The sequence below is a fragment of the Rhodococcus koreensis genome, from assembly GCF_900105905.1.
Taxonomy (GTDB): domain Bacteria; phylum Actinomycetota; class Actinomycetes; order Mycobacteriales; family Mycobacteriaceae; genus Rhodococcus_F; species Rhodococcus_F koreensis.
This window is the reverse complement of sequence record NZ_FNSV01000005.1, coordinates 7,440,654-7,555,996: the sequence shown is the minus strand read 5'-3', so window position 1 is coordinate 7,555,996 and position 115,343 is coordinate 7,440,654. Positions and strand designations below refer to the sequence as shown.

The 115,343-nt window shown below is 66.6% G+C and carries 101 protein-coding genes and 1 pseudogene (2 of these 102 cut by a window edge); 44 read left to right on the top strand and 58 right to left on the bottom strand.

Annotated elements, in window-relative coordinates; translation table 11 throughout:
* Positions 1-812, bottom strand: the beginning of a protein-coding gene (locus BLV94_RS38925) for a sacsin N-terminal ATP-binding-like domain-containing protein (protein WP_072944231.1). The gene continues 3,994 nt to the left of window position 1, outside the view; the window shows 812 of its 4,806 coding nt (coding positions 1-812); its start codon is at positions 810-812; its stop codon lies off the left edge, out of view.
* 278 nt (positions 813-1,090) lie between these two features.
* Between BLV94_RS38925 and BLV94_RS38920 the strand changes: the two genes are divergently transcribed.
* From BLV94_RS38920 to BLV94_RS38910, 3 genes are read left to right on the top strand one after another with little or no spacing between them, the layout of a single operon-like run.
* Complete coding sequence (locus BLV94_RS38920; RefSeq protein WP_072944229.1) at positions 1,091-3,187, top strand: helix-turn-helix domain-containing protein; 2,097 nt, start codon at positions 1,091-1,093, stop codon at positions 3,185-3,187.
* Entirely contained in the window at positions 3,184-4,161 is a 978-nt protein-coding gene (locus BLV94_RS38915; RefSeq protein ID WP_072944227.1) for a hypothetical protein, read from the top strand. The genes BLV94_RS38920 and BLV94_RS38915 overlap by 4 nt, the downstream gene beginning before the upstream one ends.
* Positions 4,161-5,051 carry a DUF6339 family protein gene (locus BLV94_RS38910; RefSeq protein WP_072944225.1) on the top strand — a complete coding sequence of 297 codons (891 nt, stop codon included), beginning with the start codon at positions 4,161-4,163 and terminating at the stop codon, positions 5,049-5,051. Before BLV94_RS38915 ends, BLV94_RS38910 begins: the two co-directional genes overlap by 1 nt.
* A 13-nt stretch (positions 5,052-5,064) precedes the next feature.
* Here the strand turns inward: BLV94_RS38910 and BLV94_RS38905 are convergent, their stop codons facing one another.
* Both BLV94_RS38905 and BLV94_RS38900 read right to left on the bottom strand, forming a co-directional pair.
* Positions 5,065-6,117: a DNA cytosine methyltransferase gene (locus BLV94_RS38905; protein WP_244163868.1), complete on the bottom strand. Its 1,053-nt coding sequence runs from the start codon at positions 6,115-6,117 to the stop codon at positions 5,065-5,067.
* 103 nt (positions 6,118-6,220) lie between these two features.
* The gene (locus tag BLV94_RS38900) at positions 6,221-6,400 is read right to left on the bottom strand and encodes a DNA cytosine methyltransferase (protein WP_371851560.1); all 180 of its coding nucleotides are present in this window, start codon (positions 6,398-6,400) and stop codon (positions 6,221-6,223) included.
* A gap of 206 nt (positions 6,401-6,606) precedes the next feature.
* Between BLV94_RS38900 and BLV94_RS38895 the strand changes: the two genes are divergently transcribed.
* From BLV94_RS38895 to BLV94_RS38885, 3 genes are all read left to right on the top strand, one after another.
* Positions 6,607-7,281, top strand: a complete 675-nt coding sequence (locus tag BLV94_RS38895) for a hypothetical protein (RefSeq protein ID WP_244163759.1) — start codon at positions 6,607-6,609, stop codon at positions 7,279-7,281.
* A 105-nt stretch (positions 7,282-7,386) separates the two neighbouring features.
* On the top strand, positions 7,387-10,539 hold the full coding sequence (locus BLV94_RS38890) for a Z1 domain-containing protein (RefSeq protein WP_083395808.1): 3,153 nt from the start codon (positions 7,387-7,389) through the stop codon (positions 10,537-10,539).
* Positions 10,540-10,659: 120 nt separating this feature from the next.
* Entirely contained in the window at positions 10,660-11,235 is a 576-nt protein-coding gene (locus tag BLV94_RS38885; protein WP_011594621.1) for a TerD family protein, read from the top strand.
* A gap of 141 nt (positions 11,236-11,376) precedes the next feature.
* On the opposite strand, the gene BLV94_RS38880 is transcribed toward BLV94_RS38885, so the two are convergent.
* The 11 genes from BLV94_RS38880 to BLV94_RS48070 form a co-directional block, all read right to left on the bottom strand.
* Positions 11,377-13,341: a GmrSD restriction endonuclease domain-containing protein gene (locus BLV94_RS38880; protein WP_072944221.1), complete on the bottom strand. Its 1,965-nt coding sequence runs from the start codon at positions 13,339-13,341 to the stop codon at positions 11,377-11,379.
* Positions 13,342-14,325: 984 nt separating this feature from the next.
* Positions 14,326-15,039 (bottom strand): hypothetical protein, encoded by a 714-nt coding sequence (locus BLV94_RS38870; RefSeq protein ID WP_072944217.1) that lies wholly within the window; start codon positions 15,037-15,039, stop codon positions 14,326-14,328.
* 446 nt (positions 15,040-15,485) lie between these two features.
* Positions 15,486-16,655 carry a TRAFAC clade GTPase domain-containing protein gene (locus BLV94_RS38860; protein WP_072944215.1) on the bottom strand — a complete coding sequence of 390 codons (1,170 nt, stop codon included), beginning with the start codon at positions 16,653-16,655 and terminating at the stop codon, positions 15,486-15,488.
* Complete coding sequence (locus tag BLV94_RS38855) at positions 16,652-17,662, bottom strand: hypothetical protein (RefSeq protein WP_072944213.1); 1,011 nt, start codon at positions 17,660-17,662, stop codon at positions 16,652-16,654. Before BLV94_RS38855 ends, BLV94_RS38860 begins: the two co-directional genes overlap by 4 nt.
* A gap of 28 nt (positions 17,663-17,690) precedes the next feature.
* Positions 17,691-20,435, bottom strand: coding sequence for a GAP1-N2 domain-containing protein (locus BLV94_RS38850; protein WP_072944212.1), 2,745 nt, complete (start codon positions 20,433-20,435; stop codon positions 17,691-17,693).
* Positions 20,432-22,438, bottom strand: coding sequence for a SaeA-related protein (locus BLV94_RS38845; protein WP_244163757.1), 2,007 nt, complete (start codon positions 22,436-22,438; stop codon positions 20,432-20,434). Before BLV94_RS38845 ends, BLV94_RS38850 begins: the two co-directional genes overlap by 4 nt.
* 14 nt (positions 22,439-22,452) lie before the next feature.
* Positions 22,453-25,155, bottom strand: a complete 2,703-nt coding sequence (locus BLV94_RS38840; protein WP_072944208.1) for a hypothetical protein — start codon at positions 25,153-25,155, stop codon at positions 22,453-22,455.
* Position 25,156: 1 nt separating this feature from the next.
* Positions 25,157-28,732 carry a tubulin-like doman-containing protein gene (locus tag BLV94_RS38835; RefSeq protein WP_072944206.1) on the bottom strand — a complete coding sequence of 1,192 codons (3,576 nt, stop codon included), beginning with the start codon at positions 28,730-28,732 and terminating at the stop codon, positions 25,157-25,159.
* 48 nt (positions 28,733-28,780) lie between these two features.
* Complete coding sequence (locus tag BLV94_RS38830; RefSeq protein ID WP_072944204.1) at positions 28,781-31,489, bottom strand: vWA domain-containing protein; 2,709 nt, start codon at positions 31,487-31,489, stop codon at positions 28,781-28,783.
* The gene (locus tag BLV94_RS38825; protein ID WP_244163754.1) at positions 31,486-31,989 is read right to left on the bottom strand and encodes a hypothetical protein; all 504 of its coding nucleotides are present in this window, start codon (positions 31,987-31,989) and stop codon (positions 31,486-31,488) included. The genes BLV94_RS38830 and BLV94_RS38825 overlap by 4 nt, the downstream gene beginning before the upstream one ends.
* Before the next feature lie 531 nt (positions 31,990-32,520).
* The gene (locus tag BLV94_RS48070) at positions 32,521-32,724 is read right to left on the bottom strand and encodes a calcium-binding protein (protein ID WP_244163753.1); all 204 of its coding nucleotides are present in this window, start codon (positions 32,722-32,724) and stop codon (positions 32,521-32,523) included.
* On the opposite strand from BLV94_RS48070, the gene BLV94_RS48065 reads away from it, so the two are divergent.
* From BLV94_RS48065 to BLV94_RS38815, 3 genes and pseudogenes are all read left to right on the top strand, one after another.
* Positions 32,723-33,037, top strand: a complete 315-nt coding sequence (locus tag BLV94_RS48065; RefSeq protein WP_083395807.1) for a hypothetical protein — start codon at positions 32,723-32,725, stop codon at positions 33,035-33,037. The two genes, BLV94_RS48070 and BLV94_RS48065, sit on opposite strands and share 2 nt — an antisense overlap.
* 624 nt (positions 33,038-33,661) lie before the next feature.
* Positions 33,662-33,760, top strand: a pseudogene (locus tag BLV94_RS51155) (hypothetical protein); the annotation flags it as partial.
* Positions 33,761-33,832: 72 nt separating this feature from the next.
* A complete protein-coding gene (locus BLV94_RS38815) occupies positions 33,833-34,324 on the top strand; it encodes a DUF2510 domain-containing protein (protein ID WP_244163887.1) in 492 nt (163 codons plus the stop codon).
* 149 nt (positions 34,325-34,473) lie between these two features.
* Here BLV94_RS38815 and BLV94_RS38810 read toward each other — a convergent pair whose 3' ends face one another.
* Complete coding sequence (locus BLV94_RS38810; protein ID WP_072944201.1) at positions 34,474-36,123, bottom strand: NERD domain-containing protein; 1,650 nt, start codon at positions 36,121-36,123, stop codon at positions 34,474-34,476.
* Positions 36,124-36,201: 78 nt separating this feature from the next.
* On the opposite strand from BLV94_RS38810, the gene BLV94_RS38805 reads away from it, so the two are divergent.
* The 3 genes from BLV94_RS38805 (at position 36,202) to BLV94_RS38795 (ending at position 38,142) form a co-directional block, all read left to right on the top strand.
* Complete coding sequence (locus BLV94_RS38805; protein ID WP_072944200.1) at positions 36,202-36,621, top strand: CoA-binding protein; 420 nt, start codon at positions 36,202-36,204, stop codon at positions 36,619-36,621.
* A 107-nt stretch (positions 36,622-36,728) separates the two neighbouring features.
* On the top strand, positions 36,729-37,418 hold the full coding sequence (locus BLV94_RS38800; RefSeq protein ID WP_072944198.1) for a TerD family protein: 690 nt from the start codon (positions 36,729-36,731) through the stop codon (positions 37,416-37,418).
* 313 nt (positions 37,419-37,731) lie between these two features.
* Entirely contained in the window at positions 37,732-38,142 is a 411-nt protein-coding gene (locus BLV94_RS38795; protein ID WP_072944292.1) for a YjbQ family protein, read from the top strand.
* Positions 38,143-38,167: 25 nt separating this feature from the next.
* On the opposite strand, the gene BLV94_RS38790 is transcribed toward BLV94_RS38795, so the two are convergent.
* Positions 38,168-38,803 (bottom strand): TetR family transcriptional regulator, encoded by a 636-nt coding sequence (locus BLV94_RS38790; protein WP_072944197.1) that lies wholly within the window; start codon positions 38,801-38,803, stop codon positions 38,168-38,170.
* Between the two features lie 111 nt (positions 38,804-38,914).
* On the opposite strand from BLV94_RS38790, the gene BLV94_RS38785 reads away from it, so the two are divergent.
* Positions 38,915-39,427: a CarD family transcriptional regulator gene (locus tag BLV94_RS38785; RefSeq protein ID WP_072944195.1), complete on the top strand. Its 513-nt coding sequence runs from the start codon at positions 38,915-38,917 to the stop codon at positions 39,425-39,427.
* Positions 39,428-39,528: 101 nt separating this feature from the next.
* On the opposite strand, the gene BLV94_RS38780 is transcribed toward BLV94_RS38785, so the two are convergent.
* Positions 39,529-40,362: a glycine-rich protein gene (locus BLV94_RS38780; RefSeq protein ID WP_244163752.1), complete on the bottom strand. Its 834-nt coding sequence runs from the start codon at positions 40,360-40,362 to the stop codon at positions 39,529-39,531.
* A gap of 278 nt (positions 40,363-40,640) precedes the next feature.
* Here BLV94_RS38780 and BLV94_RS38775 point away from each other — a divergent pair, with 278 nt between their 5' ends.
* Complete coding sequence (locus tag BLV94_RS38775; protein ID WP_072944288.1) at positions 40,641-41,639, top strand: MBL fold metallo-hydrolase; 999 nt, start codon at positions 40,641-40,643, stop codon at positions 41,637-41,639.
* A gap of 39 nt (positions 41,640-41,678) precedes the next feature.
* On the opposite strand, the gene BLV94_RS38770 is transcribed toward BLV94_RS38775, so the two are convergent.
* The 4 genes from BLV94_RS38770 to BLV94_RS38755 form a co-directional block, all read right to left on the bottom strand.
* Positions 41,679-42,722 (bottom strand): DNA polymerase IV, encoded by a 1,044-nt coding sequence (locus tag BLV94_RS38770; RefSeq protein ID WP_072944194.1) that lies wholly within the window; start codon positions 42,720-42,722, stop codon positions 41,679-41,681.
* Between the two features lie 69 nt (positions 42,723-42,791).
* Complete coding sequence (locus tag BLV94_RS38765; protein ID WP_072944287.1) at positions 42,792-42,980, bottom strand: hypothetical protein; 189 nt, start codon at positions 42,978-42,980, stop codon at positions 42,792-42,794.
* Positions 42,981-43,017: 37 nt separating this feature from the next.
* The gene (locus tag BLV94_RS38760) at positions 43,018-43,470 is read right to left on the bottom strand and encodes a hypothetical protein (protein ID WP_072944285.1); all 453 of its coding nucleotides are present in this window, start codon (positions 43,468-43,470) and stop codon (positions 43,018-43,020) included.
* A 236-nt stretch (positions 43,471-43,706) separates the two neighbouring features.
* Positions 43,707-45,104, bottom strand: coding sequence for a plasmid pRiA4b ORF-3 family protein (locus BLV94_RS38755; RefSeq protein ID WP_072944192.1), 1,398 nt, complete (start codon positions 45,102-45,104; stop codon positions 43,707-43,709).
* 61 nt (positions 45,105-45,165) lie between these two features.
* Here BLV94_RS38755 and BLV94_RS38750 point away from each other — a divergent pair, with 61 nt between their 5' ends.
* Positions 45,166-46,341 (top strand): serine/threonine-protein kinase, encoded by a 1,176-nt coding sequence (locus BLV94_RS38750; RefSeq protein ID WP_072944191.1) that lies wholly within the window; start codon positions 45,166-45,168, stop codon positions 46,339-46,341.
* Between the two features lie 39 nt (positions 46,342-46,380).
* Here the strand turns inward: BLV94_RS38750 and BLV94_RS38745 are convergent, their stop codons facing one another.
* The gene (locus BLV94_RS38745; protein ID WP_072944189.1) at positions 46,381-47,277 is read right to left on the bottom strand and encodes an LLM class flavin-dependent oxidoreductase; all 897 of its coding nucleotides are present in this window, start codon (positions 47,275-47,277) and stop codon (positions 46,381-46,383) included.
* Between the two features lie 94 nt (positions 47,278-47,371).
* Between BLV94_RS38745 and BLV94_RS38740 the strand changes: the two genes are divergently transcribed.
* On the top strand, positions 47,372-47,719 hold the full coding sequence (locus tag BLV94_RS38740) for a GNAT family N-acetyltransferase (RefSeq protein ID WP_072944283.1): 348 nt from the start codon (positions 47,372-47,374) through the stop codon (positions 47,717-47,719).
* A 52-nt stretch (positions 47,720-47,771) separates the two neighbouring features.
* Here BLV94_RS38740 and nhaA read toward each other — a convergent pair whose 3' ends face one another.
* A complete protein-coding gene (nhaA, locus tag BLV94_RS38735) occupies positions 47,772-49,640 on the bottom strand; it encodes a Na+/H+ antiporter NhaA (RefSeq protein ID WP_072944188.1) in 1,869 nt (622 codons plus the stop codon).
* 195 nt (positions 49,641-49,835) lie between these two features.
* On the opposite strand from nhaA, the gene BLV94_RS38730 reads away from it, so the two are divergent.
* Positions 49,836-51,503, top strand: coding sequence for a plasmid pRiA4b ORF-3 family protein (locus tag BLV94_RS38730; protein WP_244163751.1), 1,668 nt, complete (start codon positions 49,836-49,838; stop codon positions 51,501-51,503).
* A 47-nt stretch (positions 51,504-51,550) separates the two neighbouring features.
* Here BLV94_RS38730 and BLV94_RS38725 read toward each other — a convergent pair whose 3' ends face one another.
* The 3 genes from BLV94_RS38725 to BLV94_RS38715 all read right to left on the bottom strand — a co-directional run bounded on the left by BLV94_RS38725 (position 51,551) and on the right by BLV94_RS38715 (position 54,084).
* Positions 51,551-51,991, bottom strand: coding sequence for an SRPBCC family protein (locus tag BLV94_RS38725; RefSeq protein WP_072944185.1), 441 nt, complete (start codon positions 51,989-51,991; stop codon positions 51,551-51,553).
* Positions 51,992-52,070: 79 nt separating this feature from the next.
* Complete coding sequence (locus tag BLV94_RS38720) at positions 52,071-52,772, bottom strand: alpha/beta fold hydrolase (RefSeq protein ID WP_072944183.1); 702 nt, start codon at positions 52,770-52,772, stop codon at positions 52,071-52,073.
* A gap of 355 nt (positions 52,773-53,127) precedes the next feature.
* The gene (locus BLV94_RS38715) at positions 53,128-54,084 is read right to left on the bottom strand and encodes an ADP-ribosylglycohydrolase family protein (RefSeq protein WP_072944182.1); all 957 of its coding nucleotides are present in this window, start codon (positions 54,082-54,084) and stop codon (positions 53,128-53,130) included.
* Positions 54,085-54,204: 120 nt separating this feature from the next.
* On the opposite strand from BLV94_RS38715, the gene BLV94_RS38710 reads away from it, so the two are divergent.
* Positions 54,205-54,567 (top strand): VOC family protein, encoded by a 363-nt coding sequence (locus tag BLV94_RS38710; RefSeq protein WP_072944180.1) that lies wholly within the window; start codon positions 54,205-54,207, stop codon positions 54,565-54,567.
* A gap of 326 nt (positions 54,568-54,893) precedes the next feature.
* Here BLV94_RS38710 and BLV94_RS38705 read toward each other — a convergent pair whose 3' ends face one another.
* From BLV94_RS38705 to BLV94_RS38690, 4 genes are all read right to left on the bottom strand, one after another.
* Complete coding sequence (locus BLV94_RS38705; protein WP_072944178.1) at positions 54,894-55,217, bottom strand: hypothetical protein; 324 nt, start codon at positions 55,215-55,217, stop codon at positions 54,894-54,896.
* 97 nt (positions 55,218-55,314) lie between these two features.
* On the bottom strand, positions 55,315-55,794 hold the full coding sequence (locus BLV94_RS38700) for a MaoC/PaaZ C-terminal domain-containing protein (RefSeq protein ID WP_072944176.1): 480 nt from the start codon (positions 55,792-55,794) through the stop codon (positions 55,315-55,317).
* A gap of 97 nt (positions 55,795-55,891) precedes the next feature.
* Positions 55,892-56,635, bottom strand: coding sequence for a hypothetical protein (locus tag BLV94_RS38695; protein ID WP_072944175.1), 744 nt, complete (start codon positions 56,633-56,635; stop codon positions 55,892-55,894).
* Positions 56,632-58,428: a TPR repeat domain-containing protein gene (locus tag BLV94_RS38690; protein WP_244163750.1), complete on the bottom strand. Its 1,797-nt coding sequence runs from the start codon at positions 58,426-58,428 to the stop codon at positions 56,632-56,634. The genes BLV94_RS38695 and BLV94_RS38690 overlap by 4 nt, the downstream gene beginning before the upstream one ends.
* A gap of 279 nt (positions 58,429-58,707) precedes the next feature.
* Between BLV94_RS38690 and BLV94_RS51150 the strand changes: the two genes are divergently transcribed.
* Complete coding sequence (locus BLV94_RS51150) at positions 58,708-58,932, top strand: hypothetical protein (protein ID WP_244163749.1); 225 nt, start codon at positions 58,708-58,710, stop codon at positions 58,930-58,932.
* Between the two features lie 47 nt (positions 58,933-58,979).
* Here the strand turns inward: BLV94_RS51150 and BLV94_RS38685 are convergent, their stop codons facing one another.
* On the bottom strand, positions 58,980-59,384 hold the full coding sequence (locus tag BLV94_RS38685) for a WXG100 family type VII secretion target (RefSeq protein WP_072944171.1): 405 nt from the start codon (positions 59,382-59,384) through the stop codon (positions 58,980-58,982).
* Between the two features lie 192 nt (positions 59,385-59,576).
* On the opposite strand from BLV94_RS38685, the gene BLV94_RS38680 reads away from it, so the two are divergent.
* The 4 genes from BLV94_RS38680 to BLV94_RS38665 all read left to right on the top strand — a co-directional run bounded on the left by BLV94_RS38680 (position 59,577) and on the right by BLV94_RS38665 (position 63,500).
* Entirely contained in the window at positions 59,577-60,797 is a 1,221-nt protein-coding gene (locus BLV94_RS38680) for a fatty acid desaturase family protein (RefSeq protein WP_072944170.1), read from the top strand.
* 565 nt (positions 60,798-61,362) lie between these two features.
* Positions 61,363-62,211 (top strand): cytochrome P450, encoded by an 849-nt coding sequence (locus BLV94_RS38675; protein WP_208613725.1) that lies wholly within the window; start codon positions 61,363-61,365, stop codon positions 62,209-62,211.
* Positions 62,212-62,294: 83 nt separating this feature from the next.
* Entirely contained in the window at positions 62,295-62,495 is a 201-nt protein-coding gene (locus tag BLV94_RS38670; protein WP_244163747.1) for a ferredoxin, read from the top strand.
* Positions 62,496-62,561: 66 nt separating this feature from the next.
* Positions 62,562-63,500, top strand: a complete 939-nt coding sequence (locus BLV94_RS38665) for a PDR/VanB family oxidoreductase (RefSeq protein WP_143051456.1) — start codon at positions 62,562-62,564, stop codon at positions 63,498-63,500.
* 62 nt (positions 63,501-63,562) lie between these two features.
* On the opposite strand, the gene BLV94_RS38660 is transcribed toward BLV94_RS38665, so the two are convergent.
* Complete coding sequence (locus tag BLV94_RS38660; protein ID WP_072944165.1) at positions 63,563-64,327, bottom strand: SDR family NAD(P)-dependent oxidoreductase; 765 nt, start codon at positions 64,325-64,327, stop codon at positions 63,563-63,565.
* A 24-nt stretch (positions 64,328-64,351) separates the two neighbouring features.
* On the bottom strand, positions 64,352-65,503 hold the full coding sequence (locus BLV94_RS38655) for an ABC transporter substrate-binding protein (RefSeq protein ID WP_083395805.1): 1,152 nt from the start codon (positions 65,501-65,503) through the stop codon (positions 64,352-64,354).
* A gap of 401 nt (positions 65,504-65,904) precedes the next feature.
* Between BLV94_RS38655 and BLV94_RS38650 the strand changes: the two genes are divergently transcribed.
* The 4 genes from BLV94_RS38650 (at position 65,905) to BLV94_RS38635 (ending at position 69,757) form a co-directional block, all read left to right on the top strand.
* A complete protein-coding gene (locus BLV94_RS38650; RefSeq protein ID WP_072944162.1) occupies positions 65,905-66,711 on the top strand; it encodes an SDR family NAD(P)-dependent oxidoreductase in 807 nt (268 codons plus the stop codon).
* Between the two features lie 144 nt (positions 66,712-66,855).
* A complete protein-coding gene (locus BLV94_RS38645) occupies positions 66,856-68,004 on the top strand; it encodes an NAD(P) transhydrogenase subunit alpha (RefSeq protein WP_072944160.1) in 1,149 nt (382 codons plus the stop codon).
* Complete coding sequence (locus tag BLV94_RS38640; RefSeq protein ID WP_072944158.1) at positions 68,004-68,327, top strand: NAD(P) transhydrogenase subunit alpha part 2; 324 nt, start codon at positions 68,004-68,006, stop codon at positions 68,325-68,327. The genes BLV94_RS38645 and BLV94_RS38640 overlap by 1 nt, the downstream gene beginning before the upstream one ends.
* A complete protein-coding gene (locus BLV94_RS38635; RefSeq protein WP_072944157.1) occupies positions 68,327-69,757 on the top strand; it encodes an NAD(P)(+) transhydrogenase (Re/Si-specific) subunit beta in 1,431 nt (476 codons plus the stop codon). Before BLV94_RS38640 ends, BLV94_RS38635 begins: the two co-directional genes overlap by 1 nt.
* Before the next feature lie 8 nt (positions 69,758-69,765).
* Here the strand turns inward: BLV94_RS38635 and BLV94_RS38630 are convergent, their stop codons facing one another.
* Together BLV94_RS38630 and BLV94_RS38625 are read right to left on the bottom strand one after the other, a co-directional pair.
* Positions 69,766-71,067, bottom strand: a complete 1,302-nt coding sequence (locus BLV94_RS38630) for a type I glutamate--ammonia ligase (protein WP_072944155.1) — start codon at positions 71,065-71,067, stop codon at positions 69,766-69,768.
* A gap of 22 nt (positions 71,068-71,089) precedes the next feature.
* Complete coding sequence (locus BLV94_RS38625) at positions 71,090-72,271, bottom strand: PucR family transcriptional regulator (RefSeq protein WP_072944154.1); 1,182 nt, start codon at positions 72,269-72,271, stop codon at positions 71,090-71,092.
* A gap of 199 nt (positions 72,272-72,470) precedes the next feature.
* Here BLV94_RS38625 and BLV94_RS38620 point away from each other — a divergent pair, with 199 nt between their 5' ends.
* A complete protein-coding gene (locus BLV94_RS38620) occupies positions 72,471-74,207 on the top strand; it encodes an aldehyde dehydrogenase family protein (RefSeq protein WP_072944280.1) in 1,737 nt (578 codons plus the stop codon).
* A gap of 48 nt (positions 74,208-74,255) precedes the next feature.
* A complete protein-coding gene (locus BLV94_RS38615; RefSeq protein ID WP_072944152.1) occupies positions 74,256-75,845 on the top strand; it encodes a GMC family oxidoreductase in 1,590 nt (529 codons plus the stop codon).
* Positions 75,846-75,915: 70 nt separating this feature from the next.
* Here BLV94_RS38615 and BLV94_RS38610 read toward each other — a convergent pair whose 3' ends face one another.
* Positions 75,916-76,509, bottom strand: coding sequence for a C40 family peptidase (locus tag BLV94_RS38610; RefSeq protein ID WP_072944150.1), 594 nt, complete (start codon positions 76,507-76,509; stop codon positions 75,916-75,918).
* A gap of 244 nt (positions 76,510-76,753) precedes the next feature.
* Here BLV94_RS38610 and BLV94_RS38605 point away from each other — a divergent pair, with 244 nt between their 5' ends.
* Positions 76,754-77,581, top strand: coding sequence for an alpha/beta fold hydrolase (locus BLV94_RS38605; RefSeq protein WP_174705520.1), 828 nt, complete (start codon positions 76,754-76,756; stop codon positions 77,579-77,581).
* A gap of 51 nt (positions 77,582-77,632) precedes the next feature.
* Here BLV94_RS38605 and BLV94_RS38600 read toward each other — a convergent pair whose 3' ends face one another.
* The 7 genes from BLV94_RS38600 to BLV94_RS38570 all read right to left on the bottom strand — a co-directional run bounded on the left by BLV94_RS38600 (position 77,633) and on the right by BLV94_RS38570 (position 85,061).
* Positions 77,633-78,739, bottom strand: coding sequence for an ABC transporter substrate-binding protein (locus BLV94_RS38600; RefSeq protein ID WP_072944146.1), 1,107 nt, complete (start codon positions 78,737-78,739; stop codon positions 77,633-77,635).
* A gap of 17 nt (positions 78,740-78,756) precedes the next feature.
* Positions 78,757-79,698, bottom strand: a complete 942-nt coding sequence (locus tag BLV94_RS38595; protein WP_072944144.1) for a TauD/TfdA dioxygenase family protein — start codon at positions 79,696-79,698, stop codon at positions 78,757-78,759.
* 76 nt (positions 79,699-79,774) lie between these two features.
* Positions 79,775-80,731 carry a TauD/TfdA dioxygenase family protein gene (locus BLV94_RS38590; protein ID WP_072944142.1) on the bottom strand — a complete coding sequence of 319 codons (957 nt, stop codon included), beginning with the start codon at positions 80,729-80,731 and terminating at the stop codon, positions 79,775-79,777.
* Between the two features lie 114 nt (positions 80,732-80,845).
* On the bottom strand, positions 80,846-81,577 hold the full coding sequence (locus BLV94_RS38585) for an IclR family transcriptional regulator (protein ID WP_072944141.1): 732 nt from the start codon (positions 81,575-81,577) through the stop codon (positions 80,846-80,848).
* 26 nt (positions 81,578-81,603) lie between these two features.
* Positions 81,604-82,899, bottom strand: a complete 1,296-nt coding sequence (locus BLV94_RS38580; protein ID WP_072944139.1) for an LLM class flavin-dependent oxidoreductase — start codon at positions 82,897-82,899, stop codon at positions 81,604-81,606.
* 16 nt (positions 82,900-82,915) lie between these two features.
* Positions 82,916-84,145 carry an acyl-CoA dehydrogenase family protein gene (locus tag BLV94_RS38575; RefSeq protein ID WP_072944137.1) on the bottom strand — a complete coding sequence of 410 codons (1,230 nt, stop codon included), beginning with the start codon at positions 84,143-84,145 and terminating at the stop codon, positions 82,916-82,918.
* Positions 84,146-84,173: 28 nt separating this feature from the next.
* Positions 84,174-85,061, bottom strand: a complete 888-nt coding sequence (locus tag BLV94_RS38570) for an LLM class flavin-dependent oxidoreductase (protein ID WP_072944135.1) — start codon at positions 85,059-85,061, stop codon at positions 84,174-84,176.
* A gap of 216 nt (positions 85,062-85,277) precedes the next feature.
* Between BLV94_RS38570 and BLV94_RS38565 the strand changes: the two genes are divergently transcribed.
* The 6 genes from BLV94_RS38565 (at position 85,278) to BLV94_RS38540 (ending at position 90,721) form a co-directional block, all read left to right on the top strand.
* A complete protein-coding gene (locus BLV94_RS38565) occupies positions 85,278-85,670 on the top strand; it encodes a DUF3592 domain-containing protein (RefSeq protein ID WP_072944133.1) in 393 nt (130 codons plus the stop codon).
* Between the two features lie 43 nt (positions 85,671-85,713).
* A complete protein-coding gene (locus BLV94_RS38560; protein ID WP_072944132.1) occupies positions 85,714-86,631 on the top strand; it encodes an LLM class flavin-dependent oxidoreductase in 918 nt (305 codons plus the stop codon).
* Between the two features lie 150 nt (positions 86,632-86,781).
* Positions 86,782-87,798, top strand: a complete 1,017-nt coding sequence (locus tag BLV94_RS38555) for a methionine ABC transporter ATP-binding protein (RefSeq protein ID WP_072944130.1) — start codon at positions 86,782-86,784, stop codon at positions 87,796-87,798.
* Complete coding sequence (locus tag BLV94_RS38550; RefSeq protein ID WP_072944128.1) at positions 87,795-88,484, top strand: methionine ABC transporter permease; 690 nt, start codon at positions 87,795-87,797, stop codon at positions 88,482-88,484. Before BLV94_RS38555 ends, BLV94_RS38550 begins: the two co-directional genes overlap by 4 nt.
* A gap of 36 nt (positions 88,485-88,520) precedes the next feature.
* Positions 88,521-89,447 (top strand): MetQ/NlpA family ABC transporter substrate-binding protein, encoded by a 927-nt coding sequence (locus BLV94_RS38545; protein WP_072944126.1) that lies wholly within the window; start codon positions 88,521-88,523, stop codon positions 89,445-89,447.
* Positions 89,448-89,482: 35 nt separating this feature from the next.
* Positions 89,483-90,721 (top strand): NtaA/DmoA family FMN-dependent monooxygenase, encoded by a 1,239-nt coding sequence (locus tag BLV94_RS38540; protein WP_072944124.1) that lies wholly within the window; start codon positions 89,483-89,485, stop codon positions 90,719-90,721.
* A 43-nt stretch (positions 90,722-90,764) separates the two neighbouring features.
* Here the strand turns inward: BLV94_RS38540 and BLV94_RS38535 are convergent, their stop codons facing one another.
* Genes BLV94_RS38535 through BLV94_RS38525 form a run of 3 tightly spaced genes read right to left on the bottom strand, consistent with a single transcriptional unit; the run spans position 90,765 to position 92,491 of the window.
* A complete protein-coding gene (locus BLV94_RS38535; RefSeq protein WP_072944122.1) occupies positions 90,765-91,475 on the bottom strand; it encodes a GNAT family N-acetyltransferase in 711 nt (236 codons plus the stop codon).
* Between the two features lie 9 nt (positions 91,476-91,484).
* Positions 91,485-91,985 carry a flavin reductase family protein gene (locus tag BLV94_RS38530; RefSeq protein WP_072944120.1) on the bottom strand — a complete coding sequence of 167 codons (501 nt, stop codon included), beginning with the start codon at positions 91,983-91,985 and terminating at the stop codon, positions 91,485-91,487.
* Positions 91,982-92,491 carry an NADPH-dependent FMN reductase gene (locus BLV94_RS38525; RefSeq protein WP_072944117.1) on the bottom strand — a complete coding sequence of 170 codons (510 nt, stop codon included), beginning with the start codon at positions 92,489-92,491 and terminating at the stop codon, positions 91,982-91,984. Before BLV94_RS38525 ends, BLV94_RS38530 begins: the two co-directional genes overlap by 4 nt.
* A gap of 199 nt (positions 92,492-92,690) precedes the next feature.
* On the opposite strand from BLV94_RS38525, the gene BLV94_RS38520 reads away from it, so the two are divergent.
* The 3 genes from BLV94_RS38520 to BLV94_RS38510 are packed head-to-tail and all read left to right on the top strand — an operon-like array spanning position 92,691 to position 95,245.
* Positions 92,691-93,563 (top strand): MetQ/NlpA family ABC transporter substrate-binding protein, encoded by an 873-nt coding sequence (locus BLV94_RS38520; protein WP_072944115.1) that lies wholly within the window; start codon positions 92,691-92,693, stop codon positions 93,561-93,563.
* A complete protein-coding gene (locus tag BLV94_RS38515; protein ID WP_072944113.1) occupies positions 93,564-94,586 on the top strand; it encodes a methionine ABC transporter ATP-binding protein in 1,023 nt (340 codons plus the stop codon).
* Complete coding sequence (locus BLV94_RS38510; RefSeq protein ID WP_072944111.1) at positions 94,583-95,245, top strand: methionine ABC transporter permease; 663 nt, start codon at positions 94,583-94,585, stop codon at positions 95,243-95,245. Before BLV94_RS38515 ends, BLV94_RS38510 begins: the two co-directional genes overlap by 4 nt.
* A gap of 41 nt (positions 95,246-95,286) precedes the next feature.
* Here the strand turns inward: BLV94_RS38510 and BLV94_RS38505 are convergent, their stop codons facing one another.
* From BLV94_RS38505 to BLV94_RS38470, 8 genes are all read right to left on the bottom strand, one after another.
* Positions 95,287-96,114, bottom strand: coding sequence for an ABC transporter ATP-binding protein (locus BLV94_RS38505; protein ID WP_072944110.1), 828 nt, complete (start codon positions 96,112-96,114; stop codon positions 95,287-95,289).
* The gene (locus BLV94_RS38500; RefSeq protein ID WP_072944108.1) at positions 96,107-96,973 is read right to left on the bottom strand and encodes an ABC transporter ATP-binding protein; all 867 of its coding nucleotides are present in this window, start codon (positions 96,971-96,973) and stop codon (positions 96,107-96,109) included. Before BLV94_RS38500 ends, BLV94_RS38505 begins: the two co-directional genes overlap by 8 nt.
* The gene (locus tag BLV94_RS38495; protein WP_072944107.1) at positions 96,963-97,820 is read right to left on the bottom strand and encodes an ABC transporter permease; all 858 of its coding nucleotides are present in this window, start codon (positions 97,818-97,820) and stop codon (positions 96,963-96,965) included. The genes BLV94_RS38500 and BLV94_RS38495 overlap by 11 nt, the downstream gene beginning before the upstream one ends.
* A gap of 6 nt (positions 97,821-97,826) precedes the next feature.
* Positions 97,827-98,852, bottom strand: coding sequence for an ABC transporter permease (locus BLV94_RS38490; protein WP_072944105.1), 1,026 nt, complete (start codon positions 98,850-98,852; stop codon positions 97,827-97,829).
* Positions 98,849-100,372, bottom strand: coding sequence for an ABC transporter substrate-binding protein (locus tag BLV94_RS38485; RefSeq protein WP_072944104.1), 1,524 nt, complete (start codon positions 100,370-100,372; stop codon positions 98,849-98,851). Before BLV94_RS38485 ends, BLV94_RS38490 begins: the two co-directional genes overlap by 4 nt.
* 35 nt (positions 100,373-100,407) lie before the next feature.
* On the bottom strand, positions 100,408-101,799 hold the full coding sequence (locus BLV94_RS38480; RefSeq protein ID WP_072944102.1) for an LLM class flavin-dependent oxidoreductase: 1,392 nt from the start codon (positions 101,797-101,799) through the stop codon (positions 100,408-100,410).
* A gap of 150 nt (positions 101,800-101,949) precedes the next feature.
* A complete protein-coding gene (locus tag BLV94_RS38475) occupies positions 101,950-103,314 on the bottom strand; it encodes an aminotransferase class I/II-fold pyridoxal phosphate-dependent enzyme (RefSeq protein WP_072944101.1) in 1,365 nt (454 codons plus the stop codon).
* 48 nt (positions 103,315-103,362) lie between these two features.
* On the bottom strand, positions 103,363-104,061 hold the full coding sequence (locus BLV94_RS38470) for an alpha/beta hydrolase (protein ID WP_072944099.1): 699 nt from the start codon (positions 104,059-104,061) through the stop codon (positions 103,363-103,365).
* A 199-nt stretch (positions 104,062-104,260) separates the two neighbouring features.
* Here BLV94_RS38470 and BLV94_RS38465 point away from each other — a divergent pair, with 199 nt between their 5' ends.
* The 3 genes from BLV94_RS38465 to BLV94_RS38455 all read left to right on the top strand — a co-directional run bounded on the left by BLV94_RS38465 (position 104,261) and on the right by BLV94_RS38455 (position 108,085).
* Positions 104,261-105,559, top strand: a complete 1,299-nt coding sequence (locus BLV94_RS38465) for an O-acetylhomoserine aminocarboxypropyltransferase/cysteine synthase family protein (protein WP_072944097.1) — start codon at positions 104,261-104,263, stop codon at positions 105,557-105,559.
* 1 nt (position 105,560) lies between these two features.
* The gene (locus tag BLV94_RS38460; RefSeq protein ID WP_072944096.1) at positions 105,561-106,631 is read left to right on the top strand and encodes an LLM class flavin-dependent oxidoreductase; all 1,071 of its coding nucleotides are present in this window, start codon (positions 105,561-105,563) and stop codon (positions 106,629-106,631) included.
* 71 nt (positions 106,632-106,702) lie between these two features.
* Positions 106,703-108,085, top strand: a complete 1,383-nt coding sequence (locus tag BLV94_RS38455) for a flavin monoamine oxidase family protein (protein WP_072944094.1) — start codon at positions 106,703-106,705, stop codon at positions 108,083-108,085.
* On the opposite strand, the gene BLV94_RS38450 is transcribed toward BLV94_RS38455, so the two are convergent.
* Positions 108,079-108,876 (bottom strand): SDR family NAD(P)-dependent oxidoreductase, encoded by a 798-nt coding sequence (locus tag BLV94_RS38450; RefSeq protein WP_072944092.1) that lies wholly within the window; start codon positions 108,874-108,876, stop codon positions 108,079-108,081. The two genes, BLV94_RS38455 and BLV94_RS38450, sit on opposite strands and share 7 nt — an antisense overlap.
* A gap of 161 nt (positions 108,877-109,037) precedes the next feature.
* Positions 109,038-110,462 (bottom strand): aldehyde dehydrogenase family protein, encoded by a 1,425-nt coding sequence (locus BLV94_RS38445; protein ID WP_072944090.1) that lies wholly within the window; start codon positions 110,460-110,462, stop codon positions 109,038-109,040.
* Between the two features lie 162 nt (positions 110,463-110,624).
* On the opposite strand from BLV94_RS38445, the gene BLV94_RS38440 reads away from it, so the two are divergent.
* Positions 110,625-111,263 carry a DUF4232 domain-containing protein gene (locus BLV94_RS38440; protein WP_072944089.1) on the top strand — a complete coding sequence of 213 codons (639 nt, stop codon included), beginning with the start codon at positions 110,625-110,627 and terminating at the stop codon, positions 111,261-111,263.
* 29 nt (positions 111,264-111,292) lie between these two features.
* Here the strand turns inward: BLV94_RS38440 and BLV94_RS49720 are convergent, their stop codons facing one another.
* The gene (locus BLV94_RS49720; protein ID WP_167372207.1) at positions 111,293-111,463 is read right to left on the bottom strand and encodes a hypothetical protein; all 171 of its coding nucleotides are present in this window, start codon (positions 111,461-111,463) and stop codon (positions 111,293-111,295) included.
* 124 nt (positions 111,464-111,587) lie between these two features.
* On the opposite strand from BLV94_RS49720, the gene BLV94_RS38435 reads away from it, so the two are divergent.
* Complete coding sequence (locus BLV94_RS38435; protein ID WP_072944087.1) at positions 111,588-114,860, top strand: arabinosyltransferase domain-containing protein; 3,273 nt, start codon at positions 111,588-111,590, stop codon at positions 114,858-114,860.
* Between the two features lie 41 nt (positions 114,861-114,901).
* Here BLV94_RS38435 and BLV94_RS38430 read toward each other — a convergent pair whose 3' ends face one another.
* Positions 114,902-115,343 carry the 3' portion of a tellurite resistance TerB family protein gene (locus BLV94_RS38430; protein WP_072944086.1) on the bottom strand. Its footprint extends 14 nt past the window's final position, so 442 of the gene's 456 nt are visible here — the last part of the coding sequence; the start codon falls outside the window, past its right edge; its stop codon occupies positions 114,902-114,904.

Here is a 115,343-nt window from a genome sequence, read left to right as displayed (position 1 = left end):
CGGAACTCTCCTTGGTGCCCTACATGTATTTCGCGACGAACGACGGGCATCTCTCGCCGGTCTTCCAGGACCACACTGCCCACATGGGGCGAAAAGAGCTGGAACAGATGAGGGAACTCCCGACCGGGTGCGGCCAGTCGGTTCTGAGCGCTCTGATGGAAGTCATCGCCCAGACGTGCGTCCGCACCGTGCACCAGTGGGAGCCGCACCACGGTACTCGCCCATCCGAGCATCTCATCGAGGATTTGGTCGCGCGCGCGCTCGTACGCTACATCGAGCGCGCGCGCCAACCGCAGCACCGGCGTCTCGCCCACCGACTCCAGAGGAACAAGCCCCTTCTCGCGTCTCCCACTATTAACTGCACTGAGAATCTCGGCAGCCGACCAGTCCGCATCGAAGCCGAACGAACCGGTCTGGCTGAAAAATTGTGGGGTCCGGGTCACTGACAGCACTGATTTCACGCCCACGCCGAAGCGTCCGATCTGGCCACCACGTTTCTTGGAAACGCCCATACGCAGGATTGTGTCGACTCCTTCCGGAGTCATCGGCGACCCTTCGTTGGCGCAGTACAGGTACTCCCCCGTAAGCACGGCCTGAATCTTCCCCCCGCAGTGCTCGTCTGCACGCAACTCGTCCGCAGCGTTCTGCACGAGTTCGAAGAGTTGACGGTCCCCGTAACCGCCCTGGTGGATGCGCCGCTCGCCGTTCGCATCCTCCTCGACCCGAAGGGGGTTATACGCATATGTACCGAGGGCCAGCTCGGTGAGCTGAGCAATTTTCGTCAATACGGCGTTGCCGTCAGAAGTGATCATCCGCGGTTCATCCCTCGATGCTGGCGCTGGCCCCCCGATGGTGCCATCTGATGTCCGAATCGGTGCAGTGCGATAAAGAGTTACACGCTGGGTCTGACAGGGTTGACCAAGGGCCGTCAAACTTTCAATAATTCGTAGCGTCGCGACCCACGCTACATCCCCCACCAGCAACAACAGGTCGATCGCGAGTTTGCAATTTGACACTGCCCCTGATGTCAAATGCGCGCTGATAGGATTGCCGACCGTTAACCGGACATCTTACGAACGGATCGTTGCGAATGACCTCACAAGGAGAAGCGTTCGGCCCCTGGCTGGGTCGGCAGCTTCGCCGAACAGGCAAATCCCAGGCTCAGTTGGCGGGCGACTTGGGTATCACTCGTGCAGCGGTGTCCGCCTGGATCACGAACCGCTCTGAGCCCCGGGACGAGATGAAGACAAAGATCGCGGCAGTCCTTGGCACTGACGCGTCCTCGGTTGCTAGCCGGACCACCGACGTCGATGCCGAGCTTCCACTGCGATGGCATCATCGCCCGGCTCACGCAGACGGCGGACGCGAGTACGGTAACGCTGCCGCGTTTGCCTTCCAGGCAGACCTCTCAGTCCTTGCCCGTGAGGCTACCCAGAACTCTCTCGACGAACGCTTCGACGCCACAAGTCCGGTCCGCGTCGATTACACATTGCACGAACTGACCGGCAAGCATTTGACCTCATTCCTCGCGGCGATTCAGTGGGGTGAGTTGGAAGCCCATCTAACGAGCGCCGCATCAGCCGAGCAGAAGGTCTCACGAAGTCTGCGAGCTGCGCTGGATGATCTCGAGGAACAACAAACGCTCCTGCTCCTCCGCATCGAGGATTACAACGCATCAGGGCTCACCGGGCCCGAGTACAGCGACGGCCGATTCGCTGCCGTTGTGCGCCGCCAACTCGACAGCCACAAACAGTCCGGACTGCGGTCCGGCGGGTCCTACGGCCTTGGTAAGGCGACACTATGGGCCACCAGCCGCTTCGGTTTGGTCCTCATGAACTCGACGCTCTCAACGCCGCACGAAGGCCGCACGGAGCGACGACTAGTTGGACGCCTCGACCTCCCTTGGCATGAGGTCGACGGAACTCCCTTCGCGGGGCCGGCGTGGTTTGGTGAGCCGGACACGGAACCTGATCACCGCGGCACCTCCCGATCGTGGTGGGCGGATGAGGAAACCGTTCGCCGCCTTGGCCTTGATCGGATATCGACTGAACCCGGTACGTCTTTCCTCATCGTGGGTGCCCACGATGCATCAGGCGATGCCGGCACGCTCGAAGAAATGCACGACAAACTCGTGCGATCGCTGGCCGACGGATTCTGGGCAGCGATGGTCGGCGGACTTACGGCCGGCCCGTTGATGCAAGCCAGCGTCACAACGCTGCGCGACGACAAGGTGGTCGTCGCCAAGGAGACTGTCGACCCGAATAGCCACCACCCGGCCCTGAGCCGCGCCATGCGCGCTTACCTCGACAATGCAACAGTCAACGAGCTCACCGCGGCCGATCAGGTGGCGATCGCCGAAGTGCCGCTCGTTGTAACGCCGCTGAAGGGCCAGGGTCGCAGGAAAGGGAAAGGTGTACTTCACAATTCGATCCTCCTTATAACCCCTGCGGCGGAGAGCGCAGAGTCCACGAACCGCGTTACCTTCATGCGCGGCAACCGTATGACCATCGTCGAACATCGGCCTCGGGAGATCCCTTTGGGTACTCCTCCATTTCAAGCCGTCCTTCTCGCCGGCTACGCCACCGGCAGAGACGACGACGACGTTACTGTTGCCGAGGCGTTCCTTCGCGCATCAGAACCGCCTGAACACGACAGGTGGGATCGCACCGAAGAACTCACATCCTCGTATGAGAAGGGCGCAATCACCAGGCTGAGGGAGTTCCGCGCCGAGATCGACAAGGCAGTGCGGGGACTGGTCGGGGAGCGCGAGGTCGAGCGCGGCGGTGGCCCCAAGGCCCTCCGTGAGCTCCTACGTTTGGACGCTCCACACCCATCATTCATCCGTAAGTCATTAGGGGCACCAACGGTCCGAGGAGTGACTGGACAGATCGATCACACTGGGGCCTGGCATGTCGCTGTAACCCTCAAAGTACCGGAATCAGACAGTGAACGGCTCCTTACTCCTGTCGCCAAATTTGACGTCAGATCAGGAGGACGCCCGACGATCCGGTGGCAGGAATTGGACGCGAGTGAAGGGTGCCGGATCGAGGGAGGTAGTCTTGCCATTGAGGCGGGCGTGCGGTCAGCGACCTTCGTCGGCGTCACAGATCCTTCCACGCACCCCGTCCACGGACGCCATGCGCGACTGGTCGTCGAGGTCCAGGCTGCCCGCGGTGGTGCTTCATGAAACCGGTCTTCTCGTACCCCACACTATTCGGTGACGTCGATCTGGAAGTCCTGTCCGTGTCTATCGACGGTACTCAATTGCCGTACAAGCAGATTTCAAGACCCCAGCGAACGGTTGCCCTGCACGAGGCAGGGAGGGTCAATTGGGACATCGCGACTCTTAAGCTGAAGGCGTCGTTGCCTGAATCGGAACTCGCTGACCGAGACTGGACTGAAGTCGTTTGTCTTGCAGTCCTGTCTGAGAAATTGACTAACAGCCGTTCGTCCGTGCGCCTGAGCCGACAGGCTGATGGAAGCTGGCAGGGGATCATCGATCTTTCGCGCTCGCGGCATATCCGACGCGCCACACTCGCGCTCACGGTTACCGCTGAGGTCGAAGGAGTGGCGGGGCGTGTTGTCGGTGGCACTCAGGAGCCTTGGTTCATCGACCTGACATCGACCAAACCAATCCGCCAACGTGATGTCGACATCGTCGAGGAAGACTTCCGCGACGGCAGCCAGACCTGGCTGAGGCCGTTCAAGGATTCAGCGTGGATTGTTGACACATCCACTGACACACCTCGGGTATACCTCAACACGACCGCAGTTGAAGGACTCACCGATATTCTCGGCGCCACGGGCGGCTCGACTGAGGAGAAGTTGTTGCGGGACATGGCTGCAAGCCAAATCGCTCAGGACGCATGGATCGCGATGTTCCACTCCGCGGTGAGCGCCTTGGAAGTCGATGATGATGGGACTCCGATAATGCCCACCGGATGGCGCGAATCCGTACTCAGAATGATGCTCCCCGACGTCATTCCTGATCGGCAGCTGACCGACGCGCTGTATGAGATCGAGCGCCAACGAGCCGATGGCGGAGGATGGGCCGACGTTCAGACGAGGCTCCACTTCGCGGCCGGCCGCCGAAGCCAAATCGCGAGAAAACTAACCTCAGCTGTGCGTAACATCCACCAAGGCGGACGGAGCAGCCCCTAATGCATCACGCTATCCCTGAGATGCTCGGATTCCTGTCCAACGGATCAGCAACCAAGCACCTCAGCCGAGGGATCCAAGCAGGACTGGAGCGACCTCCCATCGCTAGTCTTACGAAGGACGCCACCTACAACGACGGAACTGAATCACGTTGGCGGGCCGAACCAGTGCGTGAACTGCTCGTCGAGGCAATGGACCGCTTCGAGTCAAAGAGGGCAAGTGCAGATGGTTGGCTTGCGCCGCGCCTCCACGCCACATTGCGCCTGACAAGGGCAGAGGCAGCCGAGATGGAGCTGTGGAATTACATCGCCCTCGTTGTTGCTCCTGACTACGTCGTCTGGCGCCACAAGGGAACCGACGTGGCATTGCCGGTTCGATTCAGCGGCCCCCACTACACCCAGGCGTTCGCCCGTTTATGGTGGGCCGCCGAACTCTTCAGGAACGGTGAGGACTACCGCCCGGTCGAGGTCGCGTGTCAAGTTCAAGACGTCCTGAACACGACGATGCGCCTTGATGTCATCGATCACCGGCCAACGGCACTCGCCATCATTCACATCCTCGAAGACTTGATACAGAATAAAACAACACATCTCGGCGACCACATCAATGCCCTCTCATCCGCGGTTAATACCGCGGGCAGCACAGTGGTGTACGACGTGTTGGCTCCCGACCTTCCTGCTGATGACGACGCCGTCCGCGAATGGATATCGGAAGCTGAAGGCATGTCATCCGTACCGTGGGACCGGTTGCCTGACGGACCGGCGGACGGAACTATTACCGCGGGCGCACTTCACGCAATCGTTCCATTGTTCGAAAACCTCCTCGCCGAGGCGCCGAGGCGGAAGCGACCGCGACACGCTGCGGGCGATGATGGGGACACAGCGTCCGCGTAATCGGGCCAGCTATTCATCCGGTCGATTGTGAGGACAAGGCAGGAATCCCAGCGTTGCCGCGAAGCCATAGTCTTCGTACTGCCGCATCGAAGAACGTCTCGTCTAGATCCAGATGCAAGGCGGCCGCGAGTACATGGGCCGCAAGCCGGGGAGGGATGGCATTGCCGATCTGCTGAGCAATGCCATTGCCCGACCACGGGTAGTCCTTTGGGAACGTCTGCAACCGGCCGGCCTCGGAGTGGGAAAATCGCTCGAGTTCCGAGTTGCTAGGGGTCACCACACGATTGCGCGACACTTTCCCCGTAACCGTTGCAGAAGGTTCATCAGAGGAACGGCGCCCGCGCGCTTTTGGATCTCCACCGGAGCCATAGTTTGAGATCACGACAAACGGTTCGCGACGGTCCAGAGCTGTACCCATCGTTTCCCACGCGAGGCGCGTCTGGTCGCCTGCGAGCCTCGGGATTCCCTTCCGGTATTCGCGATGTGTCGGCACCGGTAGCGATGGGGCCTCGTGACGATTCGCGATGAGGATCGCGCGACGCCGTGTTTGCGGAACACCGAATTCCTCCGTGCGAAGGACGCCACAGTCGACCTTGTAGCCGAGGCCCTCGAGCGCCTCCCCGACAGCTTCCCAGACAGGCAGCACCGCTGGGACCTGTTCGAGTACGACCGCGTCATAAGGAATGCCTAATTCGTGAGCCTCAAGTACCCACCGCAGCGGCTGCAGTACCAGACCCGTACGCTCGTCCTCCAGGCGAGCGACGCTGGACGCGATATCGAACCCAGCAGCCATCTGCTTGACGAATGAGAGCACCTCGTCCAGCGCTCGGCGACCGGTGCCGGAGCCGGCCAGGGTGTACGTCTGGCAGGGTGGGCCGCCCGCGAGAACGGTGGCGTCGGGGAAGTCGCGTGGGCCGACACTCCGTACGTCGCCCTCTTCGGTGCTGAGTCCGGCCGCGCGGCGAGTGGCGCAAGCGTCCGCGTCCCATTCCACGCCATGAACAGGTATCCCGAGCCAATGGGCTGCTACATCGAGGCCGCCCGGCCCGGCAAACAAGTCCACCATGCGAGGCTGCGATGAGTGCGCTGGACGTGACTGATCGGGGGCCATGAGGATGGAGCATATTACGACCCACCGACGATCTCTTCAGCCCAGTACGTGTCGGCATTCACGCGGTTTCGACACTCGCCCCCAAAGTTCCCGCTATGGCCGTTCCGAGTGCACGCGCCAGCGGTGGTGGTACCGCGTTCGCGACCTGGCGATATCGCGCTGTCTTCCGCCCCGCAAAGTGCCAGCTCGTGGGAAACCCCTGGAGTAGAGCCGCTTGGTCGACGGTCAACCTGACCATCCCACTACGGCCGCCACTCGGTATCCACTGAAAATCGACCGCGGGCACGTGTCGTACCGCTGGATCCCTTCGCTTACCCCGTATCCGGTCACCCCGACTACCCGCGCCCATTCGTCGCGGAACTCCCATCGACAGGGTCCGTCGGCCTCGACGCCCACATCTGGCCGCCGAAATCCACACTCGACGAATACAAAGCAGTCGGGTCCGTGATGGAACGGCAAGGCTTCTACTTCTACCGACACAATCGTCTCGTTCAAGCCGGCGGATGGAACAATTTTCGGCAACCCGACCAACATCTTGCCTTGACCCGCATCTCCATCGATCTTCCTGACGACTCACGGGATGTTTTCCGGCTTAGCGTCAAGAAGGAGGGCGTAGAGATGTCTCCAGAGGTCGTGGTAGCGCTCGAGGATGCACGAGACGGCGACGGTCGGCTTTTCACGGAGTACTTGACGGATGGCGAGACGACATATCGCGAGGCCCGCAAGACCTCAGGAACCATCCGCAAGCCGGTCATACCACCCGGAAAGGGTATTGACGCATCCGTGCGCGAGACCATCGAAGAAGAGCTCCCCCTAATTCCCGGGGAAGACCCGATCTCCGTTCGATGGCAGACCCTCGACAACAGCGCCTTTTTCGAGCTGGATCGCGAGAATCGAACGATCCACCTTAATCAGAATTACCGAGCGGCAATTCTGGGTGGACGAAAGGGCACGCTCAACGACGCACCCTTGCTGAAATCGCTCATGTACCTGCTCCTACATCAACTTTTCGAGAAGGAGTACAGCGGCAAGCGGGAGAAAGACAACCTGCAATTGTGGCAAGCCGTGATGGTGTCGGCGGCTCGAGCGGAACTCGAGCGTGTCGCAGACGGTGAGTAGCAAGAGATCAGCGCGAGCTGACAGTCCGGACTGAGTGGGCTGCCCCTTCGCGGCGACCTTTGCTCTGTAGACCACTTCGGGTATAGAACGATGAGGAAAACTCGAATGACCAACGCCGACTTATTACGGCTCGCCCTGCATGGTGCCGCCCTCGCAGACATGCACGGCAGCAAGCCCAAGAGGCTTGTCCGTGCTCTCTCGTATCAGGCTGAGGACTTGCCCGCCGAGGCGGCGGAGTACGCCACAGACAAGGACTTCCAAAAGTACCTGGAATCGGCACCGCCCACCGACCCGCTTGTAGAAGCGTGGAAGAAACAGCTCACGCGGTGGGATTTTGCAGAAGCACCAACCTGGTCGTCCGCCGACGCCCGCTCTGACGAACGCCGTCGGAATGTTTATGAGCTTCTCGCACTCGAGCCGCGGACCTGCGAGCTACTCACCTCAATTGTGCCCGTATATAGAACTGCCCCACCGGTTGTCATCAGCACGAAGTTCACGCCTTGGTATACCTCGCAGTCCCAACAGGGCCGACCTTGGTACTGGCCTGCGTACCGTGAGCTACTTGCTAATAAGGGCTGGCCGGAACACGCTGTGGCTGGGCTCGACATCGCTTCCGACCGTGTTGTGGAACGCCTAGCGGACCCGTCCAGTCCATCGGTGTACCAGTCGAAGGGCCTCGTTGTTGGCTACGTCCAGTCGGGCAAGACCGCAAACTTCACAGGCGTAATCGCCAAAGCAGTTGATGCGGGCTATCGACTCGTGATTGTCCTCGGTGGCACTCTCAACCTGCTACGTGGACAGACCCAACGACGCCTCGACATGGAGCTCGTTGGCCGAGAGAACATCCTGCGCGGAGCAAGCGAGGACGAGTCCGACTACGCCGACGATCCGGCGTGGGGACAGGGCAAGTTCCTCAAATTCGGAGGTCTACCTTCCGCACTCGGCGCATTCGATATCGTCCGAATGACCACGCGCGACAACGACTACAAGAGCTTGCTTCAGGGAATTGTAGCCCTCGAATTCGAGAAGCAAGAGCCAGCGCTCCCACTATACGACGCACGAAATCTCCATCGCTCATCTGCGCGTCTCATGGTCGTCAAGAAGAACAAGACGGTGCTGACCAAGTTGGTCAAAGACCTCAACAAGATCAAGACGCCCCTGTCCGAGATTCCCGTCCTGATAGTCGATGACGAGTCTGATGAGGCCTCGGTCAACACCTCTGACCTGGCGAAGCCGGACGCCGAACGTACCGCGATTAACCAGAAGATTTCAGACTTGCTGAAGATGCTGCCGCGCGCACAGTACGTCGGGTATACGGCAACACCATTCGCGAATGTATTCGTGGACCCCAGCGACACCGAAGACATCTTCCCCAAGGATTTCATCATCTCGCTTCCACGCCCAGACGGCTATATGGGCGCTCCCGACTTCCACGATATGGATTCGGTTGTTCCTTCCGATGAACGGAATCCGGCCAATTCGAATGAGAAGGCTCATGTCCGGGACATTCTAGTCGAGGGTGACGATGACGACAGCTGTTTGCAGCGTGCGATGGACATGTTCGTCCTCACTGCCGCGATCAAGCTCTATCGCGAAGACATGGGCGGCCTCGGTGACCGGCACTTCCAGCACCACACCATGCTCATCCACGAGTCCATGCGTACCGATGCGCACCGCGAGTTGTTAGGCCGAGTCACGCGGCTGTGGTGGAACGCCGGCTACATGGGTTCGCGTGGGCACGATCGATTGCGTGACCTGTTCGAAAGTGACGTCGCACCGGTCTCCGCCGTTCGTGCAGATGGATATTCAGTGCCCGCCTCCTACGACGAAGTCATTCCTTTCGTGGGTCCCGCTGCGATACGCATCAGTGGCGACGACCGGCCTATCATCGTCGTCAACGGGGACAAGGACCTCGAGACCGGCGAGGCAGATTTCGACAAACGATCGATCTGGAAGATTCTCATTGGCGGCCAGAAGTTGTCGCGCGGATTCACGGTCGAGGGACTGACCGTCACCTATTTCCGACGACGCGCGGGGAGCGCATCCACGCTGATGCAGATGGGACGATGGTTCGGATTCCGCGACGGATACCGAGATCTCGTGCGCCTCTACCTCGGTCGTTCGGAAACGACTGGCACCAAGGAGATCGACCTGTACGAGGCATTCGAGGCGATCTGCTTGGACGAAGAGAGCTTTCGTTCCGAACTAGCACAATATTCCGTGATGGTGGATGGCCGACCTCAGATACTTCCGGCACAGGTGCCTCCCCTTGTATCGCAGCACCTCGCCTGGCTGAAGCCGACGAGTCCGAACAAGATGTTCAACGCGCGCTTGTTGGAGATCAAATCCCCCGGCGAGTGGCAAGAGCCGACCGCTTACCCCACCAGGGTCGCGGATCTTCGGCACAATACTGCGCTATGGACCCCGATTCTTGAGTCGCTGTCCGAATCTCCGACCGCGTTCGCGTATCCGTCCGATAAGGATGGGACACGCGGACCGCACGTATTCAAGGCTTTCACCGGCCACATCCTTGCACCCGAATTCTTCGACATCATCAGCAGTCTAAAATGGCACGCGCCCGCACAATTCTCGCCGTATCTGACCTACCTGCGAGAAATCACCGCGGAACAACGGGTTGAGGACTGGATCGTCCTCGCTCCGCAACATGAGAGCGGCGACACACAGGTCATTGATATGGCTAGCGGTCGTTCCTTCTCTTGGTTTAGTCGAGACCGCAGGCGGGGACCCCTGTTTGGCGCAATAAGTGATCCCAAGCATCGGTCAGTGCCCATGCACATCGCCACACCCTCGGCTCTGGCGGGCCATCTAAGCGATGAGAATCACGCGCAGACCTTGAATTCGGGAGCGATGTCCGACAACGTGAGAAGAGCGGTGGAAGCGGCCGAGAACCTTTCGGCAGATCGGCGGGGCGTTGTTGTCCTGTACCCGATCATCGAGACAGCAGTACGGAGAAAATACGGTGTCATGAAGCCGGCTGGATCCAAGAAACTCACAGTTGATCCCGGCGAGCTTGTCATGTCCTTCGGCTTCGTGGCGCCTGCCGATGCGCGAGGTGATCGCGGCAGGGTCATCCGATTCACCGCGATCGATTCCTCGCTCGAGAATGTTCCGATCATCGACGTAATTCGGCACCGCTCGGAACTGAAGGAGCTGCGCAATCGTATCGGAGGTGTGCAGTCGCCCACCAGGGCTCGAACAGATGAAGCCGACCGCGGTTCGAGGCATGAGCCCAGTTAGGGCCTGATAGCCCCGGGCACTTAGACCCGACACAGCCTGAATGTGGCTATTGTTGTGGTGAGTTATGCAATACGGGACGGCGACGATCGGTCTCCGTCCGCAGTGTCGAAAGGATCAACCATGGGCGTCACCCTGGCCAAAGGCGGAAATGTTTCCCTGTCGAAGGCGGCACCGAACTTGACGACGGTCTCTGTTGGTCTCGGTTGGGATGCCCGCAGCACCACCGGCGCACCCTTCGACCTCGACGCAAGCGCCCTAGCCACCGGCCAGGACCGCAAGGTGCTCTCCGACCTTCACTTCGTGTTCTATAACAACCTCCGCTCCCCCGACGGTTCGATCGAGCACACTGGCGACAACCTCACCGGCGAGGGAGATGGCGACGACGAATCGATCAACGTCGATCTCTCCGCCGTTCCGCCGAACGTCACCAACATCTTCTTCCCGGTCTCCATTCACGACGCCGACACCCGCGGCCAATCCTTTGGACAGGTCACCAACGCCTTCATCCGTGTGGTCGACAGCACCACTGGAATAGAACTCGCTCGCTACGACCTCACCGAGGACGCGTCCAGCGAAACCGCGATGCTCTTCGGCGAGGTCTACCGCCACAACGGCGAATGGAAGTTCCGAGCCATCGGTCAGGGCTACGCCTCCGGACTCGCCGGCATCGCACGCGACTACGGCGTCAACATCTGACAACTCCGTAGAGCGCCGGGTTCATCACGCCCGAACGGCCCCAGCGAGAAGGTGCAACCAAGTGGGCACCTGACTCGCTGGGGCCCTGCGGCCCGAACGCATTCGCGTCGATGCGAGCGTCGTGCCATCGGGCAATATCGCTCAGCTGGTCGACAGAGTCAGGCGGGCTTCTTCGCCGTCGCTAATCGACTCGTCGTCGTCCGGCCCGAACTCGGCTTCGAATTCTGCGTCGAGGTCAGCGCGTGAAATATCGTCACTGACTACGTCATCGACAGGTATCGACTTACCGGTCGCTTCCTCGATGAGGGATACAAGCTGCCGCTGCCGATCAACCATGAACGCTTCGAATTCGTCTGACCGAAGCAGGTTCGGATTGATCAGGTGACTCGAGAGATACCCATCCAGCGTCTCGGCAGCGATGACCGGCGCGTTCCCCTTGCCTCGTTCGAGACCTGCCAGGTAAAGCGACGGAGCCTCGCCGCCAATGATTCTGTTGGTCCTGAAAGACAGCGGAGTCTTGTTGATGATCGAGTCATACACGGAACGCTGGATCCCGCTCGTTTCACACCACTTCTTTGGGAAAATGTGGTGGATGTCCACGTTCTCGCCGAAGAACACCGTGTGGTCGAACTCCTGACCTGATCGAAAGTCCTTCGCGCCCTTCAACATCAGCAGAGCATTAACGCCCTTGTACGCCGCAGACAAACGCATCCTCATTGTCTTCAGCCGCTCCGCACGGAACGATGCATCGAGCACTGTCGTCGGCTCCGGACCTCCGCGCATCCACTCAGGCACCTCGATGAAGTCCTTGGCAATACGATTCTCCGTCGTGGAGCCGTACAGCTCGCCAAACACTCCATTCCAATACCATTCGACAAGCTTCGCGTGATTTGTGACGTGGTCGATGCCGTCGCCGATGTCCGCCAAAATCGCGGCGAGGGGGATTATCTGGGTCTGATACGGGAGGTCGAAGATGCGATATATGTGGAGACGATGAAGGAACTTCGCTGCCGCGACGAATCCCTGTTCAACCTGGTCTTGGTACTTCACATACGCAGAGAGCGGCAAATTGAGAAGCGCCTGACGATTACCGATTACCTGAGGCAGCTCCTTGCCTGTCTTCCCCGCAGCCGCGGCATCACGGCGCTTCTCACGCGTGTGAAAGAGCGAGACGACGTGTAGGAAATCAGTGTTTGACACCTCGGAAAGAATTCCCGACTTCGCGTCAGCGAGGCGGTGCGTTCGCGCCAAACGTGCCTGCCGCCCTACGGTCGTCCCTTCACCGAACCAGTCCTTGCGAAGTTCGTAACCCTCGGCGGCGTACATGGCGGTGATCAGTTCAAATGCGTCGAGCGCCTTTCCGCCGGTGTTCACCTTCTCGAATACGACGCAGACAGCTTCCTTCGACGTGTCCTTGTCGAGGGCGATCACCGGCACATGGTAACTGGTGAAGTTCTCGACAATCTGCTCCTGAAAAGTGTTGAGAAGGGTCCATTTCTCCTGAAAGCTACTCGAGTCCGTCTCCATAAAGTGACTGACGCACTCTTTCTGCCATTCAGGGAAATCGAACACCATCGACACCGGAAACATCAGGTTCTCGAATTCGCCCATCCTCGTCGAAAGATCGAGCTCCGTCTTGCGTCCAAAATCGCTCCTGATGACTCGGTCTTCCGGAACGCCGAAGATCGCGTCCTCCCTATCTACCAACGGGTCGAGAGCCTTCTCGATGTCGATGTAGAACCAGCGCTTCACTGGGCGCTTCTTGGGTGTCACAGTCTCGACCACCTGCTTGCGCAGAGTCACTTGGTACAGCGACGTCATGCGCTGCTGGCCATCAAGAAGGAGTGCCGATGGCGCCTGCTCCGCCGCTACACGTGGCGCCCCTTCTACGGGCCTCGGCTTGAACTCGACGCCCCCACCCGTCTCCAAGGCCATCAGGGCACCGACCGGAAAGGCCCTGGACACCGAGGCGATGAGACTGCGAATCCGCTCCTCGTCCCAGACCCAGCTCCGCTGAAAGTCGGGCAGCTGCAGCTTGCCCTTTTCACAGTCCGTCAGCAGCTCCCCCAGGAGGATGGGATTGGTCTTGAACATAGCTTTCGCCACGGTGACACCTCAATCTTCTGGCAACGAGATGGTATGGACTCTAGTGGGTAGGTGCTGAGCTCACTGCCGTCGACGGTACATACTGAGACGCAGCCTCCGTGAGCTGTGGTGAGTGCACCTTACGGTGCATGCATTGGCGCTTACGCATGATGTGCAGCGCGATGGTCGCGGCGGCGCGCGTCACGGCGACATCGTCGAGGAGCCGTTCGAGATCGTCCAGGCTGTAAGCGTGCAGGAAGCTTTGCCCCGGACCAGACTCTTGAGAGTCGGCCTCGCCGATGCGGATGGAAGGATGCCTCCGAAAGAACGCGACCTCGGAAAACTCCGTCGGAAACAACTCCGCATCGTTTACCTAGATCTTTCCTCTGAGGCCACTACGGCCGTCCTCAAACATCAGAGTCAATATCTCGGTCATCGCAATGGAGATGCCACGAAAGCCAGCCCCTCGTCTTTCCAGGCTTCGTCAATGCTGTGTAGTCGTTTCTCAGACCGAGAGGCTTGCGCCATACTCAAATCAACTGTGGCCAAAGCGATCGCCGCCGCGGCCCTCGTGGCTACTCCCCTGGCATTAGGTACGGCGACAGCGTCAGCAGCGCCCAACACGAACACCTTCCAGATTCCATTTGTCTGGAACGCGGGAATCTGGCTCTGCAGTGGGATCCATACCTACTTCTCTGCGAACCCGGTGGCGACTACGGGTGAGACGCCGGAGGTGGTCTCATTACCACCCGTCAAACCAACAGCGATGGCATCTATTGGGTGCACTGGACGAATATCTCCACTCTGCAGTCGGGAGTAGCGATGCTCAAGCGGGGCGAGCCACCAGCCGTCGCCACAGGAACCGGTCCGGTGAGCGCATCCATGTTCAACGGTTATGAGGTCATAGCTGGGACCGGTGCGTTCTGGGTGCCGTGATGCTCTCCAGCTGTCTCGCCGTCGCCTAAGCAGGTAGACGGGAAGCCCTTCGGGCGCTGGGACCAGCGGCTATCCTTCGTCTCTCGCCGTACGCCACATATCTTCCTCAGCCTGCTTGCGGGTCTCAGCCTCCCTCTCCCGCCATCCTGGGTCAGTTTCGTCGAGCGCTTTCGCATCCTTGCCGGATTCGACCATCACCAATGCCATCCAGACGACGAAGGCAAGTAGCAACCCGAGAAAGAACGCCACGTGGACGAAGATTCCAAGGATCACTGACAACACAGCGATGAACGTGGGTGGTGCCGTGACCGAGGTATCAGAACTTCCGTCACGGCGAGAGGACGGATGCAGGGGAAGGGAGCCGAACGCCGTCACAAGAGGCCACCTCCGCGTTGCCGCCGACTGGAGTCTGTCAGCGAAGAATCGAACCTGCTTCTCGTTGGCAGTCGGCAGGCTCTTGGTGACAACTTCACCATCTGGAGTGACGACCGAGATGTAGATCTTCGACGTGTCCGTCGACTTCTTGGCAGCCCCACCGAGGAGTGCTCCGCCCACACCGGCGACGAGACCGCCGCCGACTACCCTGGTGATGGTGGTGCGCGACGTACTCGTCTGGGCGCCCGTGATCACCTCGGCAGTGATCATGTTGATCGGGTACTCCTTGCCCCTCACCTTGAAGACCGGACCGTCGATCTCGAAGCCCATGTACTTCATGTTGTACTCGTTGACGATGCTCGCCTCCGCGCGGCGCTGGGCATCGCTGCGACGGTCGTTCTCTGACATTGTGAGTCCTCCTTTCCTGGCGCGCCCGCGGCGAGGCGTGTGACGGTTCTACGGGGTATCAAATCAGACAGAAGACATAGCGATGCAGTGGATCCCGCAACTGCGAGATGAATGTCGGCTATCTGAATGACACTTGGGTGTGGTCGACACCTGCCGACTCCCGCACCGGACCCTGGCCCATGCGGCGTCTTGATGACGCCCAGAGCGCTGTGATCCGGGAGAAATTACTCAAAGGACCTCAGGCTCATGGCTTCGCGACCGGGGTGTGGACCCTGGGCCGGATCGCGATCGAGCGGCTCACCGGCGTGACCTACGGCCCCACTCAGACGTGGACGACGATCCGAGAAAGAATGGGACGAACGCCAACTCGACGGTCTCATCGGGCAGGTTGAACAGCAAGAACGGCGAATCGTCTGCGTTGTTTGTATCCATGTCGTCTCCCATCACTACACCCACACCCCCCGCTGCGCGAGGATCCATCGCACGGGGTCGAGGCATCGGAAGGGTGAGATGCCGCTGTCGTGGAGTCGATCTCCGACGGGTGATACGCCCAGGGCCGAGACGGCGAAGAACCGGCTCGGCAGGGCGTTGCCGGCGGGCGGTTGGTCCACCGACATCACCATCGAACGCGCCTCGAGCTTGTCGAGGAGGCTGCGGACCTCTTCGTGCAGCAGCTGCCCGTCCACCTCGTGATACGGCGCGCGCTGGAGGCTCGGGTCACGGAGGAAGGCCGCGCCCCGCTGCGACATGATTTCGCTCCAGTCGCTGCCCTCCACGCGCTCGAGTGCTTGCAGCGCATCGAACTTCGACAGCACCACGGCCAGGTTCGGGGTCCCGGTACCGATGATCGACAGGACTGTGCGCAGCACCGACCGCGGGTCGCCGCCCACCCGCTCCTGCGCCGGCACCAGGTCGTGCAGCTGCTGCCGAACCGATTCGACCTTCAGCGGATCGAACATGAACACCACACCGTCGGCCTGCGCGAAGAACTGCATATGGGTCGCATCCACGTTGCCGGGGTTCTCGAGGTCCTCCCCCGCCACATCCCGAATCACGAGATACTGCCGGGTGTCGTCGCGCAGGCCCGGGCCGAGGCTGAAGATCAGCGGCTCCCGCTGATACGGATTGCCCGTGTGCGAGGCCGGCGTCGACTCGAGAATGCCCCGCTCCTCGAACAGCGGCCGCTCGTAGTGCTCGCGGAAGTTCACCTCGGTCTCACCGGTGGCAGGCTCCACCACCCGGTTCAGCCGCTCCCCCAACAACTGCAGGGTCTTCACCAAAGCCGCGATGTACACGGTCTTTCCGGTGGCCCGGGCACCGGCCATCGCGATGCACGCCGCCCGGCCATCGCGCCACCCGACGGGCAGCCGGAAGTGGCACTGCGGGCACACCTCCACGGCGGGACCGCCGGCCTTGCCCGTCGCGTAGTCGTCCTCGGGGGCCCAGTCGTCGGCGGCGTCGGCCGGGCGCTGGAGTTCGAAGATCTTCCCGGACCGCACGGGACTGCCGTGGTACTTGGTGGCGACGTCGTCGACCTCCACGTCCGTCGGGGCGACAGCCGTCCACGCATACCGGTCACCGGTCAGGGCGGTGAAACACCGCGGGCACTTCGTCATCGTCGTACGCCTTCCGAAAACAAGCTCGCCGACACATCGGCCAGAAGCGAGGTCACCACTACAGACAGACTCGACAGCTCGGGCGCCGCACTCGACGGCACCGCGGTGACACCGGGCCCACCCTCGGCCGTATCGCCGATGAGCACGAGGTGACGGATCACCGTGTCGGTGCACTCACCCGACCAGTCGGCGGGCACCGCATCGGTCACCGTGAACGCCAGGGTGCGGGTGCCGCGCTCACTCCGGTCGACCGCTGCCGAACGGAAACCCATCCCAAGCGCGGCCGAGTCGAGCTCGGCCTGAACCTGATTCGCGACGTCCCGCAGTTCGGTGACGGGCAGGGTGGTCACCGTGTGGCCGATCAGCCGGACGGCCAGCTCTTCGCGGGTGCCCACCACCGCCGCGACCCCGGAGAGGACGTCGACCACCGTGCGGATGCTGCCGTCGTCGATGCGCGCGAGCATCGACATGGTGGTGTCGACGTCGACCTCCACGTCGAAGCGGCGCGGTTCGGGCAAACGGTCGAGCGCGAGGGCGCTGCGCGCGGCCGACCGGGCCCGGGACCCCACGTCGGTGAGGGACACATCCACGGCGGTGCGGCGGGCGGTGATCGCGACCCTCGGCCCCGCCGGGGCGATCGTCGCCAACTCCACCTGGTGCAGCCCCGACACGTCGACGGGGGTCAGCTCGGCGCGCTCGGAGTCGAGGTCGCGACTGCTGTCGACGCCGATCGTCACCTGTAGCACCGTCCCGTCCGGGAACGCGGCGCTCTCGGCGTCCGGCCGGGCCACGACGACGATCTCGGAGTCGACCCGCGGCAGGATCAGCAGTCCGACCCGCGGATACAGCGCCGGTTCGGCCGGTCTGCCGTCGGGCAGCGTGGCGCGCACCGCGACGGCCGTGGTGGCCGCGGCCACGGTGACCGCGAGCGGCCGGTTGGGCAGTTCGACGCGTCCCGCACCGTTCAGCACATATCCCGACATCAGTTCGATCCCTTTCCCCTGCACGTGTTGCGCATGCGTACTGTCGTCCCGCTCATCGCCGGCCCGACCGTTCGTGAGCGAGCAGCACGAATCCTGATTCGACGTCTTCGAGCCAACTGGACGCGAACCGCGCGTAGGCGTCCCCGGCCCGGAATCGATCGGCGACGTCGTGGCGTTCCCGCATCTCGGCGCGCAGCGACGCCGACACCTCGAAGGTGCCGACGGGACCGCGGTAGTCACCGTCGCCCATGACGATCGCCGCGACCTGCTCGAGCAGCGACCGTCGTGCCTGCGCCGGCCCGACCTGGAGTCGGCAGAGCAGGTCGTCCCGGTTCAGCACCGATTCGATGTGCGGGGCCGCCGGCGAGCTGAGCACCGCCGACCGGATCACCCAGTGCTCGTTGAGGGCACCGCTGCGCACCAGATCCACCAGGGCGGTGACCGCGAAATCCGAGTCCTGATCCACCGCACGGGCCAACGCGTCGACGTGACTCGCGGGCATCGTCGGCATGTAGGTGCCGTTGTGCGGCGGGAAGAACTGGAACCCGGCAACCGCGACCACGGCGAGGCGGACGAGGAGATCCGGCGGAAGCTGCGCCGGGCAGGCGTCGCCGTAGTCCTTCAGCACCGGCCAGCCGTGCCGTTCCAGCGCGCGCCGGAGCCGCGGATCGTCGATCCGGTCCCACTGATCCTGCGCCCGGATGAGCGCCCACGACACCGCCAGCCTGTCGACCGGGTGCGCGGCACCGGAGACCGCCTGGGCGCCGCCGCGGTTCGCGTCGATGTGCTTGACGATCATCTCCACCTCCGGTCCCCACGGTTCGAGCACGAGAACCGGCAGCAGGAATCGGGGTGCGACGTGATCGGGGAACGCGCCGATGAGTTCGCACCACTGCGCGACCGTCCAGGCGTACGCGTCGACGAGAGCATCGACCTCGCTCGGCGCCCAGCCGCCGGCGCTCGCTTCGTAGATCGACCGCCACAGGGCCAGCGGCGCGTAGCCTTCCCATGCCTTCTTGTGCACCGCGGTGCCGCTCTTGACCACCGAGAACACCGCGTCGGCGACGATGGCGCACAGCGGTTCGGCGCAGCGTGACGGCGCCGCGGTCAGTTCCTCGGCGGTCGGTACGCGCACCTCGTCGACGAGCCAGCGCAGAACGTCGGGCGCGAGCCGGGTGCCGAGCGGGCGCCCGGCGAACACCGGATGACCGACCACGGCCGACTGCAGCAGACGGCAGGTGTCGGTTCCGACGGCGCCGAGCCCGGCGACCAGCGCGGGGCCCGCCTCGTGATCGCACAGCACCGGGACGACGACGCGGTCGAGCAGGTCGGTGGCGAGGTCGTGCCCGGAGTCGCCGAGAAGGTGTGCGTGCAGGAGCAGGTCGAGTGTCTTCACGGCATCGTGCGCGGCGGCAGCGAGATCGGCCCCCCGGCTGCTCACGAGCGCCGACAGCGCCTTCTCGGCTGCCCGCTCGAGATCCTCCGTATGAGGCCACGTCTCGAACAGGGCGAACTCGGCCGGTCCGGAGGCTCGGATCCAATCACGGTCGGCGAGGGCCCGATACGTGAGAACCCGTCCGGCCACATCCCACACCACCGGTGCCGGTCGGCCGCCGTGCTGCCAGTCCGCGACCACCCGCCACGCCTCGGCCATGTTTCCGGGCAGGTGTTCGTCCACCACGTGCGCGACGACCGCCAGCTCGTCGGGGAACGCGGACAGCGTGTCCGGCGACTGCGCGAGCACCACGGCCGTGGCCTCGGGCAGGGCGTCGTGCAGTTCGGGGTTCGTGAGCACGGCCATCGCGAGCGGCCAGGCACCGGCAAGGTCGCGGTCGCCCACGGCGGTGGCCAGGGTGTCCTGGTGGTCGAGTGCCCGTCGGGCGCTGCCGGGATCGACGAGCACGGTCTGCGCGAGCACCGACCACGCCGTGACCGGCACCAGCTGCCCCGTCGCCGTCCGGTGCGGTTCCCCGCCCCATTCGCCGAGGTCTGGGGTGTCGGTCTCATTGAGGACGACGCAGCCGTCCACCGCGTCCACGGCGTCGCGCGCCGGCACGCAGGCCAGATGCACGCCCCGGGACAGGGTGTCGACGACGGTCGAGCTGCGGTCGAAGGTGGACCAGCCGAAGGTCTGTGCCGCACCGGGCGACATGAAATGCGAGACCGCGCCGATCCACCGGGCCGCGTTCTCCGCGTCGGCGCATCCCAGCACGACACGCGGGCCGCCGTGTATCGCCTGGTCCACCGCGTCCAGCAGCAGACCCAGCACACCGACGCGCCACGTTCCGGGATCGAGCAGGAAGTCGAGAACTGCTGCGCGATCGATCATTCCGGCCGGCGCCGGCGCGCTGCCCGGGAGTTCGGCGGCCGCGACCGCGTCCGCGCCGTAGGGGGCGAGCCAGTCGGGTGAACCCCACCGTTCGACGGGCCGGACGGACGTGTCCGGGGCGCGGTCGACGACGACGTGCGCGAAGACGTTGCCGGGCCGCCCCGACGCGTCGGCGCCGGCGGGCGCCGTGTGCCAGTAGCAGCCGCCGGTCTCGGTCGGCGCGTACACCAGGCGCCGCGGTCGCGCCGCGATGTCGGCCGGTGTCGGGAACTGCGGGAGTGCCTGTGGGGAGTCGAATCGGGTCGCGACGCCGGCGCGCATGAATTCCTGTTCGGCAGCGCTGACGCCGTTGCTGACGTCCTTGACCTGCCAGCCGCCGCCCGCCCGGCCCCGGTCGGGGGCGTCGAACGACGTGTAGGTGAGTTGACCGAACCGCGGAGGTCCGGGTGTCTGCTGCGGTGCGCTCATTCCACCGGTCCGGGCGGAACGTCGAGCAGGCGCAGCTGGTCGACCGGCGGATCGATCAGCGCGAGAGTCCGGTTGGTCTCCGGCCGCACATCGGCGAAGACGCGCAGGAATCCCACCCTGCCGGAAACGTCGGCCGTCCAGGGCTGGCCGAATTCCTTGCGCAGACCGCGCGGGTGGAAACTGCGGGCCCCGGCCGTGGTCTGGCCGTCACCGCGGACCTCGAGCGGCTCGCCGTCGCGGGCGCTGAGCGGCAACCGCCCGGCGTTGAACACGACGACGAACGGCGGTGCCGTCGGCAACTCCAGTTCGGATGCGAGCCGGATGACGGCGGTGGCGGCGTTCCCGGTCGGCGAGCGCTTCGTCTCCAGCCGGTACTCGATGCGCAGCAGTCCCGGGTACTCGACGGTGGCCGGGATCCCGACGATTCGTTCACCCGCCGTGTAGGCGACGGGGACGACGTGGACGGAACATCCCCGCGGGGGCAGCGGTTCGGGCAGATGCAGTCCGCCGTCCCGGTCGTACGTCGAGCGGGAGATCTCGGCCATCGGCCGCTGCTCGATGGCGTGCTCGGCGGAAATCTCCGGCGCACTGAGGTAGACGGACACCGACGCCGCACCCTCCGGCCACGGGAACGTGAGCACCTGCTCGGAGCAGCGTTCGACGATCCGGACGTCCCGCAGCGGCGGCAGCGGACGCGTCGCGATGAACGTGCGCCCCACCTGAACCTGCCCGTCGAGCGCCGTCACCGGGGTGAAGTACGCGCGCACCCAGCCCCGCGGCCACGACACATCCGTCATCCGGTGCGTGCCGTCCTCGTCCGCGACAGCCGGGTGCACCAGCCGCGCGGAACCGGGCAGTCCACCCGACAATTCGAGGGCGTCCGCGGCGAGCACCGCGCCGTCGAGACCGGCCCGCGGCGCCGACTCCGTGCGGTACAGCATCACGGCGCCGATGCCGGGTGGCGTCCACTGCAGATCGAACCGCAGGTTGTCGCTGTCGCCGTGCGTGGTGACGTGCAGATCCTCGACCTCTTCGAGCACCGCCGACACCGCGATCTCGGCCTGCGCGACCGCCGACAGCCGGGTGTGCCCGTCCACCTGCACCTCGCAGATCGCGCGGTAGAGGTAGCGCTGCCCGCGGCGGGCGTCGCGATCGACGAACCCGCCGAGATTGGCCTGGTCCGCGAGGATGCGGTGCCGCTGGTCGTTGTCAACGCGGACACTACCGTCGAGCGGGATGCGGAGCACCCGCACGGTGCTGACGGTGGGCCACGCACTCCACTGCCCGATGACGGCTCCCTCGTCCTCCATCACGATGAATTCGGTGACCGGACTGAGGATGTGGCCTTCCGCGATGAGAACGGGTTGCCGTCGGACGGCGTCCCGCTCGTCGCGTCCGACGTGGCACCAGATCTGCAGGTGCCGCACCGCGGCCGCCGGGGGTTCGGTGTCGACGAGCAGGGTGCCCCGGGTGACACCGACGAGCCGGCCCGCCTCCGGCTTGTAGGCGCGATGGTTCTCGCCGGATACGACCCGGTAGAGCACGGTCTGCCCCGCCTGCGCCTGCATCGGCTCCCACTCGAGCAGGTGCCCGCCGGTGGGTTCGGTGCTGATCGTCACTGCGCCGACGGGGTGATCCGAGTCGGCGTGCAGGAATTCGCAGAAGTCCTCGGTGCGGAGCGACACCACGTGCTCGCTGCCCGGTGTGGGTTCGGTGACCGGCGGCGGCGCGGCGGGTGCGGTGGGTTCGGACGCGCGGGTGGTCGCCGCGGTCGGCGCGGCCGACAGCACGGCGACGACGTCGTCGACGAACGGCTTCGCCTGCCGGGGCAGCATCGGTTCGATCTCCTCGGCGGTGCGCCGGTTCGATCGGAGGATCTGCTGCAGATGCGTGTCCTTGACGACACCAGGGCGCAGTCGGCCGCCGTCGATCTGCTGCTGTCGCCACTGCTGCAATGCCGCGAGGGCACCATCGGACACTGCGGGGGAGGCAACCTCGGTCACGGTTCCACTCGCTTTCAGAAGTTGAGGCCGTCGACGACCGGGACGACGAATGCGGTCCTCACGGCACTGTCGTGGGCGGTCGAGGTCTGCCTGGCCGGACGCAATTCGAACTCGGGGATCTGCTGCATCTCCACCGGATCGGCGCCACGAACGTGGGTCGCGCGCAGATCTTCGTCCGACAGTCCGTCGGTGTACTGGGTCGTGACGGCCACGAGCCCGCAGCCGACGCGCACGCGGGTCACCGTCTCACCCGACACCGCGGACAGCCCCTTGGTCGACGCCGTGTCACTGAAGATCGACCGGTCGAAGAACGCGACCCCGTCCGAGCTCGTGCCGATCCCGGCGACGAACTCGTCGACCCCCACCCGCCTCGGCGCTCCCCCGTCGAAGTACTCGACGGTCTCCAGCAGGCCGTGGACGAGTTCTTCTCGGGTTCCGGTCAATTCGGCGAGTGCCCGCTGCCACAGCACGGCGGCACCGGTCGCGCGGATCTTGCCCTGGTCGAACCGCTGCGACCACTCGTCCAGCGCCGAACCGGAGCCGGCACCGGGCTTCGCGGCCAGCAGCCCCGGGTCCCGGTCGATGTCGTGGCCCGCCGAGCCGAGCGCGGCGCCTGCCGAGCCGAGCACGGTGTCCCAGGGGTCGGTCAGCCAGCCGACCGTGAACAGGTCGCGGCGCAACGCCTCCGCCACCCGCTCCACCTGCCCGGTGCTGGGCGTCCCGGACGCGATCGCGGTGTGCCGGGGTAACCCCCAACCCACGGTCCGGGACGTCGTTCGAGTCTGCTCACTGGCACCGAGCGGCTCGGCGAGGAACGCACCGAGGGCGCGGCTCCACGACAGGAACTGCCGGTAGGCCCCGGTGAGGTGCTCGATCTCCCGCAGTGCGACACGTAGATTGGCCCGATCCGCGGCATCGGCCCGCGCGGCCGCGTCCCGCTCGACCAGCAACCGTTCGAGGAATTGCTGGGTGCGCTGGCACACGATCGCCACCACCGCGGCCCACGCCAGCACGCACACGGCGATCGCCGGGCCACCCCACCACCAGGAGATGATCTCGCGCCACGCGCACACTCCGGCGGCGACGGCGAGCAGGAGGAAGACCACGGTCGCGATGCGGACGCGACGGAACATATGCGCCTGCTGCTCCGCGCAGGCCTCCGCAAGGTTCTGACGCTGCTCCGCGTTGTCGAGGCGCTCGAGCAGCACCCGGGACTCGTTGACGGTCGCGTCGAGGCGGCTCGTCAGGATCGACCCGAACGACACCGCGAAACTGCGCTGCTTCCGGCTCCACCACACACCGAGGGCGGAACTCGTCCGCCGGGCGTCGAGTCCGATCGTCGGGTCCTGCTCCAATTCCCGCAGACGATCCCGGGTTTCCGTGACCCCCAGAATGTCCGCCGGCTCGACGGCGTGCAGGCTCAGCGTGGCCGACACCATGCCGGGAATGTCCGTGAACCGGTCACCCGGGCCGGGAACCACGTCCGACGCCGTCCGCAGGATCGCCCGGTGGGCGCCCACCTGCACCGGCGGCAGACCGGCGGACCGCTCACTGGCGTCCGACAGGGTGAGGGCGGCGCGGGCGTAGTCGCGCCACAGCGCCGACAGGTCCGGGGTCACCGGTTGCGGGGTGGCGCCGGCCGCGTCGAGCATCGCGCCGATCTGCTTGGACGCCGCCTCGTAGTCGGTCCACGCCACCTTGTGTCCGTCCGCGTCGACGCCGCCGACGACGACGCGGTAGGCACCCCGGGTGGATCCGAACAGGGTGGTCTGGGTTGCCGACGCCACCGACGCCGATGCCCGGTTGGCCACCCGCGCGACCCACTGGGCCGGCGCGTTCCGCAGCACCGCGAACAGGAAGGAGAAGAACATCCGCAGGGCCTGCACGAACCGGATGGTGCGCGGCTCGACCGCACCCGGTGCCTCCGCGCGTTCGCCGCTGAGCAGCGCACTGTGCTTGCGCCACAACGCCCGAGCCATCGTCGACGTCGCCGACGCGACGTCGTCGGCATACAGCACGTTGGTGCCGGCGTCGTGCGGCAGCGGCATCAGCCCGCCGAAGTCGAGCAGCTCCGAGCGGAGGTCGTGCTCGGCGCGCGCGGTGTCCAGGCGCCGGTAGTAGGACCGGACCACCCGCAGCGCGTTGCCGGGGAGCACGGGTTCGTCGTCGAACGGGGCGTGCTGCGCGTCGTTCCACAGCCCGGTCACACCCGCGATCACCGGGGCGGCGTGCCGCCCGACGGCGAGGGGATCGGCTGTCGGCGCCAGCGATTCGTGTCCCATCCCCGGGCCGCGCGAGTCCTCGGGGGCGATGAGCAGGTTGTGCCAGCCGGCAAGGGTGGTGACGCCCGGGTCCGCGTCCCCGGGGCGGCGCACCAGCAGTCGCAGCCGGCTGGACCGCGCTCCCCCGGAATTGGACGTGAGCAACTCGGAGACGAACCGCACCGACTCCGGATCGACCTGCGCGGTGCCGGCGACCAGCACGCAGATCCGCACCCGGTCGATGCGCCGCGAGGCCAGCACGTCCTGCAGGACCACCGCCGTGTCGGCCCCCGCCGTGGTTTCCCGCGCGCGCAGTCGGGTGCTGTCGGCGAGCACCGCGGTGTCGTCGATCCACAGGAACGGCGACACCAGCCCGGCCGCGGACAGGTCTCGGAGCACGTCCCGCACACCCTGCGCCGGACCGTCCGCCGCCAGGAACACCGTCAACACGCTCATGTCAGAACTGACCGGCGTCGGGGAGGACGAGGGTGTGCGCCATCGCGGTCGGTGCGGCGGCGTGCACCGGAGCGTGGTTCGGCTGCTCCGGTCGCTCCGCGCGCGCCTTGCACTCCTCGATCAAGGCGATCAATTCGCCCGTCGCCCAATACACGTCCGGTGCGATGTCCCGGAAGATCGGTGTCTGCGAGGCATGCTCCCGCAACCCGACCACCGACAGTGCGCCACCTCCGGGTGCCCCGTCCTGACCGGGTTCCATGTAGTGCTCGCCGATGAGGTCACGGATCTTGGACAGCCACGCGACGGCACTGCCGGCGCGCTCGGCCACGGAAACGTCCGGTCCGGTGTTCTCCACCTGCGACTGCCAGCCGGTGACCGGCACACCCGTGCGCAGCCAGTCGGTGAGCCGCGCCTTCGCGGACACCTCGTGGATGCCGCTGACCGGGTCTTCCGCGGACGAGTCATAGACCGCGCGCAGCGCCCGGTAGGGCAGCATCGAGTGCATGACCGGCGGCTCGTGCGACTGCGCCATCGCCAGCAACACCGATTCGAGCACCGCGGGCAGCCAGTCGTTGCTCACCGTGAACCGGGACGGCGGCGTCAGCAGCGGGTTCGGGAAATCCACCCAGTCGCCGATGCCGGCGTCCCACACCCGGACCGGTTCGTCGTAGGGGGCGGCGGGCAACCGCACCTGCCCGATCGCCAACCCGAGGAACCACCCCGCGGTCATCGCGCGGCGTTCGTCGCGGTGCATCGGCAGCGAGGCGGCCAGCGGACGCGACCGGCGCCACCGCCAGAACGACTCCTGCTGCGCCGGCGTCGAATCCGCCCACTGCTTCGCGGCGGGCCCGAGCACCGAGTCGTACGCCAGCGGGGAGTAGTTGGGGTACGAACCGAAGATGTCGATACGGGTGAGCCGGTCCTCGTCGGACAGCAGCCGCGCGAACTCGCCCTCCGTCTCGTGATCGATCATCGGGTCCTTCTGCAGCACCTGCGACAGCGTGTCCGCGACCGGCAGGTTGAGGAACGGCACCGACGTGAACTTGTAGCGGTACTCCACCTGCTGTCCCGGGTGCAGCGCCTCGAGCGCCTGCTGGTTGACGCTGGCCAGCGGCCGCGCGAGCGAGAGCGCCTCGGTGAACTTGCGCTGCAGTCGGTCCCGCCGCTCCTCGATCGCATACGCGGGCACGGTGTGGTCCTCGATGTACTCGCGGAGCGACACCCGGCAGAACCGGTCGAACGATTCTCCGGTGCGTCCGACGAACTTCCGTGCCCGATCCAGCAATTCGACGGGACGAACGTGCACGTCGTAGCGCGCCGACGACGGCACCAGCGCCTCACGGGTGTTCGGGTCGATCGGGAACGCCCGCGACCGCCAGGCCGCGGTGCGCTCGACGAGGGAGTGGTCCTCCCCCGGCGCCCGGGTGCCGTCGACCGTGGTCCACAGTCCCGTGACCACGCTCGCGACGGCCTGCTCGACCGCCGCCGCGAACGGGGGCGTCCCGGTCTCGGAGGCCGTCACCGCGAGCGGAAGGTCGCCGCGGTACTGATCCATGAAGTCCGCCGACGGGGTGAGCATCACCTCGTTGTTGGCTTCCGCGAACCGCTTCGGCACCCGATCGGCCTTGTCGGCGGGCCAGGCGCCGTACTGGTCCGTCGCCAGCCGGGCGAGCCCGACATCGCTGGCGGGCTTGTTACGGGCGCGGCGCAGCGCGGTCTGCTCCTCGTTCAACGCGTCCAGCAGCGGCTGCAGGACCTCCGGCACCAGCGCAGCGATCACCTCGGCGACCTTGCCGGACAGCGACGCATACAGCTGGCGGTACACGTTGTCGCGGCAGTCGGCGACGATCCGATCGAGGATCTCCGCGTCACTCTCGATGCTGCCCTTGAGGTTGGTGAGCACCTGCGTCGCGTCGGCGGTCTGCGCCGTGATGACTTCCGGTCCGCGCCGCGACAGGTCCTCGGCACCCGTCCGCACCGAATCCTTGCAGTACGTGAGCAGACGGCTGACCAGTGCGGTGGCGTACGGGAGACCGAGCTGGGCGATCGACCTGCCGACCGTCCCCTCGATCCGGTCCACGAGGCCCTTGTGCCACATGTACGCGTGCGCGACCGCGTGCTGCTCGGCTGAACTCGTCAGCGCCTGCCTGCGTCGTCCCAGCGCCTGCCGGATCTCCGGAACCCACTGCCCCGCCACGAGACCGGAACCCGACGGGAGATGCCCGCGCAGTTCGAGTTCCACCGTCTGCCCGGCCATCCGGGTGGCATCGGTGGACGGCAGCACCACGGACGTGAGCCAGGCGCCCACCCCCATCTGTGCGCCCCGCGCGTCGGCATGGGCGACCGGGAGCCCCATCGCCGCGAGCAGGCTGTTCCACTGACCGTCGAGAATCGAGTTGACCTGATCCTCGTCGGACACCGGGCTGCCCGGCGAACGGTGGCCGTCGAGCAGGCGGTCGACGGCACTGCGAGCCAGGCGCTGCGCCGAGTACTCGGCGTAGCGGTCGCGGCCCATGCTCAGGCTCGAGAAGCCGTAGGTTCCCCACGGCAGGTTGTCCCACTGACCGCCCCACCCGATGTTCTCCCGCTGGCCCGGCAGTCCCGCGCCGTTGGTGAGGTCGTACTGGACGAACTGCCGGGTGGCCGCGCCGCTCATCATCATCCCGGCGAGACCGCGGGCCAGGCCGCGGTAGATCGCCTTCTGCGAGCCGTCACCGAACGGTGCGCCCTCCACACCGACCTTGCGGCCCACCGGGAACACCCGCGCGAACGGAACCTTCTCGCCCGCGCCGTGCTGCTGGCCGAGTGCGCGCAGGATCTCCACGTCGTGTTCGCGCGCCGACCCGAGCTGGCTGGCGACGATCTCGCCGAGCATCGCCAGCGCGTTGGCGCGGACACCGGTGGTCGCGCTCTTGCCGAGTCCGTCGAAGATGTCCGGGGCCACCATGAACACGCCCATCAACCGCGGGTCGAGTCCCGGGATGAGCGTGAGCAGACGGCACACGTCGAGGGCCATGGACGCACCGGCGCCGCCGGCCATCGACGACACCACGAGCACGATCGGCGACTCCCCCTGCTCGAAGGACCCGCCGCCGGGCACGTTGAGCGAAGACATCTGGCTGGCCGTCTCCACCGTCGACAGCTGATCCCACGCACGCTGCAGGGTGTCGCGGATTCCGCCGGCCTTGCTCAGAGTGATCATGCGGCCGAGTGAGCGGTACTGGCCCGCACCCGATCCGATCGGCACCGTCACCGACGACGGGTCGCGCGGCGCCCAGGTGGCGATCTCGTCGAGGCTCTGCTTCGCGGTGAGCTGGTTGGTAAGCGCATTGTCCAGCACCGCGTACGAGTCACCCTGCGGGCCGCTGCCGAAGTAGAAACCGCCCTGATCGCGCACGTTGTCGAGGCCGTCCGGCCCCGCCTCGGGTGCCGTCGGCACGTCGATGCTGACGAACTGCCACCCGCCGGGGATCCGGTCGACGCCCACCGCAGCGAGATCCGAGCGCAACTGATCCATCATGTACGCGAGGGTGACAGCGCCGGAACCACCGCAACCGACTACGAGAAACCGCCTCATTACGGTCCTTTCACAGAAGAGAGAGCTTGAAGTCGAAGACGATCCGGGTCAGGAACCGGGAGGCCGGAACGGATCGAAGGGGTCGCCGGCGGACGAGCGGGCCGGGGCACCCGTGCCGCTCTGTGCCGCACCGCCGAATGTCGGGGCGTCCCAGGCGGGTGCCGCACCGAACGTCGGGGCGGGAGCACCGAAGGGGTCCGACGACGGTGGTGCGCTCGGCGGCGTCGCGGACGGGGTCGCGCCGGGGTGAGCGGCCCTCAGGTCGGCCACCCGGCCGGGCACCTTGCGCACCAGGTCGGCGACCAGTCGGCGGTTGCTGTCGTCCGTCGCGTCGGCGCCGACGAGCAGCAGCACGGTCGCCAGGTTCGCCGGCCCGTCCGGATCGTGCAGCACCACCCAGTTGTTGTGGATGGCGAGCGGAAGTCGCGCGCCACGCGTGCGCCGGTCGACCGACGGATCGGCTCCGGACGCCGCGACGAGGCCGGGTTGCTGTGCGACGACGTACCCGGGCCCGAACGGCGACAGACCGATCCGCGTACGCAACTCCACGCCCTCGACGTCCAGGCTGCGCGCGGGTTTGTTCAGGCCGCGCACGAGCTGACTCAGGTCGCTCTCCCGGATGCCGAACTCGGCACCGTCCCGCAGAACCTGCCCGCCCTCGATCGTGACACCGACGCGCATCGCCTTGAGGGTCTTCGCCGGGATGCGGGCGGTCCACCACTTGACCCCGTAGAGCAGGAGCGGCGGCACAGCAATGCTGAACAGCAGCACCAGGACGAACACGAGCCAGAACCGCCCGCTGTTGAGCGGCTTCTGCAGTTCTGCGGTGAACGCGACGTTGATCGGCAGCGCGCGGTCGGGCTCACCGGGAGGGGACATCATCAGCGGAATCGACCCGTTGAGGGAGCCGTTGCCCGCGGCCGGAACGGACAGGTCGACGGGAAGACTCGCCTGCTGACCTTCGCCGATCTCGAGGCAGTTCGCGGCGGTCGGCGCCGACCCGGCGGAGACGCCGACGGCACCGACGCCGTCGGGCACGGAATCGAGCGCGATCGGTGCGGCCCCGTCGAACCACACGCAACCGGGACCGGTGATCGGGATGCTCGCAGCGAACTGCCCCGCGCCCTCGACGGTGCCGAAATCGACCGTCGACGGGACGACGGGGTAGCCGATCGGCGGCGACACCGTGAGCGGGACATCGACGAACTGCGGCGTCAACGCCGTGCCCGGGGCGATGACGTCACCGGACGCGGACCGGGCGTCCGCCGTCGTCACGTCGAGCGTGAGCCGCAGCGTCGCCGCTCCCGGCGGAACCTGGGTGAAATCGAGTTCGGCGGGATCGCCGATGCGCTCCTTGGCAATCCGCTCGACCAACGGGTGATCGACGTTCCCCGCGTCGGTCAGCGACACCGACAGGGCAGCACTACCCAACAGGTCGGAGGGGTCGATCTCGTTCCGGTCGGAGTCGACGATGCCCAGACGGATGGCGGACGTCTTCTCACCGCTGTGGACGGCCGACGTGTCCATGCCGAGCCAGGCCGGGAACAGGTTGCCCGAGATGTGGATGTTCGTCTTCGAGCGGGCCAGCGGGCTGGAGCCGTCCGGGTCGACGAACACGAGGGCCCACATGCCCTGCCACTGGGCGGAATCGTCGGACTTGGTCATCGTGAAGCTGACCGATCGGGGCGACATCCACCGGTACGCCGCCTGGGCGCCGTCCAGTGTTGCGGTGGTGGGGGCACCGGCACGGTCGAGTGCCAACTGCGCCCCGCTCGGAGCGATCAATGTCGGGATCAGTCCCTCAGCGTCGGCCGAGCCGAGCACGGTGACCGAGCTGATCGAGTCGTCGAGCACGAAGCGGTGCTGCGCCTCCTCGCACACACTCACGACACAGACACCGGTCTCGCCCTCGATCGGCGCCTGACCGGGTGTGCTGAACGCGTCGAACGCGAACAACAGGTCGTCGATGTTCTGCGCGAGGTAGAAGTCGCCGGGCGACGACGACGTGGCCTTTCCGCACGCCCCGTCGCCGCCGGTGGCGATCGACCGCATCAGGTCGAAGTCGCTGGGCTGTGCGGTGCCCGCGGCGAGGCCGACCGCGAACGTGACGATTCCCGACGAGCGCAGCTGATCGGCGATGCCTGCGGGGCGACAGATCGATTCCCGGGCGGCCGCCACCACCCGCTGGACGCCCTGATCGCTGCCGAGGGAAACTCCCTGCGCGTACGGCTTCTCGGCGTCGCGGACGGTGAAGTCGAGTTTTCCGTCGGAGAACCACGCCACCGCCTGGCAGCGGTTGGCCTGCGATTGGCCGTCGCGTTCCGCGAGCGTGCGTCGGGCACCGTCGAGCGCGTTCCAGTAGTCGGTGTCGATGCCGTCCGTGCGCGTGCGGAACCTCTCGACCTCACCATGCAGGGCGGGCAGCGAACCGTTGTCGAGCCGGGTCCACGGTGCGTGGACGGTGAAGTCGTCGGAGAATCCGGCGATCGCCACGTTGAGTTCCACACCCGCGGATCCACCGAACGTGTTGAGCTGCTCGAGCAGGTAGTTGGCGGCGGACACGCGCGCCGCGTCGGGGTCGGAACCCTGGAGGCTGCCGGACTGATCGACCATGAGCAGCAGGTCGCCCTGTTGCTGCGCGGCCAAACATCCACCGAAATCGCCGACCGCAGCGGTCGTCGGGGCCGCGGACGCCGTCGGGATCGCCAGCAGCAGCGGCACGAGCATCATCGCCGCGAGGGCGGCCACCTTCTTCACAGTCGACCCGCCCATTCCGCAATGTGCCACGCGCTCGCCACGATTCCCGCCAACGCGAGGACAACAACCACCCAATATCCCCGCTGAGCCCCCTTCGACCTCGAGTACACCGGCATCGTGCGCTGCACCGTGTCGCGCACGGTGAAGCGGGCGAGCAGTGCGAACGCGACCGGGCCGGCGAGAACCCACGCGAGGACGGCAAGAGTTGTCAGCGAACCGAGGACTATCGCGAGAACCAGCCCCGCTGCCGCCACCAATCCGGCCAGCACGAGCAAGACGACCGGTGGCTTGCCCTGCGCAATCGTGACGCGTGGCCGCGGACTCGGCGCCGCAGCAAAAGGCTCCGCCGCCGCTGTCGGAGCGAACGCGGCGGGCTGAGATCCGAAGGGGTCGGCGGACACCGAACCGAACTGACCTGCAGCCGGCCACGACGAGGCCGCGTCGGTGGACGGACGATCACGAGAGGTCTCGTAATCACTGAAGTCGAAGGGGTTGGTCATCGAGGCACGGATTTCTCTCGCGGTAGGGCGCAGACGCACGGGGAACCAGGTGTGGTGATCGAACATTCCATCGCGACATTGCGACGAGCGTTACACGAGCGATGATGAAACGATAAGCGGCACAGCGAGTCGCAGATACCGCGGCCGTCAGCGTCGCCCAGCAGGCGGCACTGCGGCCACATCAGATTCGGCGGCGTCGACCACGCGCGCCCGTCCCCCTCATTTCTTTGAACGTCGAACTATGCTGCCGAAATTACACCCCGCCTCCGACACGTTTCCCGATCAACGCGTCAGAGCGACCGAGATTCATTCAAGCGAATGACAACACCCCCGCTCCTCGGCCACCCGCCCGCCTCAGAGCACGTTAGTTGAAACTAATACCAGACAAACCCGACGTCACACATATCCGCGCCCGCCACGGTGATTGAGCTAATAAACTGCGCCCCAACGAAACCGGGTCAATACACCGTTCAACCGACACCACCCGGGCGAATAGGGACTTTCGACCCTAGCGGTGTCGGCATCAGTGGACTAGCAATTGCTGGGCTCACCGATCTTTACCACCGACAGCACCGCGTCGCCCTCGCCGATCAATTCCCCGGGCGACGGCTGCTGACCCACGACGACCCAGTTCGAGTCGAGCACCTGCTTCCGTCCCGCACCGGTCGCGTCGGCACTGCGCGAGAAGAAGACCCCCGCCGCCTGGATCGTGTTCTGTGCCGTCTGCAGGTTCATGCAGACCACAGCCGGCATCGGCACCAGCACAGGCGCGCTCGAGGTCGGCGCCACAGGCGCAGGCTGCACCGGAACCACGGGCGCAACCGCGACCGGAGTGGTCACGGGCACCGTCGTCGTCGGGCGCGTGGTCGTGGCTGCTGCGGTTGTGGTGGTAGTCACCGATGCCGTCGACGACGACTCACCCGAGCCGCAGGCAACAAGGCCGGCGGCCACAACGACGACTCCCACGCCGCCGACGATCGAGGAGAACACCGACCGTCGCACCCCGAGCCCCCGGGTTCCCGCCTTCGTGCTGACCGTGGTGGACTGAACATCGATCGACACAGCAGTGCCCTTTCGGAAATGCGGGCGGTCTGCCCGAAACTCTCGCCCGTGGGTGGTCGCAGGCGGAAAAATGTGAATGCGGTCGCGCCAGCTGTATTCGTCAACCCCCGACGGCGCGATGGTTGAAACTATTACCAGACGGCACGGACTGGCACATAGTTCGGACGTGTTGCCGACCCAGCTGCGGAACGTTGCGCAATCTCGTGCGCGTCAAAGCATCCGAGTCAATACACCGTTCGACCGACAGCGAGTCGTGATCGTTGAACGAGTCAATACATCGAAACAGATGACTGCTTTAGCCCGATTCAAGATCCACGAACGAGAGTGTCCGACCGGCCTGATACTTTACGCTCTAACAACGGGCCGAAGGTTCGCATCCGCTGACCGTAGGCTGACAAAGAACATGTTTCTTTCGATAGCACACACTGCCACAACCACTCTCCCCTGAAGTCCACCCTTCGGAAATTGACTCCAAATCCTCACGGCGGACGTTCCAATCTCAACCGATGTCGCACAACGACTCCCTAGGTGCGCCTGAGTGACGAATGTTGTAGGCGTCCAGCCGCAGTGAACCAGTCAGACCACATAGTTCCGAAATTCAGTCTCAACAATGCAAGTCAGCGACCAAAGAACGGCGAATGCAATGACAGACGAAGCTCACGCGACTCCTGCGGGCTGGTACCCCGACCCGTCGGGAGGTCAGCGTTATTGGGACGGCGCCAAATGGCTCGACCTGCCGGATCCGTCCTCCAAACTTGAATCATCCACAAGGACGAAACGAGTGCCCAAGAAATGGGCAATCGGTGCCCTGGTAGCCCTCTTCGTCTTGGGCGGTGGAGGCGCAATATGGAAAGTGTCACACGACGCGCAAGTCGCCGCGGCAGAAGAGGCCGCGATCAATCTTGCTGCGCAGGAAGAGGCCGACCGTGTGGCCGCCGAAGAGGCACGACAGGCAGAGGCACGAGCGGCGCAGCAGAAGCGTGACAACGCCGAGCGGGCGTCTCGCGAAGCGGCGGTCACGGAGATTGAGACCAGCGTCAAGACAATGGCAGAAGGCCATGTGGCAAAGGGCCTCATTGACGGCTCCATCATCTCGGTGTCATGTTCGCCGGTCAGCGGTGGCTCTACAGATGACCTGACGGAAACTACGACGGTCTTCGAATGCTTCGTCGCTACCAATGACAACGGCGATGGCACCATGAGCGGCTTCAAGTACCACGCGACGATGAACTGGACTTCCGGCGAATTCACCTATGGCATGGGGGCTCCCTAGCGCAGAGCGTCAACACAAACTCAGCACTTGCCGGAGCAAGTCATTCATCGAGGTTGCGCGCGACCCCACCCCAAACGTTCACGACGTGGAGGTGGCACAGAGCACCCGCTCGAAGTGCGGGCGACGCTGAGCTCCGTCATGCGGCGACGTCAGATCCCCATGCGTTTCGCCAACTCCGCTCCCCCGACGTCGCGGATGAAGTCCGGATCCCCGCACACCACGAGCTGATCGCGCGCCCGCGACAATCCGACGTACAACCGCTCACGCGAACGCTCCTGCACCACCTTCTCATTGAGTGCCAGCACGACGGCACGCCGTTCGAGTCCCTTGAAACCCAGGACGTGCCCGTAGAACACCTGCTCGGTATCCCAGAAGCTGTCCCAATACGCCGCGTTGCCCTCCGTCTGCCTGCTCACCTGCTCCGGGTGACGGCTGCCCGTGGCAAGCAAGGCCAGATCCTCGGGACGCCACCCCTCGTCCATCAATGAATCGATCTGGTCGTCGGCAATCGTCAGCGCGTCCTCCGCCGCGCAGGGCACGAAAAGTACGTCGGGGCCCTCCCCGCCGAGCAGGCGCATCCGCTGTCCCACCAGCGGTGTGAACGAGTCCGCAATCTGACGGGTGTTGCGCAGATTGTGATCGAGCACCAACGGGACCAGTTGAATCGGCGGAACGCCCTGCCTGTCGAATACCCGCTGCCCCTCGTCGCTGAATACGTAGATGCCCCCGGCTTCGTCGTCACGCAGCGCTGCCAGCAGCGGACCCCACCAGTCGTCGGCGAAGTCTTGTGCCTCGTCCACGACCACCGCGTCGAACCGGTCGCGCAACGGCAGTTCCGACGCCAACTCCGCCATGTGCCGCGGAAGGTCGTGTTCCCAGAACTGCACGGTGTCGGTGTTGCGGATGCTCTCGTCCGGGCCCTCGGGCGCTCCCCACAGTTGCCCCAGCGCGTGGAACTCACCCACGTACGCGGGACGCTCCTTGCGGGACCAGGTGGCGGTCAATCGCTCGAGATACGACGCCAACCCGTGCGAGTAGCAGATGAGTGCGACGCGCTGCCCCTGCTTCGCCAACCGCCGCGCCTTCTCGACCGCGAGGAACGTCTTGCCGCTTCCGGCGCCACCCCGCACCTCGACCCGGTGCAACAGCCGGATCGCGTCGAGTATCGCCGACTGCTGGGCGGTGAGCGCATCGGCCGCGTCTTCGTGCGCGATCGCTCGCGCAACCACGTCGCGTTGCGGCAGTCCGCGTCCGGAGAGGACCGTTGTGAGCTGATCGACCCCGTACTCGGGCAGCGCCGGCCGATCCAGCTGCTGGCCGGACAGCACCTTCTGCAGTCGCGACACCACGTCGTCCAGGTCGGTGCGATCGATCACCTTCCACCGTGGGCATTCCGGCAGTGCGAAGTCGTCGGTGAGTTCTGTGTTGGGGAAGACCACCACGTGGTCCCACCGCAGCCGCCCGTGACTCCAGCGCGGGTCGGCTTCCACGTAGCTCCGCAGGGCATACAGCGCGTCCCGTGCTTGCCGAACCGGGTGAATCACCGTCGGCCCTTTTCGCTGCTCTTGGTACCAATCGCTGCCGTCGTGCCAGATCTGCCCGCCCTTCACCTCCAGGCAGACGATCCCGTACCCCTCGAGCGCCACCACGAAATCGATCTCGTGGTCCTTGAGTCGGTCGGTGACCCGCTGGTTTGCCACCACGAGGTCACCATCACCGAGCTGACCCAACAGCGCATTCCACACCGATTCCTCGGAACCATTCACCAGGCGCGGATTCTCGGGGATACGGATCACCATGCGGATACTTTCGCACGGACGGTTCAGTTCAGCTCTGCGATCCCGGCTGAAGTCCGCGGTGAGTAGTAGTTTTGCGGTGTGGACACTTCGTGGCAGGACCCCAGTGCCGTCTCGTCGATGCTCGACGACTGGGAAACGTGGGCGATCGTCGGGCTCTCCGGCAACCCCGACCGAACGGCGTACCGCATTGCGGAGTTGCTGCAGCACCGAGGAAAACGAATCGTCCCCATCCATCCCACCGCACCGACCGTGCTCGGCGAGCAGGGGTACGCCACACTCGCGGACGTCCCGTTCCCGATCGACGTCGTCGACGTCTTCCGACAGTCCGAGGCCGCCGGTGAGTTCGCGGACCAGGCCGTCGAGGTAGGTGCGAAAGGCGTCTGGTTCCAGTTGGGAGTCATCGACGAGGCCGCTTTCCAGCGCACCATCGCGAAGGGCGTCGCGATGGTGATGGACACCTGCCCTGCGATCGAGTGGAGTGCACGGGAATCAGCGTGACCGTGGTCGGGCGGAGTGCGAGCCTCACGACTACGGCTACTCTGGACCGAAATCGTGCAAATCGGACAACCGTCTGACGCGCTCCGCCAATCGGAAGGTTCCCACCTGTGGCTATCGACTACACCCGACGCCCCTCCACTCCTGCTGCACCGCAGGGCGGAGTCAACCTGAGCAAGGTGACGCTGTCGAAGGCCGCGCCGTCGGTCAGCCTCACGAAGTCGGGTGAGCGGCAGGGTGCGATGCGAGTGAATCTCAACTGGTCGACGGGCGCGACGCCGCAACCGAAGAAGGCCGGCTTCTTCGCGAAACTTGCGGCCGCCGCGGGCGGCAGCAACGGTATCGACCTGGACCTCGGCTGTCTCTACGAACTTGCCGACGGATCGAAGGGTGTCGTCCAGGCACTCGGCAACAGCTTCGGATCGCTGCAGGCTGCGCCATTCATCCAGCTCGACGCCGACGACCGCACCGGCACAGTGACCGGCGGCGAGAACATGCATATCAACCTCGACCGACCGGAAATGTTCAAGCGCATCCTCATCTTCGCGATGATCTACGACGGCGCACCCAACTGGGCAGCCGTGGACGGCGTCGTCACCCTCTACCCCACCAGCGGCCCCGAGGTGGAGGTGCGCCTGGACTCGGCGGACAGCTCCGCTCGCATCTGCGCCATCGCGGTGTTGCAGAACACCGGACAGGGCATCACCGTCACCCGCGAAGTGAAGTACGTCGAAGGCAGCCAGGCCGATCTCGACAAGACCTACAGCTGGGGCATGAAATGGGCCGCCGGCCGCAAGTAGTAGAGACGGCGGTCGCGAAAGCCACATCCGCGACAGTGACGGCGGCGGAGCGGTTTCCGGCATACCCGGTCCCCCCTCCGCCAAGGGAATGCTGGGACCGGGCACTGCACCGAAAGGAACCCCAATGCACACACAGCATAACCTGTTGCCCCACGCCGAGTTCCACCCCGGGCATGGCAGGAATTGATCGGATAGTGGGTGCCGCGGCCACGTGATCACCGGCGCGGACCAGCGACTGACGCAGGCGGAACGGCTGAGGCGGTCGGCCGACCTCAGCTCGAATATCACGCACCCGCGGGCTAACGTCGGGACCATGTTCAGTACCGAGATCGAGGTGCGCACCGGCGCTGAGCCGGTGGTGTACGACCTGACCCGTGAGATCGAGAAGTTCCTCGCGTCGGCCGGCGCTGGCGATGGGCTGCTGCATGTCTGGGTGCCGCACGCCACGGCGGGACTCGTGGTCATCGAGACCGGCGCGGGGAGCGACGACGACCTGCTGCGCGCGATCGACGACGTGCTTCCCCGCGACGACCGGTGGCGGCACCGCCACGGCAGCCACGGACACGGCCGCGACCACGTGCTGCCAGCGTTCCTGCCGCCCTACGCGTCCGTTCCTGTCTTCGACGGCGCGCTCGCGACGGGCACCTGGCAGTCCGTCTGCCTCGTCGACACCAATGTCGACAACCCGGTGCGGCACGTCCGATTCAGCTTCCTCGCCGCCTGAGTCAGCTCCGGCGGGACGCGTCCGATCACGCGCGCGCGAGTCCTCTTGCCGAGGAATAGATCTCGGGGAGGCTCGCCGTCTCGTCGGTGGAGGACCGATCCACCCACGTCTCCAACGCCGCCCGGAGTACGGCGACCGACACGTCGACCGCCAGACGAATCTGTAGGTCGGAGCAGTCGAATCTCTTCGACACCGCATCGACCAGGGCCGCCGTCCGCCGCACACTCTCGCGCGCCAGCACAGCACGCAGCGCAGGCTCTTTCTTGATGAGCCTGTTCACCCGCAGCAATCGCCGGCAGGGTGTCGACGAGCTGTCCGCGTACGTCACCAATGCGTCCACGAAGGACGTCTCCAATGCGAGCCTCGGCGAGAGGGTCGAGTCGAGTTGGTCGAGCCGTGATGCCACGACCGCCTCGAAGGCCCAGTGGTCCCGGAGCGCGGCCTCTTCCTTCGTGGCGAAGTATCGAAAGAATGTGCGCTGAGACACGCCCGCTGCTTGCGCGATCTCCCCGACGGTTGTGGCCTCGACGCCCTTGCGCTCGAACAGCGTGAGCGAAGTCTCACTGATCTCCACGTTCGTCTGCTCACGTCGCCGCTCCCGCAACCCCAACGGGCCGACGGGCAGGTCAGACGGCACGGGGAACACTTCGATTCTGGTCATCAACGGCCTTCGTTATCGGTAGGAGAACCCCACGCGTCGATCGTTCACATCCGGACATCCGTTGTCAACATGGCAGCGTGTGTCATAATGTATGCGAAGGGTAGGTAATCAATGAATCTCAATATCGGTGATATTTTCCTGTACCCGCACCATGGGTCCGTGACAGTCACAAAGCTCACGACCCGGATGTTCAACGATCTACCCACTGATTACGTGCAATTCGAAGTCGCTCAGAACGGGCTGTCCATCGAGATCCCGGTCGCGAAAGCCGAGGCCATCGGCGTTCGGAACGCGATCAACAACGATGAAGTTGGTCGAGTCTTCGACATCCTGCGTGGGCCGACGGTGGACGACCCGTCGAACTGGTCTCGTCGGTTCAAGGCCAATCAGGAAAAGCTGACCGTGGGTGGAATCTTCACGGTGAGCGAAGTCATCCGCGATCTGATGACCCGTTCACAGGAAAAGCCCCTCTCGGCCGGCGAGAAGCGGCAGCTCGAGCACGCGATGCAGCTCGTCATTTCCGAACTCGTCCTCGCGATGAAGTCCGACCCGGACGAGACTCGGCGCCGCATCGAAGCTATCTACGAATCCGCCGACTCTCCCGCGGCGGTCGCTGCAGTCTGACGACACGAAAATCGGCGGCAGCCCGGACGAGAGTTCCGGGCTGCCGCCGATGTCGTCGAGTCGGCTTGCGATCTCTCACGTCTCCAGCACAGGAGTCGAGATCAGCTGCTGCCGAACAGGTTTCCGAGTGATCCGGTTCCCGAGCCCTGCCCATAGGTGATGATGACAGTCGGTGCTGCGTCCGCCGCTGCGGTCGCGAGTGTTCCGCCCGGCGCGTAGGACGAGCCACCGCCGCCTCCGCCACCGCCGTAGTTGTCGGCGCCGCCGCCACCGCCGAACCAGCCGCCGCCACCGCCGCCACTCGCGCCTGCCGCTGCGCCTCCGATTCCGGCTTCACCCGGCGAACCGTGCGGGTCACTGCCACCGTTGCCTCCGACGCCACCAGCGACGCCGGTCGCACCGCCGCCGCCTCCCCCGCCGCCGCCCGCTTGGCCGTCGGGGCCGGTCGGGGTCAGGTTCCCTGCGCCACCGATATAGGTGTCGCCCGCGCCGCCGCCGCCTGCCGCGACGATCTGACGATCCGCCAGCTCACCCGAGCCTGTGCGAACGTCGGACGCCCCTCCTCCCCCACCGGCACCGGTGCCACCGGCTCCGCCGCCGTTGTATCCGGCCAGCCCGGTGCCGTCACCGCCGTTCCCGCCGACCTGGATGTACAGCGCGTCACCTGCGGCGACCGTCAACCGCCCGGTCGCGACAGCCGCGGCACCGCCGAGGATCTGACCACCGTTTCCACCACGTCCGCCCGTTGCCGTCACCGCCAAGCTGGTAATGCCGTCGGGGACCGTGAACGACTGCGCACTGCCGGTTGAAGTGAATGTGCAGGTCACCTGGGTTCCGATGCCTTGCACGCAGCCGACAGGCAGCGCGGCCGGCGCGGCAACCGCCAGGCTGGGGGCGAGCAGCCCCGAGGCGCCGACTACGGCGAGTCCACACATTCCGGTTGTGTACCACCGGCGCCGTGATCGAACGAGGTTTGTGGTCAAAGCAGTCTCCTGTCGCAACGCGAGCATGTGAAAGCTGGTCCGAGTGGAGCATTCCACAGCATCCGGCTTCCAGTGGGTATTCCGGTCTCCGGGTCGGCTTTCGCACAAAAGCGCCAGGTCACGGGCATGCCGGACCGCTAATCGGGACCCGCGGTATCGCAATCCGCGCTGAAAGGTCACTATGAAGGTAAGTAGAACTAATTTGTTCCTCTAGGCAACGAGGTATGCACATGAGCGACGCAGCGCCCATCGGTGACGGGATCTTCCAGATTCCGGTCCCGATTACCGACAATCCCCTTGGTCACACACTCGTCTACGCGATGGAATCGCCCGGCGGCCTGATCCTCGTCGACGCCGGCTGGGACGACGACAATGCGTGGGCAGGCCTCACCTCCGGGCTCGAGGCCATCGGGCACTCGGTCAAGGATGTCGAAGGCGTGGTCCTCACCCACTTCCACCCCGACCACACAGGTCTGTGCGGGCGGGTGCGAGAGGCCTCCGGGGCCTGGATTGCGATGCACGAATCCGATCACGAGATGTTCGAGCACATGTCGACCGGCCACGGCCCCGAGTGGCTGGACTTCCAGAAGGCCAACATGACACGGGCCGGCGCGGCCCCGGCCGATCTGGAGGCGTTCGAGAAGTCCGCGTCGGGGAAACCGCCTGCGGGTCCAGATTCGGCCCCCGACCGTGTCCTCGTCGACGACGAACTCATCGCCCTCACCGGTCGCGGCCTGCGCGCCGTCTACACCCCCGGCCACACCCCGGGCCACATCTGCTTCTATCTGGAAGACGCCGACGTGATGTTCACCGGCGACCACGTCCTGCAGAAGACGACGCCGCACGTCGGCAACTTCGTCTACCCGCTCGAGGAACGCGACGCCCTCGCCGAGTTCATGGACTCGCTGCGCCGCGTCCAGACGATGAACATCACCCGGGGGCTCGGCGCGCACGGCATCCCCATCGACGACGTCGCGGGCCGCGCCGGCGAACTCATCGAGCACCACGAAGAGCGACTCGACCACCTGTACAAGGCTTTCGGCGACGACCAGATCACCGTGTGGCAGGTCGCCGAGCGCATGAAGTGGTACAAGCCGTGGGCCGACATCTCCCCCATGGGCAAGGGCATGGCACTGTCCGAGGCAGCGGCACACCTTCGGCACCTCGTCGCCCGCGACCTCGTCGCCCAGGTACCGGACAGCGAACCCGCCGTCTTCGCCCGCCGCTGACACGTGAGCGGCAAAGCGTCCTCGGGCACGCTTTGGCACTCACGTGGGTGGGGTCATCTCCAATCGCACCCCGAGGAGCCGGACTTCCCGCTCGTGGTCGAGGCGGTCGACCAATGCTGCCGCCGCGTCGGCGATCACGTCCGGATCGAACGTCGGCTCGGGTAGTGGCTTGCTCGTCGTGTGGGTGTCGAACGGGGCGTAGCGCACCTTCAACGCCACTCGCACCGCCTTCCGGTTCTCCGCGAGGATGTCCTCCCGGACCCGGGCGGCGAGGCGTCGGATCTCCTCGGTGACGGCCTCCCGGCCAGCGAGGTTCTGCTGAAACGTCGTCTCCCGGCTGTGCGACCGCGCCACCCACGGTTCCGCGGACACCGGGGAGAGATCGATTCCGCGACCGATCCTGGCGTACCACGGACCCATAGTCGGCCCGAGCGTCGCGGCCAACTCCTGATCCGAGGCGTCGGCGAGTTCGCGCACCGTATTGATACCGAGCGCGGCAAGCTTTTTCGAGGTCTTCTTACCGATCCCCCACAGCGCATCGGTGGGGCGCTCCCCCATGACGGCGAACCAGTTCGCCTCGGTGAGCCGGTAGATGCCCTGCGGTTTGCCGAAGTCCGTCGCGATCTTGGCCCGTAACTTGTTGTCGCCGATGCCGACTGAACAGTGCAGCCCTGTTGCTTCGAGGACGGCGTCGTGGATGGTTCGGGCGAACGCCTCCGGATCATCGGTCTCGACACCGAGAAACGCTTCGTCCCAGCCCATCACCTCGACGACCACGTCCAGCTTCCGCAGGGTGTCCATCACGACCGCCGACACCTCCATGTACGCCTCGGCGTCGACAGGGAGGAACACGGCGTCGGGAATTTTCCGTGCCGCGATCCGCATCGGCATCCCGGACCCGACACCGAATTTCCGCGCCTCGTACGACGCCGTCGACACCACCGCACGCTCGGTCGGATCCCCACGACCACCCACGACGACCGGACGTCCCCGCAGCTCGGGGTGCCGCAGCACCTCGACTGCGGCGATGAACTGGTCGAGATCGACATGCAGCACCCACCGGCGACGCGGCGGAGTACTCATGGGACCAGTGTGCCCGACCCATCCGTCCGAGATCCCCGGAATCTGCGGAGATCCCGGACGGGGGCGCGGTCACCGTTCGTTGCGTTCCCGCAGGTCGTCGGCGTAATCACCGAGGTCGCGGCGGTTGAGCCTGCGAGACTTGCCGAGCTTGCGAAGCGTGGGGATGGTCTCGCGGGCTGCGACACCGATGCCGCGCCGCTTGCGCGGGGAGCAGAGCGCGCAACCGCGGTAAGTACGTGAGGGGTGGTGGGTAGGCATGCCGCCTCCGATGGTGACTCCGCGCGAAGCGAAGAGTTCAGAATACATCGGTGCCATCGGCGGGCGGTAGCAATTCGTCGGGGAACCGGTAGGAGCATCCGAGTTCACTGGTGGACCGGGTGCCCCAATTGTCCCGGAACCAGGCAACGCACGTGTTCGCGATCAGGTTTGCGTCGCGGCTGAACAGATACCCGTCCGTACAGTCTTCGAAGTGGCCGTCGAACTGCCAGATGTCGAGTGGCAGGTTCTCGGTGGAATAGTCGGCGAGCAGCAGGTGCCCGAGTTCGACGCGTGATCGGCGCAGCATCAACACACCATCGGCCAGAACCTGAATCTGCGCGCAGACGACTTCCTGGTCGTCGTCTTCACCGACGTAACTGTTCGGGCCGATCTCGACGATGAGCGCGACCGGTTGATCGACCAGCGAACCCGTCAACCACTCGACCATCCCCGCCCACGAAACCTCGGGCAACTCGGTGGAATCGACCATCGCCATCACCTTCCCTTGCTCGCGACCAACCACGACAGGGGATCGTCGAAAGCCTCCCCCTGCGTCGTATCAAAGCAGAAGGCCCCGACACATGCGGCCCGAACTCGCTCCGCTTCGACCGGTGTCGTTCACACGACCGACTCACCGCGAGAGCAGTCGTAACTATCGCACGATTCGAATACGGCTGCCCCGCTGCATGTTCGACTCTCGGGACAACAATCGGGCCCGTCGCCCACCTACATCGACAGCACCATCTGCGCGAAGAGGCGGCCCCAGACGGGGTCCATCGGCTGGTCGCGCTGGACCCAGCCCTCGACCATGGCGCCGGTGAGTTCGAGGAACGAAATCGTGGGGCGGGCGATCCAGAAGAGTTCTTCCCGGCCGACGATGGTCCCGTCGCTCGTCTGCCAGCCGAGGGCGGCGAGGCCTTCGGCGATGACGTCCCGGCGTTCGTCCGACGTGGTGCCGGCGGCGAGGGTGAGGAGCACGAGGTATCCGGCCTCCCGCTCGATGGGCTCGTCCGCCAGTGGCAGCCGGTCGAGAAGGTGTGCCCACAGCCGACCTGCATCGCTTGCCGTCGCGGAGCCGAGATTGGTGCGAATCAGTTTGCCCTTGTATTTGCGCACCAGTCCGAGGGTCTTGGCGTATTCGCGGAGCAGGTGGACCGGCCGCTGATCCGACTCGCGGTTGCTGGTGGCGGGCCAGTCGTCGAAGCCCGGCAGTTCCCGCCGCATCTCCGCCACCACGGCCGGTGGCAGGTAGCCCGCCTGGGTCAGTGTGATGCCGTCGGGACCGATGCGGTTCAGGAACCACCGCAGGTGGAATGTCGCCGCTTCGATCGTTTCGTGGATGTCGCCCAGCCGGTCGGTGAGGTGGGCGCGCTCGAGAAGCGAAAAGACTTGCGGGGCAGCTTGATGGGGGATCCGTCGCAGCAGTGCCGCGAACTTCGAATCCGTCACCGGCCCGTGGTCACGGATGACCGCTTCGATCCGCAGGCCACGGTTCACGGTGTCGACGCCGAACGATTCGGGTGCGAAGCCCGGCCCGACCCACGCCCCGGCGTCGTGATGACCGGGGTGCGACGGCGTCGCGAGGACCTTCAGCAGGTCGTCGTATCCGCCCGGTCCGCCGCAATCCTCGGGCGGGCACGCGCGGGCGCCGGCGAGGCAGGTGACGGTCGGCTCCGAGGCGTCGGTGTCGATCCGTTCGAGCACGATCGTGTGCTCCCAGCCGTCGCCGAAGTCGTACAGATAGGACAGCTGCTCCCCCGGTTCGGCGAGCACCTGATCGAGCCGCACCGCGTCCTCGCACAACTCGTCTTCCTCGTCGGCGAAACCCTCCTCGATGCTCTCGCGCATGTCGTAGCGCTCCGACGCGGGCGGCTCACCGCCGACCCACGAATGCAGGTGGCTGTCCTGCCAGCCCATGATCGTCTGCACGATCGGATGCAACTCGTGCAGCCGCAGGTTCGACGGCACCACGAATTGGCGCCAGATCGGCGGCGACACCTCGTCGAGTTCGATACGCAGGTGGTAGCCCGCGACGCGGCGGCGGCCCCGCCGTTCGGACGGCCGGACGATCACCGGCACGTCAGGAACGACGGACAGGTGTCGGCGTTTACCCGAAGCGGTCATGGCGTCATGGTAGGCGGGAGGCAGAAGTGTCCGGCACAAGTGGTGACGATAGCGTGAAGGCATGTCTGTGTCCGCACTTCTCGCAGGTCGATACCAGCTGCGGGGAGTGCTGGGCCGAGGCGGCATGGCCGACGTCCACGACGGGTGGGACCTGCGCCTCGAGCGCCCGGTCGCGATCAAGGTGCTGCGCCCCGAACTCGCGTCCGTCCCCGACACCCGCCGGCGGTTCGAGGCCGAGGCCCGGCTGGCCGCGACGTTGAACCACCCGAACGTGGTCGCGGTGCACGACTGCGGCGAGGACGCGGGAGTGGCCTACATCGTGATGGAACGCCTGCCCGGGCGAACCCTCGCCGACGAGATCGCCACCGGACCCCTACCCGACGCGCGGGTGCGGTCGATCCTTGCCGACGTGCTCGCCGCCGTCGGCGCTGCGCACGGTGCCGGGATCCTGCACCGCGACATCAAACCGGGGAACGTGCTGTTCACCGCGTCGGGCACGGTGAAGGTCGCCGACTTCGGCATCGCGAAGAGCGCGGCGTCCGACCACACGGCGACGGGACAGGTGCTGGGCACCGTGGCCTATCTCAGTCCGGATCGCATCCTGGGCACACCCGCCACGACCGCCGACGATCTGTACGCGGTCGGCGTCGTCGGCTACGAAGCCCTGGCCGGGCACCGGCCGTTCGCCGGCGACAACATCCTGTCGCTCGCCCGGGCCATCACCGACGGGGCGGCCCGACCTCTCCACGTGGTGCGTCCGGACGCCGACCCGAACCTCGTGCACACGATCGAACGTGCGATGTCCCGCGATCCGCGGCAGCGGCACGCCGACGCCCAGTCGATGCGGGCCGCCGTTCTCGGAACGCCCGTCGCACACCCGCCGCCGACGAGGGCATTCACGCCCGCCACACCCGTTCACCCGCCGGCACCCCAGCGTCGGCGACCGGGGCGGACCGGCGTGATCATCGCCGCCGTCGCCGCTCTGCTGGTGGCCGCCGCCGTGGCGGCACTGGCCATCGCGTCGCAGAATCAGAACGGCACCGTCGATCCCGGCCCGAGCACCACCGCCGTCGCCCCGCCCCCGGCGCCCGTAGCTCCCCCAAGCGGCACCGTCGACGTCGAACCCGTCGCACCGGCCCCGCCGGCCGACGCCCCGAAGACGGGTCCGGGAAACAGCAACGGCAACAACGGGAACGGCAAGACCAAGGACAAGGACAAAGACAAGGACGGCAACTGACCTGATCGGGGTCCTGCGGTCGGGTCGAGCGTGCGCCCATCAGGAGCCGCGACGCGCGTCTACCGCGGCCCGGACCGCGGGCACGACGTCGGTCGCGAACTTCCTGATCTGGTCGAGGTCGTCGCCGTCGGTGCCGAAGACGAACGTGTCCATGCCGGTCTCCACCACGAGGTTCGTCAGTTGGCTCACCCATTGCTCGGTGGTGCCGTGGAACAGCGTGTCCGACCGGCTGTCGCCCACCCGGCCGAACACGTTGTAGACGCGGACGATCGACGCCGGATCGCGGCCGGCGTCCGCAGCACCCGCGTCGATCTTCGCGTGCATGCCCGGCAGGACCTCCGGCGGGAAATAGGAACTCGACGGCACCCACCCGTCGGCGGAGCGTCCCAGCGCGCGCAGCAACCGTGGGCCGCCGACGCCGAGCCAGATGCCCATCGGGTGTGCCGGGACGGGACCGGGATGCACGCCGTCGAGGCGGTAGTGCGTGCCCTCCGATCGGACGGCCCGCTCACCCGACCACATCAGGCGGATGACCTGAACGGCCTCTTCCAGTGCCGTCGCGGCCTGCCCGGGTGTGCGGACGTCACCCCCCATCGCCCCGATCGCCTCCCAGAACGCACCCGCACCCAACGCCAGTTCGAACCGGCCTCCCGACATCGCATCGAGGCTGGCCGCGGCCTTCGCCATCACCGCCGGCGGGCGGAGCGGCAGGCACGCGACGTCGGGAAACACCCGCACCCGTTCGGTCCGCGCAAGCAGCATGCCCATCAGCGACCAGCAGTCGAGGAATTTCGCCTGGTACGGGTGATCCTGGACGCCGATCAGGTCGAGTCCGGTCTCGTCGGCGAGCGCGGCGAGTTCGAACGTGTTGGCCAGCAACTCCACCGTCGGGGTGACGAACACCCCGAACTGCGGGGTCCTGCCGTAGTCGGCCATGGTGGCGTCCCTTCTCGGATCGCTGGGCTCCCCTCGATCATCCAACACCGTGGCCGCCGGGAACACCCGGTTCGTCGCGCGGCATAGTGGGTTCATGACAGACGACACGAAAGACGCTCCCGCACCCGACGTCCGGGACGCGCCCGAACACCACCGCTTCGAAATCCGTGTCGACGACGAGCTGGCCGGGTTCACCGAATACCTGGACCACGAGAATCAGCGGATCTTCTTCCACACCGAGATCGGCGAGCAGTTCGCGGGCCGCGGCCTGGCCAGCACGCTGATCCGCAGCGCGCTGACGGAGACCGTCGGGGGCGGCAAACGGATTGTGCCGATCTGCCCGTTCGTCGCCCGCTACCTCGAGAAGCACGACGACTTCGCCAACGACGTCGACCCGGTCACCCCGGACGCGATCGAGGCGGTACGGCACCGGGAGCACTGATCAGGGTGCGCCGTCGGCAGCGCTGATCAGGGTGCGCCGTCGGCAGCGCTGATCAGGGTGCGCCGTCGGCGCCGCGAGCCTCCTCGAGCTGCCGGATGAGGGTCGCGGCGTCGTACGGTCCGGTGTGCCGGGTGAGGTCGGTGCCCGTCGCACCGAGGTAGAACGTGGGGGTCCCCCGGAAATCGCTCGACTCGGCGTCGAGTTCGTCGTCGTCGATGCGGTGACCGTACGTGCCTTTGCGGATGTCTTCCTCGAACCGGTCCATGTCGAGCCCCAACTCGGCCGCGTACCCGAAGATCTCGTCCTCGGCGAGGGCGTCGCTGTTGGCGAACAGGTGGTCGTGCATCTCCCAGAACCGGCCCTGGGCGGCCGCCGCCTCACTCGCCTGGGCGGCGAACCGGGCATGGGGATGGACGGCGTCGAGCGGGAGATGCCGGAAGACGTAGCGGAGTTCGTCCCCGAACTGTGCTCGCACGTCCCGGATGCTGCCGGTGGCCTTGCTGCAGAACGGGCATTCGAAATCGCCGTACTCGACGAGGGTGAGCGGCGCATCCACCGGCCCGCGCACGTGATCGCGGCCGGTGGCGACGGGCCGGAGCAGGGTGAGTCCGACGACCTCCGTCGGGGGGTGCACCCAGTCCGAGATCCGGAACAGCGCCCACCCGAGGACGGTGGCGATGACGGCCGCCGTCAGGACGCCGACGCGGGCGTCGTTGGCGAGCTCGGGCGAGTCGATGGCCAGGTCGACGATGAACAGCGAGATCGTGAAACCGATGCCGGCCAGCGCGCTGCCGCCGGCGATCTGCGACAGACTCAGCCCGGGTGGCAGGCTGCCGGGCCGCAGCTTCGAGAACAACGCGGTGGCCGCGGTGATGCCGACGAGCTTGCCGACCACCAGGCCGAGCACGATGCCCCACGCCAGCGGAGACCGGGCCGCCTCCGCGAGCGTCTGCCCGGTGATGACCACGCCGGCATTGGCGAGCGCGAAGATCGGGACCACGAGGAACGCGGTGTAGGGCTGGTAGAAGCGCAGCAGCCGCTCGTTGACGGACACCGCGCGCAGCACCCCGAGCTGGGCGGCGCGGGCGTAGTCGGAGTTCGGTGACTGCCGGAACGCCCGCGTGAGCTCACCTGCCCGCTCCACCTCGCTGCGCCGCGGCGGATACACGGGCAGGATCAGCGCGATCAGCACACCGGCAAGGGTGGGGTGGACGCCGGACTCGTAGAACGCGACCCATGTGCCGGCCGCGACGACGAAGTAGACCACACCCCGCCACACCTCGAGCTTGCGCAGCTTGAGGATCAGCAGCAGTCCGACGCACCCGAGCAGCAGCGGTCCGAGCCGCAGGTTGTCGGTGTAGAAGACGGCGATGATGGCGAGGGCGCCGATGTCGTCGGCGACGGCCAGGGTCAGGATGAACACGCGCAGCCGGGCGGGGCATCGGGGTCCGACGAGGGCAAGTGCGCCGAGCACGAACGCCGTGTCGGTGGAGACGACGACGCCCCACGCACTGGCCTCGTCCCCGGTGGGGTTGAGGAGCAGGAACAGGACGGCGGGCAGCGCGAGCCCCGCGATCGCGGCGAGCAGCGGCACGGCGGCGCGGGCACGGTCGGTGAGCTCGCCGATCGTCAGCTCGCGTTTCACCTCCAGCCCGACGACGAAGAAGAACAGCGTCATCAACCCGTCGTTGACCCAGTGCTTCAGGTCGAGACCGATGCTGTAGTCGCCGATCTGGATGGTCACCGGGGTGTGCCAGAACGACTCGTACGAATCACCGATGTTGGCCCACACCAACGCGAGGATCGTGGCGACGAGGAGGAAGCCGGCCGACAACTTGTCGTCGTCGGTGTCGTCGCGGATCAGGGCCAACCGCGCCGACAATCGTCGAAGTGTGGTGGGGCTGCTCTGCTCGACCGTCATCTGGTCCTCACTCACCTCCTCTGCCGCTGGTCAGCCTAACGCCGCCACGCTCGGGCCGCCCGGCGGTCCGAGCAAACTCCGATCCGGCCGCGATATCATCGCGGCATGGGGTCGAAGCGGGGTAGGAATCCGGGCCAGAAGCGGGCGGCAAAACAGCAGGCACGCCAGCGGAGGAACCGCTCGACGATTGTGCCGATGTTTCCCACTCCCGCCGTCGACCCGGCTCTTATCGACAACTTCGTCCAATGGCTGCACACGGGCGATCTCCCCGTAGACACGGATCTCTTCGCGCACCTCGTCGAGTCGACACTCACCAACCTCGCACGCGGCCGCCGCGGATTCCGCGCCACCGGCTGGCTCCCCGCGGACGCGCACAACCTGCTCGATGTCGCCGACCAAGTATCCGCAGAAGCTGCCGACGACGTCGAGGACGTCGCCATGGCGATCGTCGCCTCGGCCCTGACCTTCCTCAACTATCTCGACGAAAACCGGCTGTGGACCGGCACCGAGAACAACCTCATTCATTGCATCGAGGACCTCATCGAATTCCTCGAGCCGCAACCACCCGTCCTCCTTCCGGACGACATCACACTTCCCGCCGTGGACGTAGAAGACGAACTTCGCGCACTCACCTCGCTTCCGGTGATCACGACCCTCGTCGCACTCGTCGAATGGGTCGGCGCGGGTGCGCCCGTCACCTCCACCAAGGTGCCCAAACCCGCCTCGCTTCCCGATCTCGCTCACGCGCTGGGTATCGATCTCGCCGTCGACTCCGACGGGTTTCCGCGGGCGCGGCGCATCCGCTCGATGCGCGATGTGCCCGAACTGTTGGAATTGTGGGAAATCGCGGAAGAGATCGGTCTCATTACCGTCAACTCCACACGGGCGGTCCGCGGATCGAACGCCGAGCTGGTCACCGACCGCACAGCCCGCGCGCTACCGCTGATTCGTGCAACTGTCACCGAATACGTCCGCAGGCAACTCGTATCGACGCAATGTGATCCACTCGACCCCGCGTATCTGAGCGATATCGTGGTGATCCAGGTGATCTTGGCGGGGATGACAGAGGAGCCCACTGCCAGCTCGGAAGACGCGCCGTTCGATGACGAGCAATCGCTGATGGATGACTTCGTCTACGACCGTTTGGACACGCTGGTGGAACAGAAATGGCTGACCAGGGATGACGCGTACCGAGTTCCAGCCGCGCTGCAGCCTGCCGTCCTTCGCGCCGTCCAACTCGCGAATGCAGAAAACGAGTACGCGGCATCCGGAGGGTTGGATTCACACATTACCGTGCGGATCTCGCTGGAAGGCACGCACATTCCTGTCTGGCGTCGCATTCGACTCGATGCCGCGCTTCCGCTCGCCGCTCTCCATGACATTGTCCAGTCGGCGTTCGGGTGGGAAGACTCTCATCTCCACGAGTTCTCCGCCGGACCGGCGTACTCGGGCGGCGAAGTGTTCATTCCCGCGGCCGACATCGCGCACCGTGATGTCGTGGGTACTGCCGTCCCGGAGGAGGAGGTCGCGATCGGTTTGTTGCTCAGCTCGGTCGGCGACTGTCTCACCTACCTGTACGACTTCGGTGACGACTGGATCCACCACATCGAGGTCGAGTCGGTCGACAACCCTGCACCCGACTCCCCTGCCGCGCTCTGCCTCGATGGACACAATATGGCGCCCTACGAAGATTCCGGCGGGCCGTGGGGCTGGGCGAACAAGATCGAAGCCAGCGCTGACCCGCATCACGAGGAACACTCCGAGATCCGGGAGTGGCTCGGCCTTCGCCCAGGTCAGCAACTCGATCCGACATCGTTCGATCGAGCCCGGGTGAACAAAGCCTTGGAGACGTTGTTCGCGTAAAGGGAGCCACCCGCGTCGGTGTCCGCGCATCACGGGCGGACACCGACTCAGACGTAGTTCTCGAGAACGAACTGGGTAAATCCCTTGCGGATCAAGCGCACGGCCTGCTTCTGCCCCTGACGCAGCACGGACTTCGGCACCCACACCTTCGGTTCCACTGCCATCGTGAGCTGAACCGACGTCCCGCGCGGGGTGGGGACCAGTCGGTACTCCCCTTCCTGGCACTTCTGCTTCTCGCTCTCGAGGAGCGTCCACGACATGTGCTCGTCGCCGATCCACTTGTGCTCGGCGAGCTGAGTGTCCGAGACGCCGAGAACGGCGAGCGTCATCCGCACGGTGCGAGGGCGTCCGTCGTCGAACCGGGACTCGACGACCACCTTCTTGTGCACCGCCGACCACTCGGGGATGCGTTCGACGTCCACCAGCGCGGCCATGACCTGTTCGGGGCTCGCCTCGATCTCGAACTCGCCTGATACCGACAACGCCATCTGGTGCTTCTCCTCCTCGTTTCCGGGTGCCTAGGTGAGTGGCAATGCGTCCTCCAGCACGCTTTGCCACTCACCTGGCCTACAGTTCGGACGCGTAGCGCTCCAGCATGGCAGCAAGTTCGCCGGGGCGCGCGAGTGCCGCGAGATGTCCCGAGTCGATGACCTCCGGTGCGATACCCAACCGCTCGCGGACGATCCGCTGCATGAAGTCGAGCGGAAACAGCCGATCACGGCTGCCGGCGACGACCCGCGTCTTCACGAACGGCCACGCCTCCGCCTGCCACACCGTCCCGAACGGGGTGTCCGACATGACCGGCTCCTCATGGCTGAACGCCTCCTCGGTGACGTCGTCGGGCACGTCGTGGAAGAACAGCGCCCGCAGATCGTCGGGTGCGTCCGGATCGCGGCCCTCCAGCACGTCGAACGCCCGCTTCGCCTCCGGCTGGCCGGTGGTCTCCCACCACCGCCCCGGCGCCTCCCCCGGCGCGGGCAGCATCGGTGCCACCAGAACCAGCAGGTCGACGTCGACCTCGCCGCGCTGACAGACGATCGCCGCGGTGAACGCGGACATGGACTGCGCGACCAGCACGATCGCCCCCTCGACGTCCTCGACCGCGTCGACGACGACGTCGGCGAACTCGTACTGGCCCGCGTCGTCGTCCCCGTACGGGAGGTCGACGGCGATCACCGAGTGCCCGCTCCCCTCCAGGATCGGCGCGACGCGGTGCCAGTACCACGAGTCGGAGCCGGCGCCGGGCAGCAGAACGAAGGTTGCGGGCATCTCGACTCATCTCCTGTTCCGGGACACGAACGGTCGAGATGAGCCTAAGCGCTACGTGAGCGGGAATGCGCGTCCGAGGACACTTTGCCACTCACCTGTGGGAGTGAAACGGCAGCGCAGTCGGCGGCGATACACACCATAGATCGGACGAGTCGCTCCGATCGTGCCGGGAACGACCACACACGACAAGAACCGAGCTGACATGTTCACCAACCATCTCTTCGGCGGAATGACCGATGAGGAAATCGACATCGAAATCGCCGACGAGTTGGCGGCCTGACGTAGTTCCCCCGTACGTGAGTGGCGCCGCGCACCCCGGCACACCGCGCCGCTCACGTACGAATCGCGTTCATGCTCAGCGCCGGTCGGCCGGTTCACCCCTCCGCACGGCAGCCATCGCCAGCCGCTCGAGATCGTCCGCGGAATATCCCGGCCAGCCGTGCAGCATCCGGCGCCACCGGTCCGGGACCGCCGACGCACCCCACCGGGCACCGAGCAACCCACCCGCGATCGCCGCGGTGGTGTCGGTGTCGTTGCCCGCCCGGACGGCCCGCTCGAGGGCCAGCCGAAGGTGATGCGGCCCCGAATCGTCGGCGCCGCTGATCGCCCACCACGCCGTCTGCAGGGCGTGAACCACCCAGCCGTTCTTCGGGAAGTCGGCGGGTGTGCCGCGTTCCGCCTGGTCGAGCAGCGGTCCCCAGTACTCGCCGACCTCAGCGGGCGCCACCTGCAGGTATTCCCGGACCCCGTTGAACGTCCCGAACAGCACTGCGTGCCGGATCGCGTGGGACCACAGCCGGCACGCCTCTCCGGCGCGCTGATCGTCGTGGGTGAGAGCACCGATCTGGTACGCAGCCTCGGCGCACGCCTCGGCGTCGTCGAGATACGCCAGCGCGACCGGGGCCGTCCGCATCAGCGAACCGTTGCCGCCCTTCCTCCCCGTGATGCTGCGTGCCCGCCGCTGCATGGCGGTGGCCGAGCCGTCGCGGGCCGACAGCACGGCGCGCGTCTGATTGCCGACGTCGGGCGGGTTCGAATCGATCCACCGAACGAACTGTGCAGCAACGGCATCCAGTCCGTCATCCCGGCCGATATCCACTCCGGACGCTGCCACCTCCGCGACGGCTACGGCCATCGATGTGTCGTCGGTCCACTCCCCCGGCGCCCAGTCGAACATGCCGCCCCCGACCAAGTCGATCACCGCATCGGCCGCCGGGGTGGTGAACTCGTATCCCGCCCCGAGCGCGTCGCCCGCGGCGGTGGCAATCAATACGCCTGCGGCTCGGTCGGTCTGGCGTTCGGTCAACTCCACAAATCCCCCTTAGATCGAATTCGCTCCAATATTAGAGCACTATCGATCTAACATGCAAGACTTCTGCGTGTCGGCACGTCGGCGTAGCGTCACGTAAACACTGTCGACGGAGGAGTGCTCATGTCGGGCGAACTGTCGTTCTTCGAACTGGGTGTGGCCAACACGGAGCAGGGCCGAAAGTTCTACTCGGCGTTGTTCGGCTGGGAATTCGAATCGGGACCCGGCGGATCGGGATATTCGATCGCCACCCCGAACGTGCCGGGCGGGATCCACGGCGGCGACGAGGGCGCCGGCCCCTACGTCTTCTTCCGGGTGCCGGACCTCGACGCCGCAGTCGAGCACGTTCTGGCACTCGGCGGCACAATCGACGCCGTGGATCTGGGTGACGATCCCGAGTCGGTAGCAAAATTCGGGCGATTCAAGCTCTGCCACGACGACCAGGGGTCCGCCTTCGGTCTGCACGAACCACCCTCCGGCAACTGAATCAGCGCGCCCGGAACGAGGTTCCCGGACGCGCTGATTCGGATCGATCGGTTACGGCTCGTTCGGTGAGTCGCCCCCGCCCTCGTCACCGCTGTACATGGCCGGTTGCGGCGGTCCGTCGTACCAACTGTCCTATTGAACGCCGGAAGGCAGATGCGCACTGCCTCCCATAGGCGAATGACGCCGACAACGGTCTGTGCCCATGAACAACGTACACAACCCTCGAAAAGCGAATTTCGTGGCTGACACTTTGACGGGCGGTCGATCTCAGTTCACGACCGAGCTACACGACGGCCCACTGCCTCGTGTGAATGATCACCGCCGAATCAGGGATTGACCGTCCGGCCTTGATCGTCGTTGACCGGCGGCTGCTGCGCGGAAAGACCGTCGTCGGGGCCGTCGCACCAGTTGTCGAATTGGTTGTACGGATCGGTGCCCCACGCCGGGACGTTGTTCTCGTACGGTTCTGCCCAGTCGTCGCACCCGATCGGACCATTCTGCGGGAACCCGGGCGGCATCGGCTGAATGACATCCGGCCTGCGCACCGGCACCGCCGAGTCGAGACTGCCGCCCCAGGCGACACCGGACGCTCCCAATCCGATCGAAGCCGCGAACACTGCCACCGCGGCGACCTTCCTACCCATTCTCATGATTGCCTCCGTTGGTTTCATGGCCTCCCAGGCTGCGATACCCAGAAACCCGAAAAACAATCCTCGACGAGGGTGTTTCGTCCAGAAAATTCGACGATCAGTCGGTTTCTGGGCGGCAGCGCACGTACATCTCGGTCACCGACGTCAGCACCTGCTTGCCTGACCCGTTGAGAATCTCAGTCGCTACGGTCACCAACGCCCGCCCCCGACCGTCCTGCTTCACGTCCTCGATCAGCAGGTTCCCGGTCAGCACGTCACCCGGCCGCACCGGCCGGAGGAAGTTGACGTCGCGCATCCGGCTCCCTGCGATGACGCTCCAGCGGGCGTAGAGAGTGGTCGCCGACAGTCGCTGACACACCGCAATCGTGTGGATACCACTCGCGATGAGCCCACCGAAATAGCCCTCGTCTGCGGATTCACGGTCGATGTGGAACGACTGCGGATCCCACTGCCCCGCGAACTCGAGCACCTCCTCCTCGGTCACCGTGTACGAGCCCAGCTCGAACCTCTCGCCGACCCCGAGGTCGTCCGCATAGACGACGTCACATTTGCTGTCCACCACAAACCGTCCGATCATTCGCTCGCGCCTCCACGAACACGGAGACTCCGTCGAGGATATGACCGCACGACGGCTGCAGCGACAGCGCCCTGCCGCCGGCCGCAGAAGACGATCGTCAGTTCTCGTCGTACCGCGGCCAGCCCGGATACGGAGCAAGCGTCGGGTATGGGGCGTCGTGCGGGAGGTCCCACTTCGTGGGCCGATTCGACGGCCCGTCCGGCATCCGGTTCCGGCATTCGAGGAACGCATCTTGATTTCGTGCGCTCTTTACGTGGTCAACTACTCTCGCCTCGCCGAATACATCGGCGATCGGAGCACGTTCAGGACCTTTCGCCGATTGGATGCCGGTGCTCGAGTCTTTCATCGAAATCTCCACCGTTTCCGCCACGATATTTGTCGTTCCGACGTTGAAGAATCTTCCGTCGCCGCCCTCGCGCATCACCGAGTAGTCGCCTGTGCACACGGTCGCAAACCAACCGTGTTCGGTCGGTGTCATCCAAAGCAGATGTTGAAACTGCGTACCGACAAAGTTTCGCCTCGCCAGATCGTGGGGGTTGCCGTAGTCGGTCCGGAGACTCTCGTCCACAGCTTTCGAGAACCCCGGATATCCCGCGCCCGAGGTTAGGGCCCTGACTGTCAGGTAGTACGACTCCACGTACGCCCTGACAACTGTCGCCGCGGGGGTGAACAAGTCGATGCCGGGATCCGCCGACCAACGGTAGTTGTAGTCGATGTTGTCGGGAATGGAATACGTAGCAGAGTCAACTGCCGGCGACACGACTGGTTCTCGTGTCGGCTCGGATCCGCACGCCGACAACAAGAGAATTGCAGCGATCGTATGGATGCCCAGCCGCCTCACTGCCCGTACCTCAAGTCCTTCACCTGATCACGGCCCGCGTTCAATGCGTCAATGAAATTGCCCAGTCCCGTGATGCCCGAGTCCGTCATGTATCCGACCAAGCCGGACTGCAGCAGAGGGAGTCTCTGGTAAGGATTTTCAGCGCCAATCTCGTCGTATGAAAGCAGTGGGCCATTCTCGCCATCGCGAAACAGATCGAGCCCCTCGTACGGTTCCAGGGCCCCACCGTTCGCCGCCTGCAAACCCAACGCAATCTGGTAGTACTGATTTGCCAGCAAGGCGTTGTCGGCGAAGTCAGTGTTCGCCTGAAGTGTGCTGTCCGGTATGGAGCCCATGACCGCGCTCTTGAACGTCGGGTCGGCGAGATCGATTCCGCTCGAAATCAGAGGGCCTGCGACGGGAATGAATTCGACGCCCTTGCTGATAACTGTCCTGATCGTGTCGTAGGCAACCCCCTTGCTCTCGAAACCGGCTGCGTTCTGGGAGGTTTCGTCGCCGAGCCGGTCGGCGAACTCGAGATCGAATCCCTTGTCCACCACGCCCTGAAGATTGCCCGCCCATCCCCCGTACTGGTAGTGGGGATTCTGATGCGTCTGGCCGTCGACAGCCCATGCCTGTTCCAGTTGCGCCGACACTCCCAAGGCCTGAGCGTTGAAGTAGCCCGCCGCGTCGGCGTTGGAGTCGATCACAGAGAAGATTCGCGGCACTTCCTCCAGCCGCAAGTGCGCATGTCCCGATTCGCCGCTGAAGGCATTGGTTCCGGTAAAGGACTCGGGCACCCCCACCATATTGCCGATGTAGGGTGCGAGTGATGTGCCCAAAGCCTGCGTGATTTCGGGGTTCACCTCGCCGATGGCCTGGCATTTCATCCCGGGGATGTCGAGGAGTTCGGCGTCTTTGGCCGCGAGGATCTGTGCAAGCCCGAAGGCCGATTCGCCGGCTTGTTGCGACCGGAACATCTCTCCGGGGTCCGACGGATCGGAGGGTCTGGCGTCGCCGGCGATCCAGTCGAACATCCCGGCGACGTTCTGTTCGCCGCCCTCGGCCCAATCGCGCTGGAGCAGAGGCATGACGACGTCGTCGCGGTTGTAACTGGTCGGCATGCCTTCACCGGACAGGATGTTGTGGACGGCGACGTGATCGCGGCCACCGACCCCGATCATGTCCTGCAGGAGTGTGTCGACGCCGTCGCGGCCCAGCACGTTGTGGTCGAAGGAGTCGCCGATCAGCAGACTCTTGTCGTTGGTGGCCGACGCGATCTCGCCGGCACGGGAGAGAAGATTCTCGCTCAGCTCACTGCCCTGCTGGACGGCGGGGTCCGCGAGTCCGAACGCCTTGGTGAATCGTGCCAGGTCGTGGCCGTTGTTGACGACCATCGACTGCTGCGGGGCATCGTGCGCGCCCTTCGTGAGGTTGCCGGTCGACGTCACCGGCCCCTCGAACAGCCCACGAAGACTTTCCGGGATGTGACTCTGTCCGCCGACGTCACCGGCTGCACTGCCGACGTTGTAGTTCGACACGACGGCGAGGCCGTTGGACAGCGCGCTCGCGGCCTCCGTGCGACCGTTCTCGCTGTACTGCTCTGAGAGTGCGAGGAAGCCGTCCTTGCCGGCTGCGGTGTAGAACTGCTGGAGGAAATCCATAGTTCCCTGCGGAATGTCGGTGACCTTGCCGCCGTCGGCCAGCGTCTTCACTTGCGCGGGGGTGAGCCCGGCGGCCGCGATCTCCCGCGCAACGCGGTCACGGACGTCCTGCGGAATGTCGGAACCGCCTCGCGCGACCTGCTCGCCCAACTCGGTGCCCTCGTGCCCCGACAGGCCCGCCGACGCGGGGGCGCTCGCCGCGACGGCCCCGAGGGCGTCCCGGATCGCCGCCGCCATGTCCCGATCGGCATTGTCGAGTTCCGTCAGGGCCCCATCGAGCTGGCTGCGCCAGTATTCCGTCAGGTCGGCGTGCTCGGCGGCTTCGGCGTCACTCATCGTCTTCGGCCGACTGACGATCTGCCAGTCGTCGGAGACGGTGCATCCGTCGGTCGCCGCCTTGTCGATCACGGCGGCGACGTAGTCCCGTGCATGACCGAGGCGATCGGCCCCGCCCACCAGGGCGGTCGACAGATCCTCCAGATCGTCTGCGAGCCGACGGAATTCCGTCCGCTCGGTGTTCGCCCGCTGCTCGGCGGCCGCCTGCGACGGACCGCGCCAGTCGTCGTGGAGGCCAAGATCCGCGACGACCCGATAGACGTCCTCGGCCCGGCTTCGCGTGTCTTCGGCGGTCCGACCGATTTCCTCGCCCGCTGACCTCAGGTCCTGCGGGTTCCAGACGTGCAGTTGCGACCTCGGCGGAATCACATCTCCCCCATCGCCGACAGCTGCGAAGCGAACGCCGTGTCGGTGACGTCGTAGTTCTCGGCCCCGTCACCCGCGATGAACGCCATCTCGTCGATGCGGCTGGCTGCGACTCCGAGCGCGGACGCGAGAATGGCGCCGGCGTCCCGGCACGCGGCGGCGGTGTCGGACCCCTCGACGGCCCGGCCCGCGTCGACGAAGCTCCGCCGGTCGCCCAGCGCCTCGACCTCACGGGCGATGGCGCCGAGCGAACCGGACATCGCACGGAGCATGTCGGGGTCGACCTTGACCACCGTGACGTCCGGTCCGCCGAGCACCGGCGGCAATCCTGGGACGCTCGCCAGCGGAGGTCGCGGCACACCGGTCCCGTCCAGTGAACCGATGACACTGTCCGGCCACGTCATATCGCCCTCTGACATCGACTTCCCCCTGTTATCTGCATCGAGGTCCACCCCTGGACCCGGGCCACCGAATGCTCGGCGACCGTGGAGAGAATAGCGGACCACCCTCACACGGACGCATGACCACGACACGGTTGTGCATCGGTTGAGCGGATACGCAGATTGGGAATGGCACGAACCGGGTACCGAGACGAGATGGCCATTACAGATATCAAGGAGTACAGCCACCTCACCGAGGCGGACGTGGAGGCGCTGGGCGCGGAACTCGATGCGATCCGCGCCGACATCGAGGAGTCCCGCGGCGCCCGCGACGCGCGGTACATCGATCGGGCGATCAAGCTGCAGCGGTCGCTGGCGATTGCGGGCAGGGTCGTCCTGTTCGGCAGCCGGAAGAGACCGGCGTGGCTCCTGGGTACCGCCCTGATGGGTGCGGCGAAGATCATCGAGAACATGGAACTCGGCCACAATGTCATTCACGGCCAATGGGATTGGATGAACGACCCCGAGATCCACTCGTCGAATTGGGAGTGGGACAACACGTGCCCGTCCTCGGGGTGGAAGCACTCCCACAACTACGTGCACCACAAGTTCACCAATATCGTGGGACTCGACAGCGACGTCGGCTACGGGATTCTGCGGATGACCCGCGACCAGAAGTGGTCGCCGGTGTACCTGGCGCAGCCGTTCTACAACGTGCTGCTGGCGTTGCTGTTCGAGTGGGGTGTCGCGCTGCACCACCTGGACGTGGAGAGTATCCGGCGCGGCGACTACGACCGCGCCGAAACCCTACGCAACGCGAAGGAGGTGGGACGGAAGATCGCGCGGCAGGTCGGCAAGGACTACGTGGTGTTCCCGGCGCTGACCGGCCCGGCGTGGAAGAGCACCCTCACGGCGAACATCACGGCCAACGTGATCCGGAACCTGTGGGCCTACGGTGTCATCTTCTGCGGCCACTTCCCGGACGGTGCCGAGAAGTTCACCGAGGAGGAGTTCGACCAGGAGACGAAGGCCGAGTGGTATCTGCGCCAGATGCTGGGCTCGGCGAACTTCCACGCGGGCCCGGTGCTCGCGTTCATGAGCGGCAATCTCTGCTACCAGATCGAGCACCACGCGTTCCCGGATCTCCCCAGCAACCGCTACGCCGAGATCGGCGTGAAAATGCGGGCACTGTGCGACAAGTACGACCTCCCGTACACGACGGGTTCCCTCCCCCACCAGTACGGACTCACCCTGCGCACCATCTTCAAACTCGCCCTGCCGAACCGCTTCCTGTCGGCGTCCGCGGACGACGCACCGGAGACGGCGTCGGAACTGCGCTTCCGCATCCGGGGTGGGATGAAGGAAGTGTTCGGGGTCGACCCTGCGACCGGTAAGCGGCGCGGGCTGCGCACGGCGCTGGCGATGATCCGCAACTGACCCGGACGCCCGCGCGTACCGGAAGCGTTGCACCGGATCTGATCGAACAGGATCACCTGGGCAGCAACGGTTCCCACCACCGCAACACAAGCAAGAAACGGCTATCGCGGCGATAGCCGCTGAGCCGGAGAAGTTCCTTGACGCTGCCGTGCGCCGACACCAGGATCAGTGAGACCGTCGTCACAAATCCCTTGATGTGTGGAGGTAACCTATGGCGTCACCTGTTCCCACTCCCGAATTCCCTATGCGCAGGACTTGCCCGTTCTCCGCACCTGCCGAGTACCGCGAACTGCGAGATACTCAACCGGTTGCGCAGGTGAACCTTTGGGATGGCCGTTCGGCCTGGTTATTGACGCGCTACGACGACATCCGTTCGATCCTGCGGTCATCCTCGATCAGTTCGCAGACGAGAAGACCCAACTTTCCCTTCCTGTCCGCGTCCGATCAGGCAGCCAAGATGCAGGACGAATCCCTCCAACGGATGGACGGACCAGAGCACAGCCGACGGCGCCGACTACTGATCCCCTTCTTTACCGTTCATCGGATCGAGGCATTGCGGCCGACTGTGACGAAGTTGGTACGGGAACTCCTGGAGAACCTGGTCACCAAGACTCCGCCTGTCGACTTCTTCACCGAGTTCTCCCTGGTCGTGCCGTCGACAGTCGCATGCGAACTACTCGGCGTCCCCTATCAGGATCACGAATTCTTCCAGGAGAAGAGTGCGATACGGATCTCACGCACAGCCACCCCCACCGAAATCACGGAGGCCACCGACGAACTGCTCGACTACCTCGGCGGACTGCTCGACGCGCGCAGTGTCGACCCCCGCGACGACGTCATGACCTTCTTGGCGGACCATGTGACCAACGGTGATCTGACCCGCGAAGATGCGTTGATGGACGCGAATCTTCTCCTCCTCGGCGGCCATGAAACCACCGCCAACGTGATCACCCTGGGAACGATGGCGCTACTCGAGAATCCAGACCAGCTGGCGCGAATCACCTCCGGCGAGGTCACCGTCACCAACGCCATCGAGGAACTTCTCCGCGTCACGTCGGTCACGCACAGCAATGCGATGCGCCTGGCGCTCGAAGACATCGAGGTCGGCGGTCGAACGATTCCGGCGGGCGACGGCTTCATTGCGGCGGTGTCCGCGGCGAACTGGGACGAGTCCATCTTCCCGAATCCGGAGGTACTCGATGTCGGCCGGCCGGAAGCCCGCCAGCACATGGCCTTCGGGTACGGCGTTCATCAGTGCCTCGGGCAGGCTCTCGCGCGTATGGAACTCGAAGTTGTGATCGAGGCCGTGTTCGACGTCATTCCCAGTCTCCGGTCGGCACAGCCGATCGAACAGCTCAGATTCAAGGATGATTCAGCGTTCTATGGGGTCCACGAATTCCCGGTTACCTGGTAGCGAGCGAACCACACAGACAACTCATGGTGCGGGTTTCACCTGCCGGGTGAGCCCGTGAGGAAGTTCGATGGCAAGGAGCGGTTGTGATTCGGGTGTCGGTAGACAACACGAAGTGTATTGCGGCGGGACTCTGCGTCGGGCGTGAGCCGGGCATCTTCGATCAGAACGACGACGACGGTCTGGTGTTCGTTCTTCGGGAGAACGTCCTCCCCGGCGAGCAAGAGGGGGTGATCGAATCGGAACGTATCTGTCCATCCGGAGCCATTGTGGTGCACACGGATTGATCACGGTGCCCGATCGATGGGTGGAAAGCAGGCTTCACAGTGCGCAATTCGTTCAACGGAACCGAAGTGAGACTCGTGGTCGAACAACGGACGGTCCTCACCGATGACATCATCCAACTCGAGTTACGAAACGAAGACGGATCGGATCTTCCGGCGTGGGATCCGGGGTCGCATATCGAGTTGATCCTGCCGGAGTCTATGGTTCGCCAGTATTCGCTGTGCGGAGATCCCGCCGACCGTGGCTGTTGGAAGATCGCGGTGCTGCGGGACGTCTCGGGCCGGGGCGGATCGCAACGAATTCATGATGAACTGCAGGAGAAGTCGTTCGTGACGGCACGGGGGCCACGCAACCTGTTCCCACTCCGGCCGTCACGTAGCTACCTCTTCATTGCGGGCGGGATCGGTATCACCCCGATGCTGCCGATGATGTCCGCTGCGGCGAAATCGGGTGCCCGATGGGCGATTCACTACGGTGGCCGCTCGCGCCAGTCGATGGCTTTCGTCGATCAGCTGTTGGAATTCGACCACGCCGGCGTTCATCTCTATCCGCAGGACGAGGTCGGGTTCATCGATCTCGGTTCAGTACTGGCAGATCCCGATCCCGAGACCTTGGTCTACTGTTGTGGACCTGAACCGCTTCTCGCCGCGGTCGAGGACCGGTGCCGACCGACCTGGCCTTCGGATTCTCTGTGTGTGGAACGCTTCTCCCCGCGAGCCATCGACGAGCATGCAGCCGAGACTGCGTTCGAAGTAGAACTGGTGCAGAGTGGGAAGACAATTACCGTGAATCCCGGTCAGAGCATTCTCGACGCCGTCGAACAGTCGGGTGTTCCGGTCCTCTCGTCGTGCATGGAGGGTACGTGTGCCTCGTGTGAGGTCGCGGTTCTGGACGGCGTCCCGGACCATCGGGATTCCGTTCTCGACGAGCGTGAACGCGAGGCCGGCAAGACGATGATGATCTGCGTCTCGCGTGCACTGAGTACGCGTCTCGCCATCGACCTCTGACCGACAGAGCCCTTGCCCCCACGGGGGCAAGGGCTCTACCTTTTCGGCCAGGGCATGACGATCTACAACGCTCTACGTGCCAGGCTGAAGACCTGCCCGGTGGGACCGCCGACGCGCTGCTGGGCCAGCCACCCGACCAGTTCTGCGACTTCATGCGGCAACTTCACACGCTCACTCGGCAAGCCGTCAGGGGCTTCACCCACTGCGACCAGACCTCGAGTGAGCTGTGTCGCTACTGGCCCGGGAATCACTTCGTTCACGTCGATACCATGCTCCCAGACTTCTTCGGCCAAGGTCTTCGTGAGATGACTGACTCCCGCCTTGGACGCACCGTAGGCCGAAAATCCAGCCGTCGTGGAATGCCCGTGACCCGACCCGATCAGGATGATCCGGCCGCCGCCCGCCTCGATCATGAAGGGGAGAACGGCTCGCGCAATATTGAACGTGCCTATCAAGTTCAGTGTGACCACACGGGCCCAGTCGGCGGGATCGGCGTCGATCACCGCGCAGGGAGCCCCCGCACCGGCACTGTTGACGAGAACATCGACGTCACCGAACACATCGACGGCTTCACGGACCGCGGCATCGCACGCGTCGAAGTCGGCGACATCGCACGGTACGACCAGCGCCTTCGCGCCGAGCGCCTCCACCTCATGTGCGACAGCGTCCAGCTCCGCTGAAGTTCGAGAGGCCAGGACGATGTCGGCGCCCGCGCCTGCGAGGTGGAGTGCGCACGCACGGCCGATCCCTCGTCCTGCCCCGGTGACGACCGCAACCTTGTTCGACAGATCGAATGCGTCACTCTTACCTGCTATCTGATTGATCATGCGAGAATCCCTCTGCTACCTGGATCAGACGCGTGCGAAGGGCGGGACGATGTCTTCGTAGTGCACCGCGCCCTTCTCGAGCATGCCCAGCCGGTCCATCACCTCGGCAGCATGCTCGATCCCGCTACGAGTGACCTTCCAGTTGGGACCGACCTTCGGGAAGACACGATCGACCATGAAATCGATTGTCCTGGCCGCGTCTTCCGGTGCCTCGTTGTTGAAGGTTCCCTCGTTGAGGAGTTGTGCCGCAGCAGCCCGATTGTCAGTAATCCATGTCTTGGCCTCCCACTGCGCAGCAAGCCACGCGTCGGCAGTGTCCTGATTCGCTTCGACCTTGTCTTCACGCATGACCAAGGGACAAACCTGCAGATCACTCAACAGCTGCGGGGTACCGGCGGCACTGAAATCGATCAGCATCCGGCCACCGACTTGCGTGGCAACAGACAGACCCGCGCCGAACGTGAATCCCACATAGGCATCGAGCCGGTCGTTCTTCATCTGGGCGATGGCGGCCGACAGCTGCCCAACCCCGAGGACAGTAATGTCATCGCGTTCCATCCCAGCCGCCTCGAGCGCCAGATTCAGAATGTTGTCGGTACCTGCACCGATCGCGGTGACACCAATCGTCTTCCCCTTCAAGGAAGCCATCTTGTCGACGAACGAGGCGTTCTCACCGGGCCAGTTACCCGGCCCCACGATCAGGTTGTAGGTGTTGACCGGCATGCGCATACCGACAATCACCGGCCGTTTGCCGTTCTGACTCTTGGCGAAGGCGAGCATTGCGCCCATCGTGTCCATCGCAGCGCCATCGATCGCGCCCGCACTGACCATCTGCAAACCTTGCACACCGCTCTGGGGGTAGATGAGCTTGGGAACTTCCAGGTTGAAGAGGGAGAACTGGTTTTGAGCGACATTGATCGCATCGATCAGGAAGTTGTCGCCGGATGACGATCCCACGACGAATGGAGTCGGCCTCGCGAGCGCACCAGCTGCTTTCGGTCCCTGCGTTCCGGCTGCTCCGCCGCCTCCGCCGCATGCGGCGAGTACGGAACCGACACCGACGGCCAGCGCTCCAGCGCCGGCAAACTTGAACACATTGCGCCGGCTGATTGCAGACCCGGGCGCCGCTCCGCGAATTCGCCCGGCGGATTCGACACGGTGGAAATCCTTGCTCATCGCTCTCCCTAAGCTCACAACATCAGGGCAGGCAAAATCGATCGTTTCGCCTGAAAGTGGACAGCCGATCCCGAATCGTACAAACCACAGAAGTTCCCGCACGCGATATCACAGGACGTTCACTCACCCAAATCGGCTGGCCACTAGTGGACCAGCAGCGCACCAAGGTGTCAAGGTCGATCGACATACCCAGGAACTATCACCCCGATAGACATTTTCGGTTGCTCGTATACCCCCGGGATGCGATTCTCACCTCATGAGAGATTCTGTGTTGCAACGGCATCCAACTCGGAGTTTCATGCGCCTTCTTCGTCGGACCCGATAGTTCGCGCACAGTTGCCTCCGTTCCTCCGAACTGATCCGTAAAGGAACTGACATTGCACCAAGCACTGAGATCCAATGTGCCTGTCGCCGCCGCCGATGTCGAGTACGGCCGACTTCTCCGGTTGGACGGACATCGGATTGTCGTACTCGGGGCCGGAAGTGGCATCGGGGAACACACCAGTCGCATGTTGGCCTCCATGGGCGCCGAATTGGTATGCGTCGACGTCGACCCCGCGGGCGCGGAGTCGATCAGCCGAACCCTGAACTGCCCTTCACTCTGTGCCGACGTGACGTCCGAGTCCGGCGTCGCGGAACTCGTGAAGTTCATCGAAGACGAAGTCGGGGAGATCCACGGATTTGTCGACGTCGTCGGCAGGACGACTCCGAAGCCGTTGGCGGAGTTCACCTTGGCCGACTGGGAAGACGACTTCCGTGTCAATACCCGGCACGCGTTTCTTCTCGGGCAAGCGCTTTGTCCGCTGATCGCCCGCAGCGGCGGCGGATCCATTGTCTTCGTCTCCAGCTCGTGGTCCCAGTACGCCAGCCCGGCCGCCCCCGGTTACGGTCCCGCAAAGGCGGCGCTGAACACCTGGATCAAGCAACTCGCGGCCGCATACGGTCCGGCGGGCGTCCGAGTCAACGGCGTTACCCCGGGGTTCTTCCTGACCGCCCGCATGGTCGAGACGCTCGACCGGATCGGCCGGACAGCAGCAGAATTGATCGTCAACCAGGCTCTGCTCGAGCGCTTGGGGCAGGCGTACGAGGTGGCAGGCGCCATCGGATTCCTGCTGTCCCCGGCGGCCGGTTACATCACCGGCAGCCTGATTCCGGTCGAGGGCGGTGCGACCTCCCGAGACCCGCTCGGGTTCGCTCGGCGCGAGTGAAATCGACAGCAGCATAACCACTTCAACCAAGTGCACCGTCGTCGACGTCACGTCGACGGCGGTGCACCCGATTCCACTGCCTCGACCGAGGCCGAGCGAAACCAGTTTTCCCAGTCAGCTTTCCAGACCTATCGAGGTGCAGATTTGAAATCGAATGAAGTATCGAGCGGCAATAGTCAGAGGTGCCTGGTCGGTGTCCCTCGAGAATCGAGTGACGGTGAGCGCCGGGTGGCTCTGGTGCCGAAAATTGTGTCCGCTCTGATCGGCAAGGGCGTCGATGTGGTAGTCGAGTCCGGGGCCGGTATGGGGGCGTTGATTCCCGACGAGCTGTACACCGCTGCCGGGGCGAAGATCGGCGATCCGTGGACCGCTGATGTAGTGGTGAAGGTTGCACCCCCGTCCACGGACGAGATCAGCCGGATCAGCGCGGGGACGAGGCTGATCGGCTTCTTGAATCCGCGCAGTGCGGATAATCGGATTGCCGAGCTCGAGGCCGCCGGAATCGAGGCATACGCCATGGAGGCGATTCCACGTATTTCGCGCGCCCAGGTGATGGATGCGCTGTCCTCGCAGGCGAACGTGTCCGGATACAAGGCTGTTCTGTTGGCGGCGTCGGAGTCGACACGGTTCTTCCCGATGCTCACCACAGCTGCGGGCACGGTGAAGCCTGCGACGGTCCTGGTGCTCGGTGTCGGTGTCGCAGGTCTGCAGGCGTTGGCGACGGCGAAGCGTCTCGGTGGCCGCGCAACCGGATACGACGTGCGTCCCGAGGTCGCGGACCAGGTGCGGTCGGTGGGCGCGCAATGGCTCGACCTCGGAATCGACGCGGCCGGTGAGGGTGGATACGCACGCGAGCTGACCGAGGACGAGCGCACGAAGCAGCAGCGGGCTCTCGAAGATGCAATCAAAGGCTTCGACGTCGTGATCACCACGGCCCTGGTGCCGGGTCGTCCTGCCCCGCGTCTGGTGACTGCTGCCGCCGTCGAAGGAATGACGCCCGGCAGTGTCGTCGTCGACCTCGCGGGTGAAACCGGTGGCAACTGCGAGCTCACCGAACCGGGTCAGACCGTCGTCAAACACGGCGTGACCATCTGCTCGCCGCTGAATCTGCCGGCGTCCATGCCCGAGCACGGGTCCGAGTTGTACGCGAAGAACATTTCCGCGCTGATCGAATTGATGCTCCTCGACGGCGGTGCGGGCGAAGGAACGGGGAAGGTTGCCGTCCTGGCTCCTGACTTCTCCGATGAGGTTCTCGCCGGCGCGTGCGTCACCCGTGAAGAGAAGGGCGCCTGATGTACACATCGCTTCTGGCGAACATCGCGATCCTGGTGCTGTCCGGGTTCGTCGGTTTCGCTGTGATCTCCAAGGTTCCGAACACCCTGCACACTCCGCTGATGTCGGGTACGAATGCCATCCACGGCATCGTCGTGCTGGGTGCGTTGGTCGTCCTGGGCAAGGTGCACGATCCGTCGCTCGGGTTGCAGATCATCTTGTTCGTCGCGCTCGTCTTCGGAACCGTGAACGTTGTCGGCGGCTTCGTGGTCACCGACCGCATGTTGGCGATGTTCAAGGCCAAGCCGGCCGCCGCGTCTGTGTCGAAGGATGGTGACCGGTAATGGAATACCTGGTCAATGGTTTGTACATCGTCGCGTTCGCGATGTTCATCTACGGTCTCATGGGCCTGACGGGCCCGAAGACCGCGGTGCGCGGCAACCAGATCGCCGCGGTCGGCATGGTCGTCGCTGTCGTCGCGACGCTGATCTCCATTCGCGACGCGCAGATGGGGAACTGGATCCTGATCGCCTCCGGCCTCCTGATCGGTGTCTGTCTGGGTGTTCCGCCGGCGCTGCGCACGAAGATGACGGCGATGCCGCAGTTGGTCGCACTGTTCAACGGTGTCGGCGGCGGCACGGTCGCGTTGATCGCGTACGCGGAATTCCTGGACTCGGACGGGTTCACCGCATTTCAGCACGGCGAATCGCCGACGGTCCACATCGTCGTCGCCTCGCTCTTCGCCGCGGTGATCGGCTCGATCTCGTTCTGGGGCAGTGTGATCGCGTTCCTGAAACTGCAGGAGACCCTGCCCGGTCGCCCGATCGGAATCGGAAGACTCCAGCAGCCGCTCAATGCTCTGCTGCTCATCACCGCAGTCGGCTTCTCGGTGGTCATCGGGATGAGGGCGATTTCGCCGGAAGGCCCGACCGGCTCCCTGTGGATCGTGGGGGTTCTGGTGCTCTCGGGCATCCTCGGCCTGATGGTCGTCCTGCCCATCGGCGGCGCCGACATGCCCGTCGTCATCTCTCTGCTCAATGCGCTGACCGGGTTATCGGCCGCTGCAGCAGGTTTGGCACTGAACAACCAGGCGATGATCGTCGCCGGCATGATCGTCGGCGCTTCGGGCACCATCCTGACCAACCTCATGGCCAAGGCCATGAACCGGTCCATCCCCGCCATCGTCGCCGGTGGATTCGGTGGCGGCGGCGGTGACGTGGCAGCATCGGACGGCGTCGTGCGCACGGCCAAGGCGACGTCGGCCGCCGACGCCGCAATCCAGATGGCCTACGCCAACCAGGTCATCGTCGTACCCGGATACGGATTGGCTGTCGCGCAGGCCCAGCACGCCGTCAAGGACATGGCGAAGTTGCTCGAAACGAGGGGCGTCGAGGTCAAATACGCCATTCACCCCGTCGCCGGGCGTATGCCCGGTCACATGAACGTTCTTCTCGCCGAGGCAGATGTCTCGTACGACGCGATGAAGGAAATGGACGACATCAACGACGAGTTCGCTCGCACCGATGTCACCCTGGTGATCGGCGCGAACGACGTCACCAACCCGGCAGCGCGCAACGATCCGAGTTCACCGATTCACGGGATGCCGATCCTCAACGTCGACCAGTCGAAGTCCGTCGTCGTGCTCAAGCGTTCGATGAACTCCGGTTTCGCCGGTATCGAGAACCCGCTCTTCTTCGCCGAGGGCACGTCGATGCTCTTCGGTGATGCCAAGAAGTCGGTCGCCGAAGTGACCGAAGAACTCAAGGCGCTGTAGCGCTCGACCTAGGACGTCCACGCGTACCGGAAGCGTTGCGCGACCTCGTCGACCGGTTTGTCCCGGTACTCGGCGTGCTCGTAGCGCTTGACCGCCGCCAGCGCTTCCACGATGAGCGGACCGAACAGGTCCCGCGCGAGTGCCGAGGACTCGAATGCCCCGAGCACGTCGGACGGCAGGGTCGGGAGGAGGTCGACGGCGTGCGCGCCTGCCAGGTTCGCCGGGTCGACCGACACCTCGTCCGGTAGTGGAAACGCACCGACGATCCCGTCGTGGGCGGCGCCGAGAATGGCGGCGCCGCTCAGGTACGGGTTCGCGGAGGGGTCGACGGGTTTGATCTCGAGGTTCGCGCCGTGCGGGTTCCCGGCGGTGTCCGTGCACAGGCGGACCGCTGCCTCGCGGTTCTCCAGCCCCCAGCAGCGCGATACCCCCGACCACATCCCCGGGCGCAACCGCAGATGCGACAGCGCCGACCCGGCGAGAACCGCCGTGAACTCGGGTAGCGCCCGCAGGATCCCGGCGACCGCGGCGCCACCGGCGGCCGTCAGCCCGTGTGGGCCCGGACCTCCGGACAGGATCGGCCGATCGTCCTCGGCGAACGACACGTGCTGGTGGGCGCCGTTTCCCGCACCGCCCGCAACGGGCATGGGCGAGAACGACGCCCGCATCCCCTGGGCACGCGCGGTCCGGCTGATCAGTGCGCGGGCCAGCACCACGTCGTCGGCGGCCGTGACGGGGTCGGCGGGGGCGAGCGACACCTCGAACTGGTTGAGCCCGGCCTCGGCGTGGACCTGTTCGACAGGCAGCCCGGCCGTCGCTGCCGCGGCGAGCAGTCGTGCGAAGAAGTCGTCGTGCGCGAGAACGGCGTTCAGTCCGTACGCGGACCATTCGTCGGCCGTCGCCGCGTCGAACAGCGTGAACTCGATCTCGTGGCCGGTCCGCGCGCTCAGCCCGGATTCCTCCAGCCGCGCCGTCACCCGCCGCAGCGCATCCCGGGTGCAGGCGAGCGACGGCGTTCCGTCCTGCTCGGTGAGGCACGCCGGCGCCCAGTACGTGCCGTCGCCCAGATTTCTCACGTCGTCGGCGTCGATCCGCAGCCGAAGGTCGCCCACCACGGAGAAGGCCGGCGTGAACGCGAGGTGGTCGTCGACGCAGAACACACTCCAGCTCGGCGAGGCGCCCGCACCGGCGTCGACGAACGTGGACAGCCTCGCGATGGGCAGCATCTTCGCCCGGGAGACCCCGGCCATGTCGACGATCGAGCCGACGATGCGGTCGGTGGGGGCGAAGTCGTTCCCTGCGCCGCGCATCAGTGCCTCGCCACCGCCCCGGTCACGAACCGAGCAGCTGGTGCGCCCGCAGACCGACGTACAGTTCGGCGGCGTCGATGGGGTCGGAGAAATCGCGTCCCGTGAGGGTGTGAATTCGGCGCAGCCGGTACAGGACGGTGTTGCGGTGGTAGTGCAACCGGGTGGCCGCCGCCGTCGTGGAGCCGCGGCAGGAGAACCAGGCGTCGAGAGTGGCGAGCAGGCTTTCCTGTTCCTCCGTGGGCAGGGCCAGCACCGGTCCGAGTATCTGGTTCGACGCGAGCTTCCCGGCGTCGGGAACACTGACAAGCAGCAGCGACACCGGCACCGACTCGTAGCGGGTGACGGTGCACCCGCCGTGCCCCGCGCAGCGGCGGGCGATCCGCGCCTGCTCCACGGCCCGGCTCGTCCCACCCGGACGTCCGAACGCCGAGCTGACGCCGATCCGTCCGTGACCGGTGCGGCCGAGGACGTCCAGCGCCGAATCGAGGACCTCGGCGGTGGCGGCCCACAGCAGCCCGACCCGGCCGTCGACCTCCGAGTCCCACACCGAGTCGACCCCCGCACCGCGAAGGTCCGACTGGACGACGTCCGCTGCGGACGGGGACGCCGCCGCCTCGGCGGACACGACGAGGAACGTGCTGTTCTCCGGAATCCGGAACGTGCGGAGCGCGTCGGCGGCGCCGGCCGGGTTGGCGGCATGGTCACCGAAGAGGGTGCGGATCAGCCGGCCCCGCGACTCGGCGTCCTCGCGGGCGCGCAGGTCGGCGGTCTCCCGGTAGGCCTCCGCGGCGCTGTCCGAGTAGACGTCCACCAGCGCCCACACCTGGGCGGCCATGTCGAGCAGCGCGTTGGTGGCGCGGCCCTCCGAGCGGTTCATCAGTTCGTCCCAGATCAGGCGACCACCGAGCCGGAACGCGTGGAGCAGCGCCGCGAGCGGCACCCCCTGTTCGGCCTTCAACTGTCCGGCCGCACGCGCCGCCTCCAGCCGGATCGGCGCACTGCCCGCGAGGTTGCCCAGCATCGCCGTGAGGTTGTCGACGCACGCCGCGTACAACTGCTCCGGGGTGAGGAGTGTCGCCTCCACGTAGCCGTGCTCGGCCGACAGGATGCGCGAGACGAGTTCCTCGGACAACTGGTCCACCGACTCCAGCATCGAGCCCAGAAGATCGGTGGGCGACGGCGCGACATCCGGGCTGACAGTCATCCGGCAAGACTATCCACCGGATGAAGTCGGCGCCATCCCCCGTTTGTGCGACGGCATAGCCCCGGTGGGCTACATTCACAGCCGCTGCCTATGGCGCGACGCCCGCAACGGGGACGAGAATCGGTGTTCTACGCCACAGAAATCTTCCAATTCTGTGGCGCGGTCCACCATGTACTCGACCCGAGCGGAGCTGTCCACCGTGAGCACTTCAGAACCCGAGGTCACCTCCAACACCACCTCGCCGCACCCGGAGGTCGACGCGGCCCTCGCCGACCTCGCCGAGGGCGAGAAGACCTGGGCCGACCTCTCCCTCACCGACCGCAGGACACTCCTCGACAAGGTGCACGACCTCACCGTGCAACATGCCTCCGACTGGGTGGACGCCGCGGTCGCGATCAAGGGCCTGGACCCGAAGTCGCCGCTGGTCGGCGAGGAATGGATGTCCGGACCGTACCCGCTGGCCACCGGCACCGCGGCACTGTCCGCGAGCCTGGCGAAGCTCGACGCCGGCACCAGCCCACTGGACGGCGCCACGTTCGGCACCGCGCCGGGCGGCCGCACCACCGTCAAGGCGTTGCCCCTGAACATCTTCGACAAGTTGCTGCTCAGCGGATTCAGCGCCGACGTGTGGCTGCAGCCTGGAATCGATCGTGCGACGGCACAGCGTGACGCCGGCCTCGCCCAGCGCGACCCGTCGCGGACGCAGGGCGTCGGCGTGGTCCTGGGAGCCGGCAACATCACCTCGATCGCCCCGCTCGACACCCTGTACGAACTGATCGCGCACAACCGCGTCGTCGCCCTCAAGCTCAACCCCGTCACCGACCGCCTGCTGCCCGTGCTGACGCGGGTCCTCGAACCGCTCATCTCGATCGGCGCGGTCCGGTTGCTGACCGGCGGCGCGGACGTCGGAACGTACCTGGTGCACCACGACCTGGTCGACCACGTGCACATGACGGGCAGCGCACTCACCCACGACGCGATCGTGTTCGGGACCGGCGAGGACGGTGCGCGGCGCAAGGCGGCGAACGAACCCCTCCTCGGCAAGGCCATCTCCAGCGAACTCGGCGGCGTGTCCCCCACCATCGTGCTGCCCGGCGAATGGAGCCGCGCCGACATCAAGTTCCAGGCCGAACACATTGCGACGCAACGACTGCACAACGGCGGCTACAACTGCGTCGCGGCGCAGGCGGTGGTCGTGTCGCCCGAGTGGAAGCAGCGCGACGAGTTCGTGGCCGCCCTGAAGGAGGCGCTCGACAAGGCACCGGAACGCACCGCGTACTACCCCGGCAGCGACGCCCGGGTCGCCGGCGCCGTCGCGTCGTTCCCCACCGCGGCCAGGCTGGGCGAGAACGGCGGACGCGTCCTGGTCAGCGATCTCGAGCCCGGCGCCTACGCCCCGCTCCTGCAGACCGAGTACTTCGCGCCGGTGCTCGGCGTGATCGACGTTCCCCACGGCGGCGCCGAGTTCGCGGCCCACGCCGCCGACCTCGTCAACGCGGACTTCGTCGGAACACTCGGGATCAACATCGTCGCGGCGCCGCAGACCATCCACGAGATGGGTGCGGAGTTCGACTCGCTGCTCGAGAGCCTCCGCTACGGGACCATCGCAGTCAACGCGTGGACCGGCGTCGGCTACCTCACCGCCACCGCCACCTGGGGAGCCTTCCCCGGCCACACCCTGAACGACGTGCAGAGCGGCATCGGCGTGGTGCACAACGCGCTCCTCATCGACCGGCCGGAACGCACCGTCGTCCGCGGCCCGTTCCGGCCGTCGCCGCGGTCCATCCTGAACCGCGAGATGTCCATCTCGCCCAAACCCCCGTGGTTCGTCACCAACCGAACCGCCGCCACGACGGGCCGATTGCTGACAGGATTTGCCGGTGCACCCTCATGGACCCGCCTGCCGGCGATCTTCGCGTCCGCGCTGCGTGGGTGAGGGCTGCGAGTCCTCGTCCCGTCACCCCCGTCGAAGTGGAGATGAACGATGAATCAGGAACTGTCTGTGGCCGACTACGTGATCGTGGGGTCGGGTTCGGCAGGTGCGGTGCTCGCCGACCGGCTCAGCGCCGACTCCGGCAGCGAGGTCGTGGTCCTCGAGGCCGGCGGTGAGGACAAGGACAAGTTCGCGCACATCCCCGCCGCCTTCTCGAAACTGTTTCGCAGTGAACTGGATTGGGACTACCTGACGGAGCCGCAACCCGGGCTCGGCGGGCGCACGATCTACTGGCCGCGCGGCAAGATGCTCGGCGGCTCGTCGTCGATGAACGCGATGATGTGGGTGCGCGGATTCGCCGCCGACTACGACGAGTGGGCCGAACTCGCCGACGACACGTGGTCGTTCAGGGAAGTGGTCAAATACTTCCGCCGCATCGAGAACGTGCAGGACGCGTCGGACGCCGACAGCGGCACGGGCGGACCGATCGTCGTCTCGCACCAGCGGAGCCCCCGCGCCCTCACCGCGTCGTTCCTCGCGGCCGCCGAGGAGACCGGCTACCCCGTCGAACGGGCGAACACCACTCGGCCCGAAGGCTTCTCACAGACCATGGTCACGCAGAAACGGGGCGCGCGGTGGAGTACGGCCGACGCCTACCTGCGGCCGGCACTGAAGCGGAAGAACCTGACCGTCCTCACCGGCGCCCAGGCCACCCGGGTGCTGTTCGAGGGCTCCGCCGCCGTCGGCGTCGAGTACGAGAAGGACGGGGTGCGACGCACCGTCCGCGCCGCGAAGGAAGTGATCCTCGCCGGCGGGGCGATCAACTCGCCGCAACTCCTCATGCTGTCGGGCATCGGCGACGAGGCGCAGTTGCGGGCGCACGGCGTCGCGGTGCAGCAGCACCTGCCGGAGGTCGGGAAGAATCTGCTCGACCACCTGGTGTCGTTCCTCGGCTACCGCGTCGACTCGGACTCGCTGTTCGCCGCGGAGAAGATCCCGGAACTGCTCAACTACCTGACCCGCCGCCGCGGCATGCTGACGTCGAATGTGGCCGAGGCGTACGGTTTCACGCGCAGCCGGGACGATCTGGCACTGCCCGATCTCGAGATGATCTTCGGGCCGGCGCCGTTCTTCGACGAGGGCCTCATCCCTGCGACCGGGCACGCCGCGGTGATCGGCACCATCCTCGTCAAACCCGAGAGTCGCGGCGAGATCTCGCTGAAGTCGGCGAATCCCCTCGCCAAGCCGATCATCGATCCCCGCTATCTCAGCGACAGCGGCGGAGTCGACCGACGGGCGATGCTCGAAGGACTGCGCCTGTGCGACGCCCTCGCGTCCGCGCCCGCGCTGAAGTCGCGGCTCGGCAATCTGATTCGCCCGGCAGTGGAACCGAGCACCCCGATCGACGAGATCCTCGAGCGGGCACTCCAGGAGAACGCGCACACGCTCTACCACCCGGTCGGGACGTGCCGCATGGGCAACGACGACGCGAGTGTCGTCACACCCGACCTGCGGGTTCGTGGGGTCGACAAACTGCGCGTCGCGGACGCGTCGATCATGCCCGCCATCATCCGCGGGCACACCCACGCACCGTCGGTCCTCATCGGTGAGCGGGCGTCGGATCTGATCCGCAACTCGTAGGGCGCTTCGCGCCCCGTGCGTGGTTTGCGAGTGCAGAGACTCGTTAACCACGCACGGGCGGCGGAGCCGCCTAGTAGCGGCGCGCCGCGTAGAACGGCATCGAATTGAGCGGCGACTGCTTGACGGGCTGCCCGGCGGTGGGCGCGTGGACGACCGTGCCGTTCCCGGCGTAGAGCCCGACGTGCTCCGCCCCGTTGAACAGGACCAGGTCACCCGGTTGCAGGCTGCCCTTGTCGACGGGCGATCCCCCGTTCAACTGGTCGTAGGTGGTACGGGGCACCGAGATGCCCACCTGCTTGTACGCCCACTGCACGAGGCCCGAGCAATCGAAGGAGTTCGGCCCGGTGGCGCCCCAGACGTACGGCGAGCCGATCTTCGACTCGGCGGCGGCGAGAGCCTGAGCGCCGTGGGTGGCCGGCATCGCCGGCGGGGCCGGGACCGGTCCCGGCAGTGGCCCGGGGTTCGGAGCCGGAGCGGATGGAACCGGAGGCACTGGAGGTACACCCGGTACCTCGAATGTCCCAATTCCTGGGATGGTGATCGGCTCCGCTGCAGCGGGAGCGACGGGAAGCAGGAACGCTCCCACTCCCACACCGGCGGCGATCAGAAGACCGCCGGTCGAAAACTGCAGACGATTGCCCCGACGCAATCTATGCTTGGCCATTGAGCTGAGTCCTTCAATTTTTGAGAGTCCGGCGACTTCCGTGCCGTTCGGACGAGACGTTAGATAACATCCCGGTCACGGACTCAGCGGACAACGGCCGATCGGCCCATACACATACCTGTTTTTGCAATACAGGTAGATAACGATTCGATATCGAACCGACCGGTCCGGCACGAAACACCAGAAACAGGTATGCGTTCGGGTAAATCGGCCCGTTACCGACGGCATCCCCGTCGTCCACGCTGTGTGCGTGTCACTGACCCAGAACTCAGAACCCGAGATCTTCGGGGAACCCGCAGATGCGGACACCACGACCCTCACCGTCGTGGGTGCAGGCTCGCCCGTCGTCTTCCTGCACGGATGGGGACTCACCCCGCGGGTGTACGACCGCAGCCTCGCGATGCTCGCTCAACAGGGGCATCGCGTCGTCACGCCGGCGCTCCCCGGCTTCGGCGGTACCCCCGATCACGCGCCCGAGGACCGCACCTTCGCCGGTTACGCGGCCTGGCTCGGACGGTTCCTCGACGACGCGGGAATCAGTGAACCGGTCACCCTGGTCGGCCACTCGTTCGGCGGCGGCGTCGCCATCCAGGCCGCCCACGACCTTCCGGAGCGGGTCGCGCGCCTGGTCCTGGTCAACTCCGTCGGCGGCGGCGCCTGGTCGTCCGACGGCTGGCACACCCGGCCCATCGACGAGCGACCACTGTGGGACTGGGGCGCCTCGGCCCTGGGTGAGGCGCTGTCGATCCGGACCATCGCGCACACGACGGCGTCGCTCGTCAACGGTTTTCTGCCCAACGCGCTACGGGATCCGGGTGCGGTCTGGCGGACGGCACACCTGGCCAGACGGGCGGATCTGCGCCACGAACTCGGCGTCCTCGCCGACCGTGGCCTACCGGTGTCCCTCCTGTGGGGTCGCGGGGACCGGACAATTCCCCTCGCCAGCTTCGAGTCGATGAGGAAGGCGCTACGCAATCCTCGCGTCATTACCGTGACAGGCAACCACGGCTGGCTGATCCACGACCCCACCTCTTTCGCCGACGCCGTCCGCCGGGCACTCCACCGCCCGTGAGTGGTCGGCGAGTGTAGGGACTCGCTCACCACGCACGGGCGGCGGAGCCGCTCAGCCTGCAGCGACCACCGGATTTCCGTCGGCGTCACTGCCGGGCGGATACGTGCCGTTCGCGTACGGGTTGTAGTCGTTGGTGAACAGGCCCTCCGCCGTCGTCCCGCCCGGTTTCAGCACCCCCAACCGCACGCCCTGGTCGATCCAGATCTGGAACTCCCCGGGATCGATCACTCCCCCGGCCGCGGGCACGCCGGCACTCTTCCACTGCCGGACGAACTCCGTCGACTCGTTCCGCCCACGACCCTCGACGATCTTCACGAAACGATCGACCACCTCCTCCTTCGGCACCGTCTGCGTCCACCGCACGGCGCGCGCGACGCCCTGCACGAAGTCGCGGACAGCGTCCTCGTTCTTCGAGATGAAATCGTTCCGGAACACCACCGCCCCGATCCCCAGCGGGCCGGTGAGATCGACATCCGTGAACAGCGGCGTCAACCCGCCCCGGCCGAGCGCGGCATCCTTGACGATCCCCCCGAGATTCCCCACGTCGATCTGCCCCGACCGCAGTGCCTGTTCCGTGTTGTTCGGCGGCACCACGGTCAGCTCCACCTGGTTGATCTCGTCGTTGGTCAGGCCGGCACGGAACAGCCATTCCTTGATGACGTACTCGTGGTAGGCGCCGAGGGTGTTGATTCCCACCTTCTTCCCGATCAGATCGCGGGCCGTCCGGATGGGGCTGCCGTCGAGGACGTAGTAGCCGTTGAAACTGTCGGCCTCGGTGTCGCCGTCCGATCCGTATACCGACACGACCCCGGTCAGCGGTGCCCCGGCATCGACGAGTTTGGCGATGGCGCCATTGAAGGCCGCCCCGAAGTCGGTCTCCCCGGTGGCCGCGGACTGAATGCTCTGCGGCCCACTCGTCGTGTCCCCCAACCACTCCAGTTGCACCTTCTCGAAGAACCCGAGATCCTCCGCAAGCTCGGGGAAGGTGACACTGGCCGGGCTGCCCTCGTACCGCAGCACCGTCTTGCCGTCCTCCGTCGTCCCGCCGCCCGAGGACGACCCACCACATGCCGCGACCACCAGCGCCACGGCCGTGACCAGCACCGCGGCGGCGAACGATCTGTTACGGCGCAACCCGATCGGCGACTCAGCCCTCATGTCGTCGTCCCCCTGGCTCAGTCGGAGCCGTGGAACGCGGTGCCGGCCACCGACCGCGACGGCTGACCGTCGACGCCGACCGGAACATCACCTTCGACGGTGGTGCGGTACAGCACCCGCACGACGTCGAGATGATCGAGATCTGCCGGCGCGAGGTGCGCGGTGATGCGGTTGTCCCACACCCCGATGCTGTTGTTCTGCCAGCGAACTCGAACCGTGTACGCCGGGTTCGTGACCTCCTCGAACAGCAAGTCGAGGATCCGGTCGCTCTGTGCCGGGGAGACGCCGAGGATGCGGCTCGTGAAGCCGGGGGTGACGAACAGCCCCCGCTCACCGGTCTCCGGATGCACGCGGACCACCGGATGCTCCGTCACGATCGGTTTCGTGGTGACGTTCTGTTCGGCGTCACTGCCCGCCTCCCAGCGCTTCTGCCGTCCCCCGAACCGGTGTTCGGCGCGCAGGCCGTCCACGAACGACTTCAACGATTCCGGCAGATTCGCGTACGCCGCCGCGAGATTGGTCCAGGTGGTGTCGCCCCCGACGTCCGGCACCAGTTCCGACCGCAGGAACGTGATCGCCGGCGGGTTCACCAGCGCCGAGACGTCGGTGTGCCAGAAGTTCGCGTAGCTGTACTTGCGGGCGCCGCCGCGGGCCGCGTACTTGCGGCTGTCCACCTCCAGGATTTCCGGGTATCCCTCGGGGGCGTTGTAGTCGTAGGGATGGGCGGGTGTCACCTTCCCGAAGTGCCGGGAGAACCGGATCTGCGCCGCGTGGTCGAGGGGCTGGTCGCGGAAGAACAGCACCTTGTGGTCGAGCAACGCCTGCCGCAGTCGTGCGGCGGTGGCCTCGTCCAGGTCACCCGCGAGATCCACACCGCTGACCTCGGCGCCGATATAGCCGGCGATGGGAGCGATCCGGAGCTCGGTGGCGACACCGGGACGGTCGTCGATAACTGTCATTTTCGTCTCCTTTATGGACTCGTGCGCCTTTCTGGTAGCGCCAGCTACCAGAAAGGCGCACGGGCGGCGAAGCCGCCTACTTCTCGCCGCGGAACGCCGCACCGGCGATGGACGTGGATTCCTTGCCGTCGGGGCCGACGGGAACGTCGCCCTCGAGGGTGGTGCGGTACAGGACCCGGGTGACGTCGAGGTGGTCGAGGTCGGTGGGCGCGAGGTGGGCGGTGGCACGGTTGTCCCAGAACGCGAGGCTGCCCGGCGCCCAGCGGAAGCGCACCGTGTAGGCGGGGTTCGTCACCTCGGCGAACAGGAGGTCCAGCAGGCGGTCGCTCTGGGACGGCGACACCCCGACGATCCGGGCGGTGAACCCGGGTGTCACGAACAGGGCACGCTCCCCCGTCACCGGGTGAACCCGGACCACCGGGTGTTCGGTGACGAGCGGGTTCTCCCGCGTCTTCTGGGCGTAGCTGCTGTCCTCGGCCCACTGCGGGTGCCTGCCGCCGAACCGGTGCTCGGCGCGGAGGCCGTCGACGAGGCGCTTCAGTGAGTCCGGCAGACCCTCGTAGGCGGCGACGAGGTTGGTCCACTGGGTGTCGCCACCCTGCTCCGGGACGAGGTGCGCGCGCAGGATAGTGCCTGCCGGCGGGTTGATCAGCGCGGTGACGTCGGTGTGCCACTTGTTGTCGTAGCTGTACTTCTTGCGCCCGAACCGCTTCTCGTACTTGCGGCTGTCGACGGCGAGGATCTGCGGGAAGCCCTCGGGTGCTTCGTCGTCGTACGGGTGCGACGGCGTCACGTTACCGAACCTGCGGGAGAACGCGATCTGTTCGGCGTGCCCGATCTCCTGGTCGCGGAAGAACAGCACCTTGTAGCGATGCAGGGCGTCGCGAACCTGTGTTACCTCGTTGTCGGCCAGTTCTTTCCGGAGGTCGATACCGGAGATCTCGGCGCCGATGTGCCCGGCGACGGGACGGACCTCGAGCGCGGTGTCGGCGGACCGATCCGAGTCGGTGGGCGCTGCGGTGGTGACGGTCATGGGTACTCCTGGGTTTCGGGCTGAATCGATACGTCGCGATCATCATCGAATCCCGAACCACGTTGCTACAACGCTTTTTTCACAATGCGAAAAAGGTTCACCCTGAGTTTTTCCCTACCGGAACGCGGGAAATGCGGTTCCGGCGCCCGCACCGATCCGCGCCGCGACGCCCCGCATCAGCGGCACGATCTCCCGCACGAGATCGTCGGTGAGTCGCCGACGGAGCGCCTGGACTCCGAGCGCGCCGCGGGGCCGTCCGTCGGCGTCGAGAACGGGAACCGCGACGGCGAGCACGTCCCGGTTCTCGGCGGAGAAGGCTGCGGCGTACCCCCGCCGCCGGACCCGTTCGAGGTCCGAGGGCACCGGCACCGAACTGCCTCGCCGGGCGGACGCCGTGCCGAACGCCAGAATCGCCATGCCCATCGCGCTGGTCTGCAGTGGCTGACGCGCCCCGGGCAGCTGATGCGTGCAGAACCGTTCGGGTGGGCGCGCGGAGAAGACGGTGACCGCGACATCGTCCTTCGCGACGCCGAGGCTGGCGGTCAGTTTCACCCGCGCGGCGAGCGAATACAGGTGCGGCGCGAACGCTTCGGCGTCGTGCCGCCCCAGCGACGGCACGGCGAGGGAGATCAGGCTCGGCCCCACCCGATAGCAGTCGGTGTGCTCGTCGCGTTCGAGCAATCCGCCGCGGACGAGGGCCTGCACGATGCGGTACGCGGTGCTGACGGCCAATCCGGTGCGGGCGGCGAGCGCGCTGACCGTCAGGTCGGTGGCTCCGCCCTCGAAGCAGGCGAGGACCGCGATCGCCCGCTCGACCGCCTGCGACCCCGACCGCGGTGAATTCACCAGGCCTCCTTACCGTCTGGACGCAGTCAGGCCGACCGCGCGGCTCCGTACTTGGGAAGCGGCACCGCGAAGCGGTCGCGCAGGGTCTTCTCCGCGTATTCGTGGCGGAACAGTCCCCGCTTGCGGAGCAGGGGCACCACTTCGTCGACGAAGGTGTCGAGGCCGGACGGGAACGCGTCGGGCATGAGGTTGAATCCGTCGGCCGCCTCGGCGCGGAACCACGCCTCGATGGTGTCGGCCACCTGTTCCGGGGTGCCGATGACGGCTCGGTGGCCGCCGCCGCCGTTCAGCTCGCGCAGGAGCTGGGCGACGGTCAGGTTCCGCTCACGCGCCAGCCCGACCACCGATTCGCGGAATCCGAGGGAACCCGAGAACGTCGCCGGGTCGGGCGGCCCGTCCAGCAGCGACTGCGGGATCGGCTGGTCGAGGTCGAGTTCCGCGAGCGGGACACCGAGCGTCAGACCCAGCCGGTCCCAGCCGAACCGGGCGGGGACGTGTTCGCGGAGCTGCTCGTGTCGAGCGATCGCCTCCGCTTCCGTCGAGCCGATGACGGTGATCAGCCCGGGCAGGATCTTTACGTCGTCCGGGTTGCGGCCTTCCGCCCGCGCCACGTCCTTGACGTGCTTGTAGTGCCTGCGCGCGGAGTCGAGCGTCAGTTCCGCGGAGAATACGCCGTGAGCGGTGCGTCCGGCGAGCTCGCGCCCGGCGGGTGATCCACCCGCCTGCACGAGCGGCGGCTGCCCCTGCTCCGACGCCGGAGCCCGCAGCACGCCGTCGACGTCGAAGAACTCGCTGTGGTGCGACACCGGGACACCGCTGCGAGCGCTCTCCCACAGCGCGGTGACCACACCGACGAACGCCTCGGCACGGCGGTAGCGGTAGTCGCGGTCCGGGATCTGGTCGAAGCCGAAATTGGCTGCCGCCGTCGGTGAATACGTGGTGACCACGTTCCACCCCACCCGGCCACCGCTGAGGTAGTCGAGGGAGAGGAAGCGTTCGGCGAGATCGCGCGGGTCGTTGAACGTGGTGGAGGCGGTCCCGATCAGCCCCAGATTCTCGGTGGCTGTCGCGACGGCCGCCAGGATCACCGACGGTTCCAGCGCCCGGGTCGGCTTGACCCGGGGGTTCTCCCAGAAGCCGGGACCGTCGGCGAGGAAGAACGCGTCGAGGGTGCCGCGCTCAGCGATCCGCGCGACCCTGGTGAAGTGGTCGAGATCGACGAACGAGTGAGCGTGCACGTCGTCGAGCGTCCACGCCCCGGGGGCGATGCCCACGTCGAGCACGTTCACGTTGAGCACCAGTTGGCGTCGGGAGCTACTCACGGCTTTGCCTTCCGAATCAGAAGAATCCGGTGTCGGGGAGCGGTGTCTCGTTGACCACGAGGTCGCCGATCACCCGCGCCTTGTACACCGTCGGGTTGTGGGAGAACAGGGTTCGCAGGTTCCGCCAGTGCCGGTCCAGGTGCGCGGACTCCTGGGTGGCCGAGGCACCGCCCACCTCGAACAACCGGGTGGCGGCCCGGAGCGCGACGTCCTCGATGGACACCTTCACCTTGGCGGCCAGGACCGCGGCGTCCTGCTCGAGCCGGGCGTCGACGCCGGACGTGCGGGCGGCGTCCGCGGCCACATCCTGGGCTGCGGCGGCCGCGCGGACCACCGACTCCGCCGCGAACGCCGCCGCCGACAGCGTTCCGACGACCTCGAGCAACTGCGGGTCGTGCCGTGGTTCCTCGGCGGCGGCGAACACGAAACTGCGCTTGCGGCCGCGGATCAGCGCGGCCGACTCGGTCGTGACGGTGCGGAGGATGCCCGCCGCGATCGCGTGCAGGTACAGCTGAGGAAGCGCCTGACGCGGCCGGGTCTCCTCGTCGCCACCCCGGAACGGAAGGGTCTCGGACTCGGCGACGGCGACGTTCTCGAACACCGTCGTCCCGCTGCCGGTGTGACGCTGGCCGATTCCGTCCCAGTCGTCCTCGTGGACGATCCCCGCGCGGTCGGCGGGCACGATGGCGCTGAGTGCCTTTCCATCCGGGACGTTGGCGGAGACCCGGATGAAATCGGAGTACAGCGAGCCGGTGCTGTAGAACTTCACCCCGTCGAGGCGGTACCCGCCGGACTGCGGAGTCAGCGTGGATTCGAAACTGTAGGAGCCGACGGCGCGGGTGCTCAGTTCCGAGGACGCGCCGCCGAACAGCTTGCCCGACAGTACCTCCGGCAACCATCCGTCCTTGCGCTCGGTGCGCGGGACCCGCAGCAGTTCCTCGACGAAGGCGTAGTGGACGCGGATGATGTGCGGAACGTCGGGATCGGCCTCGGCGAGGTCGATCACCAGGTCGAACAGATCCTGCAGGGTGTACCCGCCGCCGCCCTGCTCGCGGGGCACGCGCACGGCCCCGAGGCGGTGCTCGCGGATCAACTCGACGGCCCGGTGCGGTCCTTCGGTCCCGCCACCGGCACGCCGCCGCGCGGCGTCGTCGGCGATCTCGGCGATCACGGCCGCCAGTTCGGCGGAGCCGCGTGCGGGCGGACGCACCGCCTCCCGTGCGGGGGCCTCGGATACCGCTGTCATGGTCAATCTCCTGTCCTCGGTGAAATGGTCAGCTGACCGGGAACGCGCTGCGGCCGCCGGACAGCACGGTCTCCGCCGTCTGCAGACCCAATCGGTCACGCAGGGTGGGCCGCGGGTCGTGGAGAAACGGTTCGCGCCGAACCGCGTCGAGCAGGGCGGGCAGATCGGTCGCGGTGAACCCTCGGACGATCACGCCGTCGGCTTCCGTCGCAGGCGGGATGCTGCCTGGTGTCCACTGCAGGTCGATGAGCAGCGCCTGGTCCCGGGCGGCGTCCGGGTCGAAGTGCGCCCGGTACCGGCGCACCGAGTCCTCGTCCGGAAGGATCACCGCGTCGGCGGTGCGCCGCGCCGCGACCTGTTCGACCTCGGTCGCGGGGCGCCAGAAGACGGGCGGCTTGCGTTGCGGCGGTTCGGGAACATTGAGTGGGCCGGAGACGGAGAAGATCCCCGAGTGATCGATGTGGACGATCCGTTCGGAGTCCGCGAAGATGCCGCGCTCGGCGTCGTCGACGATGCTGTCGCCGGGCCAGCTCTCCCACAACTTCCGGACGACCGACACGGCATCGACGGCCGCGTTCACCGGGCCCGACCCGATCAGCCAGCCGGCCCTGCCGTGGGATCCGTGGTCGAGGGAACCGAGCCGGCGCGCGAGATTGAACGGGTGATCGCGGACGACGGCGCCGGCCACCACCAGTCCCACCGTGCTCGTGTGCCGGGCCAGGACGGTGGCGGCCACCGTCGCATCGATCCTCGGCTCCACCTCGTTCTTGTGGTCACCACCGAGAACGAGGAAGTCGATTCCCGACTCGTCGATGCCGCGCCCGAACTCTTCTCGCCGCGCCTGCTGCCTCGGGTCGAGCACGTGCGTGACGACGGCGGCATCGAGGTGCAGCCCGACGACAGAATGTCGGCTCATGACGGTTCCCCTCTCCGCGATTGCCTTTTACCTTCCCAGAGCGTCGCGCCCGGGACGAGCATTGCGCTCAGTCTGATTGCGAGTCGTGAGCAATCGAAACATTCTGCTCCACAGCGGTACTCACCTGCGCTCGGTCCAGGTGTCGCATAGCGGTGTTCCGCTCACGCTGCGGGGAAGGCTGTACGACCCCACCGTCGCCGCCGTAACGTCGCCCGTGTGGTCACCGTCTGGATCATCGCGGGTGCGTTCCTCCTGTTCCGTGGGGTTCCGGGCGTCGCCGCGCTGTGGCGGTCCCGGTCGTGGACCGGGTCCGAATGCTCGGTCGTCGACGTACGACCCGCGGTCACCTACGCGTACCGGGTCGGGGGCGACGAGTTCACCGGCCGGCGAGAGACATTCGATCCCGGTCCGGGCCTTGGCACCGCCGCGTCCGATGCCGGCAGGAACGAATTCGTTGCCGGACAGGTCCTCTGGCTGTGGTACGACCCGCAGGATCCGCGGTCCAGCGTCCTCCGGCGCAGTGCGTCCGTATCGATGTTGCTGGTCGCCCTGGGGCTGACGTCCCTCGCCCTCGCGACATCCACCCTCTTCTCAGGAGATGCCCCTTGACATCACGACAGCAGACCCTCGAACCGACACCGGGAGACCTCGGATGAGTGTGATCCAGCGGAGCAGGACCTTCTACGGACTCGCGCTCGGTGAGCACCTGCTCGTCGACGCCATCCGCCGCGGCCGGGTCGACGAACTCGCCGCGTTCGTCGACCGAACCGGGGCGGACTTCGTCCTCGTCGGTGTCGAACGGGTGTCGCGGACCGCTCCCCGCCCCACCGCGGCCCTGTCCCCCAGCGTGTCCGCCGCGGCGCTGATCGCCGCCACCACCGACGTCGGTGTGTTCGTCACCGCCGTCCCCCACCTCGACCACCCGTACAACCTGGCTCGCCGCCTGGCCTCGCTGGACCACACCAGCCGCGGCCGCGTCGGCTGGCTCACCGGGGTGGAGGACCGGTCGGCGCCGGGCAACCTGACCTCGGCGGGGGTGTGGATCGAGGCCGGGCCGAGCCCTGCGGTGACGACGGACGCGATCCACGCCTCCCGCACATTGTGGGAGAGCTGGCCGGCCGACACGATCCGTGGACGCCCCGGCGACGTGCGCTTCGCCGATTCCGACCGCATCGTCTACGCCGACCACCAGGGGGTCTTCGACATCGCCGGCCCCCTCAACGTCCCGACACCGCCGCAGCAGAAGATTCCCGTCGCATGGTGGGCGGAGGAGGGCGACGACATCGTCTCCGCCGCCGAGGTTTCCGATATCGTCGTGCTGTCCGGCGGCGACGTCGACCGGCACGGCACGGCCGTGCGTGAGCGCGCCCTGCTGTTCGTCGTCGACGATCCCGACGCCACCGGCGTGGACGGTCACATCGCGACTGTCACCGACCTCGACGCCGGCTTCTCCGCATGGGCGCGGCCGCCTCGGCCCCGCGGGTACCGGCAGCGGTCGCTCCGGGCGACGCTGCGGCTACCCGATCCGGCGGCTGCCCCGGCCCACCGCCGTCCGGTGTATCCCGGGTAGCGAGCGCACCTTCTGATCAAGTCGATTCTTACACATGACTTTCCGTTTACCCACGCCTATCGTTTCGGGAGCCCACTGGCCCACCCACAGGCCAGGACTCCCTCCCGGCGGCCGACCCGCGGTGCCGTCATCCGATACAGGTGGTGCAGCATGATCGAAGTCCGTTCCGTCACGAAACGATTCGGGAAGAGAGCCCGTTCCGTCGAGGTGCTCCACGACATCGACTTCACCGTCGGCACCGGCCAGATCGCCGCGGTGATCGGCCAGAGCGGGGCGGGCAAGACCACGCTGTCGCGCATCATCAGCCTGCTCGAGCGTCCGTCCGAGGGTCGCATCCTCCTCGACGGGACGGACGTCTCCGGGCTGTCCGAGCGGCGATTGCGGGAGCAGCGCCGCGCGATCGGCACGATCTTCCAGGCGTCGAGCCTCCTCGCCCGCCGGACCGCCGCCGAGAACGTGGCGCTGCCGCTGGAATTCGCCGGCATCGGCCGCACCGGGCGACGGGCACGGGTGGCGGAGCTGCTCGAGCGGGTGGGACTGTCCGACAAGGCCGACCTCTACCCCCGGCAACTGTCGGGCGGGCAGCGGCAACGCGTGGGGATCGCCCGCTCGCTGGCACTGGCGCCCAAGGTCCTGGTGTCCGACGAGGCGACGTCCGGACTGGACCCCGCCACCACCCGATCCATCCTCGCGTTGCTACGCGAACTGCGCGACGACCTCGGGCTGACGATCGTGCTGATCACCCACGAGATGGACGTCGTCCGCCAGGTCGCCGACGTGGTCACCGTCCTCGACGCGGGACGGGTCGTGGAATCGGGACCGGTGATCGACCTCCTGCGCGACCCCCGTTCCGAACTCGGCGTCGGGCTGCTCCCCGACCGTTCCCACATCACCGCGGAGGACCGGGACGTGCTGTGGCACGTCACCTACGGCTCCGACACCGTCCCCACCAACTGGATCGAGCGTCTCGGCACGGCGACCGGCCGGTCGATCGGGGTGCTCTCCGGGACCGTGGAGTCGGTCGGCGGACGCCCGGCGGGCCGGGTCACCATCTCGGTCGCCGGTGACCATCCGTCGGTCGGGGAGCTTCTGTCCTCGTGGGGCCTGCACGGGACACGGGTCGACGACAGCGCGTCCGCCCCGGCCACCGAGGAGGCGGCCGCATGAGCGCCGACAGCGTCGTCCTGGCCATCTCGACCCCCGTCGAGGAACTTCCCGAATTGTTCCTGCCCGCCCTGCAACAGACCGTGCAGATGGTCGGGATCACGGTGATCCTGGCGATCCTGCTGGGCACTCCGCTGGCGGTCATCCTGCACAACACCGCTCCCCGCGGGCTGTTTCCCAACCCGGCGGTCAACGCGGTCGCCGGTTGGGTGGTCAATCTCGGACGATCGCTGCCATTCCTGGTGCTGATGGCCGCCATCATCCCGTTCACCCGCTTCGTCGTCGGCACGTCGCTCGGGGTGCAGGCGGCGGCCGTACCGATGACGCTGGCCGCAACCCCGTACGTCGCGCGCCTGATCGAGAACTCGCTGCGCGACGTTCCGCCCGAAGTGGTGGAAGTGGGACGCGCGTCGGCCGGCTCGAACTTCCAGATCATCCGCAAAGTGCAACTCCACGAAGCGGTCCCGACCATCATCGGCGCCCTGACGATCGCGTTGATCGGCATCCTCGACATGTCGGCGATCGCAGGCGCCGTGGGAGCCGGCGGCATCGGCAACCTCGCCATCGCCTACGGCTACAACCGATTCGACAACACCGTGATGATCACGACGGTCATCGCGCTCGTGGTGCTGGTCCAGGTCATCCAACTCGTCGGCGACCTGGCAGCCCGCCTCACCAACCGACGCTGAGCCTTTCACTCCCACCCAGATCAGAGGACTACACCCATGACGACTCGACCCCGCTCGGTGACGCGCGCCCGCGCTGTCGCGGCAGGCGGACTGACGGCCACACTGCTACTCCTCCTGACCGCGTGCGGCGCGGGAGGTGGCAACGACCGCACCGAGGGCGACGGTCCGCAGACCACGTTCAAGATCGGGTACACCGCCGGATCGATCCTCGACGAGAAGCTCGCCAAGGAGGTCGCGAAACTCGCACCCGACCACGGCATCACCGTCGAACCGGTGCAGATCGAGGATTCGAAGCTCAAGAACCTCGCGGTCTCCCAGGGCGACATCGACGCCAACCACAGCCAGCATCAGGAGTGGATGCGGGTGCAGAATGAGGACGGCAACCTCGGACTATATGCGGCCGGCGACTGGTACGTCCTGAAGTTCTCGGGCTATTCCGAGAAGTTCGACAAGCTCGAGGATCTCCCCAAGGGCGCCAAGGTCGCCATCCCCGACGACCCGTCGAACCAGGCGCAGGCCCTGCAGACCCTGCAGGACCTCGGCCAGTTGACGCTGAAGGACGGAGTCGACCCGTCCCGCGTGACGATCCGCGACGTCAAGGACAACCCGAAGTCGTTCGAATTCACCGAGGCCGCGCTGGCGCAGTTGCCGCGCACGCTCCCCGACGTCGACCTGGCGCTGGGCTGGCGTTCCAACTTCGATCTCGCCGACGTCCCGGACGACAAGATCGTCTTCAACGCCCCCGCCTACGAGCTGTATTGGATCGAGGTCGTCATCAACGAGAAGAACAAGGACAACCCCGACTTTGCGCCGCTGCTCGACACGTACCACGATCCGCGGATCGGTCAGCTGATCGACAGCGACCCGTTCTTCTCCCGGGTGGCGCAGAGCATCGAGTCGGCGCGGGCCACCGACCGGAGCCAGACGAACGTCGACGGCGCCGCCGCGAAGCCCGCCGGCTGAGGCCCGCGCAACGAGAGGTCATCCTCAACGTCAACGTGCTGGACGTGGGTTTCCACCCGTCCGCGTGGCGGGCCCCCGATCTGCACCCGACGTCGTTCATCGACCCCGACTACTACGCCGAGGTCGCGAAGATCGCGGAGCGCGGCACCCTGGACGCGCTGTTCCTCGCGGACGGTCCCGCGCTCCGCGAGGATCCCGCCGTCAAACCGACCCGGGCGCTCGAACCCACCACCGTTCTCGGGGTGGTGGCGAGCGCGACGGAGCACCTCGGGCTGATCGGCACGGCGTCGACGACGTTCAACGACCCGTTCGACCTGGCGGACCGGTTCCTGTCCCTCGACGTCGTGTCCGGCGGGCGGGTGGCGTGGAATGTGGTGACCACGTTCCACGCCGGGACGGCCCACAACTTCGGTCTCTCCCGGATCCCCGACCGCGAGGCGCGGTACCACCGCGCCTCCGAGTTCGTGGACGTCGTCACGGCGCTGTGGGAATCGGCGGCCACCCGGGTGCCGGTGCACCACGACGGGGAGTTCTTCCACGTGCACGGTGTGCTGCCCGTGCCGCCGTCGCCGCAGGGCCGCCCGCTGCTAGTGCAGGCCGGTGGTTCCCCGCAGGGCCGCACGCTGGCCGGACGCAGCGCCGACGCGGTGTTCTCGGCGGAGCTCACACTCGACGCCGGTCGGCAGCACTACCGGCAGGTGAAGGACGTCGCGCGCGCGGCCGGTCGCGACCCCGGGTCCGTGAAGATCCTGCCCGGCCTCGTCACGGTGGTAGGCAGCACCGAGGCCGAGGCGATCGCCCGGTACGAGGATTGGGAGTCCAAGGCCGCCGACGGCTTCTCCGCCGAGCGGCTCGGCGGGATGCTCGGCGTCGACCTCAGCTCACTCGACCCGGACCGGCCGATCCCGGAGGACCTGCTGCTGGCGCCGGTCGACCCGTCGTTCTCCGGTTCCCTCGGGTTCCGTGAAGCCGTCGTGCGACTGGCACTGGAGAGCCGGTACTCGGTGTCCGAACTTCTGCGCAAGGCAGGCGGCTTCGGCCACCGGCTCGTCGTCGGCTCCCCCGAACAGATCGCCGACACCATCGAGGAGTGGTTCGTGGCGGGCGCGGCGGACGGATTCAACCTGATGCCGGACGGATTCCCCTCCGGCCTCACCGATTTCGTCGACCACGTCGTACCGGTACTCCGCGAGAAGGGGATCTTCCGGCACGAGTACGCCGAATCGACACTCCGCGAACGCTTCGAGGGCGCTCCGCTCCCCGTGCGTGGTTGACGAGTGCAGGGACTCGTTAACCACGCACGGGCGGCGGAGCCGCCTACGCGGGTGTCCGGACCACGGTGAGGGCGGACTGCCGGCGGAGGGTGAAACCCAGGCTCTCGTACAGCCGGATCGCCGTCGTGTTCGACTGCGCGGCGTGCAGGAACGGCGTCTCCCCGCGTGCGTGGATACCGGCTCCGACGGCGCGGACGAGCCGGGCACCGAATCCGCGGCCCCGGAAACGCTCGTCGGTGCAGACCGCGCTGATCTCGGTCCAGCCGGGCGGATGCAGCCGCTCTCCCGCCATGGCGACGAGTTCGCCGTCGACCCGAAACCCGAGGTAGGTCCCCATCTCGATGGTTCGCGGAAGGTACGGTCCGGGCCGGGTGCGGCCGATCAGATCGAGGATCTCCGGAACATTGTCCGCGCCGAGGACCTCGGCGTCCGGGTCCGGTGCGACGTCCAGCGCGGTGCCGTCCATCTGCACCAGGCCGAAGGAGTCCAGAACCTCCCAGCCCGGCGGCGGCGTGTGCCCGAATCCGCGGAGCGCGGCCGTCGCCGACGGGCCGAGCAGTGCGGCCAGGTCCGCCCAGTCCTCGTCCACCAGGGTGTCCGGGTGGCCGACGTGCGGCGCGACGTCCGGGTGATACCGCGCCACCCGGCCCGACCACCGGGCGAAATGCGCGTGCTCGCCGCGCAGGGATTCGCGAATCGCGTCATCCGGAGGATGGACGTCCGTCTCGGCCGGGGCCGTCAATTCCGTGGTCATCGCACTCGGTTACGACGCGACGGTGCGGAGCCAGCGGAACCGGCTGCGGTGGAACACGATCGGTTCGATCTCCGACTGCACCCGCAGCTCGTTGATCCGCAGGACCACGATCGCGTGATCGCCCGCGGGCACCTGCTGGGTGACGGTCGTGTCGAGCCACACCGACGCGCCGTCGATGAACAACGCACCGCCGTCGGTGGTCTCGGTGTCGAGGCCGGCGAACCGGTCACCGGTCTTCGCGGCGAGGACCCGGGCGGCCGCGTCGTGCGCCTCACCGAGCACACTGATCCCGACGTGCTCGAGGTCCGCGAGCTTCGGCCACGTCGTGGACGTGTTCTGCACGCAGAACGCGACGAGCGGCGGCTCCAGCGACACCGGCACGAACGTGCTCGCTGCCATCCCGACCCGTTCACCGTCGACTTCGGCGCAGACGGCGACGACACCGCTCGGGAAATGTCCGAACGCCTCCCGGAGCGAAGTCTTGTCCAATGTGCCGTCTGCCTGCGTCATGAGAGTTCCGTCCGGGTCCGGGCCGCCGCGGTGAGGATCGAACCCCACCGCTCGGCGTAGTCGGCGATGCGCGTGTCGGTCGTGTAGGCGGTGTCGATGAGGTAGAGGCCCGGCGCGGGGGCTGTCGCGCCCAATTCCACGAGCACCGGCTTGAGCAGCAGGTCCGGCGCCATGGCGTGTGCCGGGCCGGCCCCGAGCATCAGCGGCACCACCACGACGTCCTTCAGGCCGTCGCCGGTCGCGAACTGGTCGAGGAACAGTTTCAGCACGCCCGTGTACGACGCCTTGAACGTCGGGCTGGCGAACACCACGAGATCCGACGAGGCCACGGTCTCCACGGCCGCCGCGACCTTCTCGTCGCCCCACCCGAGCAGTCCCGGACCGAGCTCGATCACGTCGACCGTGGAATCCACGGCGGCGCCTGTCACCGCGGCCGCGACCAGACCGGCCGCGTCCAGCGTCCGTGAACCGGGCTTGGGATTGCCGGCCACTACCGTTACCTTCATTGCCTCATCACCTCTCGCATGCCTACCCCGCCACCCTAGAGCACTCAGTGGTTCCGGTCGAATACTGCAGGGCAGGAACGGAAGTCGAGGCACGTTCCTTCGAATCACGGCGATCGAAACCATTCCGCACCGCGCGCGGACGGGCTACGTTGTCAGCGGCCACACTCCGTGGTCAGCAGATCGATCGTGGGGATTTTTCGTGAAGTTCAGCCGTTCTCTCGCCCTTGCCGCCGTTCCTCTCCTGGCGGTACTGACAGCGTGCTCCGGTGGATCCGGCGGCGCCGACGGCGACACGGTTCGGATCGGAACCACCGAGGCCAGCGACCTTTCGTGGGAGATCTTCGAGGAGAAGGCGAAGGACGCGGGTATCACGCTCGACGTCGTGAACTTCTCCGACTACTCGCAGCCGAACATCGCCCTGTCGCAGGGGCAGATCGACGCCAACCTCTTCCAGCACCTGCAGTTCCTCGGCGAGTACAACACCGGCGCCGACGACGACCTCACCCCGATCGGCGCCACCCAGATCGTGCCGCTCGGCCTGTACTCGCAGAAGCACCCGAGCGTGGCCGACATTCCGCAGGGCGGGGAGATCGCCATCCCCAACGACCCCAGCAACCAGGCTCGTGCGCTGTTCGTGTTGAAGGGCGCCGGCCTGCTCACCCTGACCGGCGACAACCCGTCCCCCACGCCCGCCGACATCGACGCGGGTAAGTCCAAGGTGAAGGTGACGCCGGTCGACGCCGCGCAGACGGCGCTGTCGCTCGCGTCCGTGGACGGTGCGATCGTCAACAACACCTTCCTCGAGCGTTCGGGCATCGATCCCGAATCGGCCCTCTACAAGGACGACCCGTCGAGCCCCGCCGCCGAGCCGTACATCAATACGTTCGTCACCCGCGCCGAGGACAAGGACAACGCGACGTACCTCGAACTCGTGAAGATCTGGCACAACCCCGAGATCCAGGCCGCCGTGCGCGAGGAGTCGAAGGGAACGTCGGTCGAGGTGGAACGCGACGGCGCGCAGCTGCAGCAGATCCTGTCGCGGGTCGAAGAGGGAATTCGTTCGGCCAAGTAGATGACACCGATCGTCCGATTCGAATCCGTCACCAAAACCTTCCAAGCCGGAAAGAAGACACTCACCGCCGTCGACGCCGTCGATCTCACCATCGAACGAGGTGAGATCTTCGGGGTCATCGGCTACTCGGGGGCCGGGAAGAGCACGCTGGTCCGGCTGATCAACGGCCTGGAACGCCCCACCGGTGGGCGCGTCGTCGTCGACGACGTCGACATCACCGCGCTGCCGGAATCGAAACTCCGGCACGTGCGCGCGAAGATCGGCATGATCTTCCAGCAGTTCAACCTGTTCCGCTCCCGCACCGTCGCCGGGAATGTCGGATACCCCCTCGTCGTGGCGGGCTGGCCACGGCAGAAGCGCCGCGAACGCGTCGCCGAACTGCTCGCGTTCGTCGGCCTGTCCGACAAGGCGCGGGCCTACCCCGACCAGCTGTCCGGCGGGCAGAAGCAGCGGGTCGGGATCGCCCGCGCGCTGGCGACGTCGCCGGACCTGCTGCTCGCCGACGAGTCCACCAGCGCCCTGGACCCGGAGACCACGCAGGACGTACTCCGCCTGCTCCGCAAGGTGAACCGGGAACTCGGGGTCACGATCGTGGTGATCACGCACGAGATGGACGTCGTCCGGGCCGTCGCGGATCGTGTCGCCGTGCTGGCGGAGGGTCGCGTCGTGGAACTCGGCACCGTGTTCGACGTCTTCTCCGAACCACAGGCGCCGGCGTCGAAGAGCTTCGTGAGCACGATCCTGCGCAACCGCCCGGAACCGGCCGACCTGGAGCGGCTGCGCGCGCGTTTCGGTGGCCGGATCGTCACCGCCGACGTGCGGGACGGCAGCCGGATCGGCGACGTTCTCTCCGACGCGGGTGGGCACGGTGTCCGGTTCGAGATCGTCTACGGCGGCATCACCACCCTGCAGGACCGCTCGTTCGGCAGTCTGACGCTCGAACTCGTCGGTCCGGACGACGGTGTCGACGACGTCATCCGCCGGTTGCGGACCGTCACCGACGTCGAGGAAGTACAGGCATGACCACGAACTGGGACAAACTGCGCCCCGTACTGTTCGAATCCATCGGCACCACCATCTACATGGTGGTGATCACACTGGTGGTCGGCGGGCTGATCGGGCTCGCGGTGGGGACGCTGCTGTACGCCACGCGGAAGGGCGGGATCCTCCAGAACACGGCCGCCTACACGGTCCTGAACATCCTCGTGAACATCGTGCGGCCGATTCCGTTCATCATCCTGCTCGCCGCACTGGGGCCCGTCACCCTCGCAGTGGTGGGCCGGACCATCGGCACCGAGGCCGCGATCTTCGTGATGATCATCGCGTCGTCGTTCGCCATCGCGCGCATCGTGGAACAGAATCTGGTGACCGTCGACCCCGGTGTGATCGAGGCTGCCCGCGCGATGGGTGCCGGTCCCCTGCGGATCATCGTCACCCTGCTGATCCCGGAAGCCCTGGGCCCGTTGATCCTCGGATACACGTTCGTCCTCATCGGCATCGTCGACATGTCCGCGATGGCCGGCACCATCGGCGGCGGCGGGCTCGGCAACTTCGCCATCGTTTACGGCTACCAGCGCTTCAACTGGCAGGTGACCCTCGTCGCCACCCTCGTCATCATCCTGCTCGTGCAGGCCTCCCAGTTCTTCGGCAACTGGCTGGCGCGAAAGGCATTGCGCCGCTAGCGCCCGTGAGTACTTGTTAACCGCCCGCGGTTAACAAGTACTCACGGGAGGCGGAGCCTCAACTCCCGGCGACGCTCGCGGGTCACGGCGCCACCACTCAAGGTGGGCGCCGATCCGACGAGGAGCGCGGTGTAGGGGTGCTGCGGATCGGAGATCACCTGATGGGTGGGTCCGTCCTCGACGATGTTGCCGCGGTACAGCACGACGATCCGGTCGACCAGCGCGGCGACGGCCCCCAGGTCGTGCGAGATGAACAGCTGAGCGAGTTGCCTCGAATGCCCGAGTTCGGTGAGCAGTTTCAGGATCTGGATGCGGTTGACCGAGTCGAGGGCGCTCACCGGTTCGTCGAGCAGCAGCAGCGCCGGATCCAGGACGAGGGCCCGCGCGATCGCGATCCGCTGACGCTGCCCGCCCGACAGTTCGGCGGGAATCCGCGCCGCGATGCCGGCGTCGAGCCCGACACTGCTCAGCACCGCTGCCACCCGCGACCGCACGACGTCACGGTCCAGCCCGCCCCGCACGATCAGACCCTCGGCGATCGACTCGCCCACCGGGATGTCCGGGTCGAGGCTCAGCAGCGGATCCTGGAACACGTACTGGACGGTCCCCGTGCGCCGGTGCGCCCGGCGTTGCGCCGCGGGCAGGTCGTCGACGCGCTGCCCGCGGATCTCGACCGACCCGGCCGTCGGGGTGATCAGACCGAGAATCGTGCGGGCCAGTGTCGTTTTCCCGGAGCCGCTTTCACCGATGAGTCCCACCTTCTCGCCGGCATCGATGGTGAGGTCGACGCCGTGCAGGATCTGCTTGCGGGCGCCACGGAGCCCACGCTCCACCCGGACGTCGGTCATGCGCAGCAACGGTTCAGACACGAGCCGCCTCCTTCCCGATGAACGACTCGAGCCCGTATTCCCGATGGTTGTCGACGAGTTGGCGGGTGTACTCGTGCCGGGGCGCGGTGAGCAGGTCGTCCGCCCGCCCGGACTCGACGACGGCACCGTCCCGCATCACGATCACGCTGTCGCAGACCTGAGCGACCACGGCGAGGTCGTGCGAGACGAGGACGAGGGCGAGGCCCAGTTCCTCACGCAGGTCCTCGAGCAGGTCGAGGACCTCGGCCTGGACGGTGACGTCCAGGGCGGTGGTCGCCTCGTCCGCGATGAGGAGTTCCGGTTCCGCGGACACCGCGATCGCGATGAGCACCCGCTGGAGCATCCCCCCGGACAGTTCGTGCGGGTACTGGCGGTACACGGTGTCCGCGTCGGTCAGCCCCATCTTCCGGAACAGTTCGAGGCCGCGCCGCTTGGCGTCGGCGCGGGACAGTCCGAGCGTGGACCGGAGCGCCTCGGCGAGTTGTTCACCGACGCGGATGGACGGGTTCAGGTAGGACGCCGGGTCCTGGAACACGGCGGCGATGCGGGTGCCGCGCAGGGGTCGCCACTGTTTGCGCCCGAGGTCGGTGAGTTCGATGCCGTCGAAGTCGATCGAGCCTGCGGTGACGTCGATTCCGCCGGGCAGGATTCCGAGGATGGCGCGGCAGGTCAGCGATTTGCCGCTTCCCGATTCGCCGACGATCCCGAGTGCTTCGCCGGGCGCGAGGGAGAAGTCGACGCCGCGGACCAGTTCGGTTCCGTCGTCGAGGGCGATACGCAGATCGCTGACGGTGAGCACCGGCCTGCGGGGGCGTGTGGTGTCCGGTGCCGAAGTGGCATCGAGTGTGTCAGTGGACATCCGAGGTGACCTCCTGTTTCCTGGGGGCGCGTCGTGCGGGGCGGCCGGTTGCATCGCGCAGTGCGTCGGCGATGGCATTGAGCGCCCACACGGTCGCCACGATCAGCAGCGCGGGGACGACGGGACCGAACGGAACCTGGTAGAGGTACTGCAGTCCGCTGGCGAGGAGTCCGCCCCAGGTGGGGTCGGGCGGGACGACGCCGATCCCGAGGAAGGTCAGCGAAGACACGATGACGAGGCTGGCCCCGGTCATGGCGGCGAATGTCACCCCTACCGCGGGCAGCACCTTGCGCACCGCGTGGCGGCGGATGATCCAGGACGTGTCGGCGCCCATCAGTTCGGCGGCCTCGACGTACTGGGAGTTGGCCACGGTCAGCGCCGCGGCGCGAGTGACCCGGTAGAACGCGGGCGCGATGAGGATGCCGACCGCGAACATCGCCTGCGCCAGCCCGTTTCCGAGCAGCGCGGTCATTGCGACGGCGAACACGAGGAACGGCAGCGTGATCAGCGCATCCATCAGCCGGAGCGTGAACCATTCCACGCTGCGCCCCAGATACACCGACAGGAAGCCCGGGATCACTCCGAGGAGGAATCCGACGACGACGCATTGCAGAGCCGACAGCACCGACACGGTCGAACCCGCAAGCAGCCGGCTGAACACGTCCCGCCCGACGTTGTCCGTTCCGAGCCAGTGAGTTCCGCTCGGGCCCTGCAGGATTGCCGACGTGTCCTGTTCGAGCGGGTCGAACGGCGCGAGAACGGGCCCGAAGAGCGCGAGGGCCACGATCAGGCCGAGGACGATCACCGCGGCTCGGGCGGAGTGATAGCGCAGAATTGCTGTGAGCATGGGATGTCAGTCTCTCCGCTTGGTGGCCGGCTGCAGGACGCTCTGGGCGATGTTGACGACGATGTTGCAGAACAGCACGAACACGATCGCCACGACGAGCGTTCCCTGGACGATCGGAACGTCCCCGCGCAGCGCGGAGTCGGCGGCGAGGCGACCGAAGCCGGGCATGGAGAACATGGTCTCCATCACGACGGCGCCGCCGATGAGCGTGGGGATCTTCATGCCCAGGATCGACAGGGCGGGACCGCTGCCGTTACGCAGGGCGTGCACGAACAGGATCCGTGACGGACCGATGCCCCGCACCACCGCGCCGGTGACGTAGTTCTGATCCAGTTCCGCGACCAGGCCGGTGCGGAGTTGCCGCGCGATATCGGCGACGACGTCCATGCTCAGCGCGATCGCGGGCATGATGATCAACGACAGCCAGCGGCCGAAGTTCTCGTCCGGCGGGACGTACCCGGCCGACGGCAGCCAGTGCAGCCCGACGCTGAAGACGAGGATCAGTCCGATGGAGATGACGAACGGCGGCAGCGTCGACGCCACCGACGTGTAGGCGGTGATCGCCCGGTCGAGCAGGCTGCCCTTGTAGACGGCGGCGAGCACCCCGAGCCCGACACCGAGGACGAGTCCGATGACCAGCGCGACACCCGCGATGGAGGCGCTGACGGCGAGCCGCTCACCGATCAACTCGCTGACCGGGATCTTGCTGAACCACGAGACACCGAGGTCGCCGCTCAGCATGCTCGACATCCAGTCGACGTACTGCTGCCAGACCGGCTTGTCCAGCCCGAACTCGGCGTTGATCCGGGCGATCGTCTCCGGGGTCGCGGCGTCACCGGCGATGCCGGCGGCCGGATTCAGCCCGCTGGCCGCACCGAGCAGAAACGTGATCAGGGTGGAGAACAGGAAGACCGGGACCACGATCAGCACGGTGCCGAGCACGATCCGCGCCGCCGTGCCGAACGCGCCCGCAGGCACCGGGAGAGCGAATGTCCTCCCGGTGCCTTCGGCCTCGATGTCTGCGGTGGTCACGAGACCGTGACGCCTTCCCAGCGAACCTGGGACGGCAGGATGTTCAGGTTCTTTAGGTCCGGGTTGGACACGATGATCCACGGGTTGCTGAAGAGGTAGTTCGTCGGCGACTGCTCGACACCGACCTTGACGGCCTGCCACAACCGCGGCTTGTACTCCGGGTCCTCGAGCGGGGTGCGGCGCACGGTGTCGAGTGCGGCGGAGAACTCCGGCGACGCGTGCGGGCCGCTGAGGTTCATGATGCCTTCCGGACCGTAGACGGCGAGCAGGTTCTGCACCGGGGATTCACGTCCGATGGTGCCGTCCGTGGCCAGCTGCGGGTTCTTCGCGATGTAGACCTCGCTCTGCCACGTCGACGATCCCGGCGGGACCACCTTGATCGTGGACTCGACGCCGATCTTCTTCAGCTGCGACTGCACGAGTTCCGCACGGTTGGTGGCCGCCGACTGCGCCGTGATCTCGATCGACAACTGCCCGGGCGCGTAGCCCGCCTCGGCGAGGAGACGAGATGCCTTGTCGGGGTCGTAGTTCCAGAGCTTCTCGATCTCCGGGTTGAACGCGAGGTAACCGTCGGGGAACGGCTGGCTGGTGGTGCTCCCCAGCCCGTTCGTGATGACGTCGACGAATGCCTGGCGGTCGAATGCGTAGCGGAACGCCTCGACGATCTTCGGGTTGTCGAACGGGGCCTTGTTGAGGTTGATGGACACGTCGTTCGCTGCGAGCGACGGCTTCACGGTCACGTCGAGACCGGCGGCCTCGGCTTCCTTGGACTGCAACGCAGGCAGCGTCGCGAAGTCGATGGAGCCGGACTGGACACCGGCGACGAGAGTGGCCGGGTCCGGGGCGACGCTGAGTTCGAAGTGGTCGATGTGAATGTTCTCGGCGTCCCAGTAGTTCGGGTTCTTCTCGAAGTACGCGTGATCCTCGGCGACGAAATCGGTGATCGTGAACGGACCGGCCCCGACCGGCCACACGCTGAGCTTCTGCGGGTCGGCGGCCGCCGTCGGGCTGGCGATCGCACCGGTGCGCCCGGCGACCAGGTACGGGATCTGGTAGTCGGCGTCGGCCAGGTGCAGCGTGACGTCGGTGGCGGTGTCTGCCGTGACCTCGGTGACGCCGGCGAGCTGATCGCGCAGGAACGAATCGTCCTGGGTCTTGCCCCGGTCGAAGAACGCCTTCACTGCCTGCGAATCGAGGGTGGTCCCGTCGGAGAACGTCAAACCGTCACGCAGGCTGAACGTCACCGCGGTGCCGTCGGCGTTGTACTTCCAGCTCTCGGCGAGCGACGGTTCGACGTTGCCCTCGGCGTCGAGCCGGGTCAGCGACGCATACGCGAGGCTGATGGTGTTGATGTCGTTTCCGGTCCGGCTCGTCACCGGATCCCACGAGGTGGGGAGGTTGAACGCCCACTTGACCTCGGCGCCGTCCGAACTGCTGCCACCGCCGCACGCGGTGGCCACGAGACCGACGATCACTCCGAATATTACGGCGCCGGCGATCCGCCGGCTCTTCTTGCTCACTGGGTGCTCCTGACCATGCAAAGGGGGGTGGTGATTCAGACGCTCGCGGACAGCGACGCGGTGGTGCCGGGCAGCGGGGCGGGGTCGATGCCCTCACGCCGCGCACGGGTGTAGCGGTTCTCCGCGAAGGGCAGGCCGAGGTTGCCGCGCAGGGTGTCCTGCTCGTAATCCTCCCGGACCACCCCGCGCTCGCGCAGGATCGGCAGCACCTCGTCTACGAAGCGGCGGAACTGCGCCGGGTGACCGATGTGGATGTTGATGCCGTCGAGGGCGTGACCGTCCAGCCAGCGCTGCAGTTCGTTCGCGACGGTCTCGGCGCTGCCGGTGAACGGCGACGTCTTCGGCGCGTTGAGCGCCTCGACGGTCTGCCGCAGCGTCAGCCCGCGGCCGACAGCGAGGTCGGTGATCTTCTTCGCCTGCGTGTAGAAACTCCGCTCGGCGTGCTGCAAGGCCTCGGTGGGGAACGGCGCGTCGAGATCGTACTGCTGGAAGTCGTGCCAGCCGAACGGCCGGCCGAGTTCCCGCAGGGACCTACCGAAGTCGTTGTCCGCCAGCTGGGTCGTGCGTTCGATCTCGCGGGCGTCGGCGTCGGTGTCGCCCACGGTGACGGTGACGCCCGGCAGGATCACGATGTCCTCGGGGGCGCGCCCGTACGCCGCGGCCCGGTTCTTGATGTCGGCGTAGAACGCCGCTCCCGCTTCGAAACTCGGGGCATGCGTGAAGATCCCGTCGGCGATGCGCGCGCCGAGGTCGCGGCCCTGGTCGGAGTCGCCGGCCTGGAAGATCACCGGCTGGCCCTGCCGTGAGCGTTCGATGTTGAGCGGGCCCACCACCGAGAAGTGCTCACCCCGGTGGTCGAGGGTGTGCAGCTTGTCCGCGTCGAGGAAGCGGCGGGCGTCCCGGTCGCGCGGAAACGCGTCGTCCTCGTACGAATCCCACAGCGCCTTGACCACCTCGACGTGTTCGAGTGCCCGGCCGTAGCGGGTGGCGTAGTCGTAATGCTCCTCGAGGCTGTAGTTTCCGGCGGTGCCCGAGTCGCCGCTGGTGACCACGTTCCAGCCTGCGCGGCCGCGGCTGATCAGGTCGAGGGACGCGAACCGTCGCGCGAGGTTGAACGGCTGGTTGAACGACGTGGTCAGGGTGCCGACGAGCCCGATGTGCTCGGTGGCCACGGCGAGCGCCGACAGCAGCGTCAGCGGCTCGAGCCGGTTCAGGTAGTGCGGGGGCGAGTCGGGGGTGATGAACTGGCTGTCGACGATGAACACGAGGTCGAACCGCGCCTGCTCGGCGAGACGCGCGTACTCGATGTACCAGTCGATGTCGACGCTGGCGTCGCCGGGGATCTCCGGGTCCAGCCAGGTGTACGGGTGCCCGGGACCACCCGTGGGGGTGAGGACAGCTCCCAATTTCAGTTGCCGTCTCGTCATGTTCTCGCTCCTTCGTCGTTCGCCGTCAGGCACCTGCCTCGGCACGCCGCGTTGAAGTGTATGGAGCAAACAGACGCGTGCAGAGTATTAAATTCTCGATGTTTCAAAACATATTTCGTATGTCCCGCAGTGCTGCCGAACAAAGTCCGATCAGTCGAAGAACTCGCGCGACGACTCCGCGACAGCCGCCGCGACGACGTCGGCGAGCTGCCCGATCAGCTCGGCGTCGTCGGGCAATTGAGTGGCCGACAGGCGCAGGAGTTGCCGTGCGGGTGACCGCACGAACGACCGCGATCCCGCCCCCACGGAGATGCCCTGCCGCGCCAACGCGACCAGCGCCGCGGTCTCGTCCGACACCGTCACCCACACGACCAGACTGTGCGGGCCCGCGAAAGCCTCGATACCGCGGTCGATCAGGGCCCCGAGCAGCGTCGTGCGCCGCGCGGCGTAGCGTTCGTGCGCCGCCGTGACCGCGTGTTCGGCGTCGGCGCTGCCGATCAGGTGGGCGAGGGTGTTCTGCAGGATCCGGCTGTTCGAGCCGACGCCGTGACTGCGCACCTTCATGGCCTTCTCGATCAGCTCGCGGGAGCCGCCGAGGACGGAGGTCCGCACGTCGATCCCGTACGCCTTGCAGTAACTGCGGATCCGGACGACACGCTGCGGCAGTTCACAGCCCAGCGTCGGCGGTTGCTCCGGTTCGAGCGGTCCGATCGAGTCGTCCTCGACCACCCACACCGCCGGATGCCGTCGCAGCACGTCGGCGAGTTCGCGGGTGCGCCGCGCGCTGACCGCGTGGTCGACGGCGAACGGCGCCCCGGGCTGGAACACGAACGCGACCGCACCGGCCGTCAGGGCCTCGTCGAGCGCGTCCGGCCGGGGACCGTCGCGGTCGGCGCCGACGCCGACCGCATCCAGACCCAGATCGCGGAGGGTGTCGAGCACGCCCGGGCCGAGAGGCTCGTCGACCGCCACCCGGGACCCGGGCGGCGCCGCCGCCTCCACCGCCAGCAGCAGCGCCTCGGTGCCGCCGCCCGCGGTCGCCCACGCCTCCGGTTCGAACGGCCACCCCGGAGCGACGGCATTGCGCAGACGCTCGGTCATCAGTTCCCGCCCGAACACATTCAACGTCTCGGCGTCCAGGCTGGACAACAAAGCGTCGGACAGGGACGGCTGCAGCGCCAGATCCGGTGCATTCTGCGCCAGGTCGACGCCACGCCAATCGGGGATGCCGCGCTCGGGCACACTGTCGAGCGGCGGGAGTACGACGGTGCCGCCGCGGCGGCGGGTCTGCACGAAACCTTGCTCCTGCAACCGGCCCCACGCGCTGACGATCGCACCGACACTGAGATCGGTCGCCTTCGCGAGTGCGCGGACGGTCGGCAGGCGGTCGCCGGGGCTCAGCTCACCCGACCGGATGAGGTCGGCGACGGCATCGGCGAGTTCCGCGGTGCGGCCGTCGATTCGTTCGAGCAACCACTCCGGAGCAATCGTCTCCGACTCCAGCACCGCTGACATCCACACCCCTTCGATCGACAACCACTACCGGCCCCGCCCCGGGCCGGTTCATTGCGCGAGTGCGCCCGCCGGTTCGCGAAGGAGGACGTCGGGCGTGCCGGGCAGTCGCAGACGCTCGAGGAACTGCACGATCTCGGCGGCGACGGACCGGTGGGACACGTCGTTGAGAATGTCGTGCCGCCCGCCGTTCACGACGACCACGCGGGCGCCCGGCAACGCGGACGCGACGGCGAGGACCTCCGCCGGCGGGCTGAGGACATCGGCGCCTCCGTGGACGACGAGGACGGGAACCTGCACGTGGGTCAGTGAATCCGCGGTGGCGACCGGTGTCTCCGCGCCGAGCGTGCCGCGGTCGAGAGCATCGTCCGCGGCCAGGACGCCCCGGTGCACCGGACACGCGGAGCGGATCTCGAGTTCGCCGTCCCACCCTCCGGTGAAGGCGTCGGTGCCCGCGATGAGGAGACCGGCGGCCACGACCCCGGACACGGCCGGATGGGTGGCGGCGAGGTCGAGCGCGGTGAGAGCACCGCTGTCCGACCCGACGACGGTGAGCGGGAGACCGGACTCGGCGTCGGCGATCACCCGAGCGGCCGCGGCGGGGTCGTTCTCCACCACCGCGACGCGGTAGCCGTCGAACGCGATCCGGCGGGCGAACCTGCGGTACACGTGAGCATGCTCACCTCGGCCGGCGACGACGATCACCGAGCCACGCGCGGTCGCTTCGGGTTCCAGCCAGTCGATGTCCACTGATTACCTCACTCGGGGTGGTTGTTCGCAGGATTGACTGCGTCACCCTGACTCACCCGCGCGCGGTGAAACAAGAGTAATGCTCGAGCAGAACAAAACGCGTGTCTTCTCGTCACACTTCGTGTTTTGTTCCGAACATATTCGTTTTGTGATCGACCCCCGGCCAATCAAGAGTATCGACGAAGGGACAGGCACACCGATGCCCGAGACCACAGGGTTCGCGACCCGGCAGGTCCGCACCGGCTATCAGCCCGGCACGCCGCAGAACACCGCGATCCCCCCGATCTACCAATCGGTTGCCTACGACTTCGGCAGCTTCGACCAGGCACGGGACATCTTTTCCCTGCGCCGCAAGGGAAACCTGTACAGCCGCACCGGGAACCCCACCCAGGCCGTGCTCGAGCAGCGGCTCGCCGACCTCGACGGCGGTGTCGCCGCGCTGGCCACCGGGTCCGGGCAGTCCGCCGTCGCGGTCGCACTGCTCACCCTCGCCAAGTCGGGGCAGCACATCGTCGCGGCGCGGCAACTGTACGGCGGCACGGTCGACCTGCTCACGGACACGTTCGCGGACTTCGGGATCGACGTCACGCTCGTCGACCAGGACGACCTCGACGCCTGGCGTGCGGCCGCGCGCCCCGAGACCCGGGCCTTCTTCGCCGAGACGATCGGCAACCCCGTCGCCTCCGTCCTCGACGTCCGGGCCGTCGCCGACATCGCGCACCAGGCCGGGGTACCGCTGATCGTCGACAACACGATCGCCACCCCGTACCTGCTCCGCCCCAAGGACTTCGGCGCCGACATCGCCGTGTACTCGGCCACCAAGTTCATCGGCGGGCACGGAACGTCGCTGGGCGGGGTGATCGTCGACCTCGGTACATTCGACTTCGGCGCGGAGCCGCGGCGCTGGACCCAGTTCACCGAGCCGTATCCGCGGATCGGCGACCTCGTGCTGTGGGACGAGTTCGGACGCGACCGGAGCGCCTACCTCGTGTACGCGAAGACGAAGGTCGTCCACGACCTCGGTCCCGCACTGTCCCCGTTCAATTCGTTCCAGCTGCTTCAAGGGCTGGAGACGCTGGACCTGCGGCTGGAGCGGCAAGTCGGTTCGGCGCTGGCGATCGCACAGTTCCTCGACGGTCATCCCGCGGTCGCCAAGGTCAATTACCCCGGACTGCCGGAGAACCGGTGGCACGACGCGGCCCAGCGGTACCTGCCGCGCGGCGCCGGCTCGGTCTTCTCGTTCGACCTCGCCGTCGACGACACGAAGGTCGCGAAGTTCGTCGACTCGCTGCAACTGTTCGCCATCGTCGCCAACATCGGCGACGCCCGCTCGCTGGTGGTGCACCCCGCCACCACGACGCACAGCCACCTCGACGACACGCAACTCCGCGACGCCGGATTCGGCTACCGCACCGTCCGATTGTCCATCGGACTGGAGAACCTGGAAGACCTCGTCGACGATCTGCGTGCGTCGCTCGACGCCATCACGGAGGAATGACATGCATTTCGGCTACTGGACGCCCATCTACGGCGGGTTTCTGCGCAACCTGGGCGACGAAGGCATGCCCGCCACCTGGGACTACGTCAAAAAGCTGTCGCAGCTGGCGGACCGGCTCGGATACCACACCACCCTCGTCCCCGAGCTCTACCTCAACGACCGCAAGGGCGTCGACGCACCCAGCCTCGAGGCCTGGTCGCTGTCGTCGGCGATCCTCGCGGTCACCGAACAGCTCCGGGTGATGACGGCGGTGCGACCCGGATTCCACCTGCCCGCGGTCACCGCGAAGGAATCGGCCACCATCACCGACATCGCCGGCACCACCGACGCCGGTGCGGCACGGTTCGCGCTCAACGTCGTCGCCGCCTGGTGGGAGGAGGAAGCCCGGCAGTACGGCGGCGCGTTCACCCGGCACGACGACCGGTACCGGCAGGCCACCGAATTCGTCGACGTACTCCGCGGACTCTGGGAGCACACCCCGTTCACCTACCAGGGCGAGCACTTCAGCGTGCGCGACTCGATCCTGTCGCCGAAACCCGCAATCCATCCCCCGGTCTTCGCGGGCGGCGAGAGCGAGAGCGGCCGCGAATCGATCGCGACGTTCGCCGACTCGTACGTGCTGCACGGCGGCACCGTCGAGGAGGTGCGCACCAAGATCGCCGACATGAATGCGCGGTCGCAGCGAATCCACCAGCGGGACATGGCCGAATTCGGCATGTCCACCTACATCATCGTGCGCGACACCGAAGCCGAGGCCCGCGCCGAGCTCGAACGCATCACCACCGTCGACCCGCACTCGCCCGGGTACGCGTCGTTCGAGGAGTTCGTGAAGAACTCCGAACTCGACGTCGAACTGTCCAGGCGCGAATACTCCGTCGGCACCCGCGGACTGCGCCCCGACCTCGTCGGCACACCGGAACAGGTCGCGGAGAAGATCCGCGCCTACCAGGACGCCGGCCTCACCCTGCTGCTCATCCAGTGCTCCCCCGCGCACGAGGAACTCGAGCGCATCGCCGAGCAGGTGTTCCCGCTCGTCCCCACCCGTGAGTACTTGTTAACCACCGGCGGTTAACAAGTACTCACGGGGGCCTTGACCGGACCCCTCGTCGCGAGTAAGGATCGAAGAGCGCGAGGGGATTCGTCATGGCAGAGATCGAAGTCGACTATTGCGTCGTAGGAGCCGGATTCGCCGGACTGACGGCGGCGCTGCGTCTGAAACAGGCCGGGCACACGGTGGCGCTGATGGAGGCCCGCGACCGGATCGGCGGGCGCACGTTCACCGAGACCCGCGACGACGGTTCGTGGATCGACCGGGGCGGCGCGTGGATCGGGCCGGGGCAGGACCGGATCTACGCCCTGATGGACGAATTCGGCGTCCCGAGTTACAAGCAGTACACCGACGGCGACGCCATGATGGTCGTCGACGGCAAGCAGTACCGGTACAAGGGCACGATTCCCCTGACGATGAGTCCCTGGGCCACGGCGAATCTCGGCGCCGTGTTCTTCGAACTCGGCCAGATGTGCAAGACGATCCCGCTCGAGGCGCCGTGGGAGGCGAAGAAGGCCGCGAAGTGGGATTCGATCAGTCTCGCGAAATGGCTCGGCGACAACACGTTGTCCAAGCCTGCCCACGACCTTCTCGAGACCGCCGTCGCCGGTTGCTACACGTCCGCCGCATCCGAGGTGTCGATGCTGTTCGTGCTGTATCAGATGGCGTCCGGCGGCGGTCCCGGTTTCGTTCTCGGTGTGAAGGACGCGGCCGAGGATGCGCGGCCGGTCGGCGGGATGGGGGCCGTCTACCGTCCGATGGCAGCCGAGATCGGCGACGCGCTCCACCTGTCGCAACCCGTCCGGGACCTCGCGCAGGACGGCGACGGCGTGACCGTTCGCTCCGCGGACCTGGCCGTGCGGGCGCGGAGAGCGATCGTCGCGGTGCCTCTCGCCATCGCGAGCCAGATCCTCTACGAGCCCCTGCTCCCGATGGATCGGTCGTTCCTGCACCAGAGGATGCCGAGCGGCGCCGTCATGAAGATCGCCGTCGTTTACGACGAACCCTTCTGGCGCGCCGACGGATTGTCGGGGCAGTCGGCGGCCCCCGACTCCCCCGCGACGATCACCATCGACGCCTGCACCGACACCGGACGTCCCGGCGTTCTGTGCGTGATCGTCGAGGGACCGATCGCCCGCACGCTGGGGACGCTGCCGGAAGCGGAGCGGAAGAAGGCGGTGCTCGGCGAGTTGACCGCGAGATTCGGAGCCGCAGCGGCCTCCCCCGTCGACTACATCGAGCAGAACTGGAGCCTGGAGCGGTACTCCGGCGGCGGCATGCTCAGCCACGCACCGACGGGAGTGCTCACCCAGTTCGGCCACGCCCTCCGCGCGCCGTGCGGTCGCATCCACTGGGCGGGCACGGAGAGTTCGTCCGTGATGTGCGGCTGGGTCGACGGCGCCGTCCGCTCCGGTGAACGCGCCGCCCGCGAAGTCACCCAGCGCGACGGCGTGCTGTCACCCGCCCACGCTCAGTAGTAGACGGCGCCCGGCGCACCCCCACCGACCGCAACCGCGTCGCCGGTGATCCCGACGCTGCGCGGCGACGCCAGGAACGTGACGACGTCCGCGACCTCGCTCGCGTCGATCAACCGGTGGATCGAGTTGGTCGCCAGCCGCGACTCCAGTTCGGCAACGGGCACCCCTTCCGCCTCGGACTGCTCCGTCAGCCGGTCGACGAGTCGTTCCGTCCGCGTCAATCCGGGATGGACCACGGTGACGTTGACGCCGTGCGGTCCGAGTTCGTCGGCGAGGTTCTTCGTCAGCGCCGACACCCCGACGTTCCGGACGGTCTGCGCGATGGAGTTGGCCTGGCGTGCACCGAGCCCGCTGATGTTGATGATCCGTCCCCACCCCTGCTCGACGAGGTGCGGTGCCACCGCGCGGGCGGTCCGCAGATAGCCGAGCACCTTGATCTCGAGTTCGCCGCGGACCACGTCGTCGGTGGTGGACGCGAAGTCGCTCGGCTTGCCTGCACTCCACGGTGTGGCCGCCGCGTTCACGAGAATGTCGACGCCGCCGAGTTCGTCCACCGTTCGCTGCACGAGGGCGCGCACCGACTTGTCGTCGCCGGTGTCGGTGGGTACCCCGATGACCCTCCGGCCGGTCTCCTGCGACAGCGTCTTCGCCGCCAGTTCCAGCGCCTCGGCGCCCCTGGCCGCGAGCACCACGTCGACCCCCTCCGACGCGAGGCTGCGCGCGATCGCGAGACCGATTCCGCGGCTGCCGCCGGTGACGACGGCCCGTTTGCCGCTCAGACCGAGATCCATTGTGTTCTCCTCATCTCCGCTGTCCACCCCTCGATTCGAGGGTAGGACCGCGACGGCGGGGAGTCACGGATTCGGTTCAGCGTGAGGCCAATTGCGCTCCGCACCCGTGCGCCTTTCTGGTAGCAGTCACTACCAGAAAGGCGCACGGGCGGCGAAGCCGCCTACCGTTGGATCGACTTGATCTCGAGGAACTCCTCGAAGCCGAGGACGCCCGCCTCGCGACCGATGCCCGACTGCTTGTACCCGCCGAACGGGGCGTTGGTGTTGAACGCGCCGCCGTTCACCTCGACCTGGCCGGCGCGCAACTGCCGCGCGACCCGGTCGGCCCGCTCCTGGTCTCCGGACCACACGCCGGCGGCGAGCCCGTACTCCGTCGCGTTGGCGATCCGCACGGCGTCGTCCTCGTCCTGGTATCCGATGATGGACAGGACGGGACCGAAGATCTCCTCCTTGGCGATGGTCATGTCCTCGGTGACACCGGCGAACACGGTGGGGCCGACGAAGTAGCCGGAATCCTGGCCGGTCTCCCGGCCGTCGAGGACGGCGCGCGCGCCTTCCGCGATGCCCTGTTCGATGTAGCCGCGGACCCGCTTCAGCTGGTTCGAGTTCACCAGCGGCCCGAGCACCGACGTGGCGGCCGTCGGGTCGCCGACCGAGTAGTTCTGCGCGACCTTCGCCGCGATGGCGGAGGCCTCGTCCACCTTGTCCGCGGGGACCAGCATCCGGGTGAGCGCCGAACAGGTCTGGCCGGAGTTGAGGAAACACTTGGCCACGCCGTCGGTGACCGCCTTCGTCAGGTCGGCGTCGTCGAGGATGACGTTGGCGGACTTGCCGCCGAGTTCGAGTGCCACCTTCTTCACCGTCTCGGCCGCGACCACCGCGACCCTCTTGCCCGCACGGGTGGAGCCGGTGAACGAGACCATGTCCACCTCGGGGTGGCCGGCGATCGCCTCGCCCACGACGGGCCCGAATCCGCTGACGAGGTTGAACACGCCTGCGGGCAGACCGATTTCGTCGAAGATGTCGGCGAGCGCGTAGGTGGCGAGCGGCGCGACCTCGGTCGGCTTGAGCACCACGGTGCAGCCCGCGGCCAGCGCACCGCCGACCTTCAGCACCACCTGGTGGAGTGGGAAGTTCCACGGGGTGATCGCACCGACGACCCCGATGGGTTCGCGCACGATCAGCGAGTTGCCCACCTCGTGGGCGTCGAAGTCGTAGGTGGCGGCCAGTTCGGCGAACGCGGCGAGGTTCGCGAGGGGCATCCCGATCTGGATGGGCTTCGCGAATCCCAGCGGCATGCCCATGTCGCGGGACACCAGGGCGGTGAAGTCGTCGAGGCGCTCCTTGATCAGGGCGGCCGCCTTCCGGAGGTACTCGCCGCGTTCCGTGCCGCTGAGCGCGGACCATGCGGGGAAGGCGGCTCGTGCGGCAGTCGCGGCGCGATCGACGTCGTCGGGGGTGCCCTCGGCGACCACCGCGATGACGTCCTCCGTGGCCGGGTTGACCACGTCGATCCGGCCCGTCCCCTGCGAATCGACCCAGGATCCGTCGATGTAGATCTTGGTCCGGTCCAGAACTTCGCTCATCGATCTGCCTCCAGTGAAAGTGTCGCGGAAACCTTGCGCCCGCAGCCTACGACCGGAGCCCGCCTGTTCGGGGCGAATGCGATCTCCCCGAACCACCCACCGGGACGCCGCCGATCGCGGACCATCGACGTACGCCGCACAGTCAGCAGGAGGAGCGATCAGATGCGCACCCAGTCACCGGCACGCACCCTTCTCGGAGTACTCGGTATCGCCGCCGCACTCACCGCCTCGGCATGTGGCTCGACGGACGAGTCGGGGACCGCCGAACCCTCGCCCGGCGGCCTCACCTCGACGACTTCGGAGGCGGCCACCACGACAACCACCGCCGCCACCACCACCACGACCACCACCGCGCCGTCGCCGACCGGGACGACCACTGCGCACCCCGACCGCTGCCTGATCGGCGAACTGCAGGTGACGCTCGGCCAGCCCAGCGGGGCGGCCGGATCGCAGGAGATCCCGCTCATCTTCACCAACACCGGCACCCGCGACTGCATCCTCCACGGATACCCCGGGGTGTCCTACGTCGCGGCCCCGGACGGCCCGCAGGTGGGTGCGGCGGCCGAGAGGGACGGCGGAACGGAGACTCCCGTGACGGTGGCTCCGGGCGCGCGGGCCACCGCGGCGGTGCGTGCGACGGTGGTGCAGAACTATCCCGCCGACACGTGTGGCCCCACGCCGGTCGCGGGTTTCCGGGTGTATCCGCCGAACGACACCGGTTCGGTGTTCCTCCCCTACCCCACCACCGGCTGTTCGCAGACCGGCGTGAAGCAGCTGTCGGTGCAGCCCGTCACGGGGTGACCTTGTTCACCCGCACCGGGTGAATCGGCTCACCCCGGGCCCGACCTACGGTCGGGATAGACGTGGTCGCGCAGGAGGAGGGCGGAGGCATGTTCGAGATCATCCGCGAAGTGCATTCCGAGGTTCGGCACCGCCGCGGCCCGCGGCATCACCATCATCTCCTCACTCGGCCGGAGCGCCGGTGGCGGATCATGAGACACCTCCTGATGTGATCCTCGGGGGCGGGAATCCCTCCCACCAGGACTGTTCCTTGCCTTCGCTCACCATCGGCGCGGATGGGTACTATCCGACGTCGTGACTGACAGCAGGCTGGAATCGGCGAATGTGTCCAGAGACGACTCGGACGAGTCGCCGATCGGGACCCCGCCGCAGTCGTCTCCTCTCGGTCAGTCGGTTCGCTCCGCCCGTCCCCTCGCCATCGTCGCGTCCCTCTTCGGTGTACTGCTCACCTTGTCGCTCCCGTTCCTTCCGGTCGAGCAGGACAGCGCCACCCTCACCTGGCCGCAGAACGGCAGCACCGGAAGCGTCGAGGCACCGCTCGTCTCCTACGCGCCACTGAGCCTCGACGTGCGAATCCCCTGTTCGACGGTCGGCGAACTCGCCGACCGCGGCGGGCTGCTGACCTCCACCGCCCCCGCGGGTGCCCCCGACGCCGGGCGGTACGGACTGGTCGCCAGGGTGAATCCGGCGACCGCGGACGGTCCCGCCGGCGTCGAGGTGGTGCTGCGGAACCAGGTCCTGCTGTCGTCACCGCTGGACGGGCTACCTGCCGATTGCACGCTCGTGGTGTCCTCGGATTCGACGCGGACCACCGCCGGATTCGTGACGGCAGGCCAGGACGCCCCGACCGTCGTCGACGGCGACCTCCGCCCGCAGATGGTGGGTATCTTCAGCGACCTCGACGGGCCGGTGCCCGACGGACTGCAGGTGACCGCGCAGATCGACAGCCGGTTCTCGTCGACGCCGTCGACGATCAAGTTCGTGGCCATGGTGGTGGGTGCGCTGGCCACGATTCTGGCCCTGGTGGCACTGCACCGGCTCGACAACGTGGACGGTCGCCGGGCACGACGATTCCTGCCCACCCGCTGGTGGTCGTTCGGGGCCGTCGACGCCGTCGTTATCGGCACGCTGGTGCTGTGGCATTTCATCGGCGCCTCCACCTCCGACGACGGCTACCAGTTCAACATGGCCCGCACGTCCGAGGCCGCGGGCTACATGGCCAACTACTTCCGCTGGTACGGCGTCCCCGAGGCGCCGTTCGGGTCCCCCTATTACGACGTCCTCGCGGTGCTGGCGAACATCACACCGGCCAGCCCGTTCGTGCGCCTGCCCGCGCTGCTCGCCGGCATCGTCGCGTGGCTGGTGATCAGCCGTGAGGTGGCACCGCGACTCGGCGCCGCCGTCCGGGGCAACCGGCTCGCATTGTGGACGGGCGGGCTGGTGTTCCTCGCGTTCTGGCTCCCCTACAACAACGGTCTGCGGCCCGAACCGATCGTCGCGGTGGGTGTGCTGCTCACGTGGTGTTCGGTGGAACGCGCCGTCGCGACCCGTCGGCTGCTGCCCGCCGCGGTGGCGATCCTGGTCGGCGCGGCCACGCTGACCGCGGGACCGTCCGGGTTGATCTGCTTCGGCGCCCTCGTCGCCGGCGCCCGGCCGATCCTGCAGATCGTGATCGCGCGGGCCAAGACCGTGGGCTATCTTGCACTGCTCGCGCCGCTCGTCGCGTCGGGAACCGTGATCCTGGTGGCGGTGTTCGCCGACCAGACCCTCGCCGCCGTCATGGAGATGCAGCACGTGCATGCCATCGGCCCCAACGTCCCCTGGTTCGACGAGTACCTCCGCTACCAGTACCTGCTGAACATCTCCGTCGACGGTTCGCTGTCGCGCCGGTTCGGCGTGTTCGTGATGGTGCTGTCCCTGGCGGTGACGGTCCTGGTGATGCTGCGCAAGGGTGGCCGGATTCCCGGGACCGCGGCCGGACCGTCGCGGCGGCTCATCGGCATCACGCTCGCCGCGATGGGCCTGATGATGTTCACGCCCACCAAGTGGACGCACCACTTCGGCATCTACGCGGGACTCGCCGGGTCGCTCGCCGTACTGGCGTCGGTGGCGGTGAGCACCTCCGTGGTGCGCTCGCCACGCAACCGCACCCTGTTCGCGGCCGCCGTGCTGTTCCTGCTGGCGATGTGTTTCACCAGCACCAACGGGTGGTGGTACGTGTCCAGTTACAGCGTCCCGTGGTGGGACAAGCCGGTGTCGATCGCCGGACTAGGTGCGGGCACGATCCTGCTCGGCGCCACCCTGGTGATGCTGCTGATCGCGGCGTGGTGCTACTTCCGCGAGCCCTACACGCGCAACGACTCCGTGCGCAAGCGCCGCGTGTGGGCGCTCCCGCCGTTGACGGTGGCGGCCGCCGCGATGGTGCTGTTCGAGGTGCTGTCGATGGCGAAGGGCGCGGTTGCGCAGTACCCGGCGTTCTCCCTCGCACGCTCCAATGTCGACGCCGTCACCGGCGCACCGTGCGGCCTCGCCAACGACGTCCTGCTCGAAACCGATCCCAACGCGTCACTGCTGCAACCGCTGTCCGGTGACGCGGCGACCGCCCTCGCGGGCACCGGCAGCGTCGGCTTCACCCCGAACGGTGTCGCCGGAGACCTGAGCGCCGACGAGGAATCGTCGGATGCGGGTGTCGCCAACTCCGTCAAGACCGACAACACCGAGCAGACGGCGTCGAGCAACGCCGCGGGCACCGGCGGCGGCGCCGGCGCGGTGGGTGTCAACGGCAGTGCCGTGGCATTGCCGTTCGGACTGGACCCCGCGAGCAGCCCGGTCCTCGGCAGTGACGGCAGCGACGGCGACGCGTCGCTGACCACCGGCTGGTACCGGCTGCCCGGTGCCGAATCGGATACCGGTGCCGGTGACCTCGTCTCCATCGCCGCGGCGGGTCGCATCCGCTCCGTCGACGCGGACGGCGTCGTCACCTACGGCCAGAACCTCGAGGTGGAGTACGGCACCGCACAGCAGGACGGCACGGTCGCGGTCGCAGGACGGGTGACGCCGATCGACATCGGTCCGGCGCCGTCGTGGCGCAATCTGCGGGTTCCGCTCGATTCATTGCCGGCCGATACGGATGTCATCCGGCTGGTGGCGTCGGACACGGACAGCGATCCGCAGCAGTGGCTGGCGGTGACACCGCCGCGGGTTCCGCGGACGCAGACACTGAACGACGTGATCGGATCCGAATCGCCGGTCATGATCGACTGGGCTGTGGGCCTTGCGTTTCCGTGCCAGCGACCGTTCGATCACCGGGCCGGTGTCGCGGAGGCGCCCGAGTACCGGATCCTTCCGGACCGTCCCGGCGCGATCATGACCAGCCTGTGGCAGGACCGGTACGGCGGCGGCCCCCTCGGCTGGATCGAGATGACCCGGGCGAGCCGAACCATACCGTCGTATCTGAAGAACGACTGGGACCGCGACTGGGGCGGAGTGGAGCAGTACTCCCCCCTCGACGCGGGTGCGACGGCCGCGGAGATCGACACCACCCGGACTCAGCGTTCGGGACTGTGGAATCCGGCGCCGATCATCACCGCCTACTGAGCGTCGGTGACGCGCCCGCACCGGGCGCGTCACCGTTCACCTCAGAGTTCGAATTCGGCCGGCGCGATGCCGACGGCGAAACAGGCGTCCCGCACCACGTTTCGCTCGTTCTGGTCGAAGTTGCCGTCGGCGCCGCCGATGACGATGCCGATCTGGATGACCGCCCGAGCCTGATCTTGCTTGGTCTTCAGCTTCGCGATGGTGGCGGTGGCCTCGATCTTGCCGAACTCGAAATCGGACTGCAGCTTGCTGCAGTACCAGTCGAACTTCTGGCTCAGCTCGTCCGACGGGAACACACTGAGCGCCTCGTTGCTGGTGATCAGCCCCGCAGTCTTCTGCCGCTCGGACGGGTCGATGGTCCCGTCCGCCGCGGCGATGAGGGCGCACATGGCCATCGAGGCGTTGGCGAACTCCTTGTTCTGGAACTGCGCCGTCTTCGTCTTGAGCTGGCCGTTCATCTCGAACGCCTTTGCCTTCAGCTGA

Bases quoted from the DNA above. Each gene is read 5' to 3' on its own strand.
- BLV94_RS38850 (WP_072944212.1), bottom strand. From the start codon at position 20,435: ATGAGCGCACCGCAGCAGACACCCGGACCTCCGCGGTTCGGTCAACTC.
- BLV94_RS38625 (WP_072944154.1), bottom strand. From the start codon at position 72,271: ATGACTGTCAGCCCGGATGTCGCGCCGTCGCCCACCGATCTTCTGGGC.
- BLV94_RS38885 (WP_011594621.1), top strand. From the start codon at position 10,660: ATGGGCGTCACCCTGGCCAAAGGCGGAAATGTTTCCCTGTCGAAGGCG.
- BLV94_RS38545 (WP_072944126.1), top strand. From the start codon at position 88,521: ATGACGACTCGACCCCGCTCGGTGACGCGCGCCCGCGCTGTCGCGGCA.
- BLV94_RS38920 (WP_072944229.1), top strand. From the start codon at position 1,091: ATGACCTCACAAGGAGAAGCGTTCGGCCCCTGGCTGGGTCGGCAGCTT.
- BLV94_RS38910 (WP_072944225.1), top strand. From the start codon at position 4,161: ATGCATCACGCTATCCCTGAGATGCTCGGATTCCTGTCCAACGGATCA.
- BLV94_RS38795 (WP_072944292.1), top strand. From the start codon at position 37,732: ATGTTCAGTACCGAGATCGAGGTGCGCACCGGCGCTGAGCCGGTGGTG.
- BLV94_RS38700 (WP_072944176.1), bottom strand. From the start codon at position 55,794: ATGATCGGACGGTTTGTGGTGGACAGCAAATGTGACGTCGTCTATGCG.
- BLV94_RS38760 (WP_072944285.1), bottom strand. From the start codon at position 43,470: ATGGTCGATTCCACCGAGTTGCCCGAGGTTTCGTGGGCGGGGATGGTC.
- BLV94_RS38500 (WP_072944108.1), bottom strand. From the start codon at position 96,973: ATGTCCACTGACACACTCGATGCCACTTCGGCACCGGACACCACACGC.
- BLV94_RS38590 (WP_072944142.1), bottom strand. From the start codon at position 80,731: ATGACCGTCACCACCGCAGCGCCCACCGACTCGGATCGGTCCGCCGAC.
- BLV94_RS38630 (WP_072944155.1), bottom strand. From the start codon at position 71,067: ATGCGCGGCGCAGGGAACGACTTCGCCCCCACCGACCGCATCGTCGGC.
- BLV94_RS38750 (WP_072944191.1), top strand. From the start codon at position 45,166: ATGTCTGTGTCCGCACTTCTCGCAGGTCGATACCAGCTGCGGGGAGTG.
- BLV94_RS38790 (WP_072944197.1), bottom strand. From the start codon at position 38,803: ATGACCAGAATCGAAGTGTTCCCCGTGCCGTCTGACCTGCCCGTCGGC.
- BLV94_RS38510 (WP_072944111.1), top strand. From the start codon at position 94,583: ATGACCACGAACTGGGACAAACTGCGCCCCGTACTGTTCGAATCCATC.
- BLV94_RS38890 (WP_083395808.1), top strand. From the start codon at position 7,387: ATGACCAACGCCGACTTATTACGGCTCGCCCTGCATGGTGCCGCCCTC.
- BLV94_RS38810 (WP_072944201.1), bottom strand. From the start codon at position 36,123: ATGGTGATCCGTATCCCCGAGAATCCGCGCCTGGTGAATGGTTCCGAG.
- BLV94_RS38465 (WP_072944097.1), top strand. From the start codon at position 104,261: ATGCCCGAGACCACAGGGTTCGCGACCCGGCAGGTCCGCACCGGCTAT.
- BLV94_RS38640 (WP_072944158.1), top strand. From the start codon at position 68,004: ATGTACACATCGCTTCTGGCGAACATCGCGATCCTGGTGCTGTCCGGG.
- BLV94_RS38610 (WP_072944150.1), bottom strand. From the start codon at position 76,509: ATGGCCAAGCATAGATTGCGTCGGGGCAATCGTCTGCAGTTTTCGACC.
- BLV94_RS38905 (WP_244163868.1), bottom strand. From the start codon at position 6,117: ATGGTGGACTTGTTTGCCGGGCCGGGCGGCCTCGATGTAGCAGCCCAT.
- BLV94_RS38780 (WP_244163752.1), bottom strand. From the start codon at position 40,362: ATGTGTGGACTCGCCGTAGTCGGCGCCTCGGGGCTGCTCGCCCCCAGC.
- BLV94_RS38495 (WP_072944107.1), bottom strand. From the start codon at position 97,820: ATGCTCACAGCAATTCTGCGCTATCACTCCGCCCGAGCCGCGGTGATC.
- BLV94_RS38770 (WP_072944194.1), bottom strand. From the start codon at position 42,722: ATGAGTACTCCGCCGCGTCGCCGGTGGGTGCTGCATGTCGATCTCGAC.
- BLV94_RS38900 (WP_371851560.1), bottom strand. From the start codon at position 6,400: ATGGTCAGGTTGACCGTCGACCAAGCGGCTCTACTCCAGGGGTTTCCC.
- BLV94_RS48070 (WP_244163753.1), bottom strand. From the start codon at position 32,724: ATGAACCTGCAGACGGCACAGAACACGATCCAGGCGGCGGGGGTCTTC.
- BLV94_RS38775 (WP_072944288.1), top strand. From the start codon at position 40,641: ATGAGCGACGCAGCGCCCATCGGTGACGGGATCTTCCAGATTCCGGTC.
- BLV94_RS38575 (WP_072944137.1), bottom strand. From the start codon at position 84,145: ATGACAGCGGTATCCGAGGCCCCCGCACGGGAGGCGGTGCGTCCGCCC.
- BLV94_RS38730 (WP_244163751.1), top strand. From the start codon at position 49,836: ATGTTTCCCACTCCCGCCGTCGACCCGGCTCTTATCGACAACTTCGTC.
- BLV94_RS38710 (WP_072944180.1), top strand. From the start codon at position 54,205: ATGTCGGGCGAACTGTCGTTCTTCGAACTGGGTGTGGCCAACACGGAG.
- BLV94_RS38450 (WP_072944092.1), bottom strand. From the start codon at position 108,876: ATGGATCTCGGTCTGAGCGGCAAACGGGCCGTCGTCACCGGCGGCAGC.
- BLV94_RS38560 (WP_072944132.1), top strand. From the start codon at position 85,714: ATGAGTGTGATCCAGCGGAGCAGGACCTTCTACGGACTCGCGCTCGGT.
- nhaA (WP_072944188.1), bottom strand. From the start codon at position 49,640: ATGACGGTCGAGCAGAGCAGCCCCACCACACTTCGACGATTGTCGGCG.
- BLV94_RS38835 (WP_072944206.1), bottom strand. From the start codon at position 28,732: ATGAGGCGGTTTCTCGTAGTCGGTTGCGGTGGTTCCGGCGCTGTCACC.
- BLV94_RS38840 (WP_072944208.1), bottom strand. From the start codon at position 25,155: ATGAGCGTGTTGACGGTGTTCCTGGCGGCGGACGGTCCGGCGCAGGGT.
- BLV94_RS38515 (WP_072944113.1), top strand. From the start codon at position 93,564: ATGACACCGATCGTCCGATTCGAATCCGTCACCAAAACCTTCCAAGCC.
- BLV94_RS51150 (WP_244163749.1), top strand. From the start codon at position 58,708: ATGACCGAGGCGATCGGCCCCGCCCACCAGGGCGGTCGACAGATCCTC.
- BLV94_RS38705 (WP_072944178.1), bottom strand. From the start codon at position 55,217: ATGAGAATGGGTAGGAAGGTCGCCGCGGTGGCAGTGTTCGCGGCTTCG.
- BLV94_RS38535 (WP_072944122.1), bottom strand. From the start codon at position 91,475: ATGACCACGGAATTGACGGCCCCGGCCGAGACGGACGTCCATCCTCCG.
- BLV94_RS38825 (WP_244163754.1), bottom strand. From the start codon at position 31,989: ATGACCAACCCCTTCGACTTCAGTGATTACGAGACCTCTCGTGATCGT.
- BLV94_RS38460 (WP_072944096.1), top strand. From the start codon at position 105,561: ATGCATTTCGGCTACTGGACGCCCATCTACGGCGGGTTTCTGCGCAAC.
- BLV94_RS38475 (WP_072944101.1), bottom strand. From the start codon at position 103,314: ATGTCAGCGGTGCTGGAGTCGGAGACGATTGCTCCGGAGTGGTTGCTC.
- BLV94_RS38530 (WP_072944120.1), bottom strand. From the start codon at position 91,985: ATGACGCAGGCAGACGGCACATTGGACAAGACTTCGCTCCGGGAGGCG.
- BLV94_RS38740 (WP_072944283.1), top strand. From the start codon at position 47,372: ATGACAGACGACACGAAAGACGCTCCCGCACCCGACGTCCGGGACGCG.
- BLV94_RS38480 (WP_072944102.1), bottom strand. From the start codon at position 101,799: ATGACGAGACGGCAACTGAAATTGGGAGCTGTCCTCACCCCCACGGGT.
- BLV94_RS38765 (WP_072944287.1), bottom strand. From the start codon at position 42,980: ATGCCTACCCACCACCCCTCACGTACTTACCGCGGTTGCGCGCTCTGC.
- BLV94_RS38555 (WP_072944130.1), top strand. From the start codon at position 86,782: ATGATCGAAGTCCGTTCCGTCACGAAACGATTCGGGAAGAGAGCCCGT.
- BLV94_RS38860 (WP_072944215.1), bottom strand. From the start codon at position 16,655: ATGACGAAGTGCCCGCGGTGTTTCACCGCCCTGACCGGTGACCGGTAT.
- BLV94_RS38655 (WP_083395805.1), bottom strand. From the start codon at position 65,503: ATGAGCAAGGATTTCCACCGTGTCGAATCCGCCGGGCGAATTCGCGGA.
- BLV94_RS48065 (WP_083395807.1), top strand. From the start codon at position 32,723: ATGCAGACCACAGCCGGCATCGGCACCAGCACAGGCGCGCTCGAGGTC.
- BLV94_RS38685 (WP_072944171.1), bottom strand. From the start codon at position 59,384: ATGACGTGGCCGGACAGTGTCATCGGTTCACTGGACGGGACCGGTGTG.
- BLV94_RS38455 (WP_072944094.1), top strand. From the start codon at position 106,703: ATGGCAGAGATCGAAGTCGACTATTGCGTCGTAGGAGCCGGATTCGCC.
- BLV94_RS38525 (WP_072944117.1), bottom strand. From the start codon at position 92,491: ATGAAGGTAACGGTAGTGGCCGGCAATCCCAAGCCCGGTTCACGGACG.
- BLV94_RS38785 (WP_072944195.1), top strand. From the start codon at position 38,915: ATGAATCTCAATATCGGTGATATTTTCCTGTACCCGCACCATGGGTCC.
- BLV94_RS38570 (WP_072944135.1), bottom strand. From the start codon at position 85,061: ATGAGCCGACATTCTGTCGTCGGGCTGCACCTCGATGCCGCCGTCGTC.
- BLV94_RS38660 (WP_072944165.1), bottom strand. From the start codon at position 64,327: ATGATCAATCAGATAGCAGGTAAGAGTGACGCATTCGATCTGTCGAAC.
- BLV94_RS38915 (WP_072944227.1), top strand. From the start codon at position 3,184: ATGAAACCGGTCTTCTCGTACCCCACACTATTCGGTGACGTCGATCTG.
- BLV94_RS38680 (WP_072944170.1), top strand. From the start codon at position 59,577: ATGGCCATTACAGATATCAAGGAGTACAGCCACCTCACCGAGGCGGAC.
- BLV94_RS38550 (WP_072944128.1), top strand. From the start codon at position 87,795: ATGAGCGCCGACAGCGTCGTCCTGGCCATCTCGACCCCCGTCGAGGAA.
- BLV94_RS38755 (WP_072944192.1), bottom strand. From the start codon at position 45,104: ATGACCGCTTCGGGTAAACGCCGACACCTGTCCGTCGTTCCTGACGTG.
- BLV94_RS38615 (WP_072944152.1), top strand. From the start codon at position 74,256: ATGAATCAGGAACTGTCTGTGGCCGACTACGTGATCGTGGGGTCGGGT.
- BLV94_RS38725 (WP_072944185.1), bottom strand. From the start codon at position 51,991: ATGGCGTTGTCGGTATCAGGCGAGTTCGAGATCGAGGCGAGCCCCGAA.
- BLV94_RS38440 (WP_072944089.1), top strand. From the start codon at position 110,625: ATGCGCACCCAGTCACCGGCACGCACCCTTCTCGGAGTACTCGGTATC.
- BLV94_RS38600 (WP_072944146.1), bottom strand. From the start codon at position 78,739: ATGAGGGCTGAGTCGCCGATCGGGTTGCGCCGTAACAGATCGTTCGCC.
- BLV94_RS38745 (WP_072944189.1), bottom strand. From the start codon at position 47,277: ATGGCCGACTACGGCAGGACCCCGCAGTTCGGGGTGTTCGTCACCCCG.
- BLV94_RS38595 (WP_072944144.1), bottom strand. From the start codon at position 79,698: ATGACAGTTATCGACGACCGTCCCGGTGTCGCCACCGAGCTCCGGATC.
- BLV94_RS38720 (WP_072944183.1), bottom strand. From the start codon at position 52,772: ATGCCCGCAACCTTCGTTCTGCTGCCCGGCGCCGGCTCCGACTCGTGG.
- BLV94_RS38870 (WP_072944217.1), bottom strand. From the start codon at position 15,039: ATGTCAGAGAACGACCGTCGCAGCGATGCCCAGCGCCGCGCGGAGGCG.
- BLV94_RS38445 (WP_072944090.1), bottom strand. From the start codon at position 110,462: ATGAGCGAAGTTCTGGACCGGACCAAGATCTACATCGACGGATCCTGG.
- BLV94_RS38635 (WP_072944157.1), top strand. From the start codon at position 68,327: ATGGAATACCTGGTCAATGGTTTGTACATCGTCGCGTTCGCGATGTTC.